Origin of the sequence: Lentzea sp. NPDC051838, assembly GCF_040681245.1 — a bacterium.
Classification (GTDB): Bacteria; Actinomycetota; Actinomycetes; order Mycobacteriales; family Pseudonocardiaceae; genus Lentzea.
The window spans coordinates 1-110,487 of sequence record NZ_JBFAYI010000016.1 but is presented as its reverse complement, the minus strand read 5'-3'; the positions used below and the strand labels follow the sequence as shown (position 1 = coordinate 110,487).

Below are 110,487 nucleotides of genomic sequence, written 5' to 3'. Positions count from 1 at the left end.
TTGATCTCCAGCGCCTTCGCGATCACGTCGTCGACCTCCTCACGCGACTCCGCGCGCAGACCCGCGCAGCCGAGGGCTTCCGCCAGGAGCTTGAAGTCTGGGATGCGGTGCTTGTGCGTCCCCAGATCCGTGTTGGAGTACCGCTCGCCGTAGAACAGCGTCTGCCACTGGCGGACCATGCCCAGGTTGCCGTTGTTGATCACGGCGATCTTCACCGGCAGGCCCTCGATGGCGCAGGTGGCGAGCTCCTGGTTGGTCATCTGGAAGCAGCCGTCGCCGTCGATGGCCCACACCGTGCGGCCCGGCTCACCGGCCTTGATGCCCATCGCGGCGGGAACGGCGAAGCCCATCGTGCCGAGGCCGCCGGAGTTGATCCACGTGCGCGGATGCTCGTACTTCACGAACTGCGCGGCCCACATCTGGTGCTGGCCGACGCCCGCGGTGTAGATGGTGTCCGCCGGGGACAGCTGGCCGATCCGCTCGATGACGTACTGCGGCGACAACGTGCCGTCGTCCGGCCAGTCGTAGCCCAGCGGGAACGTCTCGCGCAGGGACTTCAGCGTGTCCCACCACGGCGTGATGTCGACCGGCTTGGCCGTCTCGCGCTCGGTGCGGACCGCGTCGATCAGCTCGGTGATGATCTCCTTGCAGTCGCCCACGATCGGGACGTCCGCGCGGCGGTTCTTGGAGATCTCGGCCGGGTCGATGTCGGCGTGGATGATCTGCGCGTCCGGCGCGAACGACGACAGCTGGCCGGTGACGCGGTCGTCGAACCGGGCGCCCAGGGCGATCAGCAGGTCCGACTTCTGCATCGCCGCGACGGCCGCGACGGTGCCGTGCATGCCGGGCATGCCCAGGTGCTGCTCGTGCGAGTCGGGGAACGCGCCGCGCGCCATCAGCGTCGTGACGACCGGGATGTTCGTCTCCTCGGCCAGGCGCAGCAGTTCGGCGTGGGCGTCCGCCTTGATCACGCCGCCGCCCACGTACAGGACCGGCTTGCGGGCGTTGACGATCAGCTTGGCGGCTTCGCGGACCTGCTTGCCGTGCGGCCGGGTCGTCGGCCGGTAACCGGGCAGGCGCAGCTCGGGCGGCCACGAGAAGCTGGTCTGCTCCTGCAGCACGTCCTTGGGGATGTCGACGAGAACCGGGCCGGGTCGGCCGGTCGCCGCGATGTGGAACGCCTCCGCGATCGCCCGCGGGATCTCCGCGGCGTCGGTCACGAGGACGTTGTGCTTGGTGATCGGCATCGTGATGCCGCAGATGTCCGCCTCCTGGAAGGCGTCCGTGCCGATCAGCGGCCGCGACTGCTGGCCGGTGATCGCGACGACGGGCACGGAGTCCATGTTCGCGTCGGCGAGCGGGGTGACGAGGTTCGTCGCACCCGGTCCCGAGGTGGCCATGCAGACCCCGACCTTGCCGGTGGCCTGCGCGTATCCGGTCGCCGCGTGCCCTGCGCCCTGCTCGTGGCGGACGAGGATGTGCCGGACCTTCGTGGAGTCCAGCAGCGGGTCGTACGCGGGAAGGATCGTCCCGCCGGGAATGCCGAACACCACTTCACACCCGACGGCCTCAAGCGAGCGGACGAGGGACTGGGCCCCGGTCACTCGAATCGGCGCGCCGGTGGGCGGAGCCGGTTTGGGGCGCGGACCTGGACGTGGCGACGAGGGCTCGGAAGCCTGTCGCGATGGTGCGCTGGTCATTGGTTTGCCTCGTGGGTATCGGGGTCCGGACACGAAAAAACCCTCGACAACCCGGAGATGGGTCGTGCGAGGGTCGCGCGTCGACGCAGGCTGTTCGGCTCAGGCGTCGACGCGCCTGAGAAGTACGAGAACGAGCGTGCGCTGCATGGAGCGGACGTTATCGCCTCGCGCAAGAGTGCGTCAACTCTGCGAGATGGAATTCCCGGATCGTGGACGTGGAACAATCCTTCGAGTGAAGAAGCTGGTCTTTCGCATCCCGGCAACCGCCCTGCTCGCAGCGGGTCTGATCGCCATCTGCGTGACTCCTGTGGCGTGGGCCATCCCCGGGCTGCAGGCGCTCTACGTGATCCCCGCCGGCTATGCGTGGTGGGTCGTCCGCAACCGCACCACCGTTACCGAGTCCGAGCTCGTCGCTCGCGGCGTCTTCGGCTCGACCACGGTGAAGTGGGAGGACGTGAAGTCCATCCGGCTGGTCCAGAAGGGCTGGCTGAAGGCGGTGAAGCAGGACGACACCGAGGTGACGCTGCCCGCGGTGCGGTTCATGCACCTGCCGGCGTTGTCCGTGGTCAGCGGTGGCCGTGTGCCCGACCCGACCGTGCCGGACGAGGTTGCCGAGGAAGTCGAGGAAGAGTCCGTAGAGTCGGAGAAGTGATCCAACGAGTTCCGCTGCTGAGCCTGCTGCTGTCCATCGCAGGCCTGCTGACCTCGGCTTATCTGACGTACACGCACTTCAACGCCTCCGCGCTGCTGTGCTCGGCCGACGCGGTCATCGACTGCGAGACCGTGACCACGAGCGAGCAGTCGGCGTTGTTCGGCATCCCCGTCGCGTTCCTCGGACTGGCGTTCTTCGCCTTCCTGACAGTGATCTGCCTCCCGTTCGCGTGGAAGATCGAGGCGCTGCGGTGGGTGCGGCTGGGAGCCGTCGGCGTCGGCGTGCTGATGGTGGTTTACCTGGTCGCGGCCGAGTTCCTGATCATCGGCAAGATCTGCCTCTGGTGCACGGTTGTGCACGTCATCACGCTCGCGCTGGCCTGTCTGCTGGTCTCGGCCAGTCTGCGTACAAGTAATGTTTGAGGCACCGCTCCCAGACTTGGCGACGCCTCACCCGGCCGTCCCGCGCGCATTTTTCTAGAACTGAATCTGGAGGAGCAGTGCCTCAGCTCCGCTCTCGCACCACCACGCACGGCCGCAACGCTGCCGGAGCCCGCGCTCTCTGGCGCGCGACCGGCATGACGGACAGCGACTTCGGCAAGCCGATCATCGCGATCGCCAACTCCTACACGCAGTTCGTGCCGGGTCACGTGCACCTGCGCGATCTCGGCGACATCGTGGCCGAAGCCGTGCGCGAGGCGGGTGGCGTGCCGCGCGAGTTCCACACCATCGCGGTCGACGACGGCATCGCCATGGGCCACAGCGGGATGCTCTACTCGCTGCCTTCGCGCGAGATCATCGCCGACTCGGTCGAGTACATGGTCAACGCGCACCAGGCCGACGCGATCGTCTGCATCTCGAACTGCGACAAGATCACCCCCGGCATGCTGAACGCCGCGATGCGCCTCAACATCCCGGTCGTGTTCGTGTCCGGCGGCCCGATGGAGGCCGGCAAGGCCGTCGTCGTCGAGGGTGTCGCCGTCGCGCCGACGGACCTGATCACCGCGATCTCCGCCTCCGCTTCCCCGGCTGTCGACGATGCCGGTTTGTCGGAGGTCGAGCGCTCCGCGTGCCCGACCTGCGGTTCCTGCTCCGGCATGTTCACCGCGAACTCGATGAACTGCCTCACGGAAGCGCTGGGCCTGTCGTTGCCGGGCAACGGTTCGACGCTGGCCACGCACGTCGCGCGCCGCGAGCTGTTCTCCGAGGCCGGTCGCGTGGTCGTGGAGCTTTGTCGTCGTTGGTACGGCGAGGACGACGAGTCGGCGTTGCCGCGCTCGATCGCGAACCGCAAGGCGTTCGAGAACGCGATGGCGCTCGACATGGCCATGGGCGGCTCGACGAACACCGTGCTGCACATCCTCGCCGCCGCGCAGGAGGGCGAGATCGACTTCACGCTGCAGGACATCGACGACCTGTCCCGCCGCGTGCCGTGCCTGTCCAAGGTGTCGCCGAACTCCGACTACCACATGGAGGACGTGCACAGGGCCGGCGGAATCCCGGCTCTGCTGGGCGAGCTCTACCGCGCAGGGCTGCTGAACGACGACGTGACGTCGGTGCACACGCCGGACCTCGCATCGTGGCTGGCGAAGTGGGACATCCGCGCTTCCGAGCCGTCCGCCGAAGCCTTGGAGCTGTTCCACGCGGCTCCCGGTGGTGTCCGGACCACGCAGGCGTTCTCGACGTCGAACCGCTGGTCCTCTTTGGACACCGACGCCGCGGGTGGCTGCATCCGCGACTTCGACCACGCCTACACCCGTGAGGGCGGCCTGAACGTGCTGCGCGGCAACCTGGCCGAGCGCGGCGCGATCATCAAGTCCGCGGGCATCGACGAGGAGCTGTGGCACTTCGAGGGCCCGGCGCGCGTCGTCGAGTCCCAGGAGCAGGCCGTCTCGGCGATCCTGAACAAGGAGATCCAGGCGGGCGAGGTCCTGGTCGTGCGCTACGAGGGCCCGTCCGGCGGCCCTGGCATGCAGGAGATGCTGCACCCGACGGCGTTCCTCAAGGGCTCCGGCCTCGGCAAGAAGTGCGCGCTGATCACGGACGGCCGCTTCTCCGGCGGCTCGTCGGGCCTGTCGATCGGCCACATCTCGCCCGAGGCGGCCGGTGGCGGCACGATCGGCCTGGTCGAGAACGGTGACCGGATCCTGATCGACGTGCACGAGCGCCGGTTGGAACTGCTGGTGGACGACGAGGTGCTGGCCGAGCGCCGCGCCAAGATGGAGGCGTCCGAGCGGCCGTGGCAGCCGGTGGACCGGATCCGTCCGGTCACGGGTGCTCTGCGGGCGTACGCGCGCATGGCGACCGACGCGTCGACGGGTGCGGTGCGCGACCCGAGCAAGTAACCGCTCTGCCTGATGCTGCCCTGACCGGGTAACCGGTCAGGGCAGCTCTGTTTCGGCGTCGTACTTCTCGGCGTTCGCGAGGACCTCGCTCATGTTGTTCTGCGCCCACCCCCGCAGGCCGCGCGTCAACTGGTGCAGTGACTCGCCGAGCCCGGTCAGCTCGTACGACACCGTGACGGGAACCGTCGGCGTCACCGTGCGGGTCAGCAGGCCGTCGCGTTCCAACGACCGCAACGTCTGGGTGAGCATCTTCTGGCTCACCCCCGCCAGCCGCCGGGAGATCTCCGAGTACCGCAGCGGGCCGTCGCCGAGCGCGCACAGGACCAAGACGACCCACTTGTCCGAGATCCGGTCCAGCAGCTGCCGGCTGGGGCATCCCGCCAGGAACGCGTTGTACTCGACCTTGGCCTGAGCCCGCTTCTGGGCCGCGTTCTTCGTCGCCACTGACCTCGCCTCTCACCCGTGGGCGGGTTACACACTTCCAGGTGCCTACTTCCCGACAGGAAGTTCCTCTCCAAGGCTAGTGGGCATGAACACTCTTCCCGGTGGCACCTGGAACCTGGGCGACCTGACCGTCACCCGGTTCGGCTACGGCGCCATGCAACTGGCCGGCCCGTGGGTGATGGGACCGCCCGCCGATCGCGACGGCGCCCTTGCCGTTCTGCGTGAAGTCGTCGACCTCGGCATCACCCACATCGACACGAGCGACGCCTACGGGCCGCACGTCACCAACGAACTGATCCGCGAGGCATTGCACCCGTATCCGGAGTCGCTGGTCATCGCGACCAAGGTGGGCGCGACCCGTGACGACCAGGGCGGCTGGCCGGTGGCGCGGCGGCCCGAGGACCTGCGTGCCCAGGTCCACGACAACCTGAAGTCTCTCGGGCTCGACGTGCTGGACCTGGTCAACCTGCGGCTCGGGAACGCGGAAGGCCCGCAGCCCGGTTCGGTCGCGGAAGCGTTCGAGACCCTCGTCGAACTCCAGCAGGACGGCCTGATCCGCCACCTCGGCGTCAGCAACGCGCTTGAGGAGCAGGTCGTCGAGGCGCAGAGCATCGCGCCGATCGTGTGCGTGCAGAACATGTACAACATCGCGCACCGCGACGATGACGAGCTCATCGACCGGCTCGCGGCCGAAGGCATCGCGTACGTGCCGTTCTTCCCGCTCGGGGGCTTCACGCCACTTCAGTCGCCGAGGTCCGCCGCGCTGGCCTGGTTGCTGGAGCGGTCACCGAACATCCTGCTCATTCCGGGCACGTCGTCGGTGGCGCACCTGCGCGAGAACATCGGCCTCTAGAAGGCGAACGCGAGCGCCAGACAAACCCCGAACACGAGCCAGCCCGTCAGCGGACCGCTGACGGGCTGGTTCGTTCTTTTGACCATGACGCCGCTGACGATGAGGCCCGCGAGCAGGCCGAGCGGCGGTAGCAGGGACTTCGCGGTGAGACCGAACGGAACCGCCACCAGGTAGACGACCGGAATCCCGATCACCAGCAGGGACAGCTGGAGCAGCGCTCCCGTCACGTTCTTCCGCACAACAGGGTTCTTACCGGAACACGAAGAACGTCACCGCCGCACCGCCCGCTCCGAGCAGGAGTGCGATGAACCCGGCCGCCACGGGGTGGCGGAACCAGCTGCGGTTGTAGTCCAGCGCGGCCCGGCCCGGTCCGGCGAACAGCGCCGCGAACGCCATGCCCGCGAGCGCCAGCTCCAGCTCCACTCCGTTGGGGCCGAAGAAGCCGCCCTTGTACTTCAGGGCGATGACGTTCGCCATGACGGCCAGCAGACCGGCCGCCGCGAGGGGCGTGAACAGACCCAGCACGATCAGGCTGCCGCCCGCGAGCTCCGTGACGCCGGTGACCCAGGCGAGGACGACCGACTCGCGGTAGCCCATCGACTCCAGCGACTTCGCGAAGCCGTTGATGCCGGGACCGCCGAAGAGACCGAAGACCTTCTGCAGGCCGTGCAGCACGAAGATGCCGCCCAGCACCGCGCGAAGCCCGAGCAGACCGAGGTCGGGGCCCGCGGTCCAGCCGAACTTCTTGCGGCCGTCCTCGAACGGGTCGTCGTCCGCGAACGCCGGGTTGTCCACAGTGGACTTGTCCAGCGGGGTGTAGCCCGTGGTGTCGAACGCCTTCGTCGTCGAGTCGTACGGCGAAGCAGCGCTCCCGTCGACTCTGGTCGTGCTGTCGTCGAAGTGGTGCACTCCCCCTCCGCTGCTCGAATAGAACGAGTCGTCGGAGAAAGCGCTCGATGTCTTCGAGCCTTTGTCGTGAGTAGCCACGCCCGCACGCTAGGAGAGCCGGTACGGGCGCGCGAGACCCGAACGGCAGCTTAGGTTCACCCAGATGGACTAGGGGCTCCTAGTAAGCACCGTTCACAAGATTGCGCGGACGTTCCCCCGCAACGTAGCGAGCGACCTCCGAGGCGACGACCGCATATGCGCGATGTGCATGCCCCGTGCAGGATCCGGCCACGTGCGGCGTGAGCAGCAGGCCCGGCGCGGTCCACAGTGGATGATCTTCCGGCAGTGGTTCCGGATCGGTCACGTCGAGAGCCGCGCGCAGTCGCCCGGAATTCAGTTCCGCCAGCAATGCATCCGTGTCGACGACAGGGCCCCGAGCCCCGTTGACCAGGATCGCGTTGTCCTTCATCGCGGCCAGGAACTTGGCGTCGACCAGGTGCCTGGTCTCCTCGGTCATCGGCGTGAAGATCACCACAGCGTCGAAGTCCGGCAGCAGGGTCGGCAGTTCGTCGACCCCGTGCACACCGTCGCGAGCGGTGCGGCCGACGAGCACCGACGAGGCGTTGAACGGGTCGAGCCTGCGCTGCAGCTGCTCGCCGAGATCGCCGGCACCGACGATCAGAACCTTCTTGTCCTGCAAGGTGTCCGTCAGGTGGTAGTCCCAGCGGCCCTCGACGCGGGCGCGTTCGAAAACGAGGAACTCTCGGTAAATGGCAAGGAGAGCACCGATCGCCCACTCCGCGGTGCTGCCCCCGTGGGCACCCCGGCACGTGGAGAGCATCACACCGTCCGGGACGCGATCGACGAAGTTCTCCGCCCCCGCTGAAAGCAGCTGCACGAGTTTGAGGTTCGGCAACTGCGCGAACACGTCGCGCGGGTCGGTGCCGGCGAGGAACTTGGGCACCAGGACCTCGGCGTCAAGGCCGTCCGCGGGCAACGGCTGCCCCGGCGTGTAGCGAACCGGCCGGACACCGTCCACCTGAGACAGCGCCTGAACTCCGAAATCATCTGGCACGAGCACGGTGAGCGTCACGCCGCCAACGTACGTCAGAATGACGACCATGCGGGAGCACGACATCATCGCGTGGGACGGCACGAAGATCCGAACCTGGCGGGCGCCGGGTGACGGCACACCCGTGTTGATGTGTCCTGGCGTGGGCTCGGGACCGGAGTCGTGGCCGTCGCTCGCCGAGCGAGGCGGCCTGCTCAGCTGGTACATGCGCGGCACGATGGGCTCGGACCGGCCGGTCGACGAGCGCAACATCTCGTTGGACGACCACGTGGCGGACGCGATCGCCGTGCTGGACGACGCGGGCATCGAGCGGTGCGTCGTCATGGGCTGGTCGATGGGCGTCACGATCGCGGCCGAGCTGGCGTTGCGTCACCCCGAACGCGTGGCGGGGCTGCTGCTCGTCGCGGGCGCGCCGGGTGACTCGTTCGACGCGATGCTGCCGCTGGTGCCGAAGAACATCCGCAGGTTCGTCGGGCTGACCGGGACGAAACTGCTGCAGCAGGCCGGTCCGGTGCTGGACGAGGTGCTGCACCGCGTCCCGGTGACCGACGCGACGACGTTCCTGTTGCGGCACACCGGCGTGATCAAGCCGAGCAGCGACCCGAAGGCCGTGACGCACGCGGTCGGCCGGTTCCTGCAGCACGACTGGCGCTGGTACTTCACGCTCGCACTCGCACTGGGCGAGACGCCGCGCCAGGACCTCAGCCCGATCGTGTGCCCCGTCACACTCCTGGCCGGGCGCGACGACATGTTGGCCACGACGGAGAGCATGTCCGGTCCTGTCGGCGCGTTGCCCCAGGCACGGCTGAGGGTGTTGCCGTGCAGCCACTACCTGCCGCTGGAGGCACCGGAGGTGGTCTCCGCCGAGCTCGACCTGTTGCTGGACAGGGTGCGTTCGGTCGACTTCGCCACCTCCGAGTTGACCAGAAGTTGACGGACGCGCACCTAGCCTGGCTGTCGTGCGTTCCGTCGTGTTGTTGGCTGCCGCCTGCCTGCTGGCAGGGGGCTGCGCGAGCTTTCCTGACGAGCCGGCACCGACGAGCTGGAGCGCGCAACCACAGCTGACCCCGCAGGCAGGCCCGAAGCCCGAGTTGCCGGGCGAGTTCCGGCCGACGCCGGGCGAGCAGGGTCGCGGGCAGACGCCGCAGAGCGTGCCGCCGCCGCAGGGCTGCAAGGACTTCAACCCCGCGGTGATCGCGACGTGCCTCAGCACCGTCACGGGGGTCGCGCCGATCGGTGCGGACGCCCAGGGCGGGGTGGCGGCGTACGCGACGGAACGCGGTGGCCGGCTGGTCAAGGTCACCAAGGACGTCGACCCCGTCGTGATCGCGCAGATCGAGGTGGACACGTCGTCGGACGGCGGCCTGACCGGGCTCGCGCTGTCCGCGACGTTCGCAGAGGACCAGCTCGCGTACGTGTTCGTGACGACGGCGACGGACAACCGCGTGCTGCGGGTCGCGCCCGGTGACACGCCCAAGCCGATCCTCACCGGCATCCCCAAGGGACCGTCGGGCAACCGCGGTGTGCTGGCGAGCGACCGCAGGGGCGGAATCCTCGTCGCCACCGGTGACGCGGGAAACCCGGCGCTGGCCGCCGACCCGAACTCGCTCGCGGGCAAGGTGCTGCGCATCGACGGCTCCGGCAAGCCCGCGCAGGGCAACCCGACGGCCGGCAGCGCGGTGATCATGTCCGGGCTGCGGCAGCCGGGCGGGCTGTGCGTGTCGGCGGACGCCCAGAAGACCTGGGTCACGGACTGGTCCGCGACGCAGGACGCCGTCTACCGCGTCGCGCCGGGCAAGGTCGGCGACCCCGCGTGGACGTGGCCGGACCGGCCGGGTGTGATGGGCTGCGCGTCGCTGTCGGACCTGCTGTGGGTGGCCACGGCGAAGACCCCCGGCCTGCAGAACCTGCCGATGAACTCCGCCGGTTCGGTCATGGGCAAGCCGACGCTCACGATGGAGGACGGCACCGGCTACGGGCGGATGGGGCCGATCGAGCAGCTCAACGACTCGTCCGCGCTCATCGGCACCATCAACAAGGCCGGCGGGCAGCCCGTGTCGTCGGACGACAGGGTCGCGTTGCTCGTGCGCTCGGGTCAGACCGGCGGCAAGGACTGAGCGCGCCACCAACGCGCGTAGACGTTGCTCTCCTCGACCAGCTTGAGGTAGCCGGCGGCGACCTGTTCGCAGAGATCGTCGACGTCCGCGGCGACGGGTGCATCGAGGCGCCAGGCCAGCACGACCTCGCGGACCAGCGGGTTTCCCACCACCGGTAGCCGCGCGACGCCGGGCGGGGTGCCGCCGACCGGGTAGAGCGGGCACACCGCGCCGGACTCCCTGATCAACGTCAGCGCGACGTGCGCCTCGCTGCTGAAGTGCGCGATCCGCTGCTCGAACCCGGCCTTGGTGCACTCACGGGCGAAGTGGGCGTTCATGCCGCTGTCGTCCGGCTCCGGCATGACCCACTTGTCCTCGGCGAGCGCTTCGAGCGGGATCTCCTCGCGGTCCGCGTACGGGTGGTGTTCGGGCACGCCGACGAACAACGGCTCGCGGGTGAGCAGGCGATGGCCCACGTTCGGCGGAAGGGTGAGCGGAGTACCGGGAAATCGACGTAATACGGCGAGGTCGAGTTCTCCCGTCGTGAGCAACGCGGTGAGCGTCCCGGTCTCCTTGATGGTGCGACTGGTGACGTTGTCCTTGAGCGCGCCGACCAATAGTCCGAAGTGATGAGCGGGGATTCCGGCGAGCCTGGTAGGAGCGTTGGGACTGTCCGCGTTACGGCGCGTTACGCGTTCCAGCGTGACCAACTGGGTGAGCATCGAGCGCGCCTCCTGGACGAAATCCGCGCCCGTCGGAGTGAGCTTCACACCATCCGCCGCGCGGACGAACAACACACCGCCCAGATGGTCCTCGATGCGTTTGAGCTGCGTCGTCACCGCCGGCTGGGTGAGGTGCAGCCGAGCGGCGGCCTTGCGCAGGCTGCCGCAGTCGGCGATCGCCACGACCAGTTCGAGGTGCCGCACTTCCAGACGCATGCGACTCATGTTATCGCTCAATGTAATAGGTTGAATACCCTCTGGAATCTCGCGTGAGACGCATCGGTCTCGATACGTTCGTGCACGTGATGGAATTGGCCGAGCGCGCGACGCACACCACCGCGGTGCTGTTTTCGGATCGCGCGGTGAAAACGTTTCTGGAGGCCGCGTCCGCCGAATACTCGTTCATCACCGAGGACGAACCGAGACCGTGTTTCGCGGTGCTGCTCGGCCACACCTCGGGCTCGGAGGCCGTGGTCTCCGAGGTCGCGTTCGGCCGCAACGCCCGCCTGACCGACCCGTCCGCGCGGGAGGAGTTCGCGTCGACGATCGTGCCGCGGTTCGGCACGGCGTACGAGAACCCGGTGCGGGCGTGGTGGCTCGACCCGGCCGACCTGCTGTCGATCACACGCGCGGCGGACGCGCGGGACCTGGACGTGCTCGGGTCGATCCACCTGCACCCGGACTGGCACCGGCTCGGACCTGAGTGCGAGCGCAACCGGCCGTTGAGCGACAGCCCCACGCCGATGGACGAGCACATGTTCCGCAGCAGCGGATGGCCCGTGAACGTCGTCTGCTACCTCGAACGCCGCCACGGCGGCCTCTACTACTCGCTTGCCGCGTGGGACGCGTCGTGCCTGCGCCTGCCCCTGAGGACTTCACATGACCGAACAGATCTATTCGCTGTGGCAACGCATGGAGCAGGGCTGGGCTGACGGCGACGGCGAGGCGTTCGCCTCGGTCTTCGCCGAGGACGTCGACTTCGTGACCGTGCGCGGCGAGGAGCTGTTCGGACGCCGGGCCGTGGCGCTGGGCCACGGTCAGCTGTTCGCCGGGCCGTACCGCGACACGAAACTGACCGCGGAGATCAGCCTGATCAGGCCGCTCGCCGACGGGATCTCGCTCGTGCACGTCACGTCGTCCATCGCCCCGGCGGGCCTCACCACCCACGCGCAGGCCGTCGTCGTGCGGCGCGCTAGCGGGTGGGAGATCGCCGCGTTCCACAACATGATTCCGAAGGGGAAGTAGCGTGAGCAGGCCACGGTTGCGGCACATCGCGTTCGTCGTGCAGGACGCGAAGGAGATGGCCGACTTCTACACCTCGAGGTTCGGGATGTCGTTGTTCCACACGGATCCCGACGGCAGCCACTTCGTCACCGACGGGTACATCAACTTGGCGCTGATCCAGCAGCGGCTCGACGGTGACGTGGCGGCCGGGTTCAACCACTTCGGGTTCCAGGTGGAGTCGGTGGAGCCGTTCCTGGAGACGTTGGAGCCTCGGCCGGTTCTGAGGGGCGGCGATCGGCCGTTCGCGGAGTACCGGGCGATCGATCCCGAGGGGAACTGGTTCGACTTGTCGGCTCACGGGTTCTTGCCGCCAGGGGCTGGGGAGAGCTGAGGGGACGGCGCCAGCCAGGCCCGGGAATGGGGTTTCTTCCGCCTCGGGCCAGGGAAAGCCGAGCCGGGTTTTCCGCCTCGGACCGGAGAAGACCGAACGAGGTTTCCTTCGCCCCGGACCGGGGAACCCAGGTCCGGGGTACTGGAAGTGCAGGGGCGGGGAGGCTGTCGGGGCCTCCCCGCCCTTCTTCGTCCTAGCGCGTGCCCGTCCAGTAGATCGCCCGCGCCACCTGGGCGTACAAGCCCTTGGTGTGGTTGCGGAACATCGGCTCGGTGCCGAACAGCACCACCTTCGACCCACCCGCCGACGTGCCCGACACGACCGCGGCCTGACCCGCGGCCGCGTCCTGGCCGCCGGTGCCGTTGTCACGCGGACGCCAGTGGCCCGCCGCGATCACCGTGGTGCCGTAGCGCTGGTCGACGTTCACGCCCGCGCCGAGGTTCGTGAACCACTGCGGCGAGTAGACGAACGAGCTCGGCAGCGCGCCGGTGCCGACCGGTCCGGTGCCGTTGACCACGTTCACCACACCGTTGGCGTCCTCCCAGCCCGCGACGGGAGTGGCCTGCAGCAGGTGGGCGTCGACGTTGAACTTGCCGCCCGTCGCGCCGCGCGTGACCACGCCGCCACGCTTCAGGAACTCGTCCAGCGAGGCCTTGGCACCAGCGTTGAGCTGCGCGTAGTTCAGGCCCGCCGACACGAACAGCACGTCGATCCGCGACCAGTCGAAGCCCGCGTTCAGCACGGCCGTCGAGATCGTGCGGACGTCGAAACCGGACTCCCGCAGCACCTGCAGCTCGTCCGCGCCGACCGCGGCCGCGATCGTCTTGCGCTGCAACGCGGTTCCGCCCGGCTTGGCCGTCGTGAAGCGCACGCCGTAGCGGTCGGCGACCTGGGAGGCGGCGAGACGTTCGGCGGCCGGCACCACGATCGTGCCGTCGTCCTGGCGGCGCAACGTGATCCCGCGGCCGAGCAGGTCGTTGACGGCCTGCGTGTCCTTGGCATCGTTCAACGTCAACGCGAGGTCGGCGCCGGGAGCACCGTCGACGTTGCCGGTCGGGGCCGCGGCGACGACGTCACGACCGTTGAAGTGGAACGCCCCGTTCTTGTAGATGTCGACGGACGCACCCCACAGCAGGCGGTGGCTCCAACCCGAGATGTCGTACATCACCGGCACCTTGGCGCTGATGTCGCTGCCCTGCTCCAGCATCACGTTCGCGAGCGCGCGCTTCGGCTGGTGCATGTCGACCACGTACGACCCGGCCGGATAACGCTTACCGCCCAGCGTGAAGGCCTTTTCCGCACGGGAGACCCGCACGTCGTGAGCGACGAGGTGGTCGACGAGCCGGGCCGCGGCGGGTGCCGAACGGTCGTTGGTGATCACGTAGGCGCGCGGGAACTCCGTGCGGTAGCGGTCTTCCGGTCCGAAGCCCGGCACGAACCCGTCCGGGATCTCGCGCTGCGGCTCGCCCGCCTTGCCGCGGCGGAACATCTCGACCTGGTTGGAGATCAGCTCGCCGCGGTGGTCGTCCACGTAGTCGAGCGTCGTCTTGATGGTCGACTCGACGACGTCGGTGTTGATGCGCGAACGCCGTTGCAGCTCAGCGACCGGCAACGTCTCGTACGCCTGGCGGTTGACCTGCTGCGGGATCTCGATCGTGTACGAGATCGCGCCGTGGTACATCGAGTACTGCGCGGTGTAGATCGGCGCCCAGCCGTCCCACACGCCGGGGTCGTAGTCGCGGAACGGGATCTCGGGCTTCGCGGTCTCGGGGTGGCCGAGGCCCTGCACGCCCTTCTCCATCGCGAGACCGTTGGCGTACCCGTGCTTGATGTACAGGTCGAAGTCGTAGTTCTGGCCGTGCGGCGGAGTGGTCGGCTCGATGAGCGTGTTCTCCGAGTAGCCGTGCTCGTCCAGCATCATCAACGGCTGGGTGTTCTTGACGATGTCCCGCATCGCGCGGCCCTCTGGCTGCGAGCTGGTGGCGAAGTCGCGGTTCATGTCGAAGCCCGCGTTGTTCTGCCGCGTGCCGGCGACACGGCCGTCCGGGTTGGCCGTGAGGTTGAAGTAGATCCTGCTGCGCTGCAGGAGGTTCCTGGTCGCCGCGTCGTTCGCGGTGGCCAGGTGCTCGATGACCCGCAGCGCGCCGTCAGTGCCTTCCCACTCGTCACCGTGGATGTTGTTGTTGATCCACACCGGGGCCTTGTACAGCCCCGCCGGAACCTTGCGTCCCTCTTCGATGTTCGAACGGAACTGTTCCTGCAGACGTGTTTGCGCCGGGTTCTCCGGCGCGGTCAGCGTGACCAGGTAGAGGTCGCGGCCGAGTCCTGACTGGCCGATGACCTCCACCGAGATCCGGTTGCTCTTCTGCTGCAACGCGTTCAGCTTCGGCGCGAGCGAGTGGTACGGCGCCAGGTTGAGCTTGATCGTCTTGTCGGCCGGATTCTCGGGGTACGTCCTGAGTGTTGTCTTGCGCGGATATCCCTTGTAGCGATCAGACTTGTTCTCCCCCTGTGCGAGCACCGACTGCGCTGCGAAAGCGCTGTCCACTGCCGCGACTTCATTGCGCTCAGGCCCGTTGCCAGGCTCTCGGTCTGAGTTCGACGGTTGTGCTGTTCCGTTGACGGGCGCCGCCACCGCCGCGGTGACCGCCAGAAGAACAGCGAGCAGAGTTCTGCGCATGCGGTCGTTTCTCGCACAACGGCCCGCGCATCGACTAGAGCCGATAGGCGGGCCGTTGTTTCCCCTCGGTCAAGACCTGTGCCAACGAGAGTGGCACAAGATCTCGCGAGCGAGCGAGAAAAGTTCACCAACCGCAGCCGTCAATGGGTCACAACTAACCGCTGACCAGCGCGTTCAGTTCATTGAACGATGACAACCACTCGAACGGCCTAGCCGGACCCCAGGCACAGGAACGGCCTGCGGAACGGGTCCTTCGCCATCGCCTCCGCCAACGCCACGGCCGGCGCGGCACCGGCCACCAGCGCGCGGTGGTAGTCGGCCATCGCGGCCGCGCTCGTCTCGTCCCCGACCTTGCTGGCCGCCGCGATCACCGTCCGCGTGCCACCGGCGATCATCGCGCCCGCGAACCCCAGAGCCTCGTCACCAGGACGGACGCGGTTGGACGCGAGCGAACAAGCCGACAGCACCACGTGCGCGGGCGGCTTGCGCAGGCGACCCAGCTCGTGGGCGAACAGCGGGCCGTCGACGAGCTCGAGCCGCGAGAACAACGCGTTCTCGTTCTCGTGTTCACCGTGCGCGGCAACGTGCACGAGATCCGCGCCGTCGAGGTGCCCGAGCACCTCCGCCGCGGTCGCTTCGTCACCCGAGAGAAGCGTTGCCCTGTCGTGGAAAGCGGCGAGCCGGTCCATCTCGTCGTCGGCGAACTGCAGGCTCGGACCCCTGACCAGCAGCACCCGGTCGGTCTTCGGCTTCTCGGCCTGGGTCGCGGCGAGCCAGGCCGTCGCCGAGGGCGCCGTGACGACCGGACGGCCGTGCAGACTGGGCAGGACACCCCAGGGCACCGTGTACAGCGGACCGGTCGGAACGACGACCAGCTCGCGCTCGCCGATGAGGTGGATCAACGGCTTGATCAGCACCGCGTCGAGCGCGGCCGCCTGCCTGCGCGCGGACCCGCCGATCACCTCGACCAGCGGCGGCGGCAGGTAGTCGGGAGCCAGCGCGTTGAGGTCGATGTGGAGCTTCTGGGCGCCTTCCAGCGCGTCGTGGGCGTCTCCGAGCCGGACCGTCCTCACCTGACCGCCCGCGACGACGACGGCCACCATCGCCCCGCCGGACACCACGAAGCTGACCATGGCGCGCTCGCCCAGCTCGGCGATCACCTCGTTGATCGTCGCCATCGGACGGGTGCGGCCCCACCGCTGCGAGTGCCAGCCCAGCCTCGTCGCCTCGCGCTGCGCCTTCATCAGTTGGTTGCGCAGCTCGGTCGTGGGCCTGCCGTCGAGACCAGCCCGCATCAACTCCTGGCCGAGCCCGCGCACTTCGGCGATGCGCTCAGCCAGCTCGTGGTTCTCGATCAGTTCCTGTGGTTCGTAGCGGTAAGCCTGCGCTCGAGTACGTTCCAGCCACATGAACACCTGGCGCGCGTTGTTGTTCTCCAGCGCCAATCGAATTGCGAGCTCACGCAGCTCACGGCCATGCACGGCGGTCGCGGACACGAGCTCCAGACCGCCGAGCTGGTCGCGCACGCGGCCGAGCTCGTCCAGCCCCTTGCGCGCATGCAGCAGTGCGGTACGCCGATCTCCTTTCGCCAGGGCGAGTTCCGCGAGCACAAGTCGGCGTTGCATGCGGTGATCGAGCGGCGTGACACCGCGCTGAGCCGGCAGCCGGCTCAGCAGTTCCTCGGCCTCCACGATTCGACGCCTGCGCACCTGCAGCCGGACGGCGAGCACCCGCGCCAATCTGGCCTCGTCCAGCAGGTGGTTGTCCGCGAGGTGCTCAGACAGGGTCAACGCCTTCTGCACCAGTGCGTTCGTGACTCGCTTGGCGCGAAGAGCGTGAGCCCAGAGCTCGATCAGCGCGGCCATCATCCACCAGTTGCTGCCTCGCTTCTCCAGCTTGCGCATGGAGGCTTTCGCCATCTTGCGAGCGAGGTCGAACTGGTCGTCGAGCAACGCAGCCGACGCCCGGTACATCTCGACCTCGGCGATGTCCTGGCTGACCTTGTTCTTGCGCAGCACCGGCAGTGCCTCGTCGAGCATCCGGCCGACGTGGTCGGACATGCCGACCATCAGCAGGCACTCGGCGTGCAGGAGCTGCGAACTGGCCAGCACCGAGGGCTTCTGATGCGCGCGGTAAAGGCGCTCGGCCTCCTCGTAGTGCCGCAAGGCCTCGACCACGCGCCCGCTCTGCTTGTAGGTGTTGGCGAGTGCCGCGATCGCGTAGGGGTATAGCCGGTCCAGACTGTGCTCACTGCTGAGGACGGCCACCCGTTCGAGATCGGTGATGGCGGCCTTGCTGCGGCGGATGGCGGCGTTCGCCAGTGCCCTGGTGATCAACGAGGACGCGAGCCGGTTGATCCACTCCGCGTCGACCCGTTCCGGAGAGGTCCGCAAGGCGTTCTCGGCGAAATCGATGAATGGGCCGAACCACGGGACCGCCTGTTCCGGCTGGCCCATGCGCATGATGATGCCGGCCTGGTAGTAGTCGGCGTTGCCCTTCAGCAGAACGCGCGACCACGGGTCCTCGAGCCGTTCGATCTCGTGGCGCGCCCGGTCGAAGAACTCGACAGCGGGGTCCAGACCGCTGGCTTCACCGGTGGCGTCACCGAGGAGGTAGAGGATGCGGACCCGCAGCTCCGTCCGTTCCGGACTGTCAGGCGCACGATCGGCGTGCACGAGTGCACGCTTGTGAAGTCGGATGGCGGACGGGAAGCGGTAATGGTCCTGCTCCGTCCATCCCTTCTGGTACAACTCGCGCGCTGTGTCCAAGGCACGAGCGGGCATGTGATCATCACACCACATGCCCCCGAACGCCGCTGTCCGCCATCCAGGCGCAGAGCGTGGTGGCGGACAGCGCGGAGTGTGACTAGGCCACTACTTCTTCGGTCTTGGCCAGGTTGTCCGGGTGGTTCGGGCAGTCCTGGTCGTGCTCGACCGGACCGTCGGTGGTCAGTTCCTCGGCGCTCGCCACGAACTTCGGGTTCTGGCCACAGCACTGCGGCGTGACCGGCGGACCCGGCTGCGGCTGCGGAGTCGGCGCGGGCGCCGGAGGAGCCGGAGGCGGCGGCGTCGGACTCGTGTTTTCGTCGTCCGGCGTGATGATGTCCTTGACCTTGTCGAGGATGTCTTCGAACAGGCCTTCGCGCTGACCAGTCATGAGGATTTCCCCCCTCGTTTGGACTATTTACTTCCCATCCCCCCAGATGGGTGCGTACGGAAGAGTCGCACACACGGCTACAGGTATACGTCTCATTTAGCTAACAGCCACTCGGTCGGCCTAAGATCACAAAGGGTCACCTGCACAAACAGGTGACCCTTTGTGATTTTTGCAGCGAATGTGTATCTACGAGCAGCGTGCGAGCACGATCTCGCGAACGCGGGCCGCGTCGGCCTGTCCCTTCGTGGCCTTCATGACCGCGCCGACGATCGCACCGGCCGCCTGGATCTTGCCGTCGCGAATCTTCTGGGCGACGTCCGGCTGGGCCGCGAGAGCCTCGTCGACCGCCTTCTCCAGCGCCGACTCGTCCGAGACGACCTTGAGGCCGCGCTTCTCGACGACCTCGTCCGGCGAACCCTCGCCTTCGAGCACGCCGTTGACGGCCTCGCGGGCGAGCTTGTTGGTCAGCGCGCCCGAGTTCACCAGCTCGATCACGCGCGCGACCTGCGCGGGCGTGATCGGGAGGTCGGTCAGCTCGACGCCGCGGGTGTTGGCCTGCTGCGCCAGGTACGACACCCACCAGGAGCGGGCCTCGTCCGGCTTCGCGCCCGCCTCGACGGTCGCGATGATGACGTCGAGCGCGTTGGCGTTGACCAGGTCGCGCAGGACCTCGTCGGTGAGGTTCCAGTCCTTCTGGATGCGCGCGCGGCGCTCCCAGGGCAGCTCGGGCAGGGTGCCGCGGAGCTCCTCGACCCACTCGCGCGACGGCGCGATCGGGACCAGGTCCGGCTCCGGGAAGTAGCGGTAGTCCTCCGCCGTCTCCTTCTTGCGGCCGGACGACGTCGACCCCGACGACTCGTCGAAGTGACGCGTCTCCTGGGTCACGGAACCGCCCGACTCCAGCACCGCGGCCTGACGCGTCATCTCGAAGCGGACAGCGCGTTCGACGCTGCGCAGCGAGTTGACGTTCTTGGTCTCGGTGCGGGTGCCCAGCGCGCCGGTGGTCTTCGGCGACAGCGACACGTTCGCGTCGCAGCGCAGCGAACCCTGGTCCATGCGGACGTCGGACACGTCGAGCGCCTTCAGCAGGTCGCGCAACGCCGTGACGTACGCGCGGGCCACCTCGGGAGCGCGCTCCTTGGTGCCCGGGATCATCTTCGTGACGATCTCGATCAGCGGCACGCCCGCGCGGTTGTAGTCGAGCAGCGAGTGCTCGGCACCGTGGATGCGACCGGTGGCGCCACCGACGTGCAGCGACTTACCGGTGTCCTCCTCCATGTGCGCGCGCTCGATCTCGACGCGGATGACCTCGCCGTCGTCCAGCGTCACGTCGAGCCAGCCGTTGAAGGCGATCGGCTCGTCGTACTGCGACGTCTGGAAGTTCTTCGGCATGTCCGGGTAGAAGTAGTTCTTCCGCGCGAACCGGCACCAGTCGGCGATCTCGCAGTTCAGCGCGAGGCCGATGCGGATCGCGGACTCGACGGCCTTGCCGTTCACCACCGGCAGCGAGCCCGGCAGACCGAGGCACGTCGGGCAGGTGTGCGTGTTCGGCTCGCCGCCGAAGATGTTGGCGCAGCCGCAGAACATCTTCGTGTTGGTGTGCAGCTCGACGTGCACTTCCAGACCGAGGACGGGGTCGTACTTCTCGATGACCTCGTCGTAGTCCATCAGCTCAACCAGAGAGGTCATGCCAACTCGTCCTTCCGCAGACCGCGAACGGCCAGCGCCGCACCGGTGATCGCCACGGCGATGCTGGCGATCGCGTTCGCCAGGGCCAGCTTGTCCTTGTCCTCACGAGCGCTCTTCACGCCACGCGCGGCCGCCACGGCACCCGCGATCGCACCCGCGAGACCCAGCAGTCCCTTGATCTTCCTGGGGGTCACAGCGACGGACCTCCGAACGCACCACGCGCGGCCTCGTAGGCGGCGGCGACGCGGTACATGCGGTGGTCCTGCAGCGCCGGAGCCATGATCTGCAGGCCGACCGGCAGACCGTCCTCATCGGACAGACCACTCGGGACGCTCATCGCCGGAGTTCCCGCCAGGTTCGCGGGAATCGTGCAGAGGTCCGCCTTGTACATGGCCATCGGGTCGTTCGCGCGCTCACCGATCTTGAACGCCGTGGTCGGCGTCGTCGGGGAGATGAGCACGTCGAAGTTCTCGAACGCCTTCGCGAAGTCCTGCGTGATCAGCGTGCGGACCTTCTGGGCCGAGCCGTAGTACGCGTCGTAGTAGCCGGACGACAGCGCGTACGTGCCGATCATGATGCGGCGCTTGACCTCGGGGCCGAAGCCGGCCTCGCGGGTCAGCGACATGACCTCCTCGGTGCTGCGCGTGCCGTCGTCGCCGACGCGCAGGCCGTAGCGCATGGCGTCGAACCGGGCGAGGTTCGACGAGCACTCGCTCGGCGCGATGAGGTAGTAGGCGGGCAGCGCGTAGTCGAAGCTCGGGCACGACACGTCCGCGATCTCCGCGCCGAGCTCCTTGAGCTGCGACACGGCGGCCTCGAAGCTGCGCAGCACGCCCTGCTGGTAGCCGTCACCGCTGAACTGCGTGACGACACCGATGCGCAGGCCGGACAGGTCGCCGGACAGACCCTCGCGGGCAGCGGCGACCACGGGCGGCACCGGGGCGTTGATGGACGTGGAGTCCATGTGGTCGTAGCCCGCGATGACCTCGTGCAGCAACGCGGCGTCGAGCACCGTGCGCGCACACGGACCGGCCTGGTCCAAAGAGCTGGAGAACGCGACGAGGCCGTAGCGGGAAACGCCGCCGTAGGTGGGCTTCACGCCGACGGTGCCGGTGACCGCGCCGGGCTGGCGGATCGAGCCACCGGTGTCGGTGCCGATCGCGAGCGGCGCCTGGAAAGCGGCCAGCGACGCGGACGAGCCGCCGCCGGAGCCGCCGGGGATGCGCTCCAGGTCCCACGGGTTGTGCGTGGGGCCGTACGCCGAGTTCTCGGTCGACGAACCCATGGCGAACTCGTCCATGTTCGTCTTGCCGAGGATGACGATGCCGGCTTCCTTGAGCTTGCGCGTCACCGTCGCGTCGTAGGGCGGCAGCCAGCCCTCGAGGATCTTGGAACCGACCGTGGTCGGCACCCCCTCGGTGGTCATGACGTCCTTGAGCGCCAACGGCACACCGGCGAGCGGGCCGACCTGCTCGCCGGCCTTCACGGCCTCGTCGACCTTGCGGGCCTGCGCGAGCGCGCCCTCGGTGTCGACGTGCAGGAACGCGTTGACGCGCTCGTCGGTCGCGGCGATGCGGTCGAGGTGAGCCTGCGTGACCTCGACGGACGAGACCTCACCGCTGTGGATCTTCGCGGCGAGCTCGGCCGCGGTGGCGTGGATCAGGTCGTTGGTCATGCTTCCTCACCCAGGATGCGGGGCACGCGGAACCGGCCGTCCTCGGCTTCAGGAGCGCCTGAGAGCGCCTGCTGCTGACCGAGGCTCGGACGGACCACGTCCTCGCGGAAGACGTTGGTCAGCGGAACGGCGTGCGACGTCGGCGGGATGTCTGCCGTGGCGATGTCGCCCACGGTCGCCACCGACTGGAGGATCACGTCGAGCTGGCCGGCGAACAAGTCGAGCTCGTCCTCGGTAACAGCCAGCCTGGCGAGCTTCGCCAGGTGCGCGACCTCGTCGCGGGAGATGCTGGGCACTCCTGTCAACCCCCGTAGGGTCGGGATTCGAATCGGGAACCCCGTGAGTCTATGGGCTGGTCAGGTGTGCCTTCGAACCGGTTACCGCGTCTACTGTTGACCGGCACGTCAACTTAACCGTTCCGCAACGCGGACAGCAGGTCATGCGTTGACGATGCGTCTGCGAGAATCACCGACCGGCAACGGCGCGAGACGCGGGGTCTCGCGCACGAGCTATGGAGGCGTTCACCTTGTCGTTCCTGATCCGGGTCCAGCTCCCGGACCGTCCCGGCACCCTCGGCGCGGTCGCAACGGCTTTGGGCGAGATCGGGGCGGACATACTCAGCGTGGACGTCGTGGAACGCGGTTCCGGCGTCGCCATCGACGACCTCGTGGTGGAACTGCCGTCCGGCCGCCTGCCCGACACGTTGATCACCGCGGCGGAGTCCGTCGAAGGTGTCGAGGTGGACGCGGTCAGGCCCTACGCGGGCATTCTCGACACCCATCGCGAGCTGGAGCTCGTGGAGGAGGTCGCCGACGAGCCGCACAAGGGCCTGGAGGTCTTCACCGAGGGCGTCCCGAAGATCATCCGGGCGGGCTGGGCCGTCGTGGTCGGCCCCGAGGGCACCGGGATCAACCGGCTGACCTCGTCCTCCGCCGCGCCCGAGACGCGGATGGCCTCCGCGCCGTGGTTCCCGCTGGAGCGCGCGACCGTGCTCGACGGCGAGGACGAGTGGGTGCCGGAGACGTGGCGCGAGCTCGGCACCGAGCTGGCGGCGACGCCGTTGGGCAAGCCCGATCGGGTGCTCGTCGTCGGCCGTCCCGGCGGGCCGATGTTCCGTGCCGCCGAGGTGGCTCGGCTGGCGCACCTGGCCGGGATCGTGGCGGTCGTTCTCCCCGACTAGCTGGGAGCTTTGGACTTCTGGTTTCTGCGCGCCATCGCGATGAGCTCGGCGTTGTTCTTGGCTTTGCGACCGTCCGGCATGTGCAGGGTGTCTTCCAGGCCCATCCGCACGTGGTGTTCGAGCGTCGCCGCGTAGGTGAAGACGGGCCAGGCGTCGGAGTTCCTGCCGTGCAGCAGGATCGGCAGGCCGAGCGGTTCCACCTGCCGCAGCAGGGTTTCCGCGTTGTCCGGGGTCGCGGTGACCGTGATCCGCGTGGTGCCCTTCGGCAGTTCCGTCAGCACGTCAGGAACCTCGACGACGAGCTCGACACCGACGTTGACCTGGTGCAACGCCTGGGCCAGGTCGCGCCAGCCGGGTTCGGCGACGTGGACGCTCGCGACGTCCGGACGCCCGGCGGCCAGCGGGCCCCAGCTCGCGATGAGCGTCGCGCGGTTGCCGGGCACGTTCGTCGACACGCTGATCTCGATGCCCGGCACGGCGGCGCGGACCGTGGCGATCGTCGTGGCCACCTCAGGGCCGACGAGCGTCGGTGCGCCGATGACGTCCCTCGGGTGCAGGTGCACGCTCGTGACACCGAGCGCGGCGACGTCGGCGGCGTCCTCGGCGAGACGCTCGGGGGTCAGCGGCAGGGCCAGGTGCTCCTCGGCTGTGCGGGAGCCGTTCAAACAGGCTTGCAGCACACGTCATACGGTCCCACACAAACGTGGTCCTCGCGTTGCTCCAACAGCTAGTTTGAGGAGATGCGACTGGCCCTCGTGCTCGCTCAGTCCGGTGTGGCGATCGGCGATCTGGTCCTCGGCGTGGCCGGGGTGATCGCGGTGGCGGCCGTGATCGTCGTCGCGGTGATGCGGCGCAAGCGCTGAGCTCCGTTCTGCGGGCGTCCTGATCTACCACCAGAATCGGCCGTGATCGCCCCACCTTCTGGAGGTAAGAAGATCATGGCTGTCACCGTGAACCTCGACATGCTCCTCGACAAGGCTTACGAGAACCTCCCGCTCACCGACATCCTGGACGCCCCTGTCGACGCGCTGCAGGGCGTGAGCCCCGGCGACGCGGAGAAGCTGAAGGCCGCGTTCAACATCAAGACCGTCCGCGATCTGGGCACCAACAAGTACTTCCGCGCCGCCGTGACGTTGCTGGACCTGGAGTCCACCGCTCGTTAGAGCGTGATCCGGTAGTGCACGAACGGCGTCTTCTCCGCGACCTGGTCGTAGAGCCTGCGAGCGGTCTCGTTCCACTCGCTGGTGTGCCAGTAGACGCGGCAGCAGTCGCGCTGCTTCGCCCACTCCGCCACCGCCTCGATGAGCGCGCGGCCGACACCGCGGCCGCGCGCCTCGGGGGCGGTGAAGAGGTCCTGCAGGTAGCAGACGTCCGGGCCCGACGTGCTGGGGTGCCGGAAGAAGTGCGTGATGCCGACGACGGTGTCACCGTCACGGGCACACAGGGCGTGGATGGTCTGGTCGTTCGAGAGCTCGCGCCACTTCTCGTCGTAGGTTTCCGCTGGCAGCGTGCGTTCGTAGAAGGTGTTGTAGCCCTCGAACAGCTCCTGCCACCTCTCGCGGTCCGCGGGCGTCAGCGGGCCGATCGCGATCATGTTGACCCTTCCGTTGGTTTCTTGCGGGGTCACCCGGTTGGATGACGTCCGTGTCGACGAGCCTCACCACCGAGCTGCTGCTGCACCGCGCGGGCACCAAGTCGTACTGGCGCGGCCTGACCTACCGCGACTCCGTGCTGTCCCTGCGGGTGCACAGCCGGCACGTGGCGGCGCGGGTGCGGGGCAGCGACGAGGCGGCGTACGCGGTGGAGCTGTCGTGGTCGGGCACGCACCTGGTGGGCGAGTGCAGCTGCCCGCACGGGTCGGAGGGCTTCTTCTGCAAGCACTGCGTCGCGGTCGGCCTGGTGTTGCTGGACCGGGGCGAGACCGTGCCACCGCCGGACGCCGAGGACGTCGAGCTGCGCGACGTGCTGAGAGCCCTGCCCGCGGAGGTCCTGCGCGACCTGCTGTACGACCAGGCCGCCGGCGATCTCAAGCTGCGGGCGCGGATCATGTCATCGCTCTCCTGACCTGACTGGTGGCGTCACCGCGCTGGTCGGCCTGTCACCAGGCCGCGCGGGGATCGGGCCGGGGATGCCGAGATACCAGCGCCCGTCCCTCAGCGACACCACGATCCGCTCGTCGTAGCGGAAACTGTCGGCGTACGTGCCCAGGACGTGGACGAACGCGAACTTCGGCCCGAAGTCCTGGGTGATGACGACGGACTCGACCGCGAGCGCTCGGCCTCCCCGCTCGTTCAGGTGCGACCTCACCAGGTCCCGCTGGAACTCGCTGACGACGCTCTTGAGCGCGACCTCGTCGTTGTCGTTCATCGCCGCCAGGTAGGTGTCGACGGCGGTGCGCGGATCACGGGCACCGGTCCTGCCGCCGGAGCAGGTGGCCAGCAACAGCACGGACATCAGCAGGACAGCGATCGGTCTCATTCGCGAACCCCCATTCGCAGCTGTCCGGTGGACGCCCTGCACTTGGCGCGGTTGCGTCTAGAGCGGCAGGCCGTACGCGTACACCACCAGCTTGATGCCCGGAAACAGCGCCCAGTCGCGGTCCGGCAGGCGCGTGAAGCCCAGCCGCTCGTACAACCGGTGCGCCGCCACCATCTTCTCCGACGACGACAGCACGATCTGGCCGATGCCCTCCGCGCGAGCCCTGCCGATCACCGCCCGCACTAGCGCCTCACCGACGCCCCGGCCGCGCGCGGCAGCGGCCACCGAGAGCATCCGGAACTCCAGCTCGTCCGGCCGCGCGATCTCGGCGTAGGGCGTGGCGGGGTGCACCACCGTCACGGAACCGAGAACCTCGCCGGAAACGCTGTCCACGGCCACGAGGATCTCGGCGTCGCGGAACCGGGACGCCGAGTCCGCCAACGTCGTCGCGTAGTCGTCGTGCTCGCCGACGTAGCCGTCGACCCGGTACGCCTCGACCGTGATCGCACCGACGGCGGGCAGGTCGGCTTCCGTCGCCGGGCGGATGAGCAGGTCAGCCATCTGCGCCCTCTTCCCCGATGACGGCCACCTCCCTGGCCGCGTCCGGGCCCTGGTCCAGCAGGACGCGGAAGCCCGCCTCGTCGAGAACCGGGACCTTCAGGGAGATGGCCTTGTCGTACTTGGATCCTGGCGAGTCGCCGACGACCACGAAAGCGGTTTTCTTCGACACCGAACCGGCCGCCTTGCCGCCGCGCGCCAGGATGGACTCCTTGGCGCTGTCGCGGGAGAACTCCGTCAGCGAGCCCGTGACCACGATGGACAGGCCTTCGAGGTTGCGCGTGATGGACGCGTCGCGCTCGTCCTCCATCCGCACGCCCGCGGCCCGCCAGCGCTCCACGACGCCTTGGCGCCACTCGGTTTCCCGCCACTCCACGACCGCCGTCGCGATGGTCGGACCAACGCCTTCGGCGCTCGCCAGCACCTCTTCCTCGGCCTCCAGGATCGCGTCCATCGAGCCGAACTGGAGCGCCAGCGCGCGGGCGGCGGTGGGGCCGACGTGCCGGATCGACAACGCGACCAGCACCCTCCACAGAGGACGTTCCTTGGCGGCGGAGAGGTTGTCGATCAGCTTCAGCGCGTTCGCGGACAGCTCGCCGTTCTTCGTCGTGAAGCGCTCGATCAGCCGCAGGTCGTCGGCGTCGAGGTCGAACAGGTCCGCCTCGTTCGTGTACACAGTGGACTCGGTGATCGCCGCGGCCGCCTCGTAGCCCAGCACCTCGATGTCCAGCGCGGCACGGGAAGCCAGGTACGCCAGGCGTTCGCGCAGCTGGCCGGGGCACGTCTCCGCGTTCGGGCAGCGGATGTCGACGTCGCCCTCCTTCATCGGACGCAGCACCGAGTTGCACTCGGGACACCGGGTCGGCATCTCGAACTCGCGCGCGTCGGCCGGGCGCGCGGCCAGCACCGGGCCGAGCACCTCGGGAATCACGTCGCCGGCCTTGCGAATCACGATGCGGTCGCCGATCAGCACGCCCTTGCGCTTCACCTCGGAACCGTTGTGCAGCGTGGCGCGCGCGACCGTCGACCCCGCCACCTTCACCGGTTCCATCACCGCGAACGGCGTGACGCGGCCCGTGCGGCCGACCTGGACCTGGATGTCCAGCAACGTCGTGGTGGCTTCCTCCGGCGGGTACTTGTACGCGATGGCCCACCGCGGCGCGCGCGACGTCGTGCCCAGGCGCCGTTGCAACGACACCTCGTCGACCTTGATGACCACGCCGTCGATCTCGTGGATCGCGTCGTGCCGGTGCTCGCCCCAGAACTCGACGTGCTCGCGGATCGCCGCCGGATCGGTGAGCACCTTGGTGTGCTCCGACGTCGGCAGGCCCCACGACTTCAGAGCCTCGTACGCGAGCGACTGGCGGGCGACCTCGAAACCCGCGGTCTTGCCGATGCCGTGGCAGATCATCCGCAGCTTGCGCGACGCGGTGACCTTCGGGTCCTTCTGCCGCAACGAACCCGCGGCCGTGTTGCGCGGGTTCGCGAACGGCGGCTTGCCCTGCTCGACCAGCGAGGCGTTCAGCGCCAGGAAGTCCTCGACCGCGAAGAACACCTCGCCGCGCACCTCGACCAGATCCGGCACCGGGTACTCGGAAGAACCCTTCAGCGTCACCGGCACGTCCGCGATCGTCCGGACGTTCAGCGTGACGTCCTCACCCGTCCGCCCGTCTCCGCGGGTCAACGCGCGCGTCAGCTTGCCCTTCTCGTACAGCAGGTTGATCGCGAGGCCGTCGATCTTCAGCTCGCACAGGAAGTGCGTGCCCTCGCCGATGTCCTTCTGCACGCGTTCGAACCACGCCGTCAGCTCGTCCTGCGCGAAGACGTTGTCCAGGCTGAGCATGCGCTCCAGGTGGTCGACCGCCTTGAACTCGGTCGAGAACGTGCCGCCGACGAGCTGCGTCGGCGAGTCCGGTGTGGCCAGACCCGGATGCTCGGCCTCCAGCGCCTCGAGTTCCTTGAGCAGCGCGTCGAACTCACCGTCGGTGACGATCGGGTCGTCCAGCACGTAGTAGCGGAACTGGTGCGAGCGCACCTGTTCCGCGAGCACGGCATGGCGCTCGCGCACCTCGGCGGGGACGTCTTCAAGGCTCTCGCTGGTCACGCCGGACAGCGTAGTAACGAGACGACCTGGTAGCGCGAGAACTCCGATGTGATACGCGGTGTCGGCTACTCGCTGTTGTCCCTCGGGGCCGGTTCGGTGCTGGTGTGGCTCGGCTGGCACGCCGGGTCCGCGAACCCCGCCGTGCCCTTCACGCGCGCGGCGATGATCGTGCTGGTGCTCCAGCTGACGGTCCTGCCGTGGGTGCTGCGACCGGTCGCTCCGAACCGCACAGCACGGATCGTCCGCGCGGCCGGGTACGTCTCGATCTACGCGCTGCTGGCGGCGCTGACCGGGCTCTCGCGGTTCGCCGACAGCCGCTTCGACCACTTCACCGCGTTCAACCAGGCCGCCTGGGAAGCCGAGATGCGCGACGGCGCGGCAGTCGGCGCCATGCTCATGGTCCTGCTGATCGGCGGGTACGCGGTGGGCACGCTCGTGCTGACGTCACAGCGGATGGCCGTCGAACCCAGGACCCTCGCCGTCGGCACCGGATGCGGCCTCGCACTGGCGTTGGCCGTCTACGCGTTCATGCCGTTCGGGAACACCTCACACGCGTTCGTGCTGGCCGTGCTGGCACCCGCCGCGCTGCTGACAGCGGGAGTCCTGGGCGGCAGACAGGGCGCCATCGCCGGTCTGTGCGCGGGCGGCACCGCGGCGCTGCTGCTCGCCGCGCTGACGATCACCACGATGGTGCTGTTCCCGGGTCAGGTCGACCTGGAGTGGGCGAACCCGGACCCGTCCGCACCCCACGGCACGACGTTCGAGCTCCAGATGAGCGTGGGCGACGCGGCCATCAGGTACCAGCTCGGACTCCTGCTGGGGCCGCTGGCCGGTGCGGCTGCCGGGTTCCTCGGCGGCGCGTTCACTCGTCCTGGGCGAGTGTCCGGACGAGCGAACGCAGCTCCAGCAGGCTGATCGTGCCCTCCGGCTCCAGCTGCGCGGTCTCCACGCGCCGCAGCCGCTCCCCCGCCAGGCGTTCGCCCAGCGTGACGTCCAGCGGCAGGAACGTCATCGTCTGCCGCTGCTGCTCGGACAGGTCCGCGAGCGCGGGGTGGTAGACCGCGACGTCGACGACGTCACCGTCTACCTGGGCCACCACGCGGTAGTCGCCGAGCCGCATCCTGGTCTCGCCGAGGTTGATGATCACCTCGGTCGGGTCCGGCACCGGCGGCACCGAGTCGTGGAACTCCCACACCATGTCGGTCGGGGGCGCCGCCTTGATCCACGCGTCGGTGTACGGGCGCAGCCGCGGGTCCTCCTGGCCGGTGATCACCAGCGCGTACATGGCCAGGTGACCCTGCTCCAGCGAGAACATCAGGTCCGGGTGCAGGCTCTTGACCAGTGCGTCCAGCTCGTCCTCGACGCGGTGCGGCTCGCCGTCGCCGAGCGCCGCGCTCACCACCGGCACGAGCTCGAACCACCGCTCCCAGAAGCGTTGGGCGGCTTCCTCGGCGTTCGGCAGATGGGTGGGGGCGACGTCTTCGGCTTTGCGGCGGAACCACTTCATTCGCTCAAGCGTAGAGCTTGCGTCCTTCTGCCAGCATTTCGACGAACTGGGCGATGCGGCGTTGCCTCGTCTCCTGGCGCTTCGCGTCGTGGATCCGCAGCAGGATCGCGTACCGGTTCTGGCTGTTCAGGCCCTCGAACGCCTGTTGCGCCTTCTTGTTGGCCTTGAGCGCCGCGATCAGGTCGTCGGGCACCTCGATCGTGGCGGGACCCGCGTAGGCCGCGTCCCAGCGTCCGTCCGCCTTGGCCTTCTCGATCTCGGCGAGTCCTGCCGGCAGCATCTTCCCGGCCGCGATCAGCTCCTCGACCTTGCCGCAGTTGCGCTTGGACCACCTGCTGCGCGCCTTGCGAGGCGTCCACCGCTGCGAGTAGTAGGTCTCGTCGATCGACCGCACGAGCCCGTCGATCCACCCGTGGCACAACGCGACGTCGAGCGCCTCGTCGTAGGTGATCGTCTTGATCCCCTTGCCCTTCTTGGCGTACTTCATCCACAGCTCGGTCTCGCTGGCTCCGTTCTCGTGCAACCACGCGTCGAACTCCGCGGGTCCCTCGAAGACGATCAACGCACCCTCCTCAGGCAGAGCGTCATCTCCTCATAGGGAACACCGAGTTCGGCCTCTTCGGGGCAACTTTCTTCGGCGATCTTCACGACCTGCACGTTCACCCGCGGTGCCGCGCAGTCGAACTTGGACACGACGGACCGTTGGAGGTCCTCGGTGTCCAGCTCGAAGCAGTCGCCCTGCGCGGCGTTGGGCAGCAGGCACAGCGCCGCGTTGTGCCTGGTGTCGCGGAGGATCTTGTAGTCGCCGCGCGGGCACTCGCCGCTGGTGCTGGACAGGACCGTCCCGACCCTGAGCGCTGCCTTCTCGTTCCCGCAGTCGATGACCGTCAGGCCCAGATCGTTCTCGCCGGGCCCGTTGAACCTGACGCAGCTGCCCTTCTCGGCCTTCGAGTAGTCCGTGAGGAACAGGGATTCGGCTGTTTTCGGTGACGGTTCGTCGTCGCTGGTGAACAACCACCACACGAGGCCGTAAGCGAGCACGGCCAGTACGCACACCATCACGGTCTGTCTCACGACCACGCAGCGGATTATGGCGTCGAAAACTGAGTGGCGCTCGCCGACGTCGTTGGCCACAGTGCGGGGTCATGCTGATCCGGCGGGAGACGCCCGCAGACATCGACGCCATCCGCGACGTCACGAACCTCGCGTTCAAGAACGGCCCGGAAGCTCCGCTGGTCGACTGGTTGCGGGCGGACGTCGGGTGGATCCCGGAGTTCTCCCTGGTCGCGGATGGTGTGATCGGGCACGTCGTGGGCACTCGCGGGTACATCGGTGACGACTTCCCCGCGCTCGGGATCGGGCCGGTCAGCGTGCACCCGGACCACCAGCGAGCCGGTGTCGGCAAGGCTCTGATGCACGCGCTGCTGGGCGCCGCGGAAGCTCGTGGTGAGCAGGCCGTGATCCTGCTCGGCAGCCCGGACTACTACTCGCGGTACGGGTTCCGGCTCGCCGCAGAGTTCGGGATCACGCCGCCGGACCCCTCGTGGGCGCCGCACTTCCAGGCGCGCCTGTTCGGTGAGGTGCCTGCCGGGCCGTTCCGGTACGCGGAGCCGTTCAACCGACTTTGACCACCTTGCCGTCGGCCTTGCGGGCGTAGACCGTGCCGTCGGGCTCGGCGGACACGGTGTCGATGAAACGGCTGTCGCCCAACGGTTCCCAGCCGTTGCCGAGGCGGTGCGGGCGGCCGCCGATCAGGGTGTACAGACCGACCGTCCCATCAGGACGGAGCACGGCCTCGGGTGAACTGTCGAGGCCTGTCGCGACCTCGCGCCAGGCACCGGCTTCGTGGAGCACGAGCGCGGCACCGGACCTGGCGTAGAGGGCGATCGACCCGTCCGGGCGCACGACCGCTGAAGGCTTGCCGACGGCGTGCCCAGGAGCACCCGACCCGAGGACGCTGCCATCGGCCAGCACGGCGTACAGGGCGACCGTCCCATCAGGACGCAACACCGCCTCGGGATCACCCGCCACACCCGAAGCCACCGGCTGCCACACCCCGTCGGCCAGCACCCGCACCTCACCGCGAGCCGTCCGCGCGTACACGAACCGCCCTGCCACCGAAGGACGTCCGACGAAGTCATGCGACGTGCTCAACCGCGTGCCATCGGCCCAGACATCGCCGTCCTCCACCACGTGCACGACACCGGCCACCACCTCGGGCCCGCCCTGCCACGCCTGGCGAAGCATGAACGAGGCCCGATCCACCGCCGCGTCGTAGCGCTCCGGGCAACAGGACCGCTGCACCGCGTCGGCGAGCAGCCCCGGCGTGAGATCCGGCCGGTCCATCTTCACGGCAAGTTCGAAGAACCGACGTGCCGCATAGGACACGTCCATGATCTGTTCAGGCGTGCCCCACCCCATCGACGGCCGCTGCTGGAACACGCCGAGCGAGTCCGCGTCACCGCAGTCCAGGTTGTTCATGTGCGACTCGACCCAGCCGGCCTCGAAGCCGGCGAGCATCACCTTGTCGCTCACGCGCGTGGAAACACCAACGGCGTGCACTGCCCGGATCACGTCCGGGTCGTGCACGCCGGGAACTCGGCAGGCGGCGTTCAGCGGGAGCGCGTGCGCGGAACCGGTGAACACCAGCAGGAAGACCAGCGCGAGCCTGAGCACAAGTCCGAATTGGACACCCGGGCCCGCGCCGGCGCCACTCAGCCGTTGGCGATCAGCGAGAAGCCGAGCACGCCCGTCGCCGTGAAGTCGATCGCGGGCTCGGAGCTCGGCCACGACCTCAGGTCGTCGGCGAACACGGACTTCGCCGAGTCGAACTCCTTGGTGTACGGCTTGGTGCACGCCACGGAACCCTCCGGCATCTCACCGAGGTCCTCGAAGAGAGTCGCGTCGTTCGGGCCGTTGATCACCGCGCCGACCAGCACCTTGGCACCACCGTTGATCGAGCCCGACAGGTTCGCGGCCTGGTGGTGCGGGCACTCCGGGAACTTCGCGCCGACACCGACGATCAGCGAGGTGCCCCAGGCGTTGGTGCCGAGAGCGAAGCCGCGCTGCTGCGTGCCGAACGTCTGGTACTCCTTCGAGCCCGTCAGCTTCTGGTACAGCGCGGCCGTCGTGATGAAGCCGAACGTCCGCGAGCCGACGTCCCAGGTCTCGACGTTGGCGGCGGTGCGGAACGGCGAGGACTGCGCCGCGGTCGCACCCTGCTGCAGCTGACGCTTGATGTCGCCGACGACCTGCGCCTCGGTCACCTCGGCGCCGGAGACGCCCTTCTTCAGCAACGGGGCGAGGTCCGCGTGACCGAGCGCGGAGATGTTGTAGACGTTCAACGTGTCCGGGTCAGCCGTGGCCAGGAACTCCTTGGCCCAGTGGGCGGCGGCCTTCGCGAACTGGTTGTAGCGCTTGTCGTTCAACGCCTTCGCGGCCAGGGCCAGCTGGGTCGCGCCGAACTCCATGTCGTCGGTCCAGGAGCCCTCGGGGTAGTAGGCGTGCGGGAACGCCGTCACGAGCTCGCCGGGGTTCTCCGTCTTGGCCAGCGCGAACAGCTTGGCGGCCTTGTTCAGGTACTCGCACGCGAGGCGCGGGTTCCGGCTCGCCTCGATCTGCGCGGCGAGTGCGAACGAACCGGCGACGCGGCCGACCAGGTTCGGGCTGATCTTCTCGCCGGCCTTGTTGGCGGCGAAAACGGGCCGGTACTTGATGTAGTACTGGCTGTCGCCCTGCTTCACGTCGAGCTTGTCGTCCGCCTCCGGCAGGCGCCACACGTCGTGGTCGCCGACGAACCCGAACTCCTCGGAGCCCGTGCCGATGCCGACCTGCGCGTAGAGCACGCCGGTCTTCTCGTCGTACGCCTTGTCGAGCCACTTCAGGCCGAACTTGGCCTCTTGGTACAGCGCCTCGTTGTGCTTGTTGCGCAACGCCAGCAGCATCGACGCCGTGGAGTACGACGACGCGTGCGTGAACTTCACGAAGTCACCCGCGTCGAACCAGCCGCCCTCGAGGTCGACCTTCTTGCCGGTCGGCTTCAACGGCGCCGCGATCTCGTCGCCGCCCTCGCCCTTGAACACCGGCTCCTCGTAGACCATCGCGTTGCGGTCGGTGAGGTGCGCGGGCTTGCGGTCGAGCCGCCCCGGGATGACCGAAGCGCCGTCCCGCTGAGCCTGGAAGAACTCGACGGTGCTGTTGGCGACCGGCTGGAACAGCTTGTTCAGCGAGTCGACCTTGAACGCCGTCGAGGTCGCCGAACCGACCTTGATCCGGTACGTGCCCGCGGTCTTCAAAGCGGAGAAGTCGATCGGCGCCACCGAGGGGAACTTGTCGCTCCACGAACCCGTCGAGGCGCCCGTCTTCCCGGTCAGCACGGTCCTGCCGCGACTGTCGACAACGGTGAACTTGGTGTTCGCGGCGCCGCCGAGCACGTACGCGTGCTTCGCCTCAGCGGTGCCGAAACCGATCTGGTCCAGCCTGATCTGTCCGGTGGGGGCGGCCTGGGCCTGAGCAGGCGCCACGACCACACCTGAGAGCACTGCGGCGACGAGAGCCGCACGTCTGATGCGCATGAGGGGAACTCCCGGTCCAGGCCTCGACGGATGGCCTTCGGTTAAGAAAGTTTCCTAATAGTTCGCAGCAGACTAGCCGCCCAAACCGGACATCACCAGCCCTCGGGCGGTTCCAAAAAGGCCGAGGCGAGATCACGAGACAGCGACAGCGAACGCTTGACCCAACCGGCCGTCGCCCCCGCTAGACCGCACGTCGGAGTGGGCAGCGCCTTCTCCGCGAGGATCGAGCGCGGGAAGCCCAGCCGGTCGACCAGGGTGAAGGCCCTCTGACCGACTTCCTTCAACGTCACCGGCACGCCGGGATCGGTGCTCGGCACCAGACCCAGCGCCAGCGTCGTACCGGCTTCCCAGGTCTCGCCGATCTCGTCGAGCGCCTCTGCACCCTTGATCAGCGTCGTGTCGAACGCAATCGCTTGCGCGCCCGCTTCCCTCAGCAGCGTCAACGGCGGCTGCGGCGCGCAGCAGTGGACCAGCACCTCGTGGTCCTTCAGCGCGTCGATCACGGTCGCGAGCACCGCACGCGCGTCCGGTTCGGGCACGGCGGGCACGGTGCCGAGCTTGGACGGCGTCGGCAACAGCCCTGCGAGCACGGCCGGCAGACCCGGTTCGTCCAGCTGCACGACGACCTTCGCCTTGGTGCGCTTGGCGACCTCGGCGGCGTGCAGCTTGAGCCCCTCGGCGAGCGACTCGGAGAACTCCTTGACCGCGCCGCGATCCGTCAACACCCGATGGCCGCGCATCAGCTCGATGTTCGACATCAACGTCCACGGCCCCGCGGCCTGCACCTTGACCGTCTCCGGCTGGGCACCCGCCCGTTCCAACGCCTCGTCGAACGCGTCCAGGTCGCCCCGCAGCAGATCGACAGCGCGCCGGTGGTCCCGGCCGGGGCGCGGGTTCACGCGGTAGCCGGACGTGATGACCTCGATCGCGAGATCGACGAGCAGGCCGGCGGTGCGGCCGATCATGTCCGCGCCGACTCCCCGCGCAGGCAGCTCCGGCACGTGCGGCAGCTCCGGCAGCTCGCCGACGACGACCCTCGCCGCCTCGTCGATGTCGGTTCCGGGCAGCGATCCGATTCCAGTGGCTCCACGCACCCGCTGAATTGTTCCACTGTCTGCCGAACAAGAAAGGTCTAGACCCATTGACGAGGTGGTCTAGGCCACTTACCGTGATTGAGCAGGTGCTCTGTGCGAGTACCTCCCTGTACGTGGGTGGGAACGCGTCGCGCCCCGCGTTCCCGCCCGCGCCCTTCCACCCTGCCGGGAAGGACACCCCCTGATGCCTCGCTTCGCCCTTTTCGCCGCCGGGGCCGCCACCGCTCTGGTGGCCGGACTCGTCGCCATCGCTCCCGCCTCCGCAGCCGGCGAGTCCGCCGCCTTCACCCAGGACTCGGCCTGGGGCTCCGGCTACCAGGGCAAGTACACGATCACCGCGGGCACTACCGCGCTCGCCGGCTGGAAGCTCGAGTTCGACCTAGCCGGAGCCACCATGGGCTCCTACTGGGACGCCACGCTGACCAGCAGCGGCACCCACCACACGTTCACCAACCGCGAGTACAACGGCAACGTCGGGGCCGGTGCCTCGACGAGCTTCGGCTTCCTGGTGAGCGGTTCCGCATTGCCGACGAACTGCAAGCTCAACGGCGTCCCGTGCGGCGGCGGGACCACCCCGACCTCCACCACCACGGCACCGCCTTCCACCACCACGACGTCCGACGTGCCGCCGATCCCCGGCAGCGCGAAGGTCGCGCCGTACATCGACATCACGATGCCCTCGCCGTCGCTGGTCGACGTGGCCAACGCGACGGGCCAGAAGGTCTTCACGCTGGCGTTCGCCCTCGGTTCGTCGTCCGGCTGCTCACCTGCCTGGGGCGGCACGGTTCCGTTGAACGACAGCCGGATCATCAACGACGTCAACGCGTTGAAGGCGCGTGGCGGCAGCGTGATCGTGGCGACCGGCGGCGCGATGGGCCCGTACCTGGAGCACGTCTGCTCGACCGCCGACGCCCTCTACAACGCCTACGTGGCGACGTTGGACGCGGTGGGCTCCAACAGCATCGACGTCGATGTGGAAGCCACCATCCCGCAGGCGATCGTCAACACGGCCCTCAAGCGCCTGCAGGACACCCGCGGCACCACCGTCAGCTACACGATGCGCATCCAGGGCCAGGACTACGGCATGGACCCGTACTCGGTCGACGTGCTGAAGGACGCGGCCGCCAAGGGCGTCACCGTGCTGGTGAACCCGATGCTGATGAACTTCGGCTACACGGGCAACTGGGGCGACGCGATGGTCGCGGCCTCGAACGCGACTCTCGGACAGATGCGCGCTATCTGGCCGTCGAAGTCCGACGCGCAACTGAAGGCCTTGCTGGGTTTGACGCCGATGATCGGACGCAACGACACCGGTATGACGACGACTCAGGCCGATGCGCGCAAGGTCGTCGACTACGCCAAGGCCAACCACGTCGGGCGGATCGCGTTCTGGTCGGCCGGTCGCGACAACGGTTCGTGCGCGGGCGGCGGGGTTTCGCCCACGTGCAGTGGAATCTCGCAGTCCAACTGGGAGTTCACCAACATGTTCAAGACCTACACGGGCTGACAGCCGCACGAGCCAGCTTATGGCTCGACGGCGGGAGATGAGCCGGCGTCACGCCGGCTCATCTCGAAGCCGTCGCACCTCCTGGAGGAGCCGCCGCACATCCCCGGGAGCGTGTCCGATGAAGTCGACGACCTCGTCAAGCCGGGAGTCGGGAGACGACCACTTGTCCGTCCCGACATGAATGTCCACGTACATCTCCTGATCGAGCTCCGGATCCTCACCCAGGCGAACGAAGCTGCCGCCACCCGTCCCCTCTCGGGTTTCGAGGAACTCCACCCACGGCTGCGGCGCCACGTCGAGAGCCCGCCTCAGCCTGCGCTCGATCTCGTCCAGGTCGGCAGCCGTCAATCCGTCACCCATACCGTCATGATCTCATCGCACGTCGCTGGACCGGGTGAATGCTCGACGGGCCGCTAACAGCACGCCCCTGGTCACCGACCCTCTGTTCGGACGTGGACTTTTCGTTCTGACCGAACATCAGGAGAGTCCAGTGATCAGATTCGCCCGGTCCACCGCTGTCGTCTGTCTCGTCCTGTCCGCAGGCCTCTGCGTCGTTCCCGCCGCGCAGGCCAGTCCACAGTGGAAGATCCAGCAGTGCCGCTTCGACCTCCAGGCCTACTGGCTGCCGAAGCAGGTCACCTCGGGGATCTTCATCAGCTGCACCACCACCGCGGACCGCAACCAGCAGATCAACGACGCGTTGGCGAGCGACAACCCGATCCGCATCACCAACGCGTTGCACGCGGGTCTGCGGCAGAACGCGGACACCTTCCTCACCCCGGAGTCGCCCTGCGAGCCGGGTCAGGAAGCCGCGATGGACGGCGCCTACGCGGAATGCGTCGGCTGACCTGACAGGCGAAGGCCGGCCCGTGCCGGCCTTCGCCCGCTCGTCCGGGCCTCTTAACAGCTGCTGCAGCACCCGCAGCCAGGACCAGTACAACCGCCGCAGCAAGAGCATCCAGCCATGTCGACCACCTCCGATGTTGAGCGATCAAGCATTCGGACCGTAGGGGGCCGCCGACGCCGGGTGACACCACCGCCAGAGTGATTACGCTGCCACGATTGGCTTGTCCTCCGCCAAGAGCGGAGTCCTGACTGGCTCACGCCAGCCGTTTCCTGCTTCTTCTCCGTCAGTCGGGAGGTCTCGACGGTTGCCTCACCAGCTCACGCCAGGTTGGTCTGACACCGTCTCCACAGGCTTCAACCGCCAGCCCGGCGGCCAGGATGTTCTTCGCGGCGTTGACGTCCCTGTCGTGAACCGCGCCGCACGGGCAGGTCCACATCCGGACCTTCAACGGCATGTCATCGACCCGGCGCCCGCACACCGAGCAGGTCTTCGTCGACGGGAACCACCGGTCGGTCACGATCACGTCGCGGCCGTACCACGAGGCCTTGTACTCCACCATGCGCCGGAACTCCGACCACGAGGCATCGGAGATCGCGCGGGCCAACGACGGGTTGCCGAGCATGCCTCGCACGTTGAGGTCCTCGATCACGATCGCTTGGTTCTCGCGAACGAGCCGAGTGCTGAGTTTGTGCAAGAAATCTCGCCGCCGGTCTGCGATGCGGGCACACAGCCGGGCAATCTTGCGGCGTGTCTTCTGCCGGTTGGCTGATCCCTTCTGCTTCCTGGCGAGAGCACGGTGCGCCCTTGCCAACCGTTCCCTGTACCTCTGTTCGTGCTGAGCATTGGCGATCTTCTCCCCCGTTGAGAGCGTCACCAGTGCGTTCAATCCGACATCAACGCCCACCGCGGAGGCAACTGGCGCGTAATGGTCCACGTAGGTCTCTACCAACACCGACACGAACCAGCGTCCAGCACCGTCGCGGCTAACAGTGACCGTGGACGGTTCAGAGCCCTCAGGCAACGGCCGGGACCACACGATCGCCAACGGCGCGGTCATCTTGGCCAGCAGAAGCTGGCCACTACGCCACCGGAACGCCGATCTGGTGTACTCCGCTGATGCGCGAACCTTCTTGCGCGACTTGAACCGGGGATACCGTGCACGGTTGGCAAAGAAGTTCTCAAAAGCGTTGTGCAGGTGTCGCAGAGCCTGCTGCAACGGAACGCTGGACACGTCGCGCAGGAACCTCAACTCCTCCGACTTCTTCCAAGCGGTGAGCATGGACGACATGTCGCTGTAGGTGACACGCCGCCGATCACAGTTCCACGCGGTGGTACGAGCTTCCAAGGCCATGTTGTAGACCAGTCGCACACAACCGAACGTGCGCAACAGCTCTGCTGCCTGCTCTTCGGTCGGGTAGAAGCGGTACTTGTACGCCCGCTTGACCGTCGTCCTGGCCACAATCCGCATTGTCTCATGTACTTGGAGTGACGGAATGAATGGTCCTGCTGAGATGTTGGCCGCCGACAAGGCCTCCACCGCGCTCGGCATCACGCCGGTCGAGCTGCGCGACGGCTACGCGTTGCTGCGCATGAAGGTCGCCGAGAACATGATCAACGGCCACGGCATCGCGCACGGCGGCTACGTCTTCCTGCTGGCGGACACCGCGTTCGCGTGCGCCTGCAACAGGGCCGGGTCCGTCACCGTCGCCGCCACGGCCGAGATCGACTTCATCAAACCCGTGCACGAGGGCGACGAGCTGGTGGCGGAGGCGGTGGAACGGACCCGGTTCGGCCGCAGCGGGATCTACGACATCACGGTCAGGCGAGGGACTGAGATCGTGGCTGAGTTCCGCGGTCGCTCACGGACGCTGCGCGCCTGAGGCCGACGAACTGCAGCGCGGCGAACACGAACACCGCCAGCGCCTGCATGAGCACGAGGCCCACGCCGGCGTCGGTCAGCGGGAACCACTTCAGCTCGGCCGTGAGAACGCTGTCGACGCCCCACACCGCGTTGCCGATGATGACCAGCAGCACCATTCGGCGGTCCGGGAACGTGCGCGTTCCCAACGAGAACACGCCCAGCCCGTAAACCACGAAGAACACCCCGACGCCGATCAGGAAGCCAGAAGGCAGACCGATTTCCGGGCGGATGATGAGCGCGAGCACGCCCATCGTGAAGGAAGCGACACCGTCGAGTTTCAAGGCGAATTTCAACATGGCCCGACGATGGCCGGTTCAACGCTGCCAGAACCACGTCAAGCGCTGCCAACTCCTGCCATCAGGTCCGCCGCGACCAGCCGCGCGGCCGCGTTCTGCCAGTTGTGCAGCGTCCGCTCGGGCACCTGGGTCACGAACCACTGCAGCGCGCGCCGATCCTCCGCGTCGAGGTCCTCGCGCTTCGTCCGCACCGAATACGGCCGGATTCCTTTGACGTAGTAGAAGTACAGGGCGTTGTAGTAACGCCATTCGTCGGAAGTGCCGAAATCGCCGTCTGCGGGCTTGAGCCGTTGGATGCTCGTCAGCAACATGCTTTTCAGCTGCGCGGCCCGATCCAACGGCGGAGCGTCGTCGGTCAACGCGATCAACGGGCTCGCGACGAGCTTTCCGAGATCGCCGTAGTGGCTCAACGCCTTTCGCGTCAGCCGCCCGAACTCCGCTTCGTCCTCGGTGACGAGCGCCCGCCGCTTCGGCAACGACTCCGCTGCCTCGCGCAGCTCTGCCCGTTCGGCAGCGACTGCGGGCACGGCCAGCCGGTCCACGACGGAGGCCAGCGGGTTCGCGAGCACCTGCACCGCGATCGCCGCCGCGACCGTCGTGTACGCGAGCAGCTGCGGGCCGCCGAAGAGCACCACCTGCGACCCGAACAGCACGGCCGTGAAGCCCGCGATCACGAACGAGCGCAGCATGTCCGCGCGGATCGCCTCGCCCTCCTCGACCGCGTCGGTGACCGCGATCAGCACCCCGAACACCACGAGGTCGAAGCCGATCGACGGCAACGTGATCGCGTCTGGCAGAAGTTGCAGGACGAAAGCGGCAGCAGACAGCCCGAACATCACTCCGACGAGTGAAAAGTACGCACGTTTCCTTATGGCGAGGACTGTCGACACGGCCAAAGGGAGCAGCACGATCCACGGCACCCAGAACGAGGCGGCCAGGAACACCGGCAACCCGACCGACCACCACCTGATCAACTCGGGCCGCGAGAGCAACAGGATCGCGCCCGTCCAGGCCAGTGCCGGTACCCCGATCAACACGGGATGTGGCACGACGACCGCCGCCGAATAGCCCAGCAGCCCCGCCCCCGCCCACCACAGCAGCGGCTTGCGCGGATCACGCGCGAGCAGGTAGAGCCCCAGCCACCAGGCGAGGCCCGAGACCAGCAGCGATAGGCCAAACACAGGTCAAAGCTAGCCCTACCTGCAAAACTAATCTTCATGCCGGTAGAGCTGACGCTCCACAAAGCGGCCGAGGAGTTGCGCCGGGGCGACCTCGCGAGCGTGCTTCGCGCACGTCAGCGCGTCGCCGGACTCGTCGGCACCTACCCGCACCGGCTCGATCTCCGCGAACGCCTGGCCGAGGTCTACCGCGTCCTCGGCCAACCGGATCAAGCCGGCCGCTGGACGTACCTCTCCGACGAACGGGACCCGAACGAAACTCAGGCCTTCGAACGCACCTACCGCCAGGCCCAAGCCCGTCTGGTCGCTCTCTGCTGGCAGGGCCGCGTCGACGAGGCCCCCACCGAAACCGCCCGAACCCGGCTGGCCTCCCTGTACCTGGAGGCCCGGATCGAGCTCCAGCACGAGCTCGACGCGACCCCGCACGAGGAGACCTCCTGGGGCGCCTGCCTCATCGTGATGGTCGGCGGCACCTTCGTCCTGGTCTGCTTCCTGCTCGGCATCGTCACGCTGGTCCAGTTCTTGTGGAGACTGGTGTCATGAGAACGCTGTCGCAGTACGTCCGCCGCACGCCTGTTCTGCACGCCTCAGTCGACGGCCGTCCCCTCGTGTTCAAACTGGAGCACCTCCAGCTGACCGGCTCCTTCAAGATCCGCGGCGCCGTCAACACCCTGCTGTCGTTGAACGTCCCAGAAGATGTCGCGGAGGTGGTCACGGCGTCCGGTGGCAACCACGGCATCGCCGTCGCCCAGGCCGCCCAGCTCCTCGGCGCCCACGCCACCGTCTTCGTCCCGGTGACCGCGCCCGAGTCGAAGACCTCGCGCATCGAAGCCTTGGGCGCCAAGCTGATCCGGCACGGCAACACCTACGCCGAAGCGTCCCTCGCCGCCCGCGACCTCGGTCTGCCCTACATCGAGGCCTACAACGACCCGCGGGTGATCGAAGGCCAGTCGACGGTCACTGCCGAAATCGTCGAGGACGTGCCCTCCGTGGACACGATCGCCATCGCCGTCGGTGGCGGGGGCCTCGTCGCGGGCGCCGCGCTGGCGTCCGGCGGCCGCCACATCATCGCCGTGGAGCCCACGCACTGCTGCGCGATGTACAACGCCCTCGCGGCGGGCACCCCGGTCAACTCCGAGGTGAACTCGATCGCCGCCGACGCGCTGGGCGCGACCCGTGCGGGCGACCTGGCGCTGGAAATCCTTCAGCAGCACAACGTCTCGTCGGTTCTGGTGTCCGATGTGGACATCCTGGACGCGCGCGACCGGCTCTGGGCGGACTTCCGCCTGGCCGTGGAACCGGCCGGCGCCGCCGCGTTCGCCGCGTTCCTCAAGGGCGACGTGCCGGGCGAACTGCCGTGCATCGTCCTTTGTGGAGCTAACTCGGAGTGGCAGCCACGGTGACGATCGACCTGGACAGCGCGGTGACCGGGCCGCGCTTCCAGTCACCGAACTGCCCTTCGACCACGAACCCGGCCTCGGCGAGGAACCCGTTCAGCTCCTCGACTTCCAGGAACCGCAACGAAGCCCGATCGCAGCGCAGCACCCGACCATCGCGAGACGTCGACTCGGTGAAGGTGACCACGCCGTCCTGCACCGACTCGACGTCGTAGCCGATCGTCAGATCGTCGACCTCGAAGTCGGAGAGCGGCCACTGCTCCCACTCACGGGCGGCCGGGTACCGCGTGTCGAACGCGAACCTGCCGCCTGGCCGGAGCGCGGACCTGATGGCGCGCAACGACTTCCGCAGGTCGTCGTCGGTCACGAAGCACTGGAACGCGTTGCTGGACATCACCGCGAGGTCGAACTCGGCCTCCCAGGACATGTCCTCGGCCTTGGCGAGCACCCACTCGACGTCTGTGCGGCCACGGGCACGGTCGAGAGAAGGCTCGTCCGGATCCACGCCGACGAAACGGCCGGTGTGACCGCGTTCCCGTGCCGAGATCAGCATCTGTCCGGTGCCACACCCGACGTCGAGAACATCGCGAACCTCGTCGACCAGCGGGTCGTAGAAGTCGGCGTCCGCGCCCTTCCACGGGTTGAGCCTGTCGTAGAGCGCCGCGTTGTCGGCGTCGGTGAAGGTCACCCCTTCGACGCTAACGAAGCGGACAACCGAATTAGCTGGTGGCGTCGATCGTGGCGCTGGCCAGCACGATGTCGCCCGCCGCGTCCTCGCGGTAGATCGCCACGGCCTGCCCGGGAGCCACGCCCTTCAACGGCTCGCGCAGCTGAACCTGCAGCACGCCGTCGACCAACTCGGCCACCGCGGGCGCCGTGCCGCCGTGCGCGCGCACCTGCGCAACGCACTCGACGGGCCCGTCCAGCTCCACATGAGCGATGGGGGAAGAAGCGGAGATCCCGGTGACGGCGAGCTTCTCGACCGAGCCCACGCGAACGTTGCCGGACACCGGCTCCAGCGACAGCACGTACCGCGGCCGTCCGTCGGGAGCGGGTCCGTCGATGCCGAGGCCCTTGCGCTGCCCCACGGTGAACTCGTGCACGCCCGCGTGCCGTCCGAGCACGGCCCCGGTCTCGTCGTCGATCAGCAGGCCCGGCTTGGTCTCCATGCGGCCCGCGAGGAACTTCTGCGTGTCGCCGTCCGGGATGAAGCAGATGTCGTGCGAGTCCGGCTTCTTGGCGACCGAGAGGCCACGCGACGCGGCCTCGACGCGGACGTCGTCCTTCACCGTGTCCCCCAACGGGAACATCGCGTGGGCGAGCTGATCAGCGGTCAGCGAGGCCAGCACGTAGGACTGGTCCTTGCCGATGTCGGCGGAACGACGCAGCTCCGGACGGCCGTCGACCATCTCCAGCCGCGCGTAGTGGCCGGTGCAGACGGCGTCGAACCCGAGCGCGATCGCCTTGTCCAGCAACGCCTCGAACTTGATCCGCTCGTTGCACCGCAGGCACGGGTTCGGCGTGCGACCGGCCGCGTACTCCGCGACGAAGTCCTCGACGACCTCCTCGGTGAAGCGCTCGGCGAAGTCCCAGACGTAGAACGGAATCCCCATCAGGTCGGCCGCACGGCGCGCGTCGTGCGCGTCCTCGATCGTGCAGCAGCCGCGGGCGCCGGTGCGGAGGGTGCCGGGCTTGGCCGACAAAGCCAGGTGGACGCCAGTGACGTCGTGTCCCGCTTCGACGGCTCGTGCCGCCGCCACCGCGGAGTCGACACCACCGCTCATCGCCGCGAGGACCTTCACTGCTTGACCACCTTCCGGGAACGCCTCATGCCTGCCAGACCTGCCGTGCGCGCGCGTTCGACCACCGGGCCGATGACCGCCGCGAGTTTTTCAACGTCGGCGCGCGTCGACGTATGCCCGAGGGAGAACCGCAAAGATCCACGAGCCAGCGCGGGCTCCACGCCCATCGCCAGCAGCACGTGCGACGGCTGCGCGACACCGGCCGTGCACGCGGAGCCCGTCGAGCACTCGATGCCCTTCGCGTCGAGCAGCATCAGCAGGCTGTCGCCCTCGCAGCCGGGGAACGTCAGGTGCGCGTTGCCGGGCAGGCGGTCGACCGGGTCACCGTTCACGACCACGTCCGGAACTACCGCGCGCACCGAGGAGATCAGCTCCTCGCGCAGGTCGACGAGGTCGGCGGCACGCTGCTCCTGCTCGTCGACCGTGATCCGCACCGCGCGCGCCAGGCCGACGATCGACGGCACGTCCAAGGTGCCGGAGCGGACGTCGCGTTCCTGGCCGCCGCCGTGCATCAACGGCGCGCACTTCACGTCACGAGCCAGCAGCAGCACACCGACGCCGTACGGGCCGCCGACCTTGTGCCCGGTCATCGTCAACGCCGAAGCGCCGGAAGCAGCGAAATCCACCGGCACCGCGCCCACGGCCTGCACGGCATCCGTGTGGAACGGCACACCGCGCTCAGCACACACGCGAGCGATGTCGTGCACCGGATTGATGGTGCCGACCTCGTTGTTGGCCCACATCGTCGTGACGAGCGCGACGTCGTCGTCCAAGGCCTCCGCAACCGACTCAGCCGACACACGGCCGTAGGAGTCCGTCGGAAGCCACGTGACGTCGGCGCCCTGTTGCTCCAGCCACTCGACGGCGTCCAGCACCGCGTGGTGCTCAACGGCCGACGCGAGAATCCGGCGCTTGCCGGACGCCCAGTAGATGCCCTTGACCGCGAGGTTGTCGCTCTCCGTGCCACCGCCGGTGAACAGCACCTCGGACGGCCGGGCGCCCAACGCGTCCGCGATGGTCTCGCGGGCTTCCTCGATCGCCCGCCGCGCCCGCCTGCCGGAGGTGTGCAGCGACGAGGCGTTGCCCGTGGTGGACAACGCCTCGGTCATCGCCGCGACCGCCTCCGGGTGCATCGGGGTCGTGGCAGCGTGGTCGAGATAAGCCATCAGGGCTCAAGGGTAGCCCGCATGCGGGGTCCGGTCAGAATCGCTCCCACCACGGCCAACGCCGCCATGGACAGGTTCAGCACGACGACGCCCGCGGTCGGTGCGGTGGCCAGCACCACGACGCCGCCGAGTCCGATCATGGTCGCGGAGAACACCATGTCCGAGATCTGCAGCGCCGCGGAGTTGAACCCGCGGTCTTCCTCGGGAGACGCGGCCATCATCAGCACGCCCACGCTGGACGTCGCCATGCCCATGCCCGCACCCGCGATGGCCCACAAGATCAACGTCGCCCAGGCCGGCCCCCACGTGGGTGCGATGAGCGTCACGGCCGCGATGCCCGTCGCGACGAACAGGAAGCCGACGCGCACGAGGGTGTAGCGCTCGATCTCGGGGTGCCGTGAGGCCCACATCGACGCGCTGGCCCAGCCGAGCGCGCTCAGCGTCAGCGGCAGGCCCGCCTCCAGCGGCGAGTAGCCGTGCACGACGGTCAACGTCAGCGGGATGAAGCCCTCGACCGCGAAGAACGTGCCGGCCAGCAGACCGCGGGCGAGGATCGTGACGGGCAGGCCGCGCCGGGCGATCAGCGTGCCCTTGGGCAGCAGGATCCGCAGTGCCGGCGCCAGCAGCAGCAACGCCACCGCGAGCAGCCACCACGTGCGGTGCTGCAACGACCAGCTGAGCGACGCCACGCCGACACCGACGGCAATCGCGGCGAGGGGCAGGTACTTGCGCTGCGGCGGCGTCGCGTCGTGCGGCGGGAGCTTCTTGAGCACCGGGATGAGCAACAGACTGCCGAACACCACCAGCGGCACGATCGCGAGGAACACCAGGCGCCAGGTGAAGTGCTCGGTCGCCCAGCCCGCGACCGCCGGACCCACCAGCGACGGCACCACCCACGCCCCGGCGAGCGCGCCGAACACGGCGGGCCGGTCCTGTTCGGGGTAGGCGAGCGCGATCACCACGTAGATCGCGACGATCAGCAAGCCCGCTCCGAAACCCTGCAGCACGCGGCCCAGCAGCAGCACGGTCATGGTTTCCGCGACGCCCGCGATGACCAGGCCGGCCAGGAAGACGGCGACGCCGATCAGCATCGACGGCTTGGGGCCGCGCCGGTCGGAGAGCCTGCCGGAGAAGACGGTGGCGATGACGCTCGCCGCGAGGTTCGCGAGGAACGGCCACGCGTAGAGCGCCTCACCGTGGAGCTCGCGAACCATGGTGGGCATCGCCGTGCCGACCCCCATCGCCTCGAAGGCGAGCAGGGTGACCAGCAGGACGATGCCCGTCGTGGGCCAGCGGCGGTCAGGCGACCAGAGGCGTGATGAGGCGGGCGCGGTGAGTGTCACCAGTAGATGGTGCAATCTCCAGTTCGGTCGAGGTCAAGCGGTTTGATTGCTCTTCGGCAAGTTTCGCCAGTTCGCGCCGCGTCCCCGCGCGGCCGGGAGCGATCTCGTCCAGCACGTGGACCTCGACGACCAGTCCGCGGACCTTAAGCACGCGGCGGATCGAGTCGACGAGCGTGTCGCTGCCGATGAACGCAGGCTGCGTGCTGACGTGGTCGCCGATCCGGTAGCGCAGCACGATCGGCCGCACCGGCACACCGGCGTCGAGCGCGGCCTGGAACAGCGCAGGCTTGTAGCGCCCGGACGCGAGCCCGCACCACGTCGTCCCCTCGGCGTGGATGCCGACCGCGCTGCCGTTCCTGAGCGTGGACGCCAGCTCGTTCACCGTCTGCGGCAGCTCGCGCAGCTTCTCGCGGTCGAGGTAGACGGTGCCCGCCGCCGTGATGATCCTGCCGAGCACCGGCCAGCCCTTGATGTCCTTCTTGGCCACGAGCTTGATCGGCTGCACCGCGTCGATCGCGAGCTCGTCGAGCCACGACACGTGGTTGCTGGCGACCAGCACGCCGCGCTTGGGGATCTCCTGGAACTTCCTGGCGCCGTGGACTTCCAGCTTCACGCCGAACGCCCTGAGCACGGCGTGGAACCACATCCGGATGGCGCTCTCCCGCTGCCTGCCCGGGAGCAGGAGCGCGAGGGCGATCATCGCGCCGCACAGGATCGCCGTGACCGCCGTGACCGCGCGCCAGGTCTGCCTGAGGCCGCTGACGCTGTCGTGGGCCGTGTTGACGCACCCGTCGCCACACGGCGACGCGGGCATCCAGGCGTGACTCATGCCGTCTCCCCGAGGAAGAACTTGAGGTAGCGCTGGTCCACGTGGTCCATGCCGAGCAGGATGAACAGGTCCGCGACCCCGAAGTCGGCGTCGAGCGCGGGCCGTCCGCAGATCTTGGCGCCCAGCCGCAGGTAACCCTTGAGCAGCGGCGGCATCACCGTCCTGGCCGGCCGTTCGATCCGGTCGACGTCCCACGGGTTGTGCGGCGTGACCCGGTACTGCTCGGGCGCGTAGTGCTTAGCCTGCACCGTGTCCCAGACCCCTGCCGCGAAGCTGCCACCGTCCTGCAGCGGGATGCTCGCGCACCCGACGAGCCACTTGTGGCCGCTCAGCAGCATGTACCGCGCGATGCCGGCCCACACGAGGCTGACGACGGCGCCGTTGCGGTGGTCGGGGTGCACGCAGGAGCGCCCGGTCTCGACCGTGCTGTGGCGGATGCCGTCGAGGTTCGTGAGGTCGAACTCGCCGTCGCTGTAGAGCCGCCCGGCTTCCTTCGCGCGTTCCGGCGGCAGCATGCGGTAGCCGCCGACGATCTCGCCGGTGCGGTCGTCGCGCACCACCAGGTGGTCGCAGTGCTGGTCGAACTCGTCGACGTCGTGGCCGGGCACGCTGGTGTGCAGCGTCGCCCCCATCTCACCGGCGAACACCTCGTAGCGCAGTCTCTGCGCGGCGACGACTTCCTCGCTGTCACGGGCGACGAGGAGGGAGTAGCGGGGAGCGTCCTTGTCCTGCTGGACGGGGGTGCTGACAAGCAGTTCCGGCTGCGTCATGCGAACCAGGGTGAAGCCGGGTTGGCGAATGACAGCAGGTCAGAACGATGACCGGTCAGTGGCAGTCGGGTTAACCGCTGGTAGTTCCGTAAACGCAAGTGGGCCGCCCCGTGAACGGGACGGCCCGGTGAGCGGGAGAGCTCAGCCCTTGCGCTTCTTGACCTCTTCGGTCAGCTGCGGCGCGACGTTGAACAGGTCGCCCACGACACCGAAGTCGGCGATCTCGAAGATCGGCGCCTCGGGGTCCTTGTTGACCGCGACGATCGTCTTCGAGGTCTGCATGCCCGCGCGGTGCTGGATGGCACCGGAGATGCCCAGCGCCACGTACAGCTGCGGCGAGACCGTCTTGCCGGTCTGGCCCACCTGGAACTGGTGCGGGTAGTAGCCCGAGTCGACCGCGGCGCGCGAGGCACCGACGGCGGCACCCAGCGAGTCCGCGAGCTCCTCGACGACCGAGAACTTCTCCGCCGAGCCGACGCCGCGGCCACCGGAGACGACGACCGAGGCCTCGGTGAGCTCCGGGCGGTCGCCACCGACGACGGCCTCGCGCGAGGTCACGCGGGCGGACTTGGCGGCGTCCACGGACACGGAGACCGACTCGTCGAGCACGGCGTCCGCGGCGGACTCCTCGGCCTCCACGCCGCCGGGGCGGACGGTGATGACCGGGGTGCCGTTGCCGACCTTGGCCTTCACGACGAACGCGCCACCGAAGATGGACTGCACGCCGGTGCCGTCCGCCTCGATGTCGACGACGTCGACGAGCAGGCCGGAGCCGATGCGCACGGCGAGGCGGCCCGCGACCTCCTTGCCCTCGACGGTCGCGGAGACGAGCACCGCGGACGCGTTCGGGGCGAGTGCCGCGAGGGCGTCGACCTTCGGCGTGACGAGGAAGCTGGCCGCGTCGTCGGACTCGACGGCGTAGACCTTCGCGGCGCCGAACTTGCCCAGCGACTCGCGGATCTTCGACGCGGTGCCGGGAGCGCCCACGACCACGGCGGCCGGGGTGCCCAGGCGGCGAGCTGCGGTGAGCAGCTCGTAGCTGACCTTCTTGACCTCGCCGTCGACGTGGTCGACCAGAACGAGAACTTCAGACATGGTTACCCCTCCCTCAGATGAGCTTCTGGCCGACGAGGAACTCGGCGATCTTGGATCCGCCGTCGCCACCGTCTTCGACGCGCTCACCGGCGCCACGCGGCGGCTTCGGGGCCGCCTCGAGCACCTGCGTCCACGCACCGGACAGGCCGACCTCGGACGCGTCGATGCCCAGGTCCGCCACGGTGACCGTGGAGACGGGCTTCTTCTTCGCGGCCATGATGCCCTTGAAGGACGGGTAACGCGGCTCGTTGATCTTCTCGGTCACGGAGACGACGGCCGGGAGCGACGCCTCGAGGAACGCGACGCCCTCGTCGGTCTCGCGCTCGCCCTTGATCGTCGTGCCCTCGACGGTGACCTTGCGCAGCTGGGTGACCTGCGGCAGGCCGAGCAGCTCGGCGAGGATGGCCGGGACAGCGCCCGCGCGGCCGTCGGTCGCCTCGTTGCCCGCGATGACCAGGTCGACGTTCTCGACCGTGCCGATCGCCTTCGCGAGGACCTTCGCCGTGGCCAGCACGTCCGAGCCGTGCAGCGCCTCGTCGCTCACGTGGATCGCCTTGTCGGCACCCATCGACAGCGCCTTGCGGATCGCGTCCGTGGCGCGGTCGGGACCCATGGCGATCACGGTCACCTCGCCGCCGTGGACCTCCTGCAGCTGCAGGGCCTCTTCGACGGCGCGCTCGTTGATCTCGTCGAGCACGGCATCCGCGGACTCGCGGTCAAGGGTGTGGTCGGCGTCGGTGAGCTTGCGCTCGGACCAGGTGTCAGGCACCTGCTTGACCAGGACAACAATGTTCATAGGTCCTCTTCGACCTCCTGCGGACGGGCGGCGACGCTTACGCGGAGGACTCTAGGGACTGCGCCGCCGGGTGTTCACGACCCTGCCATCTATCCGGATGTTACCCATCAGTAGCACCCCTGCAAACGGCAGCAAGCACCCCGCTAGCGTGACAGTTATCACCCGTTAACGACACCTTTTGAGACTTAACCCATTCGGGGGACTACGCTGCCCGGACTATGTACCGGCGAGTAGCAGTTGTCACCGACTCCACGGCCTGTCTCCCGGCGCAGCTGACTGATCAACTCGGCATCGAGGTGGTCCAGATCCAGGTCCGGATCGGCGACCACACGGATGACGAGTCCCGCATCCCGGTCCCCGACCTGGTCTCGGCCATGCGTTCGAACGTCCCGGTGGCGACGATCCCGCCGGATCCCGGCGCGTTCTTCTGGACGTACAACGAACTGGCCGCGCAGGGAGTCCGCTCGATCGTGTCCGTGCACGTGTCGGGCAGACTCTCCGCCACCGTCGAGGCTGCTCGCACCGCGGCCACCCAGGTCCGCGTGCCCGTGCACGTCGTCGACACCCACACCTGCGGGATGAGCATCGGCTACGCCGTCCAGGCCGCCGGCAAGATCGCCGAAGCGGGCGGCAGCGTCGAGAGAGTCCTCGAGACCGCCCAGCGCCGTTACGACAGATCCACCGAGCTGATCTACGTCGACACCCTCGAGTACCTGCGGCGCGGCGGCCGCATCGGTGCCGCGGCGGCGCTGGTCGGCGGTGTGCTGTCGATGAAGCCGTTGCTGACCATGGCCGACGCCCAGATCACCCCGCTGGACAAGGTGATGGGCGCCGACCGCGCGCTGAACCGGATGCTCGACATCGCGATCAAGCGCGCCGGCACCGACGCCGTCGACGTCGCGGTCGAGCACTTCGACGCCGAGGAGAAGGCGACCCGCCTGCTGCGCACCCTCCGGCGCCGGGTGCCGAACGTCCGCCAGTTCATGTTGACGCAGGTCAGCTCGGCGATCGGGGCCCACGTGGGCCCCGGCGCGCTGGGCATCACCGTTTCGCCGGTCTGAGGTTCGGGGAACTCCAGGTCCGTTCCGTTCGTTATTCGGACGTAACGGACACCTGGAGGGACCTCAGATGGCTTCGTTCATGGACAAGATCACCAGGTTCCTGCGCAGCCCGCAGGGTCAGCGACTGCAGGCCAAGGCACGGCAGGCCGCACAGGACCCGCGCAGGCGTGCCCAGGCCGAACAGCTGCTGCGCAAGTTCCGCGGCAAGAAGCACTAGCGCTTGAAGAGGGCGTTCAGCTCGCCGTAGCCCAACTCGCTCGCCCCGCCGTAAGTGCCCTTCGACAACGCCTCCTCGGCCACCCTCCTGGCAGCCGCGTACGCCGCTTCCGCCAGCGCGGTGCCGAGGCTGATCCTGGCCGCGCCCGCCTTGGCGAACTCGTCGACGGCGGGCGCGCCCGGCCAGGCCAGCACGTTCAGCGGCGCGTCGATGGCCTCGGCGAGCTGCTTGACGACGTCGAGGTCGACCACACCCGGCACGAAGATCCCGCTAGCGCCGGCCTCGAGGTAGGCGTTGGCCCGGTCGATCGCGAGCCGCAACCGATCAGCCGGGTCGCCGACACCGCGCAGGTACACGTCGATCCTGGCGTTGATGTACAGGTCCGGCGCACCCTCGCGGGCCGCCTGCAGACGCTCCTTCTGCTCCTGCGCGTCCCGAAGGCCGGCGCCCTGGCCGTCCTCGATGTTCACCCCGGACGCACCCGCCTCGGCGACAGCCCTGAGCGTCTCCGCGACCTCCTTCGCGTCCTGGCCGAAGCCGGACTCGATGTCCGCCGTCACCGGAACCTTCACGGCCTTGACGATCCGGGCGACGAGATCGATCGCGAGGTCGCGGTCCACCGCGTCGCCGTCCGGCGCGCCGAGGCCCCACGCGACACCGCCGCTCGTGGTGGCGACGGCCTTGGCCCCCGCGGCCTCGACGATGAGGGCGGAGGCGACGTCCCAGGCGTTGGGCAGGGTGAGCGGACCCTCCTGGTGGAGGGCGTGGAAGAGCTTCGTGCGGTCAGCGGTGGAAGTCATGCCCTGAGTGATATCAGCAGGCACCGACAGAAATCCGGCGAGTTTCGGACAGGAACCGAAATCTTCCGGACACCCCTAGTTGCTGCCCGCCTTGCGGCGCACCTCTTCGAACGTGCGCAGGTAGCGCTGCCGGAAGTCCTCGCGCTCCACCCACGTCGTGTTCTCGACCGGCTGGGGTGCGGCGGGTGGCGGAAGTGCCGTCTCCACCACGACTTCGGGCTTCGGCTCGGGTTCCGGCCGGGGTTCCGGCTCGAGCTCGGCCACCGGTTCCTCGACGACCTCGGCCTCAGCCACGGGCTCGGGTTCCTCGACCGACTTGACCTCAGCCACCGGCTCGGGTTCCGCGACCGGCTCCTCGACGACCTCAGAACTGTCGGTGCCGGCCGCTACCGTTGATTCGGGGGCTTCGTCGTCCCCCAAGGAGGACTCGAGGTCCCCATCCCGATCGTATCCAGCGGCACCGACAGTTTTCGGCGTCGCGACCGGTTCGGGGAGCGGGTGGGCGAAGGCGGCCAGCGCCGGTTCCAGCTGTGGCAAGCCCATCACGGGATTGCGGTGGATCGGCCGCGAGTCGTAGTCGTCGTCCACCGGCTCGACGGCCGCGGGCTTCTCGACCCACGTCCGCTCGACCGGCTCGTCGCCTGACGACGGCGCGTGCGTGGCCGCGTCCTCGCGGCGGCGCATCACGACGTACATCAGCGCTGCCCCTAACGTGAAGGACAGCACGCACAACCCGAAGACGATCCCGACGGCCCCTGCCATGCGAAGGCTCCTGCCTATACGACGAGGACGTCGACCTGTGGTCCGCCGTCAGAGGGCGGGCCCCAGACCGGGTCCACGATCACCCGTGTGATCACGACGTTCGGAACCCCCTGCTCGGCCAGGTAGTCGCGCACCAGGCCTGCCCTTTCCATGGCGAGCACGTCACACCGGTGTGAGGCAGTCTCGCCGTTCCACGCGTGCGACACCAGGGTCACAGTGCCTCCGGAGACGTTGCGCAGGACACTGGCCAGGCTGCGCCGCACGTCCTCGCCACGGCCCACCAGCGACGCGGTGCCCGGCGCGAAGGTGATGCCCTTGACCGCGTGCGAGACGAACAGGTCGCGCACGTTCTGCTGGGCGGTGGCCGCGGTCATCAGCAACGGCGCGGCCGGCTCCATGCGCAGCGGCGACACGAAGTCCGACACCGGCACCGGGCCCTGCTGCGACGTCGGCACGGCGGCGGGCGACGACGACAGCGCCGTCTCCAGTTCCTCGCCGTAGACCGAGAACCCGAACGCCGTCACCGACGCGGGCACCATCAACGCTCCGACGACAAGCGGGACCCAACGCTTCATGACGCCGCCACCTGTTCAGGGATGTGCACCGGGGCAACGCGGTCAGCGGCCACCGAGAGAGCCGCACGTGCCGCGGACAGTTGCGAGTGGACGACGCGACGCAGCTCGTGCAGCTCGTCGGTCTGGTCGGCGACCTCGGCCAGCCGGCGCTGAGCCTCACGGCAGGCGACCTTCACGACGAACTCGGCGCGCGCCTTGGCCAGCGCTTCCTGCTCCTGCAGGTGTTGCGCGGCTTCGTTGCGGCGTCTGGTCATCGTGAGCTCGAAGAACTGCTGCGCCTTCTCGCGCTTGCGTTCGGAGTCGGCCTCGATGGAGTTGCACTGCAACGCCGTCTCGCGCAACAGCCGATCCGCGTCGGTCTGCGCCTGGGCCATCGCCTCGGTGCACTCGCGCTCGACCTCGTCGGCGCGCTGGCGGTGCTGCGCCTCGAGATCCGAGCAGCGGCGCTCCATCTCCAGCTCGCGGCGTTCCATCGCGGCGGCGCGGGTGGCGCAGTCCTGGCGGACCGCGTAGAGCTCGGACTCCGCCTCGGAACGCATGACCGTCGCCTCGCGGTCTGCCTCGGCGCGCAACGCGGCGAGCTCGACGTCGGTGCGCGCGCGGAGGTCCGTGCACTCGCGCTCGGCCTGCAGGCGCATCTCCGCGGACTCGTCCTCGGCGAGGCGGAGCATGCGGTGCATCCGTTCGGTGGCGCCCGCGTGCGTGCCCGCGTTGGACTCGAGGCGCTCGATGCGGGCGCGCGCCTCCTCGAGTTCACGGCGGGTCATTTCCAGGTGTTGGCGCAAATCCGCGGCCTGCGCCAGAGCCTCGGCGCGGTCGAGGCTCGTGAAGCGCAGCTGCTCCTCGAGATTCTCGATGTGCTCGATGACCTGACGGCGATGAAAACCTCGGTAGACAACGTCGAAAGCGGCGTGCAGCGGAACTAGTTCCTGCTCTTTTGCACCCATGGTCACCTACTCACTCAACCCGCCTGAAGATTGTGCGAGCTTACCCACGGCCGACACCCCCAACCAGCGTCGACAGTGAGCGCGGCGGGTTGCTGTAACACGTGGAATATCGGTCTTTTCCTGCACAAACGAGACTGTTGTAGATCAACTCCAAACAACGGTCAGTCACCCGATTGTGTCAAGTCGGACGCCTTTCCGAGGGGTTCACTCCATGCGTTCGCCGTGTACGGAAAGCAACCACCCAGGCGGAGGTCACACGAATTGACATCGATCGTTGGTGGCTACTCCGATCACCCTTCGTTAACCTTCTCGTTCGTGCCCTCACGAGTAGCCGTCGTCACCGACTCGACCGCGTCACTTCCTGCCCGTCTGGCGGAGCGTTTCAACATCATCACGGTCCCGATGCAGCTGAAGATCGGGTCGGAACTGATCGACGAGGCCTACGTACCGACCGACAGGCTGCTCCAGGCGATGGACGCCCAGATCCCGATCACGACCCAGCCGCCCGCCCCGGACGCCTTCTTCTGGGCCTACCAGGACGCCTGGGCCAAGGGCGCGGAGACGATCGTGTCGGTGCACGTGACGCCGAAGCTCTCCCCCGCGACGGACGCGGCGAAGGCGGCCGCGGCCAAGTCGCGCGTGCCGGTGTTCATCGTGGACTCGCATTCGTCGGGCATGACGCTCGGTTTCGCGGCGCTGGCGGCCGCGCGGATCGTGCAGCAGGGCGGCAACGTCCAGAACGCGCGCAGCGTCGCGGAAGAACGCGGCCGCAACGCCAGCGTGCTGATCTACGTCAACACGCTCCACTACCTGCGCCAGGCCGGACGGGTCAGCGCCGCCGCGAAGCTCTTCGGCGACGCGCTCTCGGTCAAGCCGCTGCTCACCGTCGTGAACGGCGAGGTCGAGCCGTTCGACAAGGTCGTCGGCCGTGACCGCGCACTGGGCAAGCTCGTCGACAAGGCGGTGGCGCTCGCCTACGGGCGCAACGTGGACCTCGCCGTCGAGCACTTCGCGGCCGAGAAGGACGGCCACGAGCTGCTGCAGATGTTGCAGAAGCGCATCCCGCACGCGCGCGACGTCGTCCTCACCCAGGTCAGCGCGGCCATCGGCGCCAACGTCGGCCCTGGCGCGCTGGCCGTCACCGTCTCGCCGTTCTAGAGCCGCTCTAGATCTGGGCGACTTCCTCCGCGAGGAGCAGACCGGCGTCGAACCCCATGGGCGCGAAGTGGCCGGCGAGCTCCAGCGAGAGCACGCCCTGCACCCGCGTCCAGAACGACAACGCCCGATGCACGGTCGGCGACGACGCGGGCATGGTGCTCGCCCACCCGCGGTCCATGCCGAGCAGAACCTCGAACGGGGTGTCCGGCTTGCCCGACGGGCTGGCGCAGACCTCCAGCAGCACCGCCATGATCTCGTTCGAGATCGCCGTGATCTCGTCCGGCGCGTGGTAGCCCGGCACCGGCGTGCCGTAGATCAACAGGTACCGCTGCGGATCGGCCAGCGCCCACTCCCGGATGACACCGGCGAGCGCCACCACCGTGGTGCCGGCCTCGAACGCGGCCCGGACGGTGTCGGCGAGGCTGCGGTACGCGTCCCGGATGAGCTCGGTGATCAACTCGTCGCGCCCGGCGAAGTACCGGTACAACGCCGGCCCGCTCAGCCCCATCTCCTTCGCGATGGCGTTGAGTGACAACGTTGTCACCCCGGCTGCCGCGATCTGCGTCCACGCGTGCCGTTTGACCTCGTCACGCACCTGAGCCCGATAGCGCTCGCGCGGCTTAGACCCCGTCTCCATGGTTAGACCCTCTCACATTCGCTATTGACACTCACGGCCGCCATCAGCTTAGCTTCACCCTGTCACCACAGTTAGATGTTCTAACTCCAGTAACAACTCGTAGCAAAGGTGAGACCATGGATGTCAACATTCGTACGTCCGCAACTCCGTCAACAGCGCCATCTACTGGGACGCTCGTCGCGGCCTGGACAGCTCCGGTCATGGTCATCGGTCAGTTCGGCCTGCTCTCCGGCATCCCGATCGCCGTCGTGCTCGTCGCGAGCCTGCGCAACCGCCGCGCGAAGGCCCTGCGCTGGTGGGCGGGAGCTCTCACGCTCGCCTACGCCACCCCGCTCACGCTCTGGCTCACCGGCCCGAGCGAGGCGCCGAGCCTGTCGAAGTACATGAGCCCGGCGATGACGGCCGTTCTCGCGGGTGTCGGCGTCGCCACGGCCATCGCGCACCAGGTGGTTCGCAGGAGGTCTACTGGCAAGTAACCTGGCGGGCGTGACCCTCCCCCTGACCGGCGAACGCACGGTGCCCGGTATCGCGGAAGAGAACTACTGGTTCCGCCGGCACGAGGCGGCGTACCTGCACCTCATCGGCCACTGCGCGGACGCGGTCGTGCTGGAGGCGGGCTGCGGCGAGGGCTACGGCGCCCAGCTGATCCGCACCGTCGCGCGGCGGGTGGTCGCGCTCGACTACGACGAGCTGACGTCGCGGCACGTCGCCAAGTCCTATCCGGAGCTGAACGTGCTGCGCGGCAACCTCGCGACGCTGCCGTTGCGCGACGAGAGCGTCGACGTCGTGGCGAACCTGCAGGTCATCGAGCACCTGTGGGACCAGGAAGGGTTCCTCGCCGAGTGCCGCAGGGTGCTCAAGCCCGGCGGGAAGCTCATCGTCACGACGCCGAACAGGCTGACGTTCTCGCCCGGCCAGGACACGCCGCTGAACCCGTTCCACACCAGGGAGCTCGCACCGTCCGAACTGGACGAGATGCTGAAGGAAGCTGGTTTCCGCGTTGACGAACTGACGGGGCTGCGTCACGGGAAGAGGCTTGACACCCTCCTGAACGGACAGATCATCAGTGCACAGGTCGAAGTCGCCCTGTCCGGTGCACCGTGGCCGGCCGAGCTCAAGGAGGCCGTCGAGTCGGTGACGGTGGAGGACTTCGACATCACCCCTGAGGACATGGACACCTGCCTCGACCTGGTGGCCGTGGCGGTGCGCGCGTGAGCCCGAAACAGACCGAGGGCACCTTCTGCCTCGTCCTGCACAGCCATCTGCCCTGGCTCGCCCACCACGGCGCGTGGCCGGTCGGCGAGGAGTGGCTCTACCAGGCGTGGGCGCACTCGTACCTGCCCGTCGTCGACATGCTGCGCCGGTTCGCCGACGAGGGAAAGACCGACGTCCTCACGCTCGGCGTCACCCCGATCCTGGCCGCACAGCTCGACGACCCGTACTGCTTACGCGGCGCGCACGACTGGCTCGGCAACTGGCATCTGCGGTCGCACTACGCAGGAGAACGGCTGCGCGAGCTGTCGACGTACGAGCACCGGGCGTCGTCGTGGGCGCTCGACCAGTTCGAAAGCCACTGGCGGCACGGATTCTCGCCGATCCTGCGGTCCCTTGTGGACTCCCGGACCATCGAGCTGCTGGGCGGGCCGGCGACCCATCCCTTTCAACCCTTGCTGGACCCCAAGGTGCGGGCGTTCGCGCTGCGGACCGGCCTCGACGACACCAGGCTGCGCATCGGCCGAGCCCCGGAAGGCATCTGGGCCCCGGAATGCGGTTACTCGCCCGGCATGGAGGCGGGATACGCGCAAGCGGGCGTCAAGAGGTTCATGGTGGACGGGCCCGCGCTGCACGGCGACACGTCGTCCGCGCACCCGGTCGGCACGAGCGACGTGCTGGCGTTCGGGCGTGATCTCGAGGTCTCGTACCGCGTGTGGTCGCCCAAGGTCGGCTATCCGGGCGACGCCGCGTACCGGGATTTTCACACCTTCGACCACCCGACGGGCCTCAAGCCGTCTCGGGTGACCGGCAAGAACGTGGCGCCGGAGGACAAGCGGCCGTACGACCCGTTGCTCGCAAGGGAAGCGATCGGCCGGCACGTCGAGGACTTCGTCGACACGGTCGTGCAGCGGCTGAGAAGAATCGACGGCGGTCTGGTCGTGGCGGCGTACGACACCGAGCTCTACGGGCACTGGTGGCACGAGGGTCCTCTGTGGCTGGAGGCCGTGCTGCGTGCGTTGCCGGAAGCGGGCGTGCGCGTGACGACCTTGCGCGGTGCGGTGGAGGCCGGGCATGTTGGGGCGCCTGTCGAGCTGCCGGCCTCGTCGTGGGGCAGCGGCAAGGACTGGCGGGTGTGGGACGGCGCGCAGGTCTCGGACATCGTGTCGCTCAACGAGTCGGTGCAGAAAGAGCTGCTGGAGCTGGACTTCCGCGCGGACGTGCGAGATCCGGTGCTGGACCAGGCGGTGCGCGAGGCGTTGCTGGCGTTGTCGAGCGACTGGGCCTTCATGGTCACCAAGGACTCGGCCGCCGACTACGCCCGCTACCGCGCGAAGATTCACAGCGATCGTTTCAGCGAGCTGGCGGCGTTGGCGCGCAACGGTCGTGGACATGCGAGAGCAACGGAGCTCCGTGCGGCGGACGGGCCCTTCGGCCATCTGGACGCGCGAGGAATGAGGTAGCGGGATGCGCGTGCTGATGTTGTCGTGGGAGTACCCGCCGGTGGTCGTCGGCGGGCTGGGCAGGCACGTCCACGCGCTCGCGACACAGCTGGCCGCGCAGGGGCACGAGGTCGTCGTGCTCTGCCGACAACCTTCCGGCACCGACGCCGTCACGCACCCGACCACGGACCTGGTGAGCGAGGGCGTGCGGCTGATCCGCGTCGCCGAGGACCCCGCGCACTTCGTGTTCGAGAAGGACCTCCTGGCGTGGACGCTGGCGATGGGGCACGCGATGACGCGCGCCGGGCTGTCGCTGGGTTCCTGGAAGCCCGATGTCGTGCACGCGCACGACTGGCTGGTCACGCATCCGGCCGTGGCGCTGGCGGAGTCCTTCGGCGTTCCGCTGGTGGCGACGATTCACGCGACCGAGGCCGGGCGGCACTCGGGCTGGCTGTCGCACCCGTTGAACCAGCAGGTGCACTCGGTGGAGTGGTGGCTGGCGAACCGCGCCGACTCGCTGATCACCTGCTCCTCCGCGATGCGGCGCGAGGTGGCACATCTGTTCGATGTGGACACCGACGTGGTTTCCGTGCTGCACAACGGCATCGAGCCGGGCGGCTGGAAGGTGCGGGCGAAGGACGTCGGCGCGGCCCGGCGCGAGTACTCGCCGCACGGTGACCCGTTGCTGCTGTTCTTCGGGCGCATCGAGTGGGAGAAGGGCATCCAGGACCTGATCGCGGCGCTCCCCCGGATCCGGCGGGCGCACCGGGGCACGCGGGTCGTGGTGGCCGGTGACGGTTCGCAGACCGAGTGGCTGCAGGAGCAGGCGCGCAAGCATCGCGTGCTGCGCGCGGTGGAGTTCGTCGGACACCTCTCCGACAGGTCTTTGGCGGCGTTGCTCACAGCGGCCGACGCCGTCGTGCTGCCCTCCCGCTACGAGCCTTTCGGCATCGTGGCGCTCGAAGCCGCCGCGGCCGGCACACCGCTCGTCGCGTCCACCGCGGGCGGGCTCGGCGAAGTGGTGCTGGATGGGGTGACCGGACTGTCGTTCGCCCCCGGTGACGTGGACGGACTCGCGCGTGCGGTCCGCGCCGTGCTGACCGATCCGACGTCGGCCGCCACCCGTGCGCGCGCCGCCAAGGAGCGTTTGGCGACGGACTTCGACTGGGCGTCGATCGCGGCCGACACCGCGGCGGTCTACTCCGCCGCCTTCGTGCGCGAGCCGCGAGTGCTGGGGCGCCCCAAGATCGCTACGGGTAATCTGTTCACTTGATCTTGGTACAGTCGCCGGTCCCGTTAACAAAAGGTGACCGAGGACTGAATGAAATACCAACGCTTCGTGGCGCTCGGGGACAGCTGCACCGAGGGCCTGGACGACCTGCTCCCCGACGGCCGGTACCGCGGCTGGGCGGACCGAGTCGCGTCCGTGCTGGACGCTCCGGGTTTCCGCTACGCCAACCTGGGTGTGCGCGGCCGTCGCCTCGACCAGATGCTGGTGGAGCAGGTCCCGTCCGCGGAGGCGTTGGAACCTGACCTCGTCGTGGTGTTCGGCGGTGGCAACGACGTGATGTCCGGGGCCTCAGCGGCGCAGATCACGCGCCGGGTCGACGCAATGGTGCGCGCCGTGACGTCGTTCGCGCCGACCGTCGCCGTCTTCACGTTGAGCGACATCTCGCACCGCATGCCGTTCGGCTGGCGCATGCGACCGCGCATTCTGGCGCTGAACGACGCGGTGCGCGTCGCCGCCGTGCGCTACGGCGCGTTGCTGGTGGACGTGGCGAACGACGAGTGCGTGCACGACTCGCGCTACTTCGGGCCGGACCGCCTGCACCTGTCGTCGCTGGGGCATCGGCGGCTGGCCGGGCACCTGTTGTCGGCGCTGGACATCCCGTTCGACACCTCGTGGATGGCGTCGCTCGAAGGCACGGCCGCTCCCGCCTCGGTGCTCGACCACCTGAAGTGGTTGCGGGACCAGGTGCTGCCGGTCGCGTACTCGCGCTCGCGCAACAAGCTGATCGGCCGCCAGCCGGGCGACGGCTTCCGCGCTAAGCGTCCGCAGCTCGCGCCGCTGTCCTTGCGGCCGCCCGCAGCCGGCTGACCGTCGCGGCGTACGCGTGCGGGTTGCCCTGGATGTTCAACGGGAACCGGCCGGAGCCGAGCAGCTCGTCTTCACGCCGGCGCGGCTCCGGATCGGCAACGCACGCGACACGACCGTGCGCCGCGAGCCACTCGCTCACGAAGGACTCCTGGTCTCCGAACGTCAGCCTCGACCCTCTGCGTTGCAGGGGGAGCTCGAAGTGGACGCCGAGCGTCAGGCGCAACGTGGACCCGGACGCATTGCCCCGGAAGTGGTTGCGCAGCCGGGAGTGCAGCGTCCGCTTGACCGTCGCGATGCCGACGTACAGCGCGGTGCCGTGCTCCGACGTGTGGCAGTTCTCGGTAGGGACACCCGGCGGGATCTCGTCGAAGAACCACACGTAGACGCCGGGTTGCCGGGGCACCTCGGCCAGCTCGGCCCCGCTGTACACGGGGCCGAAGTCGATCACGCCGGGCTCTCCAGCGACTTCTCCAGCGCCTCCTTGGCCTTGCGGGCCATGTCCGCGATGTCCGCCCGCCGCTGAGCGTCCGCCTCGTAGTCGGCACGCCGGTCCCGCACCACGCGGGCCGGCATCCCGACCGCGATCTTGAAGTCCGGCACCTCGCCGCGCACGACCGCGTGAGCGCCGAGCACGCAACCGCGGCCCACTCGGGTGCCGCGCAGCACCGTCACCTTGGCGCCGAGCCAGCAGTCCGGGCCGATGCGCACCGGCGACTTCACGATGCCCTGGTCCTTGATGGGCAGCGTGATGTCCTCGGTCTTGTGGTCGAAGTCGCAGATGTAGACCCAGTCGGCGACGAGGCTGGAGGCACCGATCTCGATGTCCAGGTAGCAGTTGACGGTGTTGTCCTTGCCGAAAACGACCTTGTCGCCGATGCGCAGCGAGCCCTCGTGGCAGCGGATGGCGTTGCCGTCGCCGATGTGCACCCAGCGGCCGATCTCCAGGCGGCCGTAGCCGGGGCGGGCCATGACGTCGACGCGCTTGCCGAAGAAGACCATGCCGCGCAGCACGACGTGGGGGTTGAGCAGGCGGAACTTGAGCAGCCGCCAGTACCGCACGAGGTACCAGGGGGTGTAGGCGCGGTGGCGCAGGACCCAGCGCAGCGAAGCGAGCGTGAGGAAGCGCGCCTGCTGCGGGTCCCGGCGTGACCTGGCCCAACGCGTCCACACCGGAGCGCCCCACATCGAAGTCATGAACGGCACTTTAAAGTCTCGCCACATGTGGGCGGTCATTGGTGTGTGGGACATCGATCCGGACAAGATCGACGAGCTGCGGGCGCAGGTGCCGCTGATGGCGTCGAGCAAGGTCGGGCTGCCGGGGTTCGTGCACGGCACCTGGACGCTCGACGGCCACATGATCCAGGTCTACGACAACGAGGCGGATGCGCGCCGCTACCACCAGGCCATGATCGACCAGGGTGCCGTCGAGCAGCCTGGCGTGCGCAACGTCGTGTGGGACGTGGCTGAGGTGGGAGCCGAGTCTCAGGCAGGCTAGGGGCATGGTTCACAAGCTGATCATCGACACCGACCCCGGCGTGGACGACGCGTTCGCGATCGCGCTCGCGGCCCGCTCCCCCGAGGTCGATCTCGTCGGCCTCACCACGGTCTTCGGCAACGTCGGGCTCGGCCACACCACCCGCAACGCCCAGCGGCTGCTCGCCCACCTCGGACGGACCGACGTGCCGGTGGTCAAGGGTGCCGAGGGGCCTGGCGGGGCCTCGGACGTGCACGGTGAGGACGGGCTCGGCGGGCAGGCTCACACGTTGCCGGAGAACCCGCGGCCGCTGCACGGCGAGGACGTCACGGGGTTCTTCGCGGACCACCCGGACGCGGTGGTCGCCGCCATCGGGCCGTTGACCAACATCGCCAAGGCGCTCGAAGCGGGCGTCACGTTCAAGCGGCTGATCGTCATGGGCGGCGGGCTCGGCATCGGCAACATGACGCTCCGCGCCGAGTTCAACTTCTGGGCCGACGCGAAGGCCGCGCAGACGGTGATCCGCAAGGGCAACCCGATCATCGTGCCGCTCAACCTCACCCAGCGGTGCATCGCGGACGTCGAGTTCCTGAACAACGTCGACCCCGTGCTGAGCAACCTCACCGGCACCTATCGGGAGTACCTCGCGCGGCACTCCGAGCAGAACTTCTCCGACCGCGAGGAGGGCATCCTCGTCCACGACGCGGTGGCCGTCGCGGAGGCGATCGTCCCGGGGAGCCTGACGCTGAAGACCCACGGACTCGACATCGACGACGAGGGCGCGCTCATTGCAGGAAACCACCAGGTCGAGGTTGCGGAAGACACCGATTGGCCTGCGTTGAAGGCCTTCATGGAGCAGCGCTTGTCCGTTTGACGACAACTTCACGTCGCTCTCTGGGGTTGCACGGCCACGATAAGTAGGGTCCGCCACCATGCAGCGAAGAGTCCTCATGACAGCTGCGGTGGCGGTGGCCATGACATTCGGAGTGGTCCCTGCCTCCGCACAGCCCCAGATTCAGGTGGTGCCGGATCCCGCGGCGCACGTGAACCCGTTCATCGGCACGACCAATCTCGGGAACACCTTTCCCGGCGCGGTCGTGCCGTTCGGCATGTTCTCCTTCAGCCCCGAGGCGAGTCGCGGCAACACCCTGCGCGCCGCGGCTCCCGGTGGCTACCGCTACGACGCCACGAAGATCCGCGGCTTCAGCCTCACGCACATGTCCGGCACCGGGTGCGCGGGCGGCAGCGGTGACATTCCGATCTTCCCGCACGTCGGAACCGTCACCACGTCGCCGACGCTGGACGCCACGGACGTCGTCTACGCCAGCGAGTTCGCGCACGCCGACGAGGTGGCCAAGCCCGGCCGCTACGACGTGACTTTGAAGTCCGGCGCCAAGGCCGAGCTCAGCGCCACCGAACGCACCGGTGCCGCGCGCTTCAGCTTCCCAGCCGACAAGCCGGCGACGGTGCTGATCAACACCTCGAAGTCGCAGGTCGGCAGCAGTGACGCCGTGACGTCGATCGACAAGGCCAAGCGCACGATCACCGGCTCGGTCACCGCCGGCAACTTCTGCGGCTACATCAACCAGGTCGGCCGCCGCAGCTACTACACGCTGCACTTCGTGGCGGAGTTCGACCAGGACTTCACCCAGGTCGGCACGTATCAAGACAACGTTGTCACGCCCGATTCGACGTCTTCCAAGGGCGGCACGACGTACGGGACGAACGGCTGGCCGGTGCTCGGCAAGGGGTCCGGCGCCTACCTCGGGTTCGCGCCCGGTTCGCAGGTCGGCGTCAAGGTCGGCATCTCCTACGTCAGCCTCGACAACGCCCGCGAGAACCTCAAGGCCGAGAACAAGGGTCAGTCCATTGAGGACATGAGGGACAACGCGTACATCGCGTGGCAGAAGCAGCTCAAGCGCATCGAGGTCGGCGGCGGCTCCGATGACGAGCGGACCAAGTTCTACACCGCGCTGTACCACTCCCTGTTGCACCCCAACCTCTTCAGCGACGTCAACGGCGAGTACGCCGGGTTCGACGGCAAACCGCACAAGATCGACAAGCGGAAGCAGAAGGCCCAGTACGGCACGTTCTCCGGCTGGGACATCTACCGTTCGCAGCTGCAGCTGGTGACGTTGCTGGAACCGCAGATCGGGTCGGACATCGCGCAGTCGCTGCTCAACCAGGCCGACCAGAACAACGGCGTCTGGGACCGCTGGACACACAACGGCGGCGGCACGCACGTGATGAACGGCGACCCGGCACCGATCGCGCTGGCGGCGATCACGGCGTTCGGCGGCGACAAGTACGACATCAAGTCCTCGTTGAAGTCCTTGGTCAAGGCGGCGACCGTGCCGACCGCTTTGGACCTCAGCAAGGACGGCTGGGCGGTGATGTCCGTGGGACAGCGGCCGTCGCTCGACAAGTACCTGCAGAACAAGTACATGCCGTCCGTCTCGAACGCCTGGGGTGGCGCGGCGGAGACCCTGGAGATCTCCGCGGCGGACTTCGCGATCAGCCAGCTCGCTGAACGCACCGGCGACCGCAAGACCGCGAAGACGTTCGCCGAGCGCGCGCAGTGGTGGCAGAACAACTTCGACCCGGTGGCGGACAAGACCGGCGGTTACATCCGCAACCGCAACGCCGACGGCACGTGGGTCAAGGACTTCACACCCGACACCGGCAACGGGTTCGTCGAGGGCAGCAGTGCCCAGTACACGTGGATGGTCACGCACAACGTCGCCGGGCTCGTGGAGTCGTTGGGCGGCAAGGAACGCGCGAACAAGCGGCTCGACGACTTCTTCCACAACGCCGACGGCAGCTGGGCTTTGACGGGCAAGGGCGGCGCGAAGTCCGAACTGGACAACGAGCCGTCGGTGAACGTCCCGTGGCTCTACAACTACACGGGCCAGCCGGCCAAGGCGCAGGAGACGTTGCGCGAGACCATCAACTCGCTGTGGAAGAACGCCCCCGGCGGCATTCCCGGCAACGACGACCTCGGCGCGATGTCGTCGTGGTTCGTCTTCACGTCGATGGGCATCTACCCGCAGGTGCCGTCGCGCGCCGAGCTCGTGCTGAGCAGCCCGCTGTTCACCTCGGTGAAGATCAACCGCGGCGGCGGCAAGGACATCACGATCAACGCGCCTGCCGCGAACAACGCCACGAAGTACGTGCAGTCGTTGAAGGTCAACGGTCGCGCCACGACCAAGACCTGGTTGCCGGAGTCCTTTGTGGAGAAGGGCGGCAAGCTGGACTTCGTGCTGGGCAAGACGCCTACCTCCTGGGGCAGCGGCGCTTCGGACGCCCCGCCGTCGTTCCGCGACGGCGAACAGCCGATCAAGCACGACCAGCCGTACTACCTGACCGTCGAGCCGCGCGACCTCGCGGTCGAACCGGGCAAGCCGCTCACGGTGAAGGTCGACGCGGTCAAGCTCTACGACGGCGACCCGAAGGCGACGTTCAAGGTCGACGGCTCGCTCCCGGTCACGCCGGTCAGCGGAACCGTGCCCGGCGAGTTCGTGCTCACCCCTGCCGCCGACGCGCGGGTCGGCTTCTACGACTTCACCGTCACGGTGACCGTCGAGGGTGCCGCGAAACCCGTGGTGCTGCCGAAGACGGTGAAGGTCGCGCCGGCCGGCAGCATGCTCGCCGCGGTGAACAACGTCGGCGCCTCCGCGGATGCCGACGGTGACGGCGACTTCGACGGCGGCGGCTACAGCTACTCGCGGGAGGCGCTGGGTGCCGCCGGTCTGAAGCCGGGTGGCACGGGCACCGTGGACGGACTCTCGTTCACCTGGCCCGCATCGCCTCCCGGCCGTCCCGACAACGCCACGGGCGCGAAGCAAACGCTTGCACTGTCGGGAACCAAGCTCGCCTTCCTCGGTTCAGCGGCCAACGGAGCGCGCACCCGTCCCGCGGTCGTGACGTTCACGGACGGCACCACCGCGACGATTGAAATCGGTTTCAGCGACTGGACGCTGGGCGGTGGCGGCGCAACTCCGAGCTACGGCAACGTGATCGTCGCGAACACGCCGTACCGCAACCAGTCGGGCGGCGGCAACGAAAAGGTGGCCACGCACATCTTCGCGACGAAGACCTACGTGGCACCGGAAGGCAAGACGCTGGCCAGTGTTGTGCTGCCGGAGGATGCAGACCTGCATGTTTTCGCTGTAGCACTGGGATAGCGCGTCCGGGCGTGGGTGGTTCTCGTCGTGCTGGCGGCGGGGACCACCCACGTCCTATCTTGTGACGTAAGCCAGAGCGACGCCGCCACGCTCTCAGCGTGAGGCGCCGCCATGCCCAATTGCGTGCGGTCAACGAGGATCGCAGTGCACTCGTCGGACCTGCTCACTTCCGACGCCGTAGCGACCTGGCTCGATGCCCTGCCCGGCTGGCTCGTCGTGGGCACGGCCTGCACCCTGGAAGACCTCGTGCTGCTGTGCCGCTTGAGACCTCCGGACGTGGTGGTCGGCCAGCTCGCACCGGAACTCGTACCGGAATTTCCACTCGTGCCGCTGTGCCCGACGTGCGGGCTGGCCTCGTTGCGCGCCTCTTTGGAGCACGTGCCGTTGGCTCCGCTGCGCCGGGTCGCACCGGGAGCGTTGACGGACCGCGAGATGGAAGTGCTCGCGTACGTCTGCTCCGGACTGTCGGCTGTGCTGGTCGCGTCGGCCTTGCAGCTCTCACCGCACACAGTGGTCAACTACAAGCGGCGTATCTTCGCGAAGCTCGGCGTGCAGAGCCGGGTGCAGGCCGCCGCTGTGGTGGCACGGCTGGGGCTGGTGCGGACTCCTTGTCGCGGGGTGGCGATGCCGGACAACGTTCCTGCGCTCACACATCGGGAGCACGACATCCTGGCGTCGATCGCGCGCGGGGATTCGGTGCGGCAGACGGCTTCGGCGCTGGGAATCGCGGTGAAGACGGTGGAGTCGGAGCAGCGGCAGCTGTTCTTCAAGCTGCGGGTGCACAACCGGGCGCAGGCGCTGGCCGAGGCGCACCGGCTGGGGCTTCTCACGTAAGGGATTGGCGTCCCTGCAGGGTTCTTCGTCCGTGCGTCGGTTGGTGATCTACCAGAACACTGCGCTGACATGGGCAATCACACCGGACGTGGACTTGACGGTTCGCCCGCGTCGGCCCCTCGAGCCGAGGCCAATAGTGTTGGGTGGTGTTCACCGTTTCGGAACGCGACCAGCTGCGTCGTGACCTGGTCAACGCCGCCGACACCGACCCGCGCGTGATCGGAGCGGCGCTGACCGGGTCAGCGGCCGTGGGCAGGGAAGATCGCTGGTCGGACATCGACTTCGCGCTGTCCGTCGACGGGGAGATCGACGTGGTGGTGACCGACTGGACCGCGCTGATGTACGCGTGCGGCGCGGTCAGCCACCTCGACGTGCGGCGCGGGGCCGTGCTGTTCCGCGTGTTCCTGATGCGGTCGACCCTGCAGGTCGACATCGCCTTCTGGCCCGCCACCGAGTTCGGCGCGACCGGGCCGACGTTCCGGCTGCTCTTCGGTGAGGCCCAGGAGATTCCGCACTCCGTCCAGCCGGATCGGGCCGAGCTGATCGGGCTCGCCTGGCTGTACGGGCTGCACGCGCGGTCGTCGATCGAACGCGGCCGTTCTTGGCAGGCGCTCTACATGGTCAACGGGATGCGGGACCACGTGATGTCGTTGTGGTGCCTTCGCGAGGGGGTCAACGCGGTGCAGGGGCGCGGGCTGGACGACCTGGCCGATGCCTCCGCGTTCGCCGGGACGCTCGTGCTGTCGACGCATCCCGACGAGCTGCGGAGGGCGTTCCACGTGCTGACCGGGCTGCTGGTCGGCGAGATCAGCGACTCGGAGCTGGCTGCTGCGGTGCGGGCGCTGTCGCCTGGGGTCGCGGCGCAGGGGTGAGCGGGAGGTGTGCTGCCGTGGGACGCCTGGACCGGCCTGGACCGCAGGTCGTCCGAGACGGTGGCCGAGCCGGGGTGCTCCGGGGTCGCGGCTCGGTGCCGACAGCGGACTTGCTGGCGCTGACTCCCGAGCGGCGGCCCAGCGGCGGTGAGCAGCGAGTACGCGGCCGCTGAGCCGGAAGCTGCCGACTGACAGGCGGTGCACCTTTGGGGCAGGCGTGCACCTCTGGGCAGGCGTGCACCTCTGGGGCAGACGGCAGGGATGCAGGCGGTTGTCTCCCGCGGCAGCCGCACACCCTGGCGGCTGCACGGGCATTCCCTCTCCGGGCGTGGGGCTGAAGCGCTCCCGGATCAGCTGCTCGGCGCCGACTGCGGACGGGCTGCCAGCGGCTCAGCGCTGGGGTGCGGCCGGGCTGGAGCTGTCCCCGCATCAGCGGCTCAGCGCTGAGTGCAGCCGGATTGAAGCTCACCCCCGCATCAGCGGCTCAGCGCTGGCTGCGGCCGGCTGAAGCGCTCCCCAGGATCAGCGGCTCGGAACCGGTTGCGGGCGTGCCGGTGCTGTTTCCCTGAGCAGCAGGCCCGCGGTGAGCAGTACCAGCACGGCCGCCGAGCCGTGGACGCTGAGCGCGATGCTCAGCGGGCCTCCGCTCGTGATCACCGCCAGGCAGTCGCCGATCGGGATGATCGCGTCGGCCAGGACCACCCAGCCCAGGGCTCGGCGTTGTTTCAGGAGCAGCAGGATCAGCGCTGTCAGGCCGTAGGCGAGGTCGCGCACGCCCTTCACCACGTAGTAGCCGGACGGGTCGACCACGCCGAAGCCCGCTGCGGCGCCGTGGCCGTTGAGCAGGTAGTTCAGGCCGAAGACGAAACCCGCCAGCACGACTAGCCAGGCCATGATCGTGGTCAAACGCATGATGTCCTCCCAGAAGTTCTAGCGTTGCTAGCTGCAAGAGCGACGCTAACATTGGTGCGCTCGGATGTCTAGCGGTGCTAGATTTGGAAGCGTGAGCATCCAGAACCGGCGCGAGCGGGAACGCGCGGAACGTCACCAGCTGATCATCGACGCGGCCAGGGAGTTGGCTGAGGCCGAGGGCTGGGAGGCGGTCACCACGCGCCGGCTCGCGGAGAAGGTCGAGTACAGCCAGCCGGTGCTCTACAGCCACTTCAAGGGCAAGGACGCGATCGTGCGGGCGGTCGCGATCCAGGGGTGCGGCGAGCTGGCCCGGCTGTTGCGCCAGGCGAGGCCGAAACAGAGCGAGTCACGGCTGCGGGCCGCGGCGGAGGCGTACCTCGAGTTCGCGGAGAAGCGGCCCGCGCTGTACGCCGCGATCTTCGTGCTGGAGGTCGACCTGCCGTGGGGCACCGACGAGATCCCGCAGGAGCTGCGCGACGCGTTCGGCGAGCTCGTGGCCGCGGTCCAACCCGTTGCGGGGGAAAGGGATCTGGAGACGCTCACCGAGGTCTTCTGGAGCACGCTGCACGGCATCGCCACGCTCACGCACGGCAAACGGTTGCGGCCCAGCCATCACGAGGCCCGGCTCGACCTGGCGCTAGGTGCGCTCAGCGGAACAGAGCAGGAACACCGGCTTTGAGCCGACGCGGGTCAGCACCACCGTTGCCTCGGAAGCACCGGAGAGCTTGAGTCGCTTGCGGAGCGTGTTCGGGTCGACGTCCAGGCCGCGCACCAGGATCTCCAACCGGCCGATCCCGCGCGTCTTCAGCAACGACTTGAGGGCTTTCTCGGTGTAGTGGCCGTGTTCGAGCACGCGGAACGCGCGGATGCCAGGGGGCGCAACGTCTCCGCTGAGGTACGCGATGCGTTCGTCGAGCTGCCAAAGGCCGTGGCGCGCCGCGTAGTGGCGGACCAGGCCCGCGCGCACGACCGCGCCGTCCGGGTCGATGAGCCACTCGCCGGGCTCGGCCACGGCGCAGTCGTCGGGTTCGGCGTCCGTGATCGTCCACGACGAGTCGCCGTGGATCACGGTCGCGCGGCGCGAAACCCCTGCTGTGGCAAGGCCGCGAGTCCACAGGCAGGCTTCGCGGACAGAGCCGTCGAGCGACACGAGCTCGATCTCGTCGGCCCAGGGTGCGACCGCGAAGTCGATGCCGGGTGCACATTTCACCGCGAGATCGACGCCCGCATAAACAGAAGACAGCTCGTCCAATGGCGGCACGAAGTCGGCAGGGTGCCACTTGCGGCGGCCGGCGGAGTCACGACGGGCCGGGTCCGCGGTGACGGCCGAAGCACGCGAGACCGGGCGCAGAGCGTCGGCCTGGACGACCAGCCGACCCGGAACGTTGTTGCGCGCCATGGCAAGCCGGACCGGATCGAGGTCCGAGCCGATGCACCGCGAAGCGACGGCACTCAGCTCGAAGAGGTCCGCGCCCACAGAACAGGTCACGTCGTGAACATCGCGACCGGCGAACCGCACAGCACGATGCCGGGCGACGGCAGAAGCGGTGGCCTGCTGGAGAGCGTCGTCGGTGAAGAGCCAGCCGGCAGAAGAGTCCAGTTTGGACGAAGCACGACGGCGCAGCAGCACGGTTTCCACAACGGGCGCAAAAGAAGCACCCAGCAGCTTGCGAGCGACACCTACGTCGTGCAAGCGGGAAGAGTCGGTGAAGGGCAACGCGTCCACCTCGGCCACAGCGGCGACTCCCGCGGCAGACCGAAGGAACTCCACGTCGGCAGAGGTGAACGCGTACCCCAACTCAGGAAGACTTCTTGCCGGTGACCGACACGTTGTAGAACACCTCGCGCGGCAGCACCTTCGACAGCACGTTCTGGTCGACCCACGAGAGGTTCTGCCAGGTGCGGTAGGCGAACATCGCCCACCCGAAGCCCAGCTTCTCGCGCGGCACGGCGGCCTCGAACGTCCGCACCGGCCAGCCGAACAGAGCCGCCGACAGCTCGTCCGTCACGGCGTGCACGTCAACCGCGCCCGCGCGACGAGCCGTGGCCTCGAGCTGGTCCGGGTCGAACGTGTGCAGGTCGACGACAGCTTCGAGCGCCGCGGCACGGGAGGACTCGTCGAGCTCCTCCTGCGGACGACGCCACCCACCCAGAGCAGGCACGGCCTTGGTGATGTTGGTGGTCAGCCACCACGTCGCCTGGCCGAGCTTGCGGGCGTAGAAGTTGCCGATGTTCGTCGGGTCGCCCGCGAACACGAACTTGCCGCCGGGCTTCAAAACCCGCAGCACCTCGCGCATCGCCGTCTCCACATCGGGGATGTGGTGCAGCACCGCGTGACCGACGACGAGGTCGAACGTGTTGTCGTCGTACGGGATCCGCTCGGCGTCGGCAACGCGGCCGTCGACGTCGAGGCCCAGGTGCTGAGCGTTGCGCAGCGCGACCTCGACCATGCCGGGCGACAGGTCGGTGACCGAGCCCTTCTTGATCACGTCGCCCTGCATCAGGTTCAGCAGGAAGAAACCCGTGCCGCAGCCCAGTTCCAGCGCGTGCTCGTACGGTCCGACGTCACCGGCGGCGGCGCGGAAGCGGTCCGTCGCGTAGGTGATGCAGCGGTCGTCGTAGGAGATCGACCACTTCTCGTCGTACGTGCCCGCTTCCCAGTCGTGGTAGAGCACCTGGGCGAGCTTGGTGTCCTTGTAGGCCGCCTCGACCTCCGCAGCCGAAGCGTGCGGGTTCGGTGCCGGATCAGTTGCCACTGAACTTCGCCTTCCCGGGCCCGTTCTCGATGAACGACTCGACGCCCGCCTTCTTGTCCTCCGTCGCGAACAGCGCCGCGAAGAGGTGGCTCTCCAACTTCAGGCCCGACTCCAGGTCGGTGTCCAGACCACCGTCGACGGCGGCCTTCGTCGCTGCCAACGCCAGAACCGGCCCGTTGACGAACTGCTTGGCCCAGCGCACCGCCGCCGCGTACACGTCGTCCGGCGCCACGACCTCGTCGATCATGCCGATCTCCAGCGCCTCCTGGGCGCCGACGAACCGGCCGGTGTACAGCAGGTCCTTGGTCTTCGAAGGACCGATCAACCGGGCGAGGCGCTGCGTGCCGCCACCGCCGGGGATCAGGCCCAGCAGGATCTCGGGCTGGCCGACCTTGACGTTGTCACCGGCGATCCGGCGGTCACACCCCAGCGCGACCTCGAACCCGCCACCTAGCGCGTACCCGGTCAGGGCGGCGACCGTCGGCTTCGGCACAGACGCAAGAGCACCCAGAGCGTCTGACAGACCCTTGGCCCGCAGCGTCATCTCGGCGTGGGAGATCTGCGCGAACTCCTTGACGTCCGCACCGGCCGCGAAGACCTTCTCGCCGCCGTAGACGATGACCGCGTAGACGTCCGAACGCTCGGAGGCCTCGCGCGCAGCGGCCTGGAGCTCGGTCTGCACCTGCCGGTTCAGGGCGTTCATCGGCGGCCGGTCCAGACGGATCGTGCCGATCCCGTCCTCGACTTCCAGCCTCACGAACTCAGCCACGCAGCCCTCCACAGTTAGTCGCGACGGCAGTGTCACGTTACCCGGCGGTAGCTTCTCAGACCTTTCGGCGGGCGAAGAACCGCTCCCCCGACTTTTGCAGTTCGAGGTCCTGACCGAACGTCTTTGAGAGGTTTTCCTCAGTGAGGGTGTCCTCGAGCAGGCCTTGAGCGACGACCGAGCCCTCGCGCAGCAGCAGGGCGTGCGTGAAGCCGGGCGGGATCTCCTCGACGTGGTGCGTGACCAGCACCATCGCCGGCGCGTCCGGGTCGAGGGCCAGCTCGGACAGCTTCGCGACGAGGTCCTCGCGGCCGCCCAGGTCGAGGCCCGCGGCGGGCTCGTCGAGCAGCAGCATCTCGGGGTCCGTCATCAACGCGCGGGCGATCAGGGTGCGCTTGCGCTCGCCTTCGCTCAACGTGCCGTAGAGGCGGTCGGCGAGGTGCTCGATGCCGAGCGTGCCGAGCAGCTCGCGGGCGCGGTCGGTGTCCTGCCTGCCGTACTCCTCGCGCCAGCGGCCGAGCACCGCGTACCCGGCGGAGACGACCAGGTCGACGACCTTCTCGTCGCCGGGGACGCGGCCGTTCAGGGCCGCGGAGCACAGGCCGATGCGCGGCTTGAGCTCCTGGACGTCGGTCTTGCCCAGGCGTTCGCCCAGGAGGTGGACCTTGCCCTTGGTCGGGTGCAGCTCAGCGCTGGAGAGCCGGAGCAGGGTGGTCTTGCCGGCGCCGTTCGGGCCCAGCACCACCCAGCGCTCGTCCAGTTCCACGCTCCAGTCGATGTTGCCGACCAGCGTGTTCTTGCCTCGGCGGACAGACACGCCCGCCATGTGCACGACCAGATCTGTCACGTCGACGTCCGCCACGCCTCGCATTCTTCCGAACGGGTCCGGCGGAGCTGGAGTCGGGCCCGGGTGCACCCTGCGTGACGGTGGGACAACCGCGATAGGCAGACCGACTGCGCCGCCGGTGTGAACTCTCCAGTTTTTTGCCGGTGACGGATGCCAAGATCGGAGGTATGGCTACGCGACCCGAGTCCGAGGTGCTGGCAGGCCGTCCGTTCCCACTGGGGGCACACGCCGAGGCAGGCGGTGTCCGGTTCGCGGTGACGTCCCATGTCGCCGATGCGGTAGAGGTCTGTCTGATCAACGACGACGGGACGGAGAAGCGGGTCGAGCTGACCGAGCGCACGTTCGGCGTGTGGCACGGTCTCGTCCCCGGCGTGACGCCTGGGCAGAAGTACGGGTTCCGCGTGCACGGCCCGTATGACACGGGCCGAGGCCTGCGGTGCAACCCCGCCAAGCTCCTCGTCGACCCGTACGCGCGCCAGATCTCCGGCAAGATCACGAACCTCAGGGCGTCGCTCGGGTACGTGGGCGACCCGATGCACGGCCCTCCGTCGGCGATCGACTCGCTCGGCTCAGTTCCTCTGTCGGTCGTGAGCTCACCCGGCGGCGCGGACACCGGCGTCAAGCCCGAGGTGCCGTTCGAAGAAGCCGTCATCTACGAGATGCACGTCAAGGGCTTCACGAAGAACCACCCGGACATCCCGGAGAAGCTGCGCGGCACGTACCTCGGCCTGGCGCACCCGGCGGCGGTCGAGCACCTGACGAGGCTCGGCGTCACCAGCGTCGAACTCCTGCCCGTGCAGGCGTTCCAGGACGAACCGTCGCTGATCGGCCGGAACGCGGGCAACTACTGGGGCTACTCCCCGCTCGGCTACTGCGCGCCCCACGCGGCGTACGCGAGCGAGCCGGGCAACGAGATCCAGGAGTTCCGCACGATGGTGGCCGCGCTGCACGCCGCGGGCATCGAGGTGCTGATCGACGTCGTCTACAACCACACCTGCGAGGGCGGTCCGGACGGGCCGACCCTCTGCTTCCGCGGGTTCGACGCGCCGGGCTACTACCTGCACGCGGGCGGCGGCAGCACCGTCGACATCACCGGCTGCGGGAACACGCTGGACGCCGGGTCGCCGCAGGTCGTGAGGCTGGTGACGGACTCGTTGCGGTACTGGGCCGACGAGATGGGCGTGGACGGGTTCCGGTTCGACCTCGCGTCGACGATGGGCAGGCCCGGCGGCGGGTTCTTCGACCGGGACAGCGCGCTGCTCACGGCGATCACGACGGATCCGGTGCTGTGCCGGGCGAAGCTGATCGCGGAACCGTGGGACGCGACGGGCGACGGTTATCGGGTCGGAGACTTCGGCGTGCAGTGGGCCGAGTGGAACGGCCGTTATCGGGACACGGTCAGGGACTTCTGGCGCGGGCACACGTCGGTGCGCGACCTGGCGTATCGGCTCAGCGGCTCGTCCGACCTCTACGCGGACGACCTGCGCAGGCCCTGGCAGTCGATCAACTTCATCACCGCGCACGACGGCTTCACGTTGCGAGACCTGGTGTCCTACAACGACAAGCACAACGAGGAGAACGGCGAGGAGAACCGCGACGGCACCAACGACAACCGGTCGTGGAACTGCGGCGCGGAAGGCGAGACGGACGATCTCGACGTGCTCACGTTGCGGGCCAGGCAGGCGCGCAACCAGCTCGCGACGCTGCTGCTGTCCACCGGCACGCCGATGATGGTGGCGGGCGACGAGATGTGGCGGACGCAGGGCGGCAACAACAACCCCTACTGCCTCGACAACCGGGTATCGTGGGTGGACTGGACGGAGACCGAGGCCGGCAAGGCGCTGCTCGGCTTCACGCAGAAGGTCATCGACCTCAGGTCCAGCTCGCCGGCGTTGCGCCAACCCGAGTTCTTCGAGGGCCGCACGACGCCCAGCGGCAACCCGGACCTGGTGTGGTTCCGGCCGGACGGACGGGAGATGGCCGAGACCGACTGGTTCGACGAGGGCCGCCGCACGCTCGGCATGTTCATCGACGGCTCGAACTGCCTGTCGCGCACGAGGGACGGCGAGCTGGTGTCGGACGACTCGTGGCTGCTGCTGATGCACGCCGGCGCGGACCCGATCACGGTGACGCTGCCGCACGAGCGGTACGGGCCGTCGTACGAGCCCTTCCTCGACACGACGACGCCGGACGGCTCCCCGAACGATCCCGGCACGGTCGCGCCGAAGTCGAAACTGACGCTGGAGCCGCGCTCACTGCTGCTGCTCCGCGTACCGCGCTGATTCCCGGTAATTCGCCGGTGTGACTCCGGTCATCCGCTTGAAATGATCGCGCAACGTGCTCGCACCGCTGAATCCGACAGAGCGGGCGATCTGGTCGACCGTGTCCTGCGTCGTTTCCAGCAACGTCTTCGCGGTGTCGATGCGGCGCGCCAGGATCCACTGGCCGGGTGAGAGGCCCGTCTCAGCTCGAAACCTGCGGATCAGCGTGCGCTGCGAGAGATGTGCGCGCGCTGAGAGCTCACCCAGCGACAACGGCGATTCGAGGTTGTGAACAATCCATTCTCGAAGCGCGGACAGGCTATCAGTTTCCCCACTTTTCAGACTTCCATTCGACAGCAATCGGACAGGAAAACCTTCCGAGTCACGCCGGGTGAGATGCCGCAGCAACGCCACGGTTCCGGCCGTGTCGCTCGACGTGCAAACACCTTCCCACTCGGCGTACGGCGCCCCGGGAGCAACGTCGACCTGCGGAAACCGGCGCGCGAACACGTCTGCCCACTCGGCACTGACCGCGGCCACGCCGTCGTTCAGCACACCGGCCTCTGCCAGCACGAACGCGCCGGTCGAGAGCCCGACTACCCGCGCACCGGCCGCCCGCGCCGCCTGCAGCGCCGCCGCCAGCTCCACCGTGACGGAACGGTTGACGCTGGTGAACGCGGGCACGACAACGGTGTCCGCATAGCGCAGCAGTTCGAGTCCACCATGCGTCTCAATAAGCAGCCGGTTCGACGTTCGCACGTTTTGCCCATTGAGGCACGCATATCTCAATTGGTATCGGACCGCACCTTCGGACAGGTCGTCCTCGAATGCCCTGGACACCATCCCGAGGTCGAGCAGCACTGCACCTTCAGGCACGAACACGACAACCTTGCGCATTGGCCGGATCCCTCCCCCAGTGGCGATTTTCAGCCCTTGGCAGCGGCGGAGATCTCTGCCGAGAATAGCAACAAATCCGCGCCGCACTCGTTTGTCGCCAACTGCGAGGGAGCAACGCCGTGCTCGATGTGGAAACGGTGGATCCGTGGTTCGTGATGCTCAGCCCGACGGAACCCGTGCGCGGCGGAGTGGCAGCACTCGGAGTGACCGAACCCGAGCCCGAGGTCGTCGAGTCGATTGACCACAAGTCAATTCGGGAGACCGCGCTGGCCGAGGCGGAGGCGTTCATCGGCAAGATCGCGCCGAAGCTCAACCGGATCGACGACCCCGCCAGGCGGATCTTCGAGATCATGGCGTGCGGGCGGTACCGGGCGGGCAGCGTCGAGAAGACCAGGTTCACCGAGAACTGGGAGCTGTGGCAGGACACCCTGCGCCTGCACGTCGAACAGGGCACGCCGATCCCGGTGACGCTGCCGTCGTACCCGTTCAAGATCCCGAACCCGGTGAAGGTCCGCCGCCGCTCCCCCGACATGGCCGAGCTGCTGAACCTGCAGCGGCTGCTCGAGCTGAGCCACGCGATCAGCCTCGTGCACGAACCCGGCGCGGTGATGCACGTGATCAGCGACGGCATGATCTACGGCCCGTTGTTCGGCGTCAGCGACCACGAGGCGCGCTGCTACCGGGCCGACGCCGAGCGGATGATCCGCGACCTCGACGCCGAGAAGACGATCACGATGGTCGACATGCTCGACGACGTCGTGGCGTCGGTGCAGGACGAGTTCGACGACGTGAAGGCACGCCTGGAACCCAAGGTGCGCAAGTGGTGGGAGGACAACACCGACGACGCGCATCGCAAGTACCTCGTCCGCAACCTCACGGCGAACATGAACACCCACGCCGAGGCCGTGCACCTGCTGAGCCAGGTGCTCTCGCGCACGGTCGCCGGTGAGGACGTCGCCGAAGCGGCGGAGGAGATGCGCGCCGTCGGCGACCACATCCTCAAGCGCGCCGACGAGTACGCGTTGCGGTTCACGCTCACGCTCTACACGTTGAAGATCATGAACATGGTGCCGCGCTACTACCCGCAGTCGATCCGCGGCACCGTGCACCCGAAGCCCGGCCAGTGGGGTTTCCACCTGGTCAACAAGTTCACGAACGTCTTCCCGTGGCAGGGAGTCGCCGTGCTGAAGCCGAACGGCCAGTGGCGGGTGCGCACCGAGCTCGACGCCAAACTGCGCGGCGCGCTCCCGGTGCACCTCCCGAACGACCCTTTCCCTTACTACTACCGGGAAACCGACTGAGGCAGATCGATGTACTCGTGCGGATCCGCGGCCGCCGGGTCGATCATGAGCTTGCCGACGCTGTGGTACCCGAGCGCGTACCTGCCGCGCCTCGGGTCCCAGCGCGAGTACTCCGCCAGCGCCTGCCGCTTGCGCGCGAACTGCTTGTCGCTCAACGGAAGCACGTAGTCGGCGGTGCGCTGCTCAAGCGGGTAGGTGTAGCCGTAGACCCAGTAGAACCGGAGATCGAGGCCCGTGAGGCCTTCCGCGGCCTCACGGCACGCCTTGTGCGTGAGGTTCGGCTCGTTCGGATCCCAGCCGTGGACCACGTCGCGGTAGCCGTTGACCAGCTTGTGCGACGCGCCGGGATAGCGGGCCTCGAACTCCAGGATCGTGTCGCGGACCTCCCGCACGAACCCCGCGTAGTCGGTCCACGCCGAGTCCGGACGGTCCCGCACCACCACCCGGTCGACGCCGAGACGGGCCGCCGCGGCCCTGAACTCGGCGGTGCGGCCGCGGACGACGTCGTCCTGCACGAGTCCGAAGCTGTGTGAACCACCGCCGGGGCAATCCGTCCCCAACGGACAGTCCGCGGTGCCGTTCATGATGTCCAGCAACCCGCCGTTCTCACCCCGCGTGAGCAACACCAGGATCACCTGGCGGCCGGCTTCCTTGTGCTCGCGGATCGAGCCGGCCATCGCGAGCGACTCGTCGTCCTGGTGCGGTGAGTAGAAGATCGCGGGTGGCGCGGCCGCGTGAGCCGTGCCCGTGGGCAGCAGGGTTGCGGCGGCACCGAGTGCGAGCGCCTTTCGGCGACTGAGCTCCATGACGACCTGACTACGGTCCGGAGTCGGCCGGTCGCAAGCTCTGGTGAAGACCACAGATCACTCCGTGGACGCTCTAGCCACTTTCCGAACTCGTCTGGCACCATCACGGTCGTGGTCGTCTACTGCTGGACTGACCGCACGATCGATCTCGTTCTCGTGGCGTCGTGCGGGTGTAGCTCGACGCGACGCACGCGCTGACCCGAGCGCCCTGCGTCGCGTCTTGATCGCTACCCCCGTAAGAGCGACGCGACCCCAGGAGCGAGTGCGTGACTTCGACGTACGCCGATCATGATCAATTCGATGTGCACCCGGCGCTGGACACCCAGCTGCTGCGCGACGTGATCCACCCGTCCCGCGACCTGTGGACCCCACGTGAGCTGCGCAATCTCACCTCGTTCGTGGCGAGCGAGCTGACCACCGGACTGCTGCAGATCCTCGACTACTCGACCGAACGCCGCTGGTGGGCGCGTCTCGGCCTGACCGAGGGCGTCGAGCTGTGGCTGCTGTCGTGGCTGCCCGGACAGGGCACCGAACCGCACGACCACGGCGGCTCCGCGGGTTCGTTCACGGTGCTGACCGGCAAGCTGAACGAGGACTACCGCTACCCGGCGGGCCCGATCCGCACCGCCGTGCGCGGCACCGGCGAGGCCATCGGCTTCGGCTCAGGACGCGCGCACCAGGTCACCAACCCGTTCGACGCGCCGGCCGCGACCGTGCACGCCTACTCGCCGCCGCTCGTGCCGACCCGCGAGTACGCCTCGTTGCTCGACATCCCCGACTCGATCCCGCCGCTGCCCGCGCAGCGCCTTCCGCTGGCCGAACTGCGTCAGCTGGCCGACCAGGAGGGCCCGTGAGCAACGTCGACCGCATCCTCGACGAGGCGCGAACGCACCTGAAGCGCCTCGAACCTCAGGAGCTTCACCAGCTGGAGGACGCGCTGATCGTCGACATCCGGCCTGCCCACAACCGGTTGGCCGAGGGCGAGATCGAGAACTCCGTCGTGGTCGAGCGGATCGTGCTGGAGTGGCGCCTCGACCCGACCGGTGACTGGCGACTGCCCGGGTTCACCGCGGACACGACCGTGGTCGTCGTGTGCAACGAGGGGTATTCGTCGTCGCTGGCGGCCAGGGATCTGCAACGGATCGGGCTGCCGAACGCCACGGATCTCGTGGGCGGGTATCGGGGCTGGCGTGCGGCGGGACTGCCCATCAGAGAAGGCGGCTCGCAGGCTGTCGTCTGATCCGCACGTGGAACCGCGGTCACGCCGGTAGCGTCTGGGAACCGTGACAGTTGTGCGCTGGGTCGTGACGGCCCTGGTCGTGATCGGCACGATCGCCTGGAGCCTTCCCGACTGGTACGTCGGCCTCGCCGGAGCCCTCGTCGGGCTGCTGCTCGAACTCACGGCGGTGCAGGCGGGTCTGGCGCTCGGTGCCGTCCTCTTCGGACTGCGGATCACCCACCTGATCATCGGCATCGGCAGCGAGCTCAAGTCGTGGACCTACACCCACCGGCGGATCGTGCTGCGCAACATCCCGGTGCTGGCCACGATCGGGATCACCGGACTGAAGCCGGGGGTGCGCAGGCGGACCGTCCTCACCGGAGCGTTCTCGATCTTCTTCTGCGCGGCGATCGCGGCCGCCACCTGGTTCGCGACCGGGTCGGCGTTCGGCAAGGGTCTCGCGCTCGCCGCCACCGCGTGCTTCTTGCTCCAGCTCGTGCCGGTCGAGCAGCCCGGGAACACGAGTCTCGGCTGGTTCGTGTTCTCGCTGCCGAAGCTCACCGGGCGGCGGCTGGGTGAGCTGGAGGCGCGGCCGCGGGTGCTCGCCGGCATGGACGCCTACCACCGCGGTGACCTCGACGAGGCCGAGCGGATTCACGCCGAGCTGGCGCAGGACCACCCCGACCTGCTCACCGTCGTCGGGCTCAAGGTCGTCACGGCGTGTGCCCGCGAGAAGTACCTCGACGCGCTGCAGACCGTGGTGGGGCTGAACGGGCGGACCGACCTCGGCACGCGTGAGCTGGCGTTCGTCATGGCGACCACAGCCGGTGTCGCGGTGCAGGCGGTCGAGGCCGGGCAGTTCCCCGCGGAGGTCGGGCTGGAGACGGCTCGCAGCATGCTCGGCAACGCCTACGAGGCCGGGTATCCGAAGCACCGGTCGAACGGGACGCTGGCGGTCATCGCGCTGCTCGAAGGCGACACCGCGAAAGCCAGGCAGCTCGCCGGGTGGGCGGCCGAGAGCAGCGAGAACGCGCTCGGGCGGGCCGACGACCTGATCACGATCGCGCGGGCGTGGATGGCGGACGGCAACAACGCGAAGGCCCGCGAGCTCGCGGCCGAAGCACACGAGCTCGCGGGCTGGAACCCGCGGGTGGCGGCGACCCGCGCCCGTCTGGAGATCAGCTGAAGCGCTAGATCATTTTTCAGCCGGGGAAACCGGGCGAATTGTTGCCGTTCCCGCCCGAGTTGCCCGCGCCGACGTTGTTGCCGCCGCCACCGTTGCTGTTGCCGATGCCTCCGTTGTTGTTGTTTCCGACGTTGTTGCCATTCCCCCCGATGTTGCCCGATCCGGTGACGTTGCCGTTGCCGTGCGTCCACGGGTTGTGCGACAGCGCGGTGATCGTGATGGGACCAACGAGCTGCGTGTCCAGCACGTCGCGGCTCTGGTAGGGCGCGGCCTGTGCGGCAGAGGCGAACAGACCCATACCGGCGACTGCGACTCCGAGGACGATTGCTTTCTTGATCATCTGCGGTTTTCCGTTCTGCTTGCAGCGGATCGAGCAATCGCAGGTTAACCACATCATCCGAGCAAAAACGAATCGGTCGCACCATTGTGTGCAATTACAAAAAGCGCTTGGACTGCGACAAATGGGTGACGAGGCAGGTCGTCACCGCTATTCCCGACTGCGCGGAATACTACGGAGCGCACACGGGAAAGGGCCCGTCACCGAGATCGGTGACGGGCCCTTTCCCACCCCGCGTGCTGATCAGCTCTACTCGACGGGCAACGGGATGGGCAGCGACGGCAGACCACCCGCGGGTACCGGCAGGCCGCACTTCTGCAACAGGTCGGTGACCGTCTTGAGCAGTGTCGTCAGGATCCCGGTGATCTTTCCGACGTCCGGCAGCCCGCCTCCCAGGGCGCCGAGGACCGTGCCGCCGAGACCGGCGATGGACGAGATCAGGTTCAGCACGACCGGCAGGCACTGGTCGACAGGACCGGTGTACTCGACCGCCTTCACCGGCAACGGCACCGGCGCGCTCACCGGGAGTGCCGGCAGACAGCCGGAACTCTGCAGCGCCGACACCAGGCCGAGCAGGTCGCCGATCAACGGTGTCACCGCGCCCAGGTTGGGCAGGGGCAACAGACTGGTGACGGTTTTCGTGAGCTTTCCGGCGAGGTCGGTGACAAGACCCGCACAAGCGGCCGGTAGTTCTGGTGCGGCGGGCGTCGCCAGGGCAGCCGGGGTCGATGACGCGGTGAACAGAGCTGCGACGAGCGAGAGTGCGGTAATCGTTTTCTTCACGGCTACCTTCTTCCTCAATGCGCAATTCACTGGAGCCGCGCCGGGAATGCCATCACAGGAATTCTGGTGCGGTTCATTCCATGTGGACGAGCGTATGCCCGGTCACCGGCCCCTACCAGCGGAGATCGCGAATTCACCCACTCGAAAAAGTACTCATTCGATTGAGGGAAGCCACTGAATCGAGCGCACGCCTGGAGCAGGTCACGAGCAGTGAACAGGAAACAAGGAAGACGGACACATCAGGGCATCCAGCCCGCCGTTTGAAGGCGAACTGGATGCCCTGTGTTGATCTCGTAAAGCGATCAACTAGTGATCAGCCGGCGATCAGCTGGCCAGAACGACCCTGCCGAGCTCCGCCGAGGTGGCCAGCAGGCCGTGCCGCGGCAGCACGCGGACGGTGTAGCCGAGCGCTCCGGCGTGCGGCAACGGCACCTCCGCCTCGTAGTTCCCGTTGCCCGCGTAGCTCATCGGCGCGGTGACGATGTCCTTGAGCTCGTCGGAGTCGTGCGACACCTTGCCGAGCACGACCTGAACGTCCACTTCGGACGGCTCCAGCCCTGCCAGCTCCACCCGTGCCCGCACGATGACCGGCGCGCCCAGCACCGGCACGGACGAGCCGCCGAGCACCAGGTCGCTGTCGAGCACCCGCACCCGCGTCCACGACGCGCGCAGCCGGTGCCGGTAGGCGGACAGCTCCTTCGCGCCGCGGAAGCCCTCGCCGACGACGGTCTGCGCGGACGCGGCGGCCGGGGCGTAGTAGGTCTCCACGTACTCGCGGACCATGCGCGAGGCCTGCACGACCGGCCCGAGCGAGGCCAGCGTGTGCCGGACCATCGACATCCAGCGGGTCGGCACGCCGTCCTCGCCGCGGTCGTAGAACAGCGGCGCGACCTGCTGGCCGAGCAGCTCGTACAGGGCGTTGGCCTCGAGGTCGTCGCGGCGGATCGGGTCGTTGACGCCATCCGCGGTCGGGATGGCCCAGCCGTTCGAGCCGTCGTAGAGCTCGTCCCACCAACCGTCCCGGATGGACAGGTTGAGGCCACCGTTCAGCGCGGCCTTCATGCCTGAGGTGCCGCACGCTTCGAGGGGGCGCATCGGGTTGTTGAGCCACACGTCGCAGCCCCAGTACAGGTACCGGGCCATGGACATGTCGTAGTCGGGCAGGAACACGATCCGGTGCCGCACGCCCGCGTCGTCGGCGTAGCGCACGATCTGCTGGATCAGCGCCTTGCCGCCGTCGTCGGCCGGGTGCGACTTGCCCGCGACCACGAGCTGCACGGGCCGTTCGGGGTGCAGCAGCAGGTTCCGCAGGCGCTCCGGGTCGCGCAGCATCAGCGTGAGGCGCTTGTACGTCGGCACGCGCCGGGCGAACCCGACGGTCAGCACGCCGGGGTCGAACACGCCGTCGGTCCAGCCGAGTTCGAGGGCTGACGCGCCGCGCTGCAGCCACGACTCCCGCAGCCTGCGGCGGACCTCGTTGACCAGGCGGCCGCGCAGGGTGCTGCGAAGCTCCCACAGCCCGGCGTCGGTGACCGGCTCGAACGCGCCGAAGCCGAGCCCGGCGCTCTGGTTGTCGGCTTCGTTGGCGCCGAGCAGCTTGTTCATCTCGGTCGCGGCCCACGTCGGCCCGTGCACGCCGTTGGTGACCGACCCGATCGGCACCTCGGTGGCGTCGAAGCCCGGCCAGAGCCCGCGGAACATGTCGCGGCTGACCTCACCGTGCAGTTTGGACACACCGTTGGCGCGCTGGGCGAGCCGCAGCCCCATGTGGGCCATGTTGAACATGCCGGGGTTGTCCTCGGCGCCGAGCGCGAGGATGCGCTGGGTGTTCACGCCGGGCACGAGGTTCTCCGCGCCGAAGTAGTGCTGGACCAGATCGACCGGGAACCTGTCGATGCCGGCGGGCACGGGCGTGTGCGTGGTGAACACGGCACCCGCGCGCGCAGCCGTCAGCGCCTGGTCGAAGTCGAGACCGTCGTTGGTGATGTACTCGCGGATCCGCTCGAGGCCGAGGAAGCCCGCGTGGCCCTCGTTGGTGTGGAAGACCTCGGGCTGCGCGTGCCCGGTGAGCTCGCAGAACGTCCGCACGGCCCGCACGCCGCCGATGCCAGCGAGGATCTCCTGGCGGATCCGGTGGTTCTGGTCGCCGCCGTAGAGCCTGTCGGTGACGCCGCGCAGGTCCTCGTCGTTCTGCTCCACATCGGAGTCGAGCAGCAGCAACGGCACCCGGCCGACCTGCGCCCGCCAGATCTTGGCGCGCAGCATCCGGTCGCCCGGCATCGCCACGTGCACGAGCAGCGGCAGCCCGGACGGCTCGGTGAGCAGCTCCAGCGGCAACCCGCGCGGGTCGAGCGACGGGTAGTGCTCCTGCTGCCAGCCGTCGAGCGACAGCGACTGCCGGAAGTACCCCGACCTGTACAGCAGACCGACCGCGATCAGCGGAACGCCCAGGTCAGAGGCCGCCTTGAGGTGGTCGCCGGCGAGGATGCCGAGGCCGCCCGAGTAGTTCGGCAGCGCCTCGTGCACGCCGAACTCCATCGAGAAGTACGCGACGCTCGTGGGCAACGGGGTGTCTTTCGTGCTTCCGTGCTCACGGCGCTGGGCGATCTCGTCCTGCCGGCGCTGGTACCAGCGCGGCCCCTCGACGTAACGCTCCAGGTCGGACGCGAGCGCGTGCAGTTTCAGCAGGAACTGCTCGTCTCTCGCGAGTGCCTCCAGCCTCCCCGCGTCGACGACGGAGAGCAGGCGCAACGGGTCGCCACCGACCTCGGACCAGACGCGGGAGTCGATCGAGGCGAAGAGGTCCTGCGTGGGCGGGTGCCACGTCCAGCGCAGGTTGGTGGCGAGCGTGCTCAGCGCGGACAGGGGCTCCGGCAGGCTGGCTCGGACGGTGAACCGGCGAAGTGCTCGCATGACGAGCGAACTTACCTGCCACCCCTGAGTGCCTGACAACGTTCCCGGTCACACCTGCAACGACTTGCAGAACCGGTCAAGACGGGGACCGGCCGTGAGCAGGTCAGAAGCGCAGCTCGGGGCGTTTGGCGGTGGCGCCCCAGTCGAGGAGGCGGCGGAGGTTCGCCGGGAGGTCGGCGAGGCCGGTCGCCTTGTCGTGAAGATCGATCACAACAGTCGGCGAGATCTCCAGGATCTCCGCGTCCTCTGCGGTGAACTCCAGCGTGAGGAGCACGCCGTCCAGCCGAACCCGGCTCAGGCAGCCGTAGAGGGTGGCGCCGCGTTCGGTCGAGACGCAGTAGGAGTCCATTCCGTACTGAACGTCCTGTTCCTCCGGTTCATCGGTGGACCGTTGGATCGAGAACGTCCTGCGCACCCCGGTCTCGTCGAGCCCGGCGATCGCCACTTCCACGTCTGAGTGCGAATCTGGAGTCATGTCCGAGTTGGCTCGCGAGTTCCTCATGTACGTCCACACGCGTGCGACCGACCGCGCCGCCAAACGTGAATGCTGGTCGTACACGCGTGGCGAGGTCACGCTGACGCTCGGCCTCGGTCCCGGCGTCGGCTTCGCACTGTGGACGGACGGCACCGAGTGGATCACGTCAGGCGGGACGAACGGCGAGCCCGTCACCTACGAGACCGACGAGGACACCACCGAGGACTTCCCCGCGGGCTGCGAGCACCCCATCGGCGTGGTCATCGCCGTGCTGGAACGGTTCGTCGAGCACGGCGACCGCGGATCCGACGTCGAGTGGCAGGTCAGGGCCGGTTCATCTTGACGATCTGCAGCTCGGCGCCCTTGCCGTCGATGTTGATCGTGTACTCCTCGGTGGAGGTCTTGTTCGTCTCCGCGGCGGTCAGGTCGGCGGCCTGCGTCACCTGGAACGTGCCGTCGTCGGACGCCGTGACCAGCGGGTTCCCCTTGAGCGCGACCTTGGTGTACTCGCCCCAGTACTCCTTCTCGGAGTTCGCGCTCGGGGCTTCGTCCGGCGCCCAGAACACGACCGACTCGGCGGCGTTCTGCGGCAGCTTCGAGAAGTACCGCTGCACGAACTGGGTGACCTGAGCCTTGCTGAACTTGGTGGCGGGCGGTGCCGACGACGGCTTGCTCGGCTCGGTCGTCGGCGTCGGCTTGTCGGTCGTGTACGTCGGCTTGTCGGTCGTCGGCACCGGGGTGTTCTGCGTCGTCGGCTTCGTAGTCGTGGTGCTGGGGCCGGCGGCGCTGTTGTTGTCCTTGCCGTAGTTGTTGATCAGCACGTACGCGAGGCCGCCGATCAGGAGCACGGCGAGGACCGCGGCGGCGATCGCTAGGCCTCGGCTCTTCTTCGGCGCCGGCTCGGGCTCGTAGTCGTCGTAGTCGTCGTACGCGGGCTGAGGCGCGGGCGGACGGGTGCGCGGGCCCTGCGGAGGCATGGTGTTGTGCGTGCGCGGGCCGGCCCCCATCACGGCGGTGCCGGACGGCGGCGTCATCGGCCGCGGCGGGATCACGGCGGTGGCCGGGACGGCGTTGCCCTCGGAGATCGCCTTCAGCTCCGCCGCCGCCTGGGCCGCGGTCGGGCGCTGCGACGGCTCGTTGGCCAGCATGCGCACGAGCAGCGGGGTGAGCGGGCCCGAGCGCATCGGCGGGCGGGTCTCGCCGCGCGCGACCTTGTAGAGCAGGCCTAGGTCGTTCGTGCTCTTGCCGAACGGTGGCTCGCCCTCGGTCATCGCGTAGATCGTCGCGCCGAGCGAGAACACGTCCGACGGCGGCGCGGGCTCGGCACCGCGGGCGAGTTCCGGCGCGAGGTACGCGGGCGTGCCGGCGAGCATGCCGGTCTTGGTGACGGCGACGTCGCCCAGCGCGCGCGAGATGCCGAAGTCGGTGATCTTGACGAGGCCGTCGCGTCCAATGAGGACGTTGCCGGGCTTGATGTCGCGGTGCACGATCCCGGCGCTGTGGGCGGCGGCCAGCGCGGAGGCGGCCAGCGACCCGATGCGAGCGGCCTCGAGCGGAGGCATCGGCCCGCGCTCGTCGAGGATCGCGGACAGGTTCTTGGACGGCAGGTACTCCATGACCAGGCACGGCTTGCCGTTGTCGAGCACGACGTCGTACACGGCGATCGCGTTCGGGTGCTGCAGCCGCGCGGCGATGCGGCCTTCCCGCATCGCGCGCTGCACGGCCTCGTGGGCCTCCGCCGGCTGCACGTCGTTCAGGAGCATCTGCTTGACCGCGACGTCCCGGTGCAGGAGCTCGTCGCGTGCTCGCCACACGACGCCCATCGCACCGGCGCCGAGCTGGTCGAGGAGGACGTAGCGGTCGCCAAGCTTGTTCACGCGCGGGAGGCTACCTGTAGGCCATTCGCAACGATGTGAGTTACAGGCGAACGGTCCACATGAAGATGACATGAAGTGGCCATGTGATGCCCACAGACCCTGGACACAAACCTGACCCAAGGTGTGCGATCGACAAGTGCGGGGTACGGATCTACAAGGGGTAACCCGCTGACAGGCCGCTTGATCGAGCAAGGCAGGATTACTGACGACGCGGAGCGACACGGCGGAAGGGCGCTGCCGATGAGTGGACGACTCGGTATCGACGACGTATCCCCGGTGGTGTCGGCTGGCAGATATCCAGCCAAAGCCGTTGTGGGAGAACACATTCCGGTTGAGGCCACAGTCTGGCGCGAGGGGCACGACAAGCTCGCGGCGACAGTCACGTGGCGCGGACCGAACGACCGAGTCGCCAGGCAGACGAGAATGCACGAGGTCGGAATCGGCCTCGATCGCTGGGGTGCCACGGTTGTTCCCGACCAGCAGGGCGCGTGGACGTTCCGGATCGATGCGTGGAGTGACCCCTGGGGCACCTGGAACCACGCCGTTGAGGTGAAGATCGCGGCCGGACAAGGCCCCGGTGATCTCGCAAACGATCTTGAACTCGGTGCACTGCTACTCGATCGGGTGGCAAGGCGACCCGATCGCAGGCAAGAGCGAGCACTGCTCACGTCCGCGGCGGAAGCACTCCGCGACGAAGACCGCCCTCTCAACGAACGCGTCGCACCGGCCCTCGCCGACGACGTCCAGAAGATCATGTTCGAGCACCCGGTGCGCGAGCTGATCACCAAGGGCAAGACGCACAAGATCTGGTGCGACCGCAGGCAGGCCGCGTTCGGCTCCTGGTACGAGTTCTTCCCGCGCAGCACCGGCGGGATCGACGAGACCGGCCAGGCGGTGCACGGCACGTTCGCCACGGCGACCAAGGAGCTCGACCGGGTCGCCGCGATGGGCTTCGACGTCGTCTACTTCCCGCCGATCCACCCGGTCGGGCGAGTCAACCGGAAGGGCCCCAACAACACGCTCGTCGCCGGCCCGGAGGACTGCGGTTCGCCGTGGGCCATCGGCGCGGACGAGGGCGGCCACGACGCCATCGCGCCCGAGCTCGGCACGATCGAGGACTTCGACGCGCTCGTCGAACGCGCGCGAGAGCTCGGCATGGAAGTGGCGCTCGACTTCGCGCTGCAGTGCGCGCCGGACCACCCGTGGGTCCTCAAGCACCCGGAGTGGTTCACCACCCGGCCGGACGGGACGATCGCGTACGCGGAGAACCCGCCCAAGAAGTACCAGGACATCTACCCGATCAACTTCGACCTCGACCCCCAGGGCCTCTACCACGAGGTGCTGCGCGTGATGCTGCACTGGGCCGAGCACGGGGTGCGGATCTTCCGGGTCGACAACCCGCACACCAAGCCACCGGACTTCTGGCAGTGGCTGATCTGGAAGGTCAAGGAGGTCTACCCGGACACGCTGTTCCTGTCCGAGGCCTTCACCCGTCCCGCGCGGCTCTACGGTCTCGCCAAGCTCGGCTTCACCCAGTCCTACACGTACTTCACGTGGCGGACGGGCAAGCAGGAGCTGATCGAGTTCGGCGAGGACATCCGCGACCACTGGGACGAGGCGCGGCCGAACCTCTTCGTGAACACGCCGGACATCCTGCACGAGTCGCTGCAGCACGGCGGCCCCGGAATGTTCGGGCTGCGGGCGGCTCTCGCGGCCACGCTCGCCCCGAGCTGGGGCGTGTACAGCGGCTACGAGCTGTTCGAGCACGAAGCGGTGAAGCCGGGCAGCGAGGAGTACCTCAACTCCGAGAAGTACCAGCTGCGGCCTCGTGACTACGCCCGTGCACTGGCGGACGGGCGGAGCCTCGAACCGTGGCTGCGCAAGCTGAACCACATCCGCAGGGCGCACCCGGCACTCCAGCAGATGCGCACGCTGAAGTTCCAGCACATCGAGAACGACGCGTTGGTCGCCTTTTCCAAGCGCGACCCGGAAACGGGCGACACGGTCGTCGTGGTCGTGAGCCTCGACCCGAGCAACGCTCAGGAGGGGACGCTGTACCTCGACCTGCCCTCGCTCGGGTTCGACTGGCACGAGCGCGTGATCGCGCACGACGAGGTCACCGGCGAGACCTGGGACTGGGGTCAGGCCAACTACGTCCGCCTCGAGCCGTGGCGTGCCACCGCGCACGTCGTGAGCCTGCAGCGACGCTTCAGCTGATCAACCGCACAACCCCCGACGAGGTGGGCATCATGGTCGACGACTCCCGTCCCGACGCTGCGCTCGGGTTGGAAGGAACACCGCACACCGGAGAGGCCATCGACGACGACGGCTTCCTGGTAGAGCCCCAGGCCGAGGACTTCAAATCGGCGAAGGAGGCACCCCCGGACCCCAGCTGGTTCAAGGGCGCCGTCTTCTACGAGGTCCTGGTCCGGGCCTTCAGCGACTCCAACGGCGACGGCACGGGTGACCTCAGAGGACTCGCCTCCCGCCTCGACTACCTGGAGTGGCTCGGCGTCGACTGCCTCTGGCTGCCGCCGTTCTACGCGTCGCCGTTGCGCGACGGCGGGTACGACATCAGCGACTTCCGCGCGGTGCTGCCGGAGTTCGGCACCGTCGAGGACTTCGTGTACCTGCTGGAGGAGGCGCACCGGCGCGGGATCCGCGTGATCACCGACCTCGTCCTCAACCACACGAGTGACGCGCACCCGTGGTTCCAGGAGTCGCGGCAGAACCCGGACGGCCCGTACGGCGACTACTACGTGTGGAGCGACGACGACTCGCGCTACAGCGACGCGCGGATCATCTTCGTCGACACGGAGTCGTCGAACTGGACGTACGACCCGGTGCGCGGGCAGTTCTTCTGGCACCGCTTCTTCAGCCACCAGCCGGATCTCAACTACGAGAACCCGGACGTGCAGGAGGCGATGCTCGACACCCTGCGCTTCTGGCTCGACCTCGGCATCGACGGGTTCCGCCTCGACGCCGTGCCGTACCTCTTCGAGGAGGAAGGCACGATCTGCGAGAACCTGCCGCGCACGCACGAGTTCCTGAAGAAGTGCCGCAAGGTCGTCGACGACGAGTTCCCCGGCCGGGTGCTGCTCGCCGAGGCGAACCAGTGGCCGTCGGACGTCGTCGAGTACTTCGGCAACCCGGAGATCGGCGGCGACGAGTGCCACATGGCGTTCCACTTCCCGCTGATGCCGCGCATCTTCATGGCGGTGCGGCGCGAGTCGCGGTTCCCGATCTCGGAGATCCTGGCGCAGACGCCGTCGATCCCGGAGAACGCGCAGTGGGGCATCTTCCTGCGCAACCACGACGAGCTGACGCTGGAAATGGTCACGGACGAGGAACGTGACTACATGTACGCGGAGTACGCCAAGGATCCGCGGATGAAGGCGAACATCGGCATCCGTCGCCGGCTGGCCCCGTTGCTGGAGAACGACCGCAACCAGCACGAGCTGTTCACCGCGATGCTGCTGTCGTTGCCCGGCTCGCCCGTCCTCTACTACGGCGACGAGATCGGCATGGGCGACAACATCTGGCTCGCCGACCGCGACGCCGTGCGCACGCCGATGCAGTGGACTCCGGACCGCAACGCGGGCTTCTCGAGCTGCGACCCCGGCCGGATCTACCTGCCGGTGATCATGGACCCGGTCTACGGCTACCAGGGCCTGAACGTCGAGGCGCAGCTCAACAACTCCTCCTCGCTGCTCAACTGGACCCGCCGGATGATCGAGGTGCGCAAGCAGCACCACGCGTTCGCGGAAGGCGACTTCACCGAGCTGGGCGGCTCGAACCCGAGCGTGCTGGCGTACAAGCGGTTGTGGAAGCGCCCGGACGGCCGCGAGGACATCGTGCTCTGCGTGAACAACCTGTCCCGCTTCCCGCAACCCGTCGAGCTGGACCTCTCCGAGCACCGCGACTACACGCCGCTGGAGCTCACGGGAGGTGTCAAGTTCCCCTCGATCGGGGAACTCCCGTACCTGCTGACCCTTCCCGGTCACGGTTTCTACTGGTTCCAGCTGGTAGAGGCGGGCGACGACAGCGAGATGAGGTGAACCGCGTGATCGATCCCGACGAGCTCACCGACAAGCTGGTCCAGACGCTGCCCGACGTCCTGCCCACCCTGCGCTGGTTCGGGGGCAAGGACCGCCCGATCGACGCCGTCCGTCCACTGAGGACGACCGCGCTGTCCGACGACCTGGTGCACGTGATCGTCGACGTCGAACAGCCCGGCCGCACCGAGCAGTACCAGCTGATCATCAGCGAGCACTCGGACGGCTTCGACGCGACGTCCGATCCCGAACGCAACGGCTTACTGCTGACCAAGATCGCGGCCGGCGAGCGCGCGAACGGCATCACGTTCGCGCACGAGCAAGGAGTCGAGCTGCGCACCTCGTTGCGCGGCAGGCCGATCGGCGTCGAGCAGTCCAACACGTCGCTGATCTACGGCCAGCAGTACATCCTGAAGATCTTCCGCAAGCTCGCGCGCGGCGAGAACCGCGACCTGGTGCTGCACCGGGCGTTGCGGTCCGTCGGCTGCGAGCACATCGCGCAGCCGCTGGGGTCGATCTCGACGACGCTGGACGGTGAGACGGTCACGCTCGCGATGCTGCAGGAGTTCCTGCCGGACGCGGTCGAGGGCTGGGCCATGGCCACCACGTCGGTGCGCGACCTGATGGCCGAGGCCGACCTGCACGCGTTCGAGGTCGGCGGCGACTTCGCCGGTGAGGCGGGGCGGCTCGGCCACGCCGTCGCGAAGGTGCACGCGGATCTGGCTCAGGCGCTGGGCACGCGCCTGGCCGACGACGACGCGGTCGGGCGTGCGATCGAGGGCATGCAACGACGTCTCGACGCCACGCTGCAGGCCGTGCCGGAGCTCGCCAGGTACGAGGAGCCGCTGCGGGCGACGTTCGAGGACGCCCGCAAGCACCTCGGGCAGATCCCCATCCAGCACATCCACGGCGACCTGCACCTGGGCCAGGTGCTGCGGACCGTGCACGGCTGGCTGCTGATCGACTTCGAGGGCGAGCCCGCGGCCAGCGTCGAGACGCGCACCATGCTGAAGTCGCCGTTGCGCGACGTGGCGGGGATGCTGAGGTCGTTCGACTACGCGGCACGGCAGCTGCTCATCGGCCAGCCCGATGACGACCAGCTCGCCTACCGCGCGATGGAGTGGACGAAGCGCAACCGTGCGGCGTTCTGCGACGGCTACGCCGAGGTGGCGGCCGACCCGCGGGACAACGCGCACCTGCTGCGCGCGTTCGAGCTGGACAAGGCGGTCTACGAGGTCGCTTACGAGCACGCCAACAGGCCGGAGTGGTTGACGGTTCCGCTGTCGTCGATCGCCCGGATGACGTCTGGAGGAGAGTGACGTGAAGGCCGACCTGGACCGGCTGCTGTCCGGTGCGCACCACGACCCGCACTCGGTGCTGGGTGTGCACACCGTCGGCGACCAGGTGATCGCGCGGGCGTTGCGGCCCGGTGCGTCCTCGGTCGCGGTGGCGTGGGGTGACAAGCAGGTCGAGCTGTCGCGCATCGCGGACGCGTTGTGGGAGGGCGAGCTGCCCGAAGCTCCTGGCGACTACCGGTTGCTGGTCAAGTACAACGGCGGTCCGGCGGTCGAGGTCGACGACCCGTACCGGTGGCTGCCGACGGTCGGCGAGCTCGACCTGCACCTGATCGGCGAGGGCCGGCACGAGCGGCTCTGGGACGTGCTGGGCGCGCACATCCGTTCGTACGAAACGGCTTCCGGTGACGTCACCGGTGTCTCGTTCGCCGTGTGGGCACCGAACGCGCGCGGCGTGCGCGTGACGGGCGACTTCGACGGCTGGGACGGACGCGCGAACCCGTTGCGCTCCATGGGTTCCAGCGGTGTGTGGGAAGTCTTCCTGCCGAACGTTCCCGCGGGCACTCGGTACAAGTTCCGGATTCTCGACGCACACGGCGTGTGGCACGAGAAGGCCGACCCGATGGCGTTCGCGACGGAGAAGCCGCCGCAGACCGCGTCCGTGGTCACGAGGTCCGAGTACCAGTGGCAGGACGCGGAGTGGGAGGCGCGGCGCGAGGCGACCCAGTGGTCGAACGCGCCGATGTCGATCTACGAGGTGCATCTCGGGTCGTGGAAGCCGGGTCTCGGTTACCGGGAGCTGGCGGTCGAGCTCGCGGACTACTGCGAGGACATGGGTTTCACGCACCTGGAGCTGCTGCCGGTCGCCGAGCACCCGTTCGGCGGTTCGTGGGGCTACCAGGTCACCTCGTACTACGCGCCGACCTCGCGGTTCGGGTCGCCGGACGACTTCCGGTTCTTCGTGGACACGTTGCACCAGCGCGGAATCGGCGTGCTGGTCGACTGGGTGCCCGCGCACTTCCCGAAGGACGCCTGGGCGCTCGCGAAGTTCGACGGCACGCCGCTGTACGAGCACGCGGACCCTCGTCGTGGCGAGCAGCTCGACTGGGGCACGTACGTCTTCGACTTCGGGCGCAACGAAGTCCGCAACTTCCTGGTCGCCAACGCGCTCTTCTGGATCGAGGAGTTCCACCTCGACGGTCTGCGCGTGGATGCCGTCGCGTCGATGCTCTACCTCGACTACTCGCGGCCTGAGGGCCAGTGGCTGCCGAACGAGTACGGCGGCCGGGAGAACCTCGACGCGGTGCGGTTCCTGCAGGAGCTGAACGCGACCGTGTACCGGCGGCACCCCGGTGTCGTGATGGTCGCCGAGGAGTCCACCGCGTGGCCCGGCGTGACGCGGCCGACGCACCTGGGCGGGCTCGGGTTCGGTTTCAAGTGGAACATGGGCTGGATGCACGACACGCTGCACTACCTGTCGCGCGAGCCCATCCACCGGTCGTTCCACCACAACGAGATGACGTTCTCGTTGGTGTACGCGTGGAGCGAGAACTTCGTGCTGCCGCTGTCGCACGACGAGGTGGTGCACGGCAAGGGCTCGCTGTGGCAGCGGATGCCGGGCGACGACTGGAACAAAGCCGCGGGCGTGCGCTCGTTGCTCGCGTTCATGTGGGCGCATCCGGGCAAGCAGCTGCTGTTCATGGGCGGCGAGTTCGGGCAGCGGGACGAGTGGTCGGAGTCGCGGTCCCTCGACTGGCACCTGGTCGAGCAGGGTGGCCTGCACCAGGGCATCCAGTCGCTGATGCGCGACCTGAACTCGGTGTACAAGACGGCGGCGGCGTTGTTCTCGCACGACGTCACGCCCGAGGGCTTCCAGTGGATCGACGCGAACGACTCGGCGGGCAACGTGCTGACGTTCCTGCGGGTCGGTGAGGACGGCTCGACGCTGGCGTGCGTCGCCAACTTCGCCGGGATGCCGCACCACGACTACCGGGTCGGGCTGCCTTCCCCTGGACGGTGGAAGGAGCTCGTGAACACCGACGCAGCGCACTACGGCGGTTCCGGTGTGGGCAACCTGGGCGGCGTCGAGGCGGAGGCCAAGCCGTGGCACGGACGGCCGTACTCCGCGGTGCTGCAGCTGCCGCCTTCCGGGGTGCTGTGGCTGGTGCCCGATCCCGCGGCTGAGGCTGTCACCGAAGCCCTGCCCGTGCTCAAGGCTGAAGACTGACCGACCTGTCCGGCAGCGCTCCGTTCCAGTAGAGCGCGCCGGACACTCGGGCCGTGGCCGGTGGACTGCCGGTGCAGGTGTGGGTGGCCTGCTCTTTCAGGTCGAACGGCGGGAAGTCCTGGCAGCCGGTGACGGTGAGCCGCAGGCCGGTCAGCGGTAGGTTGCCCGTGTTCGTGACGGTGATCTTGAGCTGGCCTTCGTCGTGTGCGAGTTGCAGGTCGTACGCGGAGACTCGCAGGAACACGCAGGTCCAGTGGATCTCCGCGTTCGTCGTGGCGAAGAACCGGACGGTTGCGGCGTTCTGCGGCGCGATCATGCCGTAGGTGTTGTACCGCTTGTCCTGCTCGGGCCAGCGCGCGTACGTCCGTCCAGTTTGGATGTTGTGCCGGTCCAGGAACTGGAGTCCGACCGCGGTGGCCGGTCCCGGTTTGATCGTGCCCGCCCAGACGGACAGGTCGTAGACGCCCTGCGGCACGGCTTTGACCTTGGTGTCCAAGGTTCCGGGGCCGGTGATCACGCCACTGCGCGGATCCGGCGCGATGCCGCCGAGGCAGCCGGGCATCGTCGGATCGGCCCCGGTGGGAGGGCCGAGCAGAAGCATCAGAGCGCAAAGCAATTCGCGCACGAGTGGAAATGTAAGGCCGCCGTGAGGTCACGGCTCGGTGAACCTCCCGGGTGATCCGCACGTTGCCCTTGATATGCCCCTGAGTTCGCCGAGTACGACGCCCGTCAAGCCGCGCGACAGGCACAATGGCTTCATGCCGCTCCGGAGCATCGCGCTGATCCTCGTCACCGCTCTGCTTGCGGTGGGGTGCACCGCCCAGATACCCGGCCGCCCTCGTGCCGCCAAGGTGGTGAAGAAGGAAGCGTCGAGCGAGACCATCCAGGTCAGGGGCACGGACAACGGCCCGATCGACAAGCTCGCCGCCACCGCGCTCACGGACATCGACGAGTTCTGGAAGCAGTCTTTCCAGCAGACGTTCAACAAGGCGTGGAAGCCGCTGACCGGCGGTTACTACTCGGTCGACACGGCCGACGCCTCCGCGAAGCCGCCGCCGTGCACGCAGAAGGCCGCCGACGTGGAAGGCAACGCCTTCTACTGCCCGGCCGCCGACGCCATCGCCTGGGACCGCTCCTCGCTGCTCCCGGTGCTGCAGGACCGCTTCGGCGAGGCCGCCGTGGTCGTCGTGCTGGCCCACGAGATCGGCCACGCCGTGCAGAACCGCATGGGCATCACGCCCGAGGCCGAGCGCCGCGAGCCGGACAAGTACCCGACGATCCTCACCGAGGCGCAGGCCGACTGCTTCGCGGGCTCGTTCGTCCGCAACGTGACCGACGGCAAGTCCGCCCGCCTGGAGTTCGACGCGGACGCCCTGGACAAGGCGCTGGGCGCCCTGATCACGTTCCGCGACCCGGTCGGCACCTCCCCGGAGGACGAGCAGGCGCACGGCAGCGCGTTCGACCGCGTGGCGGCGTTCCAGGACGGCTACGAGCAGGGCACGAAGTTCTGCGCGGCCATGTCCGTGCAGAACCGCACCTTCACCCAGCGCGCCTTCACGAACGTCGACGACCGCGCGAGCGGCGGCAACCTGCAGTTCTCGAAGATGCTGGAGTCCGTGACGCCCGACCTGGACAAGTACTTCCAGACCCTGGCGACCTCTGGAGGCAAGACCTGGCCGTCCCCGCGCGCTGAGGCGGCTCAGACCGAGCCGGACTGCTCAGGCGACCAGGGCCCGGTCGCGTACTGCCCGTCGGACAAGACGATCAAGATCGACACCAAGGACGAGCTGCCGCTGCTGCACAAGGAGCTCGGCGACTACGCGACGGGCACGCTGATCGCGACCAGGTACGCGCTGGCCGAGCTGGCCGCCTACGGGAAGCCGACCGAGGGCTCGCAGGCGTCCGCCGCCGCGCTGTGCCTGGCCGGGGCGTACACGGGTGCGGTGTTCCAGCGCCAGGACGGGTTCGGGTTGTCGCCGGGTGACTTCGACGAGGCCGTGACCGTGCTGCTGAAGTTCGACTACGCGGCTCGTGACGCGAAGGGCGAGGACGCGGTGGACCCCGGCTTCGCTCGCGTGGCGCGGTTCCGCGAGGGCGTGTTCGAGGGCCCGAAGAAGTGCGGTCTCTGATCTGCCGCTGAACAAACTGAAGCCCGCACAGCTTTTTGCAGCGTGTGCGGGCTTCAGAGCTTTTGTGCGGCGGTCAGCGCCGTTCGACCGGTGCCAGATCGGACACGACGGAGATCCGGGCGCCGGGGATGGTGAGGTTGCCGCCCTTGAGGTCGGTGTTGCGCACCGTGACCTCGGTGAACGTCACGAACGGCACGTTCAGGGGCGGCGGGCTCGCGGCCGTGTAGTTGACCGGGATCTTGAGCCCGAGGATGTTCAGGTTGCCCTTGAGCTGCACCGTGAACAGCTCGATCAGCGGCGGTTCCTTCGAGCCGGGCACCGGGGTCCGGTTGACCGTGGACGTGCTGCCCGCGCGTGCCGCGGTGACGAGCTTGATGCCCGGCTGCACCTCGGCCGTCTGCACCAGGTCCTTGATCTTCATGTCGCTGGTCGTGAACTTCAGGACCTTGATGACCTGACCGTTCAGCACCGCGTCGACGACCCCGACGAAGTTGAGGCCGCCGAGGTCGAGCCGGGACGCCGTCAGCGTCCACTCACGCCCTCCCGCCGCCACCGGGGCAGGGGCCGGTGGCGGGGGCGCCGACGACGAAGGCGGCTCCGTGCTGGGCGGAAGGGTCGGCACGGACGACGACGCCGGCGGTGGAGTGGCACTGCTGCTTGAGGCAGGTGGTGGCTCCGTGGTTGTCGTCGGAGCCGGTGAGCTGCTGCTCGGATCGGGCGGCGGCTCTGTGCTCGACGGCGGTTGCAGCGCCAGGACCGCGATCATGGCGACCGCGGCCATCGGCTGTGTTCGCATCATGTGGGTTGGACCCTCTGGGTGGGCTCAGTGCCGCGCTTGGCCTTCTTGGCCTTCTTGGGTTCCTTGGGGTTGTCCGTCCAGGCCACGGCGAGCGCGCCGCCGAGCAGGCTGAGGATGGTGCCCATCAGGAAGCCGCCGAGGTTGGTCACGACGAGCGCGACCAGCGACAGCAGCACCGTGACGATGCCCGCCGCCAGCCGGAACTTGGGCTGCAGCCACAGGGACACAGCGCAGATCGCCAGCAACGTGCCGATCAGCAGCGCGGACACGCCGCCGATCGTCTTGATCGAGATGACCATGTCGCCGAGCTTCACGCCGACGAACGGCGGGAACAGGATGATGAACGCACCGGCCGCCACGAACAGGCCGGCCCAGAAGGGCCGGCCACGTCGCCACGCGGTGAAAGCACGCCAGGCTTTCAGAAGCACTCTTGCTTCCCCTGGCGGATGGTCAGGTTCATGCCGTTGAACCTGATGGTCTGGGCCGTGGTGGCCCAGGCGGTCTGCTGCAACTTGGCGATGTTCGCCGAGTCAGCCTGCAGACCGAACGAACCCGGCAGACCCCTGAGACCGTCGGGACCCTTGTTCACCTTGCTCGCGTCGATGCCGATCTCCGGGTTGCCCAGGACCAGGTCACCGTTGAGGTCGGTGAGGTTGACGACCAGGTTGTCGGCCGACATGCCACCCACGCTGTCCGCGGTGATGCGCATCGTCACGTCACCGACGATCGGCATCCCGGGGACGAAGACCGACTGGCAGAACTTGTCGAGCGACGCCGTCTTGAAACCGCTGACGGCGACCACGTGCACCTGCCCGGCACCCGCGTCCACGCCGCCGAACTGAACGAACCCCTTGCCCGTGAGGTTGTCGGCGGACACCTTGAAGTTCGTGCCGGACACCGCGAACGATGCGGCCAGCGCTCCCTGGGACATGCCGAACAGGAGGGCACCGGCACCAACGACACCGATGCCGAGCACCCCGACGAACCGTGCCCAGCGCGTTCTACCCATACCGCCAAACTCCTTCCACACCGAAGGCTTGCAGGGAGGGACTGTGCGCCGCGAAACATCGGCAGGACAACGAAAACGAGTCCCCGCAGTCTTGAAATCACCCCTGGGGGTGAGACCGTTTCACGTTTGGCCCCTGGTCCTTGCGTCACACGCGTGAAGCACTCTTAGTAGGGTTCGCCCTCATGGGGATCGGACGAATCGCCGTGGCACTGGCCGCGACCGCAGCGCTCACCGCCTGCGCCTCCGTGGTCGAAGGCCAGCCGAAAGGCGAGCGCCCGGACCCCACCAAGGTCGCGGGCCTGGAGATCTCCAACGGCCCCTCGGGCCCGAAGCAGGGCGTCCCGGACGCGGATCTGACCGTCGAGAACGGCGACGGCGGCGAGATGGACCGGCTGGCCATCAACACGCTCGCCGACGTGCAGGAGTTCTGGAAGGCCGAGATCCCCAAGTCGTTCGCCGGGAAGACCTTCGAACCGGTGAAGCGCTTCATCTCCTACGACTCGGCCGGCAAGGGCGTCGAGGTCTGCAAGCTCGACACCGCGGGCGTCGCCAACGCCTTCTACTGCGCGCTCGACGACAGCATCACGTGGGACCGCGGCGAGCTCCTCCCGATGCTCAAGGACTCCTTCGGCCCCATGGCCGTGGTCACCGTTCTGGCCCACGAGATGGGCCACGCCGTGCAGTACAAGCTCGGCGCGACCTCCAACATCGGCCCCAACACTCCTTCCATCGTGAAAGAGCAGCAAGCCGACTGCTACACCGGCGTTTTCATGCGCTGGATCGCCGAGAACAAGTCCAAGCACTTCGAGCTCAGCACCGGCGAGGGCCTCAACCAGGTCCTGCAGACGATGTTCTTCATCCGAGACGCCGCCGGTACCTCGTTCGAGAAGCAGGGCGCCCACGGCAGCGCCTTCGACCGCGTCTCGTCGTTCCAGTTCGGCTTCACCCGAGGCGCTTCCCGCTGCGCCGAGATGAACGAGGCCGAGATCAACAAGCGCATCACCGAACGCCCGTTCGACCTCTCCGACAAGGACCAGGGTCAGGGCCGCGGCAACGCCCAGATCAGCCAGGACAAGTACCTCAAGGCCCTGGAGGAGTCCCTCCGCGACGCCTACAAGACCAGCGGCGCCGCCTTCCCGGCCTGGGACAGGTCGGGCATCAAGCCCTGCACCGACGCCCAAGCCACCTCCCCGGTCACCTACTGCCCGTCGGTGAACCAGGTCCAGCTCGACCTCCCGTCGCTGGTCAAGGTCGGCACACCTCCGAAGAAGGGCTCGAAGGGCGGCATCGGCGACTTCGCGGCCTTCGCCCTGATCGCCTCCCGCTTCTCGCTCTCCATCCAGCACGCCACGGGCTTCAAGCTCGACGACGACGCGGCAGGCCAACGCACCGCCTGCCTGACCGGAGCCTGGGCAGGCCTGACCAACCGCCCGGACGCCGCCGCGGGACTGCGCCTGTCCCCCGGCGACCTCGACGAGGCCGTGGCCGAACTCCTCGCCGACAACAGCCTCATCGCCGCGGACGTCAACGGAAAGGCCGTCCCCTCCGGCTTCGCCCGCGTGGAAGCGTTCGGCGACGGCTTCTACAAAGGCTCCGGCTACTGCGTCAAGAAGTATTCGGTTTGATTCCTCCATCGACACCCGTCGATACTTGCTCCGTGCTGACCGACGAAGCCACCACCTACGCCTCGTGGTTCTCGACCCTGTCCGACCCGACCCGCGTCCGCCTGCTCCACCACGTGGCCTCGGCCCCAGGCGCGGTCACCGTCGGCGAACTGACCACCCTGCTCGGCGTGAGCCAGTCCACCTGCTCCCACCACGTCCGCAAACTGGCCGAGGTCGGCTTCGTCCACGTCCAGCGCGAAGGCACCACCACCCTCGTCACCGTCAACCCGGCCTGTTGCACGGGTCTGCCGCACGCCGCCGACGCGGTGATGGGCGCCCTCTCGACAGGCTCGGTCAACCCGGTGTCGGGTGTGGCCGTGCGGGCCATGACAGCCGCGGACTGGACGGACGTCCGTCGCATCTACGGCGAAGGCATCGCGACCGGCAACGCCACCTTCGAAACCGACGTCCCGTCCCGCCGCACCCTGGAGTCCAAGTGGCTCCCGGACCACCGCTGGATCGCCGTCGTGGACGGTGCCATCGCGGGCTGGGCCGCCGCCACCCCGGTGTCCGCACGCGACTGCTACTCCGGCGTGGCCGAGACGTCCATCTACGTCAGCGACTCCCACCAGGGCCGCGGTGTGGGCAAAACCCTGCTGCACCACCAGGTCTCGGCCGCCGACGCCGACGGGCTGTGGACGCTGCAGGCCGTGATCTTCCCGGAGAACCGCGCCAGCATCGCCCTGCACCACCGAGCCGGGTTCCGCACCGTGGGCATCCGCGAACGAATCGCCCAGCACCACGGCGAATGGCGCGACACCGTCCTACTGGAACGCCGCCGCCCGTAGACACAGCGCCGCGAGAGGAAGCTCCACCACGATCGCCATGCCGACGGCGACGGCCAGTTCCGGTCCGGAGGAGGTGGCGACGTCGATGCAGGCATCCGCGAGCAGCAACACCGCCGCGGCGACCGCGGGTGCCCGATGCCGACCGTCCTGTCGCAACAACCGGTTCCCCGCCGCCAGCAGCGCAACGGCCTCCAGGCCGTCCAGGACGACCCAGCCGACGGCCTGGGCGGGCGGCAAGGTCGCGGCGAGGTACCCGAGCCACGGCAGCAGGGCGAGGCCCGCACCCGTGAGCACGCGCCCACGCCACCGACCGGCGTTGGAGAGCTCGGCGAAAGCGGGACGACAGCGGGGAATCGCGACGAAGGCCATGGTGACCAACCCTGCGATCCCTGGCTTCTCGAATCTGTAGCACCGCTGTCCGTCTTGGGGGTGGTACCAGCTACACCCCCGTGCGGGTGCCACCTTCATGGCAGTGGCCCCACCCAGCACCTACGGTCGACTTCATGAAGATCGACCCCAGGCTGCGGCGGGGACTGACCCGTCTGACCCGCAACACGGCCTTCCTGGCCCTGGGGGCACCACTGCACCTGCTGACGGGCCTGCTACTGGTCGTGATCGCCACGCTGATCTGGGACATCATCGGCGGCGGCGACAGCAGCACCCCGGTGATCCTCGGCTTCACGGTGGCGCTGACCGCGTTGTGCGTGCCGGCGCTGACCGCGGCCCAACGCTGGCGCTTCCGGCAGCTCCTGGGCATCGACGTCCCGCGACAAGGCCGGCAACCGGCCCGGCAGCTCGGCTACCACAGCCTGGCCGGCGCACTGTTCGGCACGCTCGAAGCGCTGGTCCTGCTGGCCGCCCTGGCGCCTGCCTGGATCTACGCCTTCGACCGGCCCTACGTGACCGTGGCAGGCGTGCTCGCCCTGGCCGCCTTCCCACCCTCAGCCGCCGCCCTGGTGCGCCTGGAGAGCCAGGTCGTCCCGTCCCTGCTGGGCCACAACAGGGAAGAGGCCCTCGCGCGGCGAGTCGAGGACCTGACCCTGAGCCGAGCGGGCGCCGTGGACGCCGCCGCCGCCGAACGCCGCCGCATAGAACGAGACCTGCACGACGGCGCACAACAACGCCTGGTCTCCCTGGCCCTGAACCTGGGCCTGGCCAGAACCACCCTGGATCTCCCACCGGAGGCCCGCGAGGTGATCGACACGGCCCACCGCGAGGCCAAGGAAGCAATCGAGGAGCTGAACAACCTGGTACGAGGTCTGCACCCGTCCGTCCTGGACGAACTGGGCCTGGACGCGGCCCTCTCCGGCCTCGCCGCCCGCACCGCCGCACACCTGCGGGTGGACCTGCCGCGCCGACCACCACCGCCCGTGGAAGCAGTCGCCTACTTCGTGGTCTCCGAGGCGCTGACGAATGTGGCCAAGCACTCGAACTCGACCAGGACCGATGTGACCGTCACGCTGCTGGGAGACATGCTGCGCCTGGTGATCAGCGACGACGGCCTGGGCGGCGCCGACCCGGCCAGGGGAACCGGCCTGACAGGCCTCGCCCAGCGCGTGCGTTCGGTGGACGGCACGTTCCGGATGAGCAGTCCGGTCGGAGGACCGACCACGATGAGCGTGGAGCTGCCGTGCGCGCAGTGATCGCCGAAGACTCCGTGCTGCTGCGCGTGGGCCTGGTCAAGGTCGTGGAAATGGCAGGCTTCGAAGTAGTCGCGGAAGCAGGCAACGCCGCAGAACTACTGGCAGCGGTAGAAGAACACACCCCGGATCTGGCCCTGATAGACGTCCGGATGCCACCGGGCTTCACCGACGAGGGAGTGCGCGCCGCCCTCTCGATCCGCGACACCCACCCGTCGACCGCCGTACTCCTGCTCTCCCAGTACGTCGAAGAGCGCTACGCCACCACCCTGCTGGCCACCAACACCAGAGGCGTGGGCTACCTCCTGAAACACCGGGTAGCCGACGTGGAGGAGTTCATCGAGGCCCTCCGCCGCGTCGCGAACGGCGGCACCGCGCTGGACCCACAAGTGATCTCCCAGCTCCTGGTGCGCCGGCCGAGCGACCCGCTGGACCGCCTGACACCGCGGGAACGCGAGGTTCTCACCCTCATGGCGGAGGGCCGCTCCAACGCGGGCATCGCCACTCAGTTGGTGGTCAGCGAAAGCGCGGTCGCCAAACACATCAACAGCATTCTCGCCAAACTGGATCTCCCGAAGGCGGACGCGGACCACCGCCGAGTGCTGGCAGTACTGCACTTCCTGGGCGTGGGCGCCTGAGCTGGGCGCCGCGGTGCCTAGCTCACCAGGGTTCTTCCTTCAGCCAGCTGTCCGGCGGCCCCTCCTCGGCGTGGTCGCCGGCCCGCCGCGACGGCGAGTTGCCGCGCACGGGCAGCGCCAGCGTCACCGCGCCGACCTCGGGCGCGGGCAGCAGGAACGGTGGCAGGGCCTTGATCACGCCCTCGTTCCGCAACCGCACGTACACCTCACGCACCTGGTTGCGCGCGTCGGCCGTCGCCTGGCGCACGACAGCGGTGATCGCGTGCGCCAGGTCGTCCTGCTTGGCCTGCTTGGTGAGCGGCGACAGTTCAAGCCGCAGGAGCAGCCCGGAGTGGTCGACGGTGGCGGTCACGTCACCGTGTTCACTCCGCGCGGTGCCGCGGACGGCGGCGACCTGCTTGTCGGCCCACTCCCGCGCGTTCTGCCGGCGGTCGGCCGTCGCGGCACCTTCCTCGGACTGGGCGCGCAGCCGAGCGGCGCGCGCCTCCGCGTCCTCCGTCACAGCCCCGGCCGACCGGGACCGCTGTCCGCTTCCTTCGGCTCCTTCACCAGGTCGTCGTGGCTGATCCTGCCCGACGGCTTGCGGCCGTCCCGGTGGAAGTCGTCGGGGTTGAAGTTGTCGTCGGTGACCAGGCGCGGCCGGGGCGGGTTGACCTCGGGCACTTCCCCACCCGCCATGCTCTCGGCCACCGCGCGGAAGCCCATGCGAACCTTCTCCATCTGCCTGCGGCCGGTTTCGAGGATGTCCTCGCCCTTCGCCGGCAGCTTCCCGACGACCTCCTCCACGCTGCTCGCCTCGAGCACCGTGGAGTTGACGCCGGACGCACCGGTCTGCAGCGCGTCACCCACCGCCAGCGTGGCGATGAACGCGGCACCGGTACCGGCGGTCGCGGCCGCGACACCGATGGACACCGCCGCGGACGCGAGCGTGATCATGATCTTGGCTTCCCTGACCTCACCGGCCTCGACGCCCTTGTGCCCGGTCTCGACGAGGGACAGCACGTCGTCGCGGAAGCTCGTGATCGCCTTTTCGTAGGCCTGCATCGCGTACTTCGCGGCACGGACGACGTCCCGCTTGCGGGCGAGCGCGCCCTCGATGCTCGGCTGACCTCGCAGGTACGAGCGGAAGCCGTCGGCGGCGTCGCCCTCCCAGTTCTCCAGGTAGAGGTCCATGTCGTTGAGCACGCCCTCGCAGAAGTCCTGGTCGATGTCGTCCGCGGCCTTGGACAGCAACGAGATCTCGTCGCGGACGCCCGAGAGCGCCACGTCGACGTCGATGAACCGCCCGAACTTGGCGAAGAGGAGCTGGATGTCCTCCTTCGCCGTCGGGTAGCTGGCGTTCTCCTCCAGGTGGTCGGGGAAGAACCAGTCGTCCTGTTCGTCGAACTTCTTGCAGAAGTAGTCGGCGTGCTTCTGCATGTCGTTGGCCCAGCTCATGACAGGAGCCCTCCGAACACGCGCTGGTTGTCGGAGTCCGCGGCGATGTAGCGGTCGGCGACCTCGATGAGGGCCTTCTGCGCCAGGTCGAGGTTCTCCTCGTTCCTGGTGAACACGCTGAGCAGCATCGAACGCGCGCCGTACCACTCGTTGTGCGCCGCGTAGACCTCGACGTCCCCCGCGAACGCCTTCCCGTCGAGCTGCTCGGTCTCGGCGATCTTGCCCCTGGCGGTGTGCGTGTGGTCGATGAGCTTGCCCATGTCGTGCGTCGCCGTGTGCTTCAAACCCTCTGGTTCGGCGTGGAATCCTGTGCCCATCGTTCCCTTTGTCCGTCTCGACTGGTTGTGCCGGCGACAGGCTATGTCACCCTTTCGGACGAAGATCACCGGCACGGTGGTCACTCTCGGTGTCACCAATCTGTCAGCGCCCGCTGACAACCTGCTGACATGGGGAAACAGCGAACGTTCGCAGTGCTGCTCTCCGCACTGGTTCTGCTGGTGGCGGCACCGCTGACGGCGGCCGCCAACAGCTTCAGCCCGCACGCGGACAACTCGGCACACAGCTTCTTCTTCGACGACGACCTCAGCGCGGCGCAGAAGTCCGGCGTCGACTGGGCGCGCAAGAACTCACTCGCGCCGACGGACATGACGACGAGCGTGAACACCACCTACAACACCAAGGTCGACGTGTGGGTGTACTCGACCTGGAACCCACCGGCCGACCTGCGCAACGCCTACGCCTGGGCGAGCTGCATCAAGCGCGTCAACGCGGCCAAGTGCGAGCAGCACGAGCTCGTGATCAACAACAGGAAGCCGCACGACAACTACAAGTCCCTCGGCTGCCACGAGATCGGCCACACGGTGGGCCTCGGCCACGCGTCGGGCAAGAACAGCTCGTACTCCACGCCGAACCGCTCGTGCATGCGCGGAAACCCCGACCACAACTACTACTCCACGCACGACAAGAACCACATCAACGGCGCCTACTGATGAGGATTCCCATGCGCACCTTGTTGTTGGTGGGCGCCGCCGCACTGGCGCTCACCGCCTGCTCCTCGACCCCCGCGCCCGGTTTCTGGGACGCGCACACCGTCCAGGGCTCGATGCCGGAGGAACCGGACACCGTCGAGCAGCTGGCAGCCCAGTCCACCCTGGTCGTGCTGGGCACCATCGACGGCGTGACCGAGGGCAGGGAGTACACCGACCCCGGCAAGCCGGCCCACCGCACGTCGAACGTGGCGATCCAGGTCGAGAAGTCCAGCAGGGCCGGTGTCTCCCAGGCCGTGGTGGAGTTCTCCCGCCAGCCCGAGACCGCTCTCCCGGACGTGGTCTCGACCCTGCCGAAGGGCAAGTACGTCTTCTACCTGCAGCACTGGTACGACGGCCCGGACGGCCCCGTGTACGGCTGCACCTCGGTCGGCATGTGCGCCGTGGGCGTGGACGGCGGCTCGGTGGCGACGCCGCGTGATCCCGGCCTGGCCGAGGACATGCGCGCGGAAGGCCGTGTCCCGGTGAAGAACCAGGCACCGTCCCCGGACGGCCTGACGGTGGAGCAGATCTTCAGCACCAGCGCGGCGGCGGTGCCCGCTTCCTGACGCACCGGCCGGGGGTGGCCGCGAAGCCATCCCCGGCAGGCGTTGGTCAGTACAGCACGGAAGCCAGGTTCCGGCGGGCGGCCGCGACGAATCGCCCAACACCACGGCAGTTGGCGAGACACAGCCCTCTTGGAACGCCGCCGCCCTTAGACCCGTGCGCGAACGAGCACAGTCCCAGGCCGACCTGGCTCTGGAGCACCGACGGTCTCCGCCACGATCTCACCGAACCCTGCCGCAGCAAGCTGCTCGATCCACTGATCGACAGGCAAGTGCCATTGCCGGATGACCTGCCCGGCCTGGTCCCCCTGCTCAACAGCAGGCAGCTGCGAGAAGGCGAAGACACCGCCAACGCTCAACCTCGCGCGCACCAACGGAAAGAGAATCGCCGGGTCCGTGAACCAAACCGCACCGAAGATCGAGTAAACGACGTCGAACACGGGACCTGCCGAGGAGAGGTAGTCGACCGCGTCAGCCGTGACGAACTCAAGGCCTCCGAGGTGACCCCAGGTATCGGAGGCGAGATCAGCACGACTGGGAGCGATGTCGATACCGGTGCAAACAGCACCCAGTGTGGCGAGATGCGCAAGGTTGGCCCCTGCACCCGAACCGAGCTCCAACGCCCGCTTGCCACGAACGTTTCCAAGCACGGTCTCGTCAGGTCCATGATCCGGATACTGAGTCCAATTGAGCCACGTGGAAGCGCCCGCAGCGTTGACGGCACGACGCGGCGTGTACTTCGCGGCGTACCGCTCCCAGATCTGAGCCTGAGGGCTGACCACCAACGCCCCTTCCTCGTGAAGCCCCTCGTTCCGCACTCGGGAAAGCGGAACGAGGGACGGTATCAGCGCACCTACTTCTTGCCACCGGGGCTGTCGTGGCAGCCCGCATAACACTGGTTGCAGTCGACGGACTGCGCGTTCCAGAGCTCGGCATCGAGTGCGAACCCAGCCGCGCGGATGGCCTTGATCGTGCTGTTCAGCACGAGCGGCCCTTCCTCTCCTTCCCCAGGCAGGTGAGGGATGTGGTGGATGTAGCGACCGTCGTTGTTCTCTTCGCAGAAGAGGAAGTAGTTGGGAGTGTCGAGCATGAAGCTGTGCACGCCCTCGTCGACGATCGGCGTCGGCCCCATCGGTATGTCCGAGTTCTCGCCCGCGACCACGAGGTAGGCGACCGCCTGCCCGAAGATGCGTTCGGCCATGTCGCGGTCTCGCTTGTGGTCACGCATGATCAGCCGGACCTCGCGGTCCCACACTTCAGCCGACACACACGTACGCGGGTCGCGCAGGATCACTGCAGTGGACATGCTGCTTCTCCCTATTCCTGTCTGGCAAGGCACTCGGCGCAGACCTGAAGCGGATCAAGAGGCGTACCAGGAAGTTCGAAGTACGGCCGGAAAGTCCTCCCGCACAAACCTTCGACATCCCCACCGTCCACTGGAGCAGCGAGATGGGTGTCGCGGTCCGCCGTGGTGGCGAGGTACCAGCGAGAGACCTTCATCGGCATGCCATCAGGAAACCGCAGGTCAGAGCCGCCAGGAACCCGGCCAAACGATGATCTTGTGCTACAACTTCTCCCCTCCGAACAGGGAAAAGTTGTAACCTCGGCGAGATGTCGGCATCGTTTCGAAGCCTCCGCCAGGAGCAGGCCGCACTGTCTGCCGCAGCCCGGTCCCAGCACAAGACCTGGGGCGAGATCGCGCGCGACTTCTCGCAGCGCTACAAGATCAACATCAGGGTCGCGTTCCGCCTCGCGAGGGGCTGGAGCCAACGCGAAGCGGCCGAACGCTGGAACGCCAGGTGGCCCGCCGACCTCAAGTCGTCCAAGGCCTTCTCCTACTGGGAGACCTGGCCCGCACCGACAGGACACGAACCGTCCATCAGCGTCCTGAACCGGCTTGCCGAGCTGTACGACTGCAGCACCAGCGACCTCGTCGCGGACTGCGCCGACTTCCGCTCATCCGACCCCGCCTTCGACGCCGCGCAGCAACTCCAACTGATCGCCCACAACTCAGGCCCGCAGCTGGACATCGCCGCCCTGGCCGACCAACTCGGCCGCGCGCTGCTGGCAAAGGCCACCGCCACACTGGCCTCACCAGAAGCCGACCCGAGCGAAAGCTCCCAGCGCCTGACCGGAATCTGGCTGAGCCGCTACTACTACCGCAGCGAGGGTCGCGACGAGGAGTTCGTGGGCGAACACTACGCAGTGCTTCGCCACCAGAAGAATCGCCTTACCGCACAAAGCCTTCCGCACACCACAGGCTCATCCATGATCCTCGACCTGGTCACCGACGCCTCAGTCGCCACAGGCACCTGGCGGGAGACGACCTCACCAACCGGCTACTACCGAGGCGCGGTGTATCACGGCACCATGCAGTTGATGGTGGACCCGTCCGGCCGGCGAATGCACGGCATGTGGCTCGGCTTCAGCCGCAAGTTCGCGATCAACAGCGGCCGCTGGGAACTGGAGTGGTGCGAGAGCGACATCTCGAAGGCCGCACAACAGGCCTACGACATGAAGCTCTGATCGGCACCCGTAACCACGGCGACGATCGTCTCCCCGCGAGCAAACGCCCCTCGCTCGATCAACTCGAAGACACCGAACATCATCTTGGCGACGTACACCCAGTCCAGGCGCAACCCATGACGCGCCTCGAAGTCGTCGATGAAGGCGTCCAACTCGCCACGCCGCTTGGCAAACCCACCGAAGTGAAACTCGGTCCGGACCATCCAATTGGAACTCACCGCACTAAACGCCTCCCGCTGCAGGCGCGCGACATCCTCCACGAGGAAATCACCACCCTTCAGCGCGGCAAACCCGAGCGCCTTCTGTCCCTCCCGCAACCCGTGCGCGATGCCAGCCAGAGTCCCGCCAGTGCCACAGGCACAACAGATCGCGTCGAACTCGACATCGATCTCCGCAGGCAGCTCGGCGCATCCTCGGACCGCAAGCGCATTGCTGCCGCCTTCAGGCAGCAGGTAGAAGTCGCCGAACTGATCGCGCAGCCCACCGAGCACGTCCGCATCGGTCTTACGCCGGTAGGTGCCACGATCCAGGTACGTGAGCCTCATACCTCGGCTGGCCGCAAAGGCCAGCACATCGTTGAGCGGCTCGTGGGCCTCACCCCGAATCACGCCCACAGTCTCAAACCCGAAGAGATCACCAGCCGCCGCTGTTGCCGCGATGTGGTTCGAGTAGGCACCGCCAAAGGTCAGCAACCGGGGCTGCCCCCGCTCCTCGGCCGCCTCGAGGTTGTAGCGCAACTTGCGCCACTTGTTGCCAGTGAGCTCAGGATGAATCAGGTCGTCCCGCTTCAAGTACAGCCGCAGCCCACGCCGACCAACGCGATCGTCGCGCAACTCCTGAAGCGGCGACGGCAGTTGAAGAGACAGGCTTCCCACAACCAGATCATCTCAGGCGCCGCAGGCGCCCGATCAGCGAAGCCGAAGGCGAGCCATGGCGAAGGCGAAGCCGAGCTGCTTCAGCCAAGAAACGACTAGGTGGGGTGGGTCCCGTCACGAGTCGTGGCTGATCGTTGGCCGCGCCAGAGGGGTTGGGTCAAGTCGACACGCTTTTCG

119 protein-coding genes (1 of these 119 only partly in view) are annotated in these 110,487 nt (G+C 68.2%); 53 read left to right on the top strand and 66 right to left on the bottom strand.

Going from position 1 to position 110,487, the window contains the following annotated elements; genetic code table 11:
• Positions 1-1,700, bottom strand: partial view of an acetolactate synthase large subunit gene (locus AB0M24_RS29460; protein ID WP_363774918.1) — the 5' portion only. 133 nt of this gene lie to the left of the window's left edge; only the first 1,700 of its 1,833 coding nucleotides appear in the window; the start codon lies at positions 1,698-1,700; its stop codon lies off the left edge, out of view.
• 232 nt (positions 1,701-1,932) lie between these two features.
• On the opposite strand from AB0M24_RS29460, the gene AB0M24_RS29455 reads away from it, so the two are divergent.
• The 3 genes from AB0M24_RS29455 to ilvD all read left to right on the top strand — a co-directional run bounded on the left by AB0M24_RS29455 (position 1,933) and on the right by ilvD (position 4,696).
• The gene (locus tag AB0M24_RS29455; RefSeq protein ID WP_363774915.1) at positions 1,933-2,352 is read left to right on the top strand and encodes a PH domain-containing protein; all 420 of its coding nucleotides are present in this window, start codon (positions 1,933-1,935) and stop codon (positions 2,350-2,352) included.
• Positions 2,349-2,774 (top strand): vitamin K epoxide reductase family protein, encoded by a 426-nt coding sequence (locus tag AB0M24_RS29450; RefSeq protein WP_363774912.1) that lies wholly within the window; start codon positions 2,349-2,351, stop codon positions 2,772-2,774. Before AB0M24_RS29455 ends, AB0M24_RS29450 begins: the two co-directional genes overlap by 4 nt.
• Positions 2,775-2,851: 77 nt before the next feature.
• A complete protein-coding gene (gene ilvD, locus AB0M24_RS29445; protein ID WP_363774910.1) occupies positions 2,852-4,696 on the top strand; it encodes a dihydroxy-acid dehydratase in 1,845 nt (614 codons plus the stop codon).
• Between the two features lie 36 nt (positions 4,697-4,732).
• Here ilvD and AB0M24_RS29440 read toward each other — a convergent pair whose 3' ends face one another.
• Positions 4,733-5,140, bottom strand: coding sequence for a helix-turn-helix domain-containing protein (locus AB0M24_RS29440; protein ID WP_363774907.1), 408 nt, complete (start codon positions 5,138-5,140; stop codon positions 4,733-4,735).
• Between the two features lie 85 nt (positions 5,141-5,225).
• On the opposite strand from AB0M24_RS29440, the gene AB0M24_RS29435 reads away from it, so the two are divergent.
• Positions 5,226-5,993 (top strand): oxidoreductase, encoded by a 768-nt coding sequence (locus tag AB0M24_RS29435; RefSeq protein ID WP_363774904.1) that lies wholly within the window; start codon positions 5,226-5,228, stop codon positions 5,991-5,993.
• On the opposite strand, the gene AB0M24_RS29430 is transcribed toward AB0M24_RS29435, so the two are convergent.
• The 3 genes from AB0M24_RS29430 to AB0M24_RS29420 all read right to left on the bottom strand — a co-directional run bounded on the left by AB0M24_RS29430 (position 5,990) and on the right by AB0M24_RS29420 (position 8,004).
• A complete protein-coding gene (locus tag AB0M24_RS29430) occupies positions 5,990-6,232 on the bottom strand; it encodes a hypothetical protein (protein WP_363774901.1) in 243 nt (80 codons plus the stop codon). The genes AB0M24_RS29435 and AB0M24_RS29430 overlap by 4 nt on opposite strands.
• 10 nt (positions 6,233-6,242) lie before the next feature.
• Positions 6,243-6,980 (bottom strand): DoxX family protein, encoded by a 738-nt coding sequence (locus AB0M24_RS29425; protein ID WP_363774898.1) that lies wholly within the window; start codon positions 6,978-6,980, stop codon positions 6,243-6,245.
• A gap of 79 nt (positions 6,981-7,059) precedes the next feature.
• Positions 7,060-8,004 (bottom strand): 2-hydroxyacid dehydrogenase, encoded by a 945-nt coding sequence (locus AB0M24_RS29420; RefSeq protein ID WP_363774896.1) that lies wholly within the window; start codon positions 8,002-8,004, stop codon positions 7,060-7,062.
• On the opposite strand from AB0M24_RS29420, the gene AB0M24_RS29415 reads away from it, so the two are divergent.
• Positions 8,003-8,887, top strand: a complete 885-nt coding sequence (locus tag AB0M24_RS29415) for an alpha/beta hydrolase (RefSeq protein WP_363774893.1) — start codon at positions 8,003-8,005, stop codon at positions 8,885-8,887. The genes AB0M24_RS29420 and AB0M24_RS29415 overlap by 2 nt on opposite strands.
• Before the next feature lie 25 nt (positions 8,888-8,912).
• Positions 8,913-10,070 carry a PQQ-dependent sugar dehydrogenase gene (locus AB0M24_RS29410; RefSeq protein WP_363774890.1) on the top strand — a complete coding sequence of 386 codons (1,158 nt, stop codon included), beginning with the start codon at positions 8,913-8,915 and terminating at the stop codon, positions 10,068-10,070.
• Here the strand turns inward: AB0M24_RS29410 and AB0M24_RS29405 are convergent.
• On the bottom strand, positions 10,049-10,987 hold the full coding sequence (locus tag AB0M24_RS29405; protein WP_363774887.1) for a LysR family transcriptional regulator: 939 nt from the start codon (positions 10,985-10,987) through the stop codon (positions 10,049-10,051). The genes AB0M24_RS29410 and AB0M24_RS29405 overlap by 22 nt on opposite strands.
• A gap of 86 nt (positions 10,988-11,073) precedes the next feature.
• Here AB0M24_RS29405 and AB0M24_RS29400 point away from each other — a divergent pair, with 86 nt between their 5' ends.
• From AB0M24_RS29400 to AB0M24_RS29390, 3 genes are read left to right on the top strand one after another with little or no spacing between them, the layout of a single operon-like run.
• Positions 11,074-11,703 carry a hypothetical protein gene (locus tag AB0M24_RS29400; RefSeq protein ID WP_363774884.1) on the top strand — a complete coding sequence of 210 codons (630 nt, stop codon included), beginning with the start codon at positions 11,074-11,076 and terminating at the stop codon, positions 11,701-11,703.
• Positions 11,651-12,016 (top strand): SgcJ/EcaC family oxidoreductase, encoded by a 366-nt coding sequence (locus AB0M24_RS29395; protein ID WP_363774881.1) that lies wholly within the window; start codon positions 11,651-11,653, stop codon positions 12,014-12,016. Before AB0M24_RS29400 ends, AB0M24_RS29395 begins: the two co-directional genes overlap by 53 nt.
• A 1-nt stretch (position 12,017) precedes the next feature.
• On the top strand, positions 12,018-12,386 hold the full coding sequence (locus AB0M24_RS29390) for a VOC family protein (RefSeq protein ID WP_363774878.1): 369 nt from the start codon (positions 12,018-12,020) through the stop codon (positions 12,384-12,386).
• Between the two features lie 193 nt (positions 12,387-12,579).
• Here the strand turns inward: AB0M24_RS29390 and AB0M24_RS29385 are convergent, their stop codons facing one another.
• The 7 genes from AB0M24_RS29385 to gatC all read right to left on the bottom strand — a co-directional run bounded on the left by AB0M24_RS29385 (position 12,580) and on the right by gatC (position 21,882).
• Entirely contained in the window at positions 12,580-15,066 is a 2,487-nt protein-coding gene (locus AB0M24_RS29385; RefSeq protein WP_363774875.1) for a M14 family zinc carboxypeptidase, read from the bottom strand.
• Between the two features lie 209 nt (positions 15,067-15,275).
• Positions 15,276-17,741, bottom strand: a complete 2,466-nt coding sequence (locus tag AB0M24_RS29380) for a CHAT domain-containing protein (RefSeq protein ID WP_363774872.1) — start codon at positions 17,739-17,741, stop codon at positions 15,276-15,278.
• Positions 17,742-17,931: 190 nt separating this feature from the next.
• Positions 17,932-18,222: a hypothetical protein gene (locus AB0M24_RS29375; RefSeq protein ID WP_363774869.1), complete on the bottom strand. Its 291-nt coding sequence runs from the start codon at positions 18,220-18,222 to the stop codon at positions 17,932-17,934.
• Positions 18,223-18,408: 186 nt separating this feature from the next.
• Complete coding sequence (gene gatB / locus AB0M24_RS29370; RefSeq protein WP_363774866.1) at positions 18,409-19,911, bottom strand: Asp-tRNA(Asn)/Glu-tRNA(Gln) amidotransferase subunit GatB; 1,503 nt, start codon at positions 19,909-19,911, stop codon at positions 18,409-18,411.
• Positions 19,908-20,105: a hypothetical protein gene (locus AB0M24_RS29365; protein ID WP_363774863.1), complete on the bottom strand. Its 198-nt coding sequence runs from the start codon at positions 20,103-20,105 to the stop codon at positions 19,908-19,910. The genes gatB and AB0M24_RS29365 overlap by 4 nt, the downstream gene beginning before the upstream one ends.
• Complete coding sequence (gatA, locus tag AB0M24_RS29360) at positions 20,102-21,586, bottom strand: Asp-tRNA(Asn)/Glu-tRNA(Gln) amidotransferase subunit GatA (protein WP_363774860.1); 1,485 nt, start codon at positions 21,584-21,586, stop codon at positions 20,102-20,104. Before gatA ends, AB0M24_RS29365 begins: the two co-directional genes overlap by 4 nt.
• Positions 21,583-21,882, bottom strand: coding sequence for an Asp-tRNA(Asn)/Glu-tRNA(Gln) amidotransferase subunit GatC (gene gatC, locus AB0M24_RS29355; protein WP_086660690.1), 300 nt, complete (start codon positions 21,880-21,882; stop codon positions 21,583-21,585). The genes gatA and gatC overlap by 4 nt, the downstream gene beginning before the upstream one ends.
• Positions 21,883-22,112: 230 nt before the next feature.
• Here gatC and AB0M24_RS29350 point away from each other — a divergent pair, with 230 nt between their 5' ends.
• On the top strand, positions 22,113-22,766 hold the full coding sequence (locus AB0M24_RS29350; RefSeq protein ID WP_363775081.1) for an ACT domain-containing protein: 654 nt from the start codon (positions 22,113-22,115) through the stop codon (positions 22,764-22,766).
• Here AB0M24_RS29350 and AB0M24_RS29345 read toward each other — a convergent pair.
• Complete coding sequence (locus tag AB0M24_RS29345; RefSeq protein ID WP_363774856.1) at positions 22,763-23,446, bottom strand: 3-keto-5-aminohexanoate cleavage protein; 684 nt, start codon at positions 23,444-23,446, stop codon at positions 22,763-22,765. The genes AB0M24_RS29350 and AB0M24_RS29345 overlap by 4 nt on opposite strands.
• 60 nt (positions 23,447-23,506) lie before the next feature.
• On the opposite strand from AB0M24_RS29345, the gene AB0M24_RS29340 reads away from it, so the two are divergent.
• Together AB0M24_RS29340 and AB0M24_RS29335 are read left to right on the top strand one after the other, a co-directional pair.
• Positions 23,507-23,629, top strand: coding sequence for a hypothetical protein (locus tag AB0M24_RS29340; RefSeq protein WP_363774853.1), 123 nt, complete (start codon positions 23,507-23,509; stop codon positions 23,627-23,629).
• A gap of 75 nt (positions 23,630-23,704) precedes the next feature.
• Positions 23,705-23,929, top strand: a complete 225-nt coding sequence (locus AB0M24_RS29335) for a hypothetical protein (RefSeq protein WP_363774850.1) — start codon at positions 23,705-23,707, stop codon at positions 23,927-23,929.
• Here AB0M24_RS29335 and AB0M24_RS29330 read toward each other — a convergent pair.
• Positions 23,926-24,360 carry a GNAT family N-acetyltransferase gene (locus AB0M24_RS29330; protein ID WP_363774848.1) on the bottom strand — a complete coding sequence of 145 codons (435 nt, stop codon included), beginning with the start codon at positions 24,358-24,360 and terminating at the stop codon, positions 23,926-23,928. The two genes, AB0M24_RS29335 and AB0M24_RS29330, sit on opposite strands and share 4 nt — an antisense overlap.
• A gap of 50 nt (positions 24,361-24,410) precedes the next feature.
• On the opposite strand from AB0M24_RS29330, the gene AB0M24_RS29325 reads away from it, so the two are divergent.
• Positions 24,411-24,830 carry a hypothetical protein gene (locus AB0M24_RS29325; protein ID WP_363774845.1) on the top strand — a complete coding sequence of 140 codons (420 nt, stop codon included), beginning with the start codon at positions 24,411-24,413 and terminating at the stop codon, positions 24,828-24,830.
• Here AB0M24_RS29325 and AB0M24_RS29320 read toward each other — a convergent pair.
• Genes AB0M24_RS29320 through ligA form a run of 3 tightly spaced genes read right to left on the bottom strand, consistent with a single transcriptional unit; the run spans position 24,816 to position 27,906 of the window.
• Positions 24,816-25,244 carry a hypothetical protein gene (locus AB0M24_RS29320; RefSeq protein WP_363774842.1) on the bottom strand — a complete coding sequence of 143 codons (429 nt, stop codon included), beginning with the start codon at positions 25,242-25,244 and terminating at the stop codon, positions 24,816-24,818. The two genes, AB0M24_RS29325 and AB0M24_RS29320, sit on opposite strands and share 15 nt — an antisense overlap.
• 57 nt (positions 25,245-25,301) lie before the next feature.
• On the bottom strand, positions 25,302-25,805 hold the full coding sequence (locus AB0M24_RS29315) for an N-acetyltransferase (RefSeq protein ID WP_363774840.1): 504 nt from the start codon (positions 25,803-25,805) through the stop codon (positions 25,302-25,304).
• Entirely contained in the window at positions 25,798-27,906 is a 2,109-nt protein-coding gene (gene ligA / locus AB0M24_RS29310) for an NAD-dependent DNA ligase LigA (protein ID WP_363774838.1), read from the bottom strand. The genes AB0M24_RS29315 and ligA overlap by 8 nt, the downstream gene beginning before the upstream one ends.
• A gap of 48 nt (positions 27,907-27,954) precedes the next feature.
• Here ligA and AB0M24_RS29305 point away from each other — a divergent pair, with 48 nt between their 5' ends.
• Positions 27,955-28,821: a hypothetical protein gene (locus AB0M24_RS29305; protein ID WP_363774836.1), complete on the top strand. Its 867-nt coding sequence runs from the start codon at positions 27,955-27,957 to the stop codon at positions 28,819-28,821.
• On the opposite strand, the gene AB0M24_RS29300 is transcribed toward AB0M24_RS29305, so the two are convergent.
• The 3 genes from AB0M24_RS29300 to AB0M24_RS29290 are packed head-to-tail and all read right to left on the bottom strand — an operon-like array spanning position 28,769 to position 30,493.
• Complete coding sequence (locus AB0M24_RS29300; RefSeq protein ID WP_363774833.1) at positions 28,769-29,413, bottom strand: hypothetical protein; 645 nt, start codon at positions 29,411-29,413, stop codon at positions 28,769-28,771. The two genes, AB0M24_RS29305 and AB0M24_RS29300, sit on opposite strands and share 53 nt — an antisense overlap.
• Before the next feature lie 4 nt (positions 29,414-29,417).
• The gene (locus tag AB0M24_RS29295) at positions 29,418-29,975 is read right to left on the bottom strand and encodes a YdeI/OmpD-associated family protein (protein ID WP_363774831.1); all 558 of its coding nucleotides are present in this window, start codon (positions 29,973-29,975) and stop codon (positions 29,418-29,420) included.
• Complete coding sequence (locus tag AB0M24_RS29290) at positions 29,972-30,493, bottom strand: hypothetical protein (protein ID WP_363774828.1); 522 nt, start codon at positions 30,491-30,493, stop codon at positions 29,972-29,974. The genes AB0M24_RS29295 and AB0M24_RS29290 overlap by 4 nt, the downstream gene beginning before the upstream one ends.
• Before the next feature lie 65 nt (positions 30,494-30,558).
• On the opposite strand from AB0M24_RS29290, the gene AB0M24_RS29285 reads away from it, so the two are divergent.
• Positions 30,559-31,041 (top strand): N-acetyltransferase, encoded by a 483-nt coding sequence (locus AB0M24_RS29285; protein ID WP_363774825.1) that lies wholly within the window; start codon positions 30,559-30,561, stop codon positions 31,039-31,041.
• Here AB0M24_RS29285 and AB0M24_RS29280 read toward each other — a convergent pair.
• From AB0M24_RS29280 to AB0M24_RS29270, 3 genes are all read right to left on the bottom strand, one after another.
• Positions 31,028-32,089, bottom strand: a complete 1,062-nt coding sequence (locus AB0M24_RS29280) for a hypothetical protein (protein ID WP_363774822.1) — start codon at positions 32,087-32,089, stop codon at positions 31,028-31,030. The genes AB0M24_RS29285 and AB0M24_RS29280 overlap by 14 nt on opposite strands.
• 38 nt (positions 32,090-32,127) lie before the next feature.
• Positions 32,128-33,987 (bottom strand): glycoside hydrolase family 9 protein, encoded by a 1,860-nt coding sequence (locus AB0M24_RS29275; RefSeq protein WP_363774819.1) that lies wholly within the window; start codon positions 33,985-33,987, stop codon positions 32,128-32,130.
• A gap of 92 nt (positions 33,988-34,079) precedes the next feature.
• A complete protein-coding gene (locus AB0M24_RS29270; RefSeq protein ID WP_363774816.1) occupies positions 34,080-35,081 on the bottom strand; it encodes a methionine synthase in 1,002 nt (333 codons plus the stop codon).
• Positions 35,082-35,265: 184 nt separating this feature from the next.
• On the opposite strand from AB0M24_RS29270, the gene AB0M24_RS29265 reads away from it, so the two are divergent.
• Complete coding sequence (locus AB0M24_RS29265) at positions 35,266-36,588, top strand: cellulose binding domain-containing protein (protein WP_363774813.1); 1,323 nt, start codon at positions 35,266-35,268, stop codon at positions 36,586-36,588.
• A gap of 48 nt (positions 36,589-36,636) precedes the next feature.
• On the opposite strand, the gene AB0M24_RS29260 is transcribed toward AB0M24_RS29265, so the two are convergent.
• Positions 36,637-36,948, bottom strand: coding sequence for a hypothetical protein (locus AB0M24_RS29260; RefSeq protein WP_363774810.1), 312 nt, complete (start codon positions 36,946-36,948; stop codon positions 36,637-36,639).
• A gap of 130 nt (positions 36,949-37,078) precedes the next feature.
• Here AB0M24_RS29260 and AB0M24_RS29255 point away from each other — a divergent pair, with 130 nt between their 5' ends.
• Positions 37,079-37,435 (top strand): hypothetical protein, encoded by a 357-nt coding sequence (locus AB0M24_RS29255; protein WP_363774807.1) that lies wholly within the window; start codon positions 37,079-37,081, stop codon positions 37,433-37,435.
• Positions 37,436-37,718: 283 nt separating this feature from the next.
• Here AB0M24_RS29255 and AB0M24_RS29250 read toward each other — a convergent pair whose 3' ends face one another.
• Positions 37,719-38,963: an RNA-guided endonuclease TnpB family protein gene (locus AB0M24_RS29250; RefSeq protein WP_363774804.1), complete on the bottom strand. Its 1,245-nt coding sequence runs from the start codon at positions 38,961-38,963 to the stop codon at positions 37,719-37,721.
• On the opposite strand from AB0M24_RS29250, the gene paaI reads away from it, so the two are divergent.
• Positions 38,947-39,315 (top strand): hydroxyphenylacetyl-CoA thioesterase PaaI, encoded by a 369-nt coding sequence (gene paaI / locus AB0M24_RS29245; RefSeq protein WP_363774801.1) that lies wholly within the window; start codon positions 38,947-38,949, stop codon positions 39,313-39,315. The genes AB0M24_RS29250 and paaI overlap by 17 nt on opposite strands.
• Here paaI and AB0M24_RS29240 read toward each other — a convergent pair.
• Complete coding sequence (locus AB0M24_RS29240) at positions 39,254-39,652, bottom strand: hypothetical protein (RefSeq protein WP_363774798.1); 399 nt, start codon at positions 39,650-39,652, stop codon at positions 39,254-39,256. The genes paaI and AB0M24_RS29240 overlap by 62 nt on opposite strands.
• Positions 39,653-39,690: 38 nt before the next feature.
• Positions 39,691-40,833, bottom strand: a complete 1,143-nt coding sequence (locus tag AB0M24_RS29235) for a hypothetical protein (protein WP_363774795.1) — start codon at positions 40,831-40,833, stop codon at positions 39,691-39,693.
• Positions 40,834-40,869: 36 nt separating this feature from the next.
• On the opposite strand from AB0M24_RS29235, the gene AB0M24_RS29230 reads away from it, so the two are divergent.
• Both AB0M24_RS29230 and AB0M24_RS29225 read left to right on the top strand, forming a co-directional pair.
• Entirely contained in the window at positions 40,870-41,373 is a 504-nt protein-coding gene (locus tag AB0M24_RS29230; RefSeq protein WP_363774792.1) for a DUF6584 family protein, read from the top strand.
• Complete coding sequence (locus AB0M24_RS29225) at positions 41,370-42,233, top strand: serine/threonine dehydratase (RefSeq protein ID WP_363774789.1); 864 nt, start codon at positions 41,370-41,372, stop codon at positions 42,231-42,233. Before AB0M24_RS29230 ends, AB0M24_RS29225 begins: the two co-directional genes overlap by 4 nt.
• Here AB0M24_RS29225 and AB0M24_RS29220 read toward each other — a convergent pair.
• From AB0M24_RS29220 to AB0M24_RS29185, 8 genes are all read right to left on the bottom strand, one after another.
• Positions 42,208-42,915, bottom strand: a complete 708-nt coding sequence (locus AB0M24_RS29220; RefSeq protein WP_363774786.1) for a class I SAM-dependent methyltransferase — start codon at positions 42,913-42,915, stop codon at positions 42,208-42,210. The genes AB0M24_RS29225 and AB0M24_RS29220 overlap by 26 nt on opposite strands.
• Before the next feature lie 31 nt (positions 42,916-42,946).
• The gene (gene mnmA, locus AB0M24_RS29215; protein WP_363774783.1) at positions 42,947-44,029 is read right to left on the bottom strand and encodes a tRNA 2-thiouridine(34) synthase MnmA; all 1,083 of its coding nucleotides are present in this window, start codon (positions 44,027-44,029) and stop codon (positions 42,947-42,949) included.
• Positions 44,026-45,195, bottom strand: coding sequence for a cysteine desulfurase family protein (locus AB0M24_RS29210; protein WP_363774780.1), 1,170 nt, complete (start codon positions 45,193-45,195; stop codon positions 44,026-44,028). The genes mnmA and AB0M24_RS29210 overlap by 4 nt, the downstream gene beginning before the upstream one ends.
• Complete coding sequence (locus AB0M24_RS29205; protein ID WP_363774777.1) at positions 45,195-46,538, bottom strand: MFS transporter; 1,344 nt, start codon at positions 46,536-46,538, stop codon at positions 45,195-45,197. Before AB0M24_RS29205 ends, AB0M24_RS29210 begins: the two co-directional genes overlap by 1 nt.
• Positions 46,495-47,367: a lysophospholipid acyltransferase family protein gene (locus AB0M24_RS29200; RefSeq protein WP_363774774.1), complete on the bottom strand. Its 873-nt coding sequence runs from the start codon at positions 47,365-47,367 to the stop codon at positions 46,495-46,497. The genes AB0M24_RS29205 and AB0M24_RS29200 overlap by 44 nt, the downstream gene beginning before the upstream one ends.
• On the bottom strand, positions 47,364-48,137 hold the full coding sequence (locus AB0M24_RS29195) for a GNAT family N-acyltransferase (RefSeq protein WP_363774770.1): 774 nt from the start codon (positions 48,135-48,137) through the stop codon (positions 47,364-47,366). The genes AB0M24_RS29200 and AB0M24_RS29195 overlap by 4 nt, the downstream gene beginning before the upstream one ends.
• A gap of 141 nt (positions 48,138-48,278) precedes the next feature.
• Positions 48,279-49,232, bottom strand: a complete 954-nt coding sequence (locus AB0M24_RS29190) for an electron transfer flavoprotein subunit alpha/FixB family protein (RefSeq protein ID WP_363774767.1) — start codon at positions 49,230-49,232, stop codon at positions 48,279-48,281.
• Positions 49,233-49,245: 13 nt separating this feature from the next.
• Positions 49,246-50,028 (bottom strand): electron transfer flavoprotein subunit beta/FixA family protein, encoded by a 783-nt coding sequence (locus AB0M24_RS29185; RefSeq protein ID WP_363774758.1) that lies wholly within the window; start codon positions 50,026-50,028, stop codon positions 49,246-49,248.
• 218 nt (positions 50,029-50,246) lie between these two features.
• Between AB0M24_RS29185 and AB0M24_RS29180 the strand changes: the two genes are divergently transcribed.
• Both AB0M24_RS29180 and AB0M24_RS29175 read left to right on the top strand, forming a co-directional pair.
• Positions 50,247-51,089 carry a DegV family protein gene (locus AB0M24_RS29180; RefSeq protein WP_363774755.1) on the top strand — a complete coding sequence of 281 codons (843 nt, stop codon included), beginning with the start codon at positions 50,247-50,249 and terminating at the stop codon, positions 51,087-51,089.
• A gap of 67 nt (positions 51,090-51,156) precedes the next feature.
• Positions 51,157-51,306, top strand: coding sequence for a hypothetical protein (locus AB0M24_RS29175; RefSeq protein ID WP_196778005.1), 150 nt, complete (start codon positions 51,157-51,159; stop codon positions 51,304-51,306).
• Here the strand turns inward: AB0M24_RS29175 and AB0M24_RS29170 are convergent.
• From AB0M24_RS29170 to AB0M24_RS29155, 4 genes are all read right to left on the bottom strand, one after another.
• On the bottom strand, positions 51,303-52,106 hold the full coding sequence (locus AB0M24_RS29170) for an isocitrate lyase/phosphoenolpyruvate mutase family protein (protein ID WP_363774751.1): 804 nt from the start codon (positions 52,104-52,106) through the stop codon (positions 51,303-51,305). The genes AB0M24_RS29175 and AB0M24_RS29170 overlap by 4 nt on opposite strands.
• Before the next feature lie 75 nt (positions 52,107-52,181).
• Entirely contained in the window at positions 52,182-52,868 is a 687-nt protein-coding gene (locus AB0M24_RS29165) for a hypothetical protein (RefSeq protein WP_363774748.1), read from the bottom strand.
• A gap of 14 nt (positions 52,869-52,882) precedes the next feature.
• Positions 52,883-53,443, bottom strand: coding sequence for a hypothetical protein (locus AB0M24_RS29160; protein ID WP_363774745.1), 561 nt, complete (start codon positions 53,441-53,443; stop codon positions 52,883-52,885).
• On the bottom strand, positions 53,440-54,114 hold the full coding sequence (locus tag AB0M24_RS29155) for a hypothetical protein (protein ID WP_363774743.1): 675 nt from the start codon (positions 54,112-54,114) through the stop codon (positions 53,440-53,442). Before AB0M24_RS29155 ends, AB0M24_RS29160 begins: the two co-directional genes overlap by 4 nt.
• A 3-nt stretch (positions 54,115-54,117) precedes the next feature.
• On the opposite strand from AB0M24_RS29155, the gene AB0M24_RS29150 reads away from it, so the two are divergent.
• Positions 54,118-54,369 carry a hypothetical protein gene (locus tag AB0M24_RS29150; RefSeq protein WP_363774740.1) on the top strand — a complete coding sequence of 84 codons (252 nt, stop codon included), beginning with the start codon at positions 54,118-54,120 and terminating at the stop codon, positions 54,367-54,369.
• Between the two features lie 336 nt (positions 54,370-54,705).
• Entirely contained in the window at positions 54,706-55,548 is an 843-nt protein-coding gene (locus AB0M24_RS29145; RefSeq protein WP_363774737.1) for a DegV family protein, read from the top strand.
• Positions 55,549-55,555: 7 nt separating this feature from the next.
• Here the strand turns inward: AB0M24_RS29145 and AB0M24_RS29140 are convergent, their stop codons facing one another.
• Positions 55,556-56,185 carry a TetR/AcrR family transcriptional regulator gene (locus AB0M24_RS29140; RefSeq protein WP_363774734.1) on the bottom strand — a complete coding sequence of 210 codons (630 nt, stop codon included), beginning with the start codon at positions 56,183-56,185 and terminating at the stop codon, positions 55,556-55,558.
• Between the two features lie 200 nt (positions 56,186-56,385).
• On the opposite strand from AB0M24_RS29140, the gene AB0M24_RS29135 reads away from it, so the two are divergent.
• Genes AB0M24_RS29135 through AB0M24_RS29115 form a run of 5 tightly spaced genes read left to right on the top strand, consistent with a single transcriptional unit; the run spans position 56,386 to position 60,937 of the window.
• Positions 56,386-56,661 carry a hypothetical protein gene (locus AB0M24_RS29135; RefSeq protein WP_363774731.1) on the top strand — a complete coding sequence of 92 codons (276 nt, stop codon included), beginning with the start codon at positions 56,386-56,388 and terminating at the stop codon, positions 56,659-56,661.
• 10 nt (positions 56,662-56,671) lie between these two features.
• Complete coding sequence (locus AB0M24_RS29130; protein WP_363774728.1) at positions 56,672-57,400, top strand: class I SAM-dependent methyltransferase; 729 nt, start codon at positions 56,672-56,674, stop codon at positions 57,398-57,400.
• Complete coding sequence (locus AB0M24_RS29125; RefSeq protein ID WP_363774725.1) at positions 57,397-58,860, top strand: glycoside hydrolase family 57 protein; 1,464 nt, start codon at positions 57,397-57,399, stop codon at positions 58,858-58,860. Before AB0M24_RS29130 ends, AB0M24_RS29125 begins: the two co-directional genes overlap by 4 nt.
• A gap of 4 nt (positions 58,861-58,864) precedes the next feature.
• Positions 58,865-60,112, top strand: a complete 1,248-nt coding sequence (locus AB0M24_RS29120) for a glycosyltransferase family 4 protein (RefSeq protein ID WP_363774722.1) — start codon at positions 58,865-58,867, stop codon at positions 60,110-60,112.
• Between the two features lie 48 nt (positions 60,113-60,160).
• Entirely contained in the window at positions 60,161-60,937 is a 777-nt protein-coding gene (locus tag AB0M24_RS29115; RefSeq protein ID WP_363774719.1) for an SGNH/GDSL hydrolase family protein, read from the top strand.
• Here AB0M24_RS29115 and AB0M24_RS29110 read toward each other — a convergent pair.
• Together AB0M24_RS29110 and AB0M24_RS29105 are read right to left on the bottom strand one after the other, a co-directional pair.
• The gene (locus AB0M24_RS29110) at positions 60,885-61,385 is read right to left on the bottom strand and encodes a GIY-YIG nuclease family protein (protein WP_363774716.1); all 501 of its coding nucleotides are present in this window, start codon (positions 61,383-61,385) and stop codon (positions 60,885-60,887) included. The genes AB0M24_RS29115 and AB0M24_RS29110 overlap by 53 nt on opposite strands.
• The gene (locus tag AB0M24_RS29105; protein WP_363774713.1) at positions 61,382-62,131 is read right to left on the bottom strand and encodes a DapH/DapD/GlmU-related protein; all 750 of its coding nucleotides are present in this window, start codon (positions 62,129-62,131) and stop codon (positions 61,382-61,384) included. The genes AB0M24_RS29110 and AB0M24_RS29105 overlap by 4 nt, the downstream gene beginning before the upstream one ends.
• A gap of 25 nt (positions 62,132-62,156) precedes the next feature.
• Here AB0M24_RS29105 and AB0M24_RS29100 point away from each other — a divergent pair, with 25 nt between their 5' ends.
• The 5 genes from AB0M24_RS29100 (at position 62,157) to AB0M24_RS29080 (ending at position 68,301) form a co-directional block, all read left to right on the top strand.
• A complete protein-coding gene (locus AB0M24_RS29100; protein WP_363774710.1) occupies positions 62,157-62,432 on the top strand; it encodes a hypothetical protein in 276 nt (91 codons plus the stop codon).
• 4 nt (positions 62,433-62,436) lie between these two features.
• Positions 62,437-63,285: a nucleoside hydrolase gene (locus tag AB0M24_RS29095; protein WP_363774707.1), complete on the top strand. Its 849-nt coding sequence runs from the start codon at positions 62,437-62,439 to the stop codon at positions 63,283-63,285.
• A gap of 76 nt (positions 63,286-63,361) precedes the next feature.
• Entirely contained in the window at positions 63,362-66,595 is a 3,234-nt protein-coding gene (locus AB0M24_RS29090; protein ID WP_363774704.1) for a GH92 family glycosyl hydrolase, read from the top strand.
• Positions 66,596-66,739: 144 nt separating this feature from the next.
• A complete protein-coding gene (locus tag AB0M24_RS29085; protein WP_363774701.1) occupies positions 66,740-67,429 on the top strand; it encodes a LuxR C-terminal-related transcriptional regulator in 690 nt (229 codons plus the stop codon).
• A 146-nt stretch (positions 67,430-67,575) separates the two neighbouring features.
• Positions 67,576-68,301, top strand: a complete 726-nt coding sequence (locus AB0M24_RS29080; protein ID WP_363774698.1) for a nucleotidyltransferase domain-containing protein — start codon at positions 67,576-67,578, stop codon at positions 68,299-68,301.
• Between the two features lie 522 nt (positions 68,302-68,823).
• Here AB0M24_RS29080 and AB0M24_RS29075 read toward each other — a convergent pair.
• Positions 68,824-69,213, bottom strand: coding sequence for a DUF4267 domain-containing protein (locus AB0M24_RS29075; protein ID WP_363774695.1), 390 nt, complete (start codon positions 69,211-69,213; stop codon positions 68,824-68,826).
• Between the two features lie 91 nt (positions 69,214-69,304).
• Here AB0M24_RS29075 and AB0M24_RS29070 point away from each other — a divergent pair, with 91 nt between their 5' ends.
• On the top strand, positions 69,305-69,892 hold the full coding sequence (locus AB0M24_RS29070; RefSeq protein WP_363774692.1) for a TetR/AcrR family transcriptional regulator: 588 nt from the start codon (positions 69,305-69,307) through the stop codon (positions 69,890-69,892).
• On the opposite strand, the gene AB0M24_RS29065 is transcribed toward AB0M24_RS29070, so the two are convergent.
• The 4 genes from AB0M24_RS29065 to AB0M24_RS29050 are packed head-to-tail and all read right to left on the bottom strand — an operon-like array spanning position 69,851 to position 73,561.
• Positions 69,851-71,011, bottom strand: coding sequence for a class I SAM-dependent methyltransferase (locus AB0M24_RS29065; RefSeq protein WP_363774689.1), 1,161 nt, complete (start codon positions 71,009-71,011; stop codon positions 69,851-69,853). The genes AB0M24_RS29070 and AB0M24_RS29065 overlap by 42 nt on opposite strands.
• 1 nt (position 71,012) lies before the next feature.
• Entirely contained in the window at positions 71,013-71,969 is a 957-nt protein-coding gene (locus AB0M24_RS29060; RefSeq protein ID WP_363774686.1) for a class I SAM-dependent methyltransferase, read from the bottom strand.
• A complete protein-coding gene (locus AB0M24_RS29055; protein WP_363774683.1) occupies positions 71,959-72,738 on the bottom strand; it encodes an enoyl-CoA hydratase-related protein in 780 nt (259 codons plus the stop codon). The genes AB0M24_RS29060 and AB0M24_RS29055 overlap by 11 nt, the downstream gene beginning before the upstream one ends.
• A gap of 55 nt (positions 72,739-72,793) precedes the next feature.
• Positions 72,794-73,561: an ABC transporter ATP-binding protein gene (locus AB0M24_RS29050; RefSeq protein WP_363775078.1), complete on the bottom strand. Its 768-nt coding sequence runs from the start codon at positions 73,559-73,561 to the stop codon at positions 72,794-72,796.
• A gap of 188 nt (positions 73,562-73,749) precedes the next feature.
• Here AB0M24_RS29050 and glgX point away from each other — a divergent pair, with 188 nt between their 5' ends.
• Positions 73,750-75,864, top strand: coding sequence for a glycogen debranching protein GlgX (glgX, locus tag AB0M24_RS29045; protein ID WP_363774680.1), 2,115 nt, complete (start codon positions 73,750-73,752; stop codon positions 75,862-75,864).
• On the opposite strand, the gene AB0M24_RS29040 is transcribed toward glgX, so the two are convergent.
• A complete protein-coding gene (locus tag AB0M24_RS29040; protein WP_363774677.1) occupies positions 75,835-76,740 on the bottom strand; it encodes a helix-turn-helix domain-containing protein in 906 nt (301 codons plus the stop codon). The two genes, glgX and AB0M24_RS29040, sit on opposite strands and share 30 nt — an antisense overlap.
• 119 nt (positions 76,741-76,859) lie before the next feature.
• Between AB0M24_RS29040 and AB0M24_RS29035 the strand changes: the two genes are divergently transcribed.
• On the top strand, positions 76,860-78,041 hold the full coding sequence (locus tag AB0M24_RS29035) for an L-tyrosine/L-tryptophan isonitrile synthase family protein (protein WP_363774674.1): 1,182 nt from the start codon (positions 76,860-76,862) through the stop codon (positions 78,039-78,041).
• On the opposite strand, the gene AB0M24_RS29030 is transcribed toward AB0M24_RS29035, so the two are convergent.
• Complete coding sequence (locus tag AB0M24_RS29030) at positions 78,023-78,847, bottom strand: PIG-L family deacetylase (protein WP_363774671.1); 825 nt, start codon at positions 78,845-78,847, stop codon at positions 78,023-78,025. The two genes, AB0M24_RS29035 and AB0M24_RS29030, sit on opposite strands and share 19 nt — an antisense overlap.
• Before the next feature lie 266 nt (positions 78,848-79,113).
• On the opposite strand from AB0M24_RS29030, the gene AB0M24_RS29025 reads away from it, so the two are divergent.
• Genes AB0M24_RS29025 through AB0M24_RS29015 form a run of 3 tightly spaced genes read left to right on the top strand, consistent with a single transcriptional unit; the run spans position 79,114 to position 81,252 of the window.
• Positions 79,114-79,701 (top strand): cysteine dioxygenase family protein, encoded by a 588-nt coding sequence (locus AB0M24_RS29025; RefSeq protein WP_363774668.1) that lies wholly within the window; start codon positions 79,114-79,116, stop codon positions 79,699-79,701.
• A complete protein-coding gene (locus tag AB0M24_RS29020; RefSeq protein WP_363774666.1) occupies positions 79,698-80,087 on the top strand; it encodes a rhodanese-like domain-containing protein in 390 nt (129 codons plus the stop codon). The genes AB0M24_RS29025 and AB0M24_RS29020 overlap by 4 nt, the downstream gene beginning before the upstream one ends.
• A gap of 43 nt (positions 80,088-80,130) precedes the next feature.
• A complete protein-coding gene (locus AB0M24_RS29015) occupies positions 80,131-81,252 on the top strand; it encodes a hypothetical protein (protein ID WP_363774663.1) in 1,122 nt (373 codons plus the stop codon).
• A 16-nt stretch (positions 81,253-81,268) separates the two neighbouring features.
• Here AB0M24_RS29015 and AB0M24_RS29010 read toward each other — a convergent pair whose 3' ends face one another.
• The 4 genes from AB0M24_RS29010 to AB0M24_RS28995 all read right to left on the bottom strand — a co-directional run bounded on the left by AB0M24_RS29010 (position 81,269) and on the right by AB0M24_RS28995 (position 85,736).
• On the bottom strand, positions 81,269-81,592 hold the full coding sequence (locus AB0M24_RS29010; RefSeq protein WP_363774660.1) for a hypothetical protein: 324 nt from the start codon (positions 81,590-81,592) through the stop codon (positions 81,269-81,271).
• 246 nt (positions 81,593-81,838) lie between these two features.
• The gene (locus AB0M24_RS29005; protein ID WP_363774657.1) at positions 81,839-82,372 is read right to left on the bottom strand and encodes a hypothetical protein; all 534 of its coding nucleotides are present in this window, start codon (positions 82,370-82,372) and stop codon (positions 81,839-81,841) included.
• A 324-nt stretch (positions 82,373-82,696) separates the two neighbouring features.
• The gene (gene glgP / locus AB0M24_RS29000) at positions 82,697-85,285 is read right to left on the bottom strand and encodes an alpha-glucan family phosphorylase (protein WP_363774654.1); all 2,589 of its coding nucleotides are present in this window, start codon (positions 85,283-85,285) and stop codon (positions 82,697-82,699) included.
• Positions 85,286-85,388: 103 nt separating this feature from the next.
• A complete protein-coding gene (locus AB0M24_RS28995; protein WP_363774651.1) occupies positions 85,389-85,736 on the bottom strand; it encodes an Imm10 family immunity protein in 348 nt (115 codons plus the stop codon).
• 22 nt (positions 85,737-85,758) lie between these two features.
• On the opposite strand from AB0M24_RS28995, the gene AB0M24_RS28990 reads away from it, so the two are divergent.
• Complete coding sequence (locus AB0M24_RS28990; RefSeq protein WP_363774648.1) at positions 85,759-86,103, top strand: Imm1 family immunity protein; 345 nt, start codon at positions 85,759-85,761, stop codon at positions 86,101-86,103.
• Here AB0M24_RS28990 and AB0M24_RS28985 read toward each other — a convergent pair.
• Positions 86,084-87,637 carry a serine/threonine-protein kinase gene (locus tag AB0M24_RS28985; RefSeq protein WP_363774645.1) on the bottom strand — a complete coding sequence of 518 codons (1,554 nt, stop codon included), beginning with the start codon at positions 87,635-87,637 and terminating at the stop codon, positions 86,084-86,086. The two genes, AB0M24_RS28990 and AB0M24_RS28985, sit on opposite strands and share 20 nt — an antisense overlap.
• 240 nt (positions 87,638-87,877) lie before the next feature.
• Here AB0M24_RS28985 and AB0M24_RS28980 point away from each other — a divergent pair, with 240 nt between their 5' ends.
• From AB0M24_RS28980 to glgB, 4 genes are read left to right on the top strand one after another with little or no spacing between them, the layout of a single operon-like run.
• On the top strand, positions 87,878-89,854 hold the full coding sequence (locus tag AB0M24_RS28980) for a maltotransferase domain-containing protein (RefSeq protein ID WP_363774642.1): 1,977 nt from the start codon (positions 87,878-87,880) through the stop codon (positions 89,852-89,854).
• Positions 89,855-89,886: 32 nt separating this feature from the next.
• A complete protein-coding gene (treS, locus tag AB0M24_RS28975) occupies positions 89,887-91,695 on the top strand; it encodes a maltose alpha-D-glucosyltransferase (RefSeq protein ID WP_363774639.1) in 1,809 nt (602 codons plus the stop codon).
• A gap of 5 nt (positions 91,696-91,700) precedes the next feature.
• Entirely contained in the window at positions 91,701-93,011 is a 1,311-nt protein-coding gene (locus AB0M24_RS28970) for an aminoglycoside phosphotransferase (RefSeq protein WP_363774636.1), read from the top strand.
• Position 93,012: 1 nt separating this feature from the next.
• Entirely contained in the window at positions 93,013-95,214 is a 2,202-nt protein-coding gene (gene glgB / locus AB0M24_RS28965) for a 1,4-alpha-glucan branching protein GlgB (RefSeq protein ID WP_363774633.1), read from the top strand.
• Here the strand turns inward: glgB and AB0M24_RS28960 are convergent.
• Positions 95,198-95,839 carry a hypothetical protein gene (locus AB0M24_RS28960; protein ID WP_363774629.1) on the bottom strand — a complete coding sequence of 214 codons (642 nt, stop codon included), beginning with the start codon at positions 95,837-95,839 and terminating at the stop codon, positions 95,198-95,200. The genes glgB and AB0M24_RS28960 overlap by 17 nt on opposite strands.
• A gap of 133 nt (positions 95,840-95,972) precedes the next feature.
• Between AB0M24_RS28960 and AB0M24_RS28955 the strand changes: the two genes are divergently transcribed.
• Positions 95,973-97,343: a neutral zinc metallopeptidase gene (locus tag AB0M24_RS28955; protein WP_363774626.1), complete on the top strand. Its 1,371-nt coding sequence runs from the start codon at positions 95,973-95,975 to the stop codon at positions 97,341-97,343.
• A 73-nt stretch (positions 97,344-97,416) separates the two neighbouring features.
• Here AB0M24_RS28955 and AB0M24_RS28950 read toward each other — a convergent pair whose 3' ends face one another.
• The 3 genes from AB0M24_RS28950 to AB0M24_RS28940 are packed head-to-tail and all read right to left on the bottom strand — an operon-like array spanning position 97,417 to position 99,151.
• On the bottom strand, positions 97,417-98,142 hold the full coding sequence (locus AB0M24_RS28950; protein ID WP_363774623.1) for a hypothetical protein: 726 nt from the start codon (positions 98,140-98,142) through the stop codon (positions 97,417-97,419).
• Positions 98,139-98,570: a DUF6114 domain-containing protein gene (locus AB0M24_RS28945; RefSeq protein WP_363774620.1), complete on the bottom strand. Its 432-nt coding sequence runs from the start codon at positions 98,568-98,570 to the stop codon at positions 98,139-98,141. Before AB0M24_RS28945 ends, AB0M24_RS28950 begins: the two co-directional genes overlap by 4 nt.
• A complete protein-coding gene (locus AB0M24_RS28940; protein ID WP_363774617.1) occupies positions 98,561-99,151 on the bottom strand; it encodes a DUF6230 family protein in 591 nt (196 codons plus the stop codon). Before AB0M24_RS28940 ends, AB0M24_RS28945 begins: the two co-directional genes overlap by 10 nt.
• A gap of 182 nt (positions 99,152-99,333) precedes the next feature.
• Here AB0M24_RS28940 and AB0M24_RS28935 point away from each other — a divergent pair, with 182 nt between their 5' ends.
• Positions 99,334-100,776, top strand: a complete 1,443-nt coding sequence (locus AB0M24_RS28935; protein ID WP_363774614.1) for a neutral zinc metallopeptidase — start codon at positions 99,334-99,336, stop codon at positions 100,774-100,776.
• A 32-nt stretch (positions 100,777-100,808) separates the two neighbouring features.
• On the top strand, positions 100,809-101,603 hold the full coding sequence (locus AB0M24_RS28930; protein WP_363774613.1) for a metalloregulator ArsR/SmtB family transcription factor: 795 nt from the start codon (positions 100,809-100,811) through the stop codon (positions 101,601-101,603).
• Here AB0M24_RS28930 and AB0M24_RS28925 read toward each other — a convergent pair.
• Positions 101,580-101,972, bottom strand: a complete 393-nt coding sequence (locus AB0M24_RS28925) for a hypothetical protein (protein WP_363774610.1) — start codon at positions 101,970-101,972, stop codon at positions 101,580-101,582. The two genes, AB0M24_RS28930 and AB0M24_RS28925, sit on opposite strands and share 24 nt — an antisense overlap.
• Positions 101,973-102,106: 134 nt before the next feature.
• Here AB0M24_RS28925 and AB0M24_RS28920 point away from each other — a divergent pair, with 134 nt between their 5' ends.
• A complete protein-coding gene (locus AB0M24_RS28920) occupies positions 102,107-103,246 on the top strand; it encodes a histidine kinase (protein WP_363774606.1) in 1,140 nt (379 codons plus the stop codon).
• A complete protein-coding gene (locus tag AB0M24_RS28915) occupies positions 103,234-103,881 on the top strand; it encodes a response regulator transcription factor (protein WP_363774604.1) in 648 nt (215 codons plus the stop codon). Before AB0M24_RS28920 ends, AB0M24_RS28915 begins: the two co-directional genes overlap by 13 nt.
• Positions 103,882-103,903: 22 nt before the next feature.
• Here AB0M24_RS28915 and AB0M24_RS28910 read toward each other — a convergent pair whose 3' ends face one another.
• From AB0M24_RS28910 to AB0M24_RS28900, 3 genes are read right to left on the bottom strand one after another with little or no spacing between them, the layout of a single operon-like run.
• Positions 103,904-104,383 (bottom strand): YbaB/EbfC family nucleoid-associated protein, encoded by a 480-nt coding sequence (locus AB0M24_RS28910; protein ID WP_363774601.1) that lies wholly within the window; start codon positions 104,381-104,383, stop codon positions 103,904-103,906.
• Positions 104,380-105,318: a hypothetical protein gene (locus AB0M24_RS28905; RefSeq protein WP_363774598.1), complete on the bottom strand. Its 939-nt coding sequence runs from the start codon at positions 105,316-105,318 to the stop codon at positions 104,380-104,382. Before AB0M24_RS28905 ends, AB0M24_RS28910 begins: the two co-directional genes overlap by 4 nt.
• Complete coding sequence (locus AB0M24_RS28900) at positions 105,315-105,635, bottom strand: hypothetical protein (RefSeq protein ID WP_363774595.1); 321 nt, start codon at positions 105,633-105,635, stop codon at positions 105,315-105,317. Before AB0M24_RS28900 ends, AB0M24_RS28905 begins: the two co-directional genes overlap by 4 nt.
• A 129-nt stretch (positions 105,636-105,764) precedes the next feature.
• On the opposite strand from AB0M24_RS28900, the gene AB0M24_RS28895 reads away from it, so the two are divergent.
• On the top strand, positions 105,765-106,307 hold the full coding sequence (locus tag AB0M24_RS28895) for a hypothetical protein (RefSeq protein WP_363774592.1): 543 nt from the start codon (positions 105,765-105,767) through the stop codon (positions 106,305-106,307).
• Between the two features lie 11 nt (positions 106,308-106,318).
• Positions 106,319-106,912: a hypothetical protein gene (locus tag AB0M24_RS28890; protein ID WP_363774589.1), complete on the top strand. Its 594-nt coding sequence runs from the start codon at positions 106,319-106,321 to the stop codon at positions 106,910-106,912.
• 146 nt (positions 106,913-107,058) lie between these two features.
• Here AB0M24_RS28890 and AB0M24_RS28885 read toward each other — a convergent pair whose 3' ends face one another.
• Both AB0M24_RS28885 and AB0M24_RS28880 read right to left on the bottom strand, forming a co-directional pair.
• A complete protein-coding gene (locus tag AB0M24_RS28885) occupies positions 107,059-107,691 on the bottom strand; it encodes a methyltransferase domain-containing protein (protein ID WP_363774586.1) in 633 nt (210 codons plus the stop codon).
• 71 nt (positions 107,692-107,762) lie between these two features.
• Positions 107,763-108,215, bottom strand: a complete 453-nt coding sequence (locus AB0M24_RS28880; protein WP_363774583.1) for a hypothetical protein — start codon at positions 108,213-108,215, stop codon at positions 107,763-107,765.
• Positions 108,216-108,520: 305 nt separating this feature from the next.
• Here AB0M24_RS28880 and AB0M24_RS28875 point away from each other — a divergent pair, with 305 nt between their 5' ends.
• Positions 108,521-109,435, top strand: a complete 915-nt coding sequence (locus AB0M24_RS28875; RefSeq protein WP_363774580.1) for a helix-turn-helix transcriptional regulator — start codon at positions 108,521-108,523, stop codon at positions 109,433-109,435.
• On the opposite strand, the gene AB0M24_RS28870 is transcribed toward AB0M24_RS28875, so the two are convergent.
• Entirely contained in the window at positions 109,417-110,310 is an 894-nt protein-coding gene (locus AB0M24_RS28870; RefSeq protein ID WP_363774577.1) for a pyridoxal-phosphate dependent enzyme, read from the bottom strand. The two genes, AB0M24_RS28875 and AB0M24_RS28870, sit on opposite strands and share 19 nt — an antisense overlap.
• Positions 110,311-110,487: the final 177 nt, after the last annotated feature.

Coding starts and splice junctions, on each gene's coding strand:
- AB0M24_RS29435 (WP_363774904.1), top strand. CDS start 5,226: ATGAACACTCTTCCCGGTGGCACCTGGAACCTGGGCGACCTGACCGTC.
- AB0M24_RS29415 (WP_363774893.1), top strand. CDS start 8,003: ATGCGGGAGCACGACATCATCGCGTGGGACGGCACGAAGATCCGAACC.
- AB0M24_RS29420 (WP_363774896.1), bottom strand. CDS start 8,004: ATGGTCGTCATTCTGACGTACGTTGGCGGCGTGACGCTCACCGTGCTC.
- AB0M24_RS29405 (WP_363774887.1), bottom strand. CDS start 10,987: ATGCGTCTGGAAGTGCGGCACCTCGAACTGGTCGTGGCGATCGCCGAC.
- AB0M24_RS29395 (WP_363774881.1), top strand. CDS start 11,651: ATGACCGAACAGATCTATTCGCTGTGGCAACGCATGGAGCAGGGCTGG.
- AB0M24_RS29385 (WP_363774875.1), bottom strand. CDS start 15,066: ATGCGCAGAACTCTGCTCGCTGTTCTTCTGGCGGTCACCGCGGCGGTG.
- AB0M24_RS29375 (WP_363774869.1), bottom strand. CDS start 18,222: ATGACTGGTCAGCGCGAAGGCCTGTTCGAAGACATCCTCGACAAGGTC.
- gatB (WP_363774866.1), bottom strand. CDS start 19,911: ATGACCTCTCTGGTTGAGCTGATGGACTACGACGAGGTCATCGAGAAG.
- gatA (WP_363774860.1), bottom strand. CDS start 21,586: ATGACCAACGACCTGATCCACGCCACCGCGGCCGAGCTCGCCGCGAAG.
- AB0M24_RS29340 (WP_363774853.1), top strand. CDS start 23,507: ATGCGACTGGCCCTCGTGCTCGCTCAGTCCGGTGTGGCGATCGGCGAT.
- AB0M24_RS29335 (WP_363774850.1), top strand. CDS start 23,705: ATGGCTGTCACCGTGAACCTCGACATGCTCCTCGACAAGGCTTACGAG.
- AB0M24_RS29330 (WP_363774848.1), bottom strand. CDS start 24,360: ATGATCGCGATCGGCCCGCTGACGCCCGCGGACCGCGAGAGGTGGCAG.
- AB0M24_RS29320 (WP_363774842.1), bottom strand. CDS start 25,244: ATGAGACCGATCGCTGTCCTGCTGATGTCCGTGCTGTTGCTGGCCACC.
- AB0M24_RS29315 (WP_363774840.1), bottom strand. CDS start 25,805: ATGGCTGACCTGCTCATCCGCCCGGCGACGGAAGCCGACCTGCCCGCC.
- AB0M24_RS29300 (WP_363774833.1), bottom strand. CDS start 29,413: ATGAAGTGGTTCCGCCGCAAAGCCGAAGACGTCGCCCCCACCCATCTG.
- AB0M24_RS29285 (WP_363774825.1), top strand. CDS start 30,559: ATGCTGATCCGGCGGGAGACGCCCGCAGACATCGACGCCATCCGCGAC.
- AB0M24_RS29275 (WP_363774819.1), bottom strand. CDS start 33,987: ATGCGCATCAGACGTGCGGCTCTCGTCGCCGCAGTGCTCTCAGGTGTG.
- AB0M24_RS29265 (WP_363774813.1), top strand. CDS start 35,266: ATGCCTCGCTTCGCCCTTTTCGCCGCCGGGGCCGCCACCGCTCTGGTG.
- AB0M24_RS29260 (WP_363774810.1), bottom strand. CDS start 36,948: ATGGGTGACGGATTGACGGCTGCCGACCTGGACGAGATCGAGCGCAGG.
- paaI (WP_363774801.1), top strand. CDS start 38,947: ATGTTGGCCGCCGACAAGGCCTCCACCGCGCTCGGCATCACGCCGGTC.
- AB0M24_RS29240 (WP_363774798.1), bottom strand. CDS start 39,652: ATGTTGAAATTCGCCTTGAAACTCGACGGTGTCGCTTCCTTCACGATG.
- AB0M24_RS29230 (WP_363774792.1), top strand. CDS start 40,870: ATGCCGGTAGAGCTGACGCTCCACAAAGCGGCCGAGGAGTTGCGCCGG.
- AB0M24_RS29225 (WP_363774789.1), top strand. CDS start 41,370: ATGAGAACGCTGTCGCAGTACGTCCGCCGCACGCCTGTTCTGCACGCC.
- AB0M24_RS29210 (WP_363774780.1), bottom strand. CDS start 45,195: ATGGCTTATCTCGACCACGCTGCCACGACCCCGATGCACCCGGAGGCG.
- AB0M24_RS29200 (WP_363774774.1), bottom strand. CDS start 47,367: ATGAGTCACGCCTGGATGCCCGCGTCGCCGTGTGGCGACGGGTGCGTC.
- AB0M24_RS29195 (WP_363774770.1), bottom strand. CDS start 48,137: ATGACGCAGCCGGAACTGCTTGTCAGCACCCCCGTCCAGCAGGACAAG.
- AB0M24_RS29190 (WP_363774767.1), bottom strand. CDS start 49,232: ATGTCTGAAGTTCTCGTTCTGGTCGACCACGTCGACGGCGAGGTCAAG.
- AB0M24_RS29185 (WP_363774758.1), bottom strand. CDS start 50,028: ATGAACATTGTTGTCCTGGTCAAGCAGGTGCCTGACACCTGGTCCGAG.
- AB0M24_RS29180 (WP_363774755.1), top strand. CDS start 50,247: ATGTACCGGCGAGTAGCAGTTGTCACCGACTCCACGGCCTGTCTCCCG.
- AB0M24_RS29175 (WP_196778005.1), top strand. CDS start 51,157: ATGGCTTCGTTCATGGACAAGATCACCAGGTTCCTGCGCAGCCCGCAG.
- AB0M24_RS29170 (WP_363774751.1), bottom strand. CDS start 52,106: ATGACTTCCACCGCTGACCGCACGAAGCTCTTCCACGCCCTCCACCAG.
- AB0M24_RS29165 (WP_363774748.1), bottom strand. CDS start 52,868: ATGGCAGGGGCCGTCGGGATCGTCTTCGGGTTGTGCGTGCTGTCCTTC.
- AB0M24_RS29160 (WP_363774745.1), bottom strand. CDS start 53,443: ATGAAGCGTTGGGTCCCGCTTGTCGTCGGAGCGTTGATGGTGCCCGCG.
- AB0M24_RS29155 (WP_363774743.1), bottom strand. CDS start 54,114: ATGCTCCGCCTCGCCGAGGACGAGTCCGCGGAGATGCGCCTGCAGGCC.
- AB0M24_RS29140 (WP_363774734.1), bottom strand. CDS start 56,185: ATGGAGACGGGGTCTAAGCCGCGCGAGCGCTATCGGGCTCAGGTGCGT.
- AB0M24_RS29135 (WP_363774731.1), top strand. CDS start 56,386: ATGGTCATCGGTCAGTTCGGCCTGCTCTCCGGCATCCCGATCGCCGTC.
- AB0M24_RS29120 (WP_363774722.1), top strand. CDS start 58,865: ATGCGCGTGCTGATGTTGTCGTGGGAGTACCCGCCGGTGGTCGTCGGC.
- AB0M24_RS29115 (WP_363774719.1), top strand. CDS start 60,161: ATGAAATACCAACGCTTCGTGGCGCTCGGGGACAGCTGCACCGAGGGC.
- AB0M24_RS29105 (WP_363774713.1), bottom strand. CDS start 62,131: ATGACTTCGATGTGGGGCGCTCCGGTGTGGACGCGTTGGGCCAGGTCA.
- AB0M24_RS29100 (WP_363774710.1), top strand. CDS start 62,157: ATGTGGGCGGTCATTGGTGTGTGGGACATCGATCCGGACAAGATCGAC.
- AB0M24_RS29095 (WP_363774707.1), top strand. CDS start 62,437: ATGGTTCACAAGCTGATCATCGACACCGACCCCGGCGTGGACGACGCG.
- AB0M24_RS29090 (WP_363774704.1), top strand. CDS start 63,362: ATGACAGCTGCGGTGGCGGTGGCCATGACATTCGGAGTGGTCCCTGCC.
- AB0M24_RS29075 (WP_363774695.1), bottom strand. CDS start 69,213: ATGCGTTTGACCACGATCATGGCCTGGCTAGTCGTGCTGGCGGGTTTC.
- AB0M24_RS29050 (WP_363775078.1), bottom strand. CDS start 73,561: ATGGCGGGCGTGTCTGTCCGCCGAGGCAAGAACACGCTGGTCGGCAAC.
- glgX (WP_363774680.1), top strand. CDS start 73,750: ATGGCTACGCGACCCGAGTCCGAGGTGCTGGCAGGCCGTCCGTTCCCA.
- AB0M24_RS29040 (WP_363774677.1), bottom strand. CDS start 76,740: ATGCGCAAGGTTGTCGTGTTCGTGCCTGAAGGTGCAGTGCTGCTCGAC.
- AB0M24_RS29030 (WP_363774671.1), bottom strand. CDS start 78,847: ATGGAGCTCAGTCGCCGAAAGGCGCTCGCACTCGGTGCCGCCGCAACC.
- AB0M24_RS29010 (WP_363774660.1), bottom strand. CDS start 81,592: ATGATCAAGAAAGCAATCGTCCTCGGAGTCGCAGTCGCCGGTATGGGT.
- glgP (WP_363774654.1), bottom strand. CDS start 85,285: ATGCGAGCACTTCGCCGGTTCACCGTCCGAGCCAGCCTGCCGGAGCCC.
- AB0M24_RS28990 (WP_363774648.1), top strand. CDS start 85,759: ATGTCCGAGTTGGCTCGCGAGTTCCTCATGTACGTCCACACGCGTGCG.
- AB0M24_RS28980 (WP_363774642.1), top strand. CDS start 87,878: ATGAGTGGACGACTCGGTATCGACGACGTATCCCCGGTGGTGTCGGCT.
- treS (WP_363774639.1), top strand. CDS start 89,887: ATGGTCGACGACTCCCGTCCCGACGCTGCGCTCGGGTTGGAAGGAACA.
- AB0M24_RS28955 (WP_363774626.1), top strand. CDS start 95,973: ATGCCGCTCCGGAGCATCGCGCTGATCCTCGTCACCGCTCTGCTTGCG.
- AB0M24_RS28950 (WP_363774623.1), bottom strand. CDS start 98,142: ATGATGCGAACACAGCCGATGGCCGCGGTCGCCATGATCGCGGTCCTG.
- AB0M24_RS28940 (WP_363774617.1), bottom strand. CDS start 99,151: ATGGGTAGAACGCGCTGGGCACGGTTCGTCGGGGTGCTCGGCATCGGT.
- AB0M24_RS28935 (WP_363774614.1), top strand. CDS start 99,334: ATGGGGATCGGACGAATCGCCGTGGCACTGGCCGCGACCGCAGCGCTC.
- AB0M24_RS28925 (WP_363774610.1), bottom strand. CDS start 101,972: ATGGCCTTCGTCGCGATTCCCCGCTGTCGTCCCGCTTTCGCCGAGCTC.
- AB0M24_RS28920 (WP_363774606.1), top strand. CDS start 102,107: ATGAAGATCGACCCCAGGCTGCGGCGGGGACTGACCCGTCTGACCCGC.
- AB0M24_RS28905 (WP_363774598.1), bottom strand. CDS start 105,318: ATGAGCTGGGCCAACGACATGCAGAAGCACGCCGACTACTTCTGCAAG.
- AB0M24_RS28900 (WP_363774595.1), bottom strand. CDS start 105,635: ATGGGCACAGGATTCCACGCCGAACCAGAGGGTTTGAAGCACACGGCG.
- AB0M24_RS28895 (WP_363774592.1), top strand. CDS start 105,765: ATGGGGAAACAGCGAACGTTCGCAGTGCTGCTCTCCGCACTGGTTCTG.
- AB0M24_RS28890 (WP_363774589.1), top strand. CDS start 106,319: ATGCGCACCTTGTTGTTGGTGGGCGCCGCCGCACTGGCGCTCACCGCC.
- AB0M24_RS28880 (WP_363774583.1), bottom strand. CDS start 108,215: ATGTCCACTGCAGTGATCCTGCGCGACCCGCGTACGTGTGTGTCGGCT.
- AB0M24_RS28875 (WP_363774580.1), top strand. CDS start 108,521: ATGTCGGCATCGTTTCGAAGCCTCCGCCAGGAGCAGGCCGCACTGTCT.